Here is a 115,343-nt window from a genome sequence, read left to right on the forward strand (position 1 = left end):
TTTATTATTATGTTTAAAATAATATCGCAATAAATACTGACTTGAAATACTTCGGCCTCAAGCTTTAGTTTGCTCATTGTCTTGGTCCTCCCATGAAATTTGAAAATCATCATCAATTCCATCTTTAGTTAAATATATTCCAGATCCGTATCGAATTTGTTCGTTAGCTGCATGTGAATTGCCCATTTTTTTTGTTTCATCCAGCCTACTGTATGCTTCGTCACATCCCTGCCTCTGTAACCTAAATTTGGAGTCCTCAAAGTTTTCATGCGTAGTTACTTCAATATCTTCTATTTTTCCTAATTTATTTGATTCCATATAACTAAAGCGTAGGTTATTATAATATGCACAATAAGTTAAGTGTTGTTCGAGCAAACGTGTGTTCAACTTACAAGCAAGTAATTGTTTATATTCTCTAGAATTAGACAAATTCATATCATTAAAATCAATCTTATGAATTTTCTTGAAATCAGCATACAAAGGAAGAGTTATTTCCTCTGTTATTCTAGAAGAAATACCCTCCACTATTTTCATGAACTCAGTATAATTTAAAATATATGGCTTCTTATCATTGATTGTATTCATAATTTGTACAGTAACATGTTGAAGTAATTCATTAATACGCTGAGAAAATACAACTTTATTTATACCAGCTCTTCTAAAAATCATAGAACAATTTTCCCTGATTTTTTCATTAATATTTTCTTCAGAAACAAAACTATATTTTTTAAAAATAGAGTTGTATGTTTCCTCAAATTCCTCAAAATTATCCTTATATATTTTTTTACTTTTGTAATTATAGCTTTCGAATTTTTTTTTGACTCTTTAATTAATTCAAAATGCTCTTTTGCAGATCTATCAAACAAAATATCTTTATTCCCATATTCATTATCAGTAAATAACACATATTCGCTTATCTCATTATCAGAAGATTCAAGTAAAATCCAATTCAAAAGAATTTTTTGAGCGCTACTTTCTGTAATATTAGTTCTTTTGACTTGAATAGCCCGATTAGAGTTAATGCCTAATATTTTGTTATGAAAATTCTCATCATAATCATCTATTTCATCAGCTTTAATTTTCTTAACATTTACATCATCAATGGTTTCAAACTCTATTTGATTGCCCGCTTCAAGTGTAAGCATATAGCAAACAAAAACTCTTATTTGAAACGAAAAACCACTCAAACTATATATCCCACTACTATCTGGTAGATAGGTATCCATCATTACACCTCATTCTATAAATAAGATTATTAAATGTCTTAATTGCTCCTATATTCTCACACAATAGTCCTCTCAATACATAAGCAACTTGTCTGCCTTCTGCATAATATGTTCTTGCCAACCGTTTTCACCTCATTGGAATACCCCAGCTTTAATGAAAGGACTATGTACCCAAGACCAAGGAAATGCCTCAGCTCATTATTCTACTGAAATCTGCATAAATCTTCTTTATTTCTTACACTATAGCATATTCATGGGGATATATGGAACAAAAAAGGCCCTTGAATAATACCAAGGACCTAATTAGTTTCATCTTAATACATAACTACTGTTTGATTATGGAAAGAGGTTATTAAATAAAACCATTAAAAACTATTTTTGATTTGGAAGGTAAAGTCCCTGAAAATCTTACTACACTTCTTCGAAATAATAGATACCGAAATTACTTCTTTGCTGAAGAATCGATAAGGCTTTCTTTGTAGAGTCGTCTACAGGTATAAGAAAGATAACATGCCGTCGATTTCTAAATCCAGTAAACACTTTTCCGTCTAAACTTACGGTCTCCAATACTCCAGTCAAATACTTATTGATGATTTCCATACCCATCAAGTCACCATATATTTTCTTAGCCATTGGAGTTGCTGAATATTCAAATTTCATATTTTCTTTACTATCTAGAAAAATATATAGACCGAAGGGATCACTAAAGTTATCAAGAAGTTTGTTTAACTTGTCCTGCTTATCATCTATATCAGAGTAGAGTATGCTTTCGTTGATAATCTTATATTGGTTTTCAATTTTTGGGACATCTATATGAAAATAAGTTTTTAATATCAATAAGTTTTCGTTATATTTGTCAATCAGTGCATCAAGTAACGAATGCAATATAAATTGAAAAGCTCTACCAGTTGACATTAAAATTTGATATTGATCTTTAGTGAAGGTTTCAGCAAGCATATTAAACTGTAATTTTTCTAATTCCAAATACTCATCAAAAAGAATCCTCGCTACAGTTCCTTCCTGCGCACTTGTCAGCACAGGTATTATTTTAGTTTTATAATCCTCATCAAGTCTAAACAAGGCTCGAAACTTGTTTATATACTCTTCCCCGCTTCTGTACCCATGTTGCCAACTTTCTTGCTCAAGCTCAATAAACTTGCTAATTCGTCGGCTCGTCCGTTCCACGAGTAAATGTCCAATCGCACGAAGATTAGCATCAAGCGTCGTTGACGTCATATTTTTCATTATCTTTTTCAAAATGCTTTCCAAATGACTTGTTTCTCCCAATTCTTGCTCCAATAACGATAAAATCTGTGATCGCTTACTGTCGTTTGCATGAAGCTTAATATGACGCGTTAAAGAACTAGGAGTGATGATTCCTTCTTGGTAGGAAAAAAAACGATTGTATGGAGCCTTAACACCCCTTTTATAATTAATTGAATCTGTGCTTAATATGAACAATTTTAATCCATTAGAGTATACTGAATGGTAATCATATTTATGAAACAGTTTTAAGGCTTCATCAATCTTTGGTTTATCTGCTCGAGAGGTGACCTGTATGCCTATTTTGGCTTTTGTTCGGTCTCCCAAGTCAATTCCAGGAAAATTTTGTTTCTCATGATTCAAATCAACAAGCTCATAATCATACACCAAATTTAGCAGTCTTAATGCCAGTCCTTCTGAAGCTTTGTTAATATCTAAATATGATGAGTAGTTGCTTATTCTTATATCACTTACCCATTTAGAAATAAGTTCGAAAATACGCGATTCTTCTTTTTGACTAGTCAACATTTTTGATAGCCCCTACTTAAAATTTCTAATACCTTAACCGAACCAAATACAAGTGTTTCCTTACAACAACTAGCAGATCATTGTATTATTAATATCCAACTACCTTGATATACCCATACTCATATATAAAATGTAAATCGGTCAGTTTACCAGATTATATAGCCTCACGAATATCATAATAACAAACAACTATCACTAAGTAAAATCGTTGTTATGAGAATAATTTGAATAAAAATACCTTTAAATGATATAAGAATCCTTCAACTTGTAATAGAACTTACTTACTATAAATTCTTCTGTGGAACAGTTACTCTACCTTCACCAGCACATTCACCTGATATACTACTATCACTCGCTTCTCGTCTTCCATGTGTATGTAAATAATATATGTTCCCACACTCAACCCTAACGCTTTTTTTGAATGCAGGAACATATTCAAGTTGCTCTTAAACCCTCGTACATCAATGCTTCTCATCTCGATATATTACTACCACGCACTCCACATGCACCGTATGCGGAAACATATCCACGGGCTGCACTTCCAATGTGCGGTACCCGCCATCCTCCAGTATTCTTAAATCCCGTGCCAGCGTGCTCGGATTACAGGATACATAGACCACGCGCTCTGGCTTCATCTCCAGAATGGTTTCGAGCAGGCGAGGATCGCAGCCCTTGCGGGGCGGGTCGACGACGATGACGTCGGCGGTGATGCCTTGCTCTTTCCAGGCGGGGATGACGTCTTCGGACGCGCCTACCTCAAACTTCACATTGCGCATATTGTTCAACAGCGCATTACTCCGTGCATCCTCAATAGCTTCTTTGACGATCTCCACTCCGTATACCTGATCCGCATGTTGAGCGAGGAACAAGGAAATGGTGCCGATACCGCAGTATGCGTCGATCACCGTTTCTTTACCTGTGAGTCCGGCATATTCGACAGTTTTGCTATACAGCGCTTCCGTTTGGACGGGATTTACCTGATAAAAGGATCTCGCGGAAATGGCAAACTGGACGTTTCCGATGTAATCGTAGATCACGTCACGGCCCCATAGTACACGAGTTTCGTCGCCAAAAATAACGTTCGTTCGCTTGGTATTTACGTTCTGGCAAATGCTTGCCACGTGTGGGATATGCTCACGAATACTGCCGATCCAGGCATCTGCGTGCGGGATATCTCGTCCATTCGTGACAAGGACCAGCATCATTTCACCTGTACGAAAAGCAGTCTTGACGACAACATGGCGCAGTAGTCCGCGTCCGGTTTCTTCATTATATGCGCTGATGCCCAGCGTCCGTCCAATCTCTTTGACACGCGCGACAACCTCGTCGTTACGCTCGTCCTGTATGAGACAGGTGTCCATATCCACGATACGATGACTGCCACGTGCGTAGAAGCCGCCGACAAGTCCGCCTTCGATGACGCCGATCGGCACTTGGGCTTTGTTACGGTACCGCCACGGCTCGTTCATGCCCAGCGTAGGAAGTACCTTCACGGCAGTTTTTTCACCTGCGATGGAACCTTCATTTCCCTCCACACTCAGCTTCCCGATACGCTCCAGCACGTCCACGACATGCTGGCGCTTCCAGCCTAGCTGCGCTTCGTAGCTCATATGCTGGATCTGACAGCCGCCGCACTGATCGTAGATGGCGCAGGGAGCTGCAATCCGGTCAGGGCTTGCCTGCACGATATCCAGCAGCTTGGCATAACCGTACTGCTTTTTCGTTTTCAGCACCTTTATCCGCACCTTTTCACCCGGCAACGCGCCTGGAACGAACAGCGTAAAACCCTCAACGCGTCCCACACCTTCGCCGTCATGGTTCATGCCAATGATGTCCATCACGGCTTCATCGTTTTTTTGCACAGGCAGATCGGTACGCTCTGCGCTGACTCGGTTACGATTGGATGCATCCTGACTCCGTCCACCACCGGAAGAACGACGCGATCCACGTCCCCTTTCCGATGTCTTCCGTTCCCTTTCCTGCGCACTTCCACTCGCACTTCCATTTCCTGTTCCAGCTCGAAGCTGTCCTTGTCCTCTTTCACTGTTCATCGGCACGGTCTTTTTCTGTGGCTTCCCTTGAATGGAAGCTGCTGCATTCCGGCGGCTTTTTCCACGTCCGCTACGGTTAGTCGTCATTATAGATGTCACTTCTTTCTGATAATCTTTTCAAACCTGTTTATGCTCATGATTGGCATACAACCCCATATATAATCATACGGTCATCGCTCTACACATTAACACCAGTACCGTGAACTCGAAAATGCCGTTACTCCCCACGGAGAACGGCAAGAACCGATATCGTCACAGCGAAAAATAACTTCCAACTCTACATTCCATATACTGTACTGTCCTGCGACGAAAAGCGAAAACACTCACCGTCATTCCTTACCGAAAAACATTCAAATGCTGCGGCAAATTGCGGAAGGTCGCTGGCAGGGTACCACCCAGTTCGCCATCCAGATTAAGCTGTACATAGCCGGGCGAGGTTACTTCCATGTAATCCGTTTTAAAATAAACGATCTTCTTGTCCTGCAAATGCTCACCACGCAGCGCGAGTGTCACCAACCGGATCATTTCCGCCAAATTACATTTGCGCACAGCGATCACATCGAGCAGCCCATCATCAATGGTCGCACCGGGCGCCAGCTTTTCGAATCCGCCTACCGAGTTCGTATTAGCAATCAGGAAAAGCATGAACTCGTCGTGGATCACTTCCTGACCCGATGCCTTGATAATCAATTCTTGCGGGGCAAGGCTAACCATTTTCTCCACACCCTTAAAATAATAAGCCAACTGTCCAATCATCGTTTTCAGCTTACTGGGAACTTCATACGTAAGCTCGGTCAAAGTACCGCCACCCGCGATGTTAATAAAATAGCGGTCATTAGCTTTTCCGATATCCAGCGGCTTCGCATTTTGACGAATGACCAGATCACAATAGTCCTCCCATTGCTTGGGAATGCCCAAGGCCCTTGCAAAATCATTCGTCGTCCCTAGCGGGAATACGCCCAAGGGCGGACGGTTTTCCTTTTCGGCCATCCCGTTAATAACTTCGTACAATGTACCATCCCCGCCTGCGGCGATGATCATATCATACCCGCGCTCAATGGCTTCTGCTGTCGCACGAGTTGCATCCCCTTCGCCCGTAGTTGCATGGCAAGAGGCTTCAATACCACCTTCATCCAGACGCTGCAAAATGTCCGCAAGGCGACGCTTCATTTCCTCACGTCCGGAGGTCGGATTATAGATCAATCTAGCACTTTTCATTCCCGTTACGCCACCCGTATATTTAATGATATTTATGTTTATATTCTCATTCATCATATTCACTCTATACAAAATATCATCATACTGGAAAAAGGCCTCTTTTACAATAAAAGAAGCCAACGCTTACCTAAATACGGAAATTTCAGGCTATGATAAAGCTGTAGCTGAAACAAGCGGCCTATTGCTCAATCTTGCTTCTGCATTCTTTGCAGCAGTTCATGAACTTGCCCGTTCATCCAGCTTGTGAGCAGGGGATGCGGCAGCAGAGGATCTCCTGAATAACGGTATTCAAGCCCCTGTAATCGTCCAGGAATGATATGACTTGTAAAATATCCCGAGCTTAAAAAAAGCGGCGCCACAATAACATCATGACCCCGCTCCTGCTTCCAATACGCTACTTTATCATATACACTCTCAGGATTCAGCAAGGCGTAGTCCGTTGCGATACTACTCACCCTTTGCACCGTACGGGCTAACGAAGAAATCCCTCGCTCCCAGCGCTGAAAAAAGCCATCATGCACACTTCCATGTCCCACAAGCAAAATAGTCTCTCTCGCAGAGTTGACCGACAATGGGCTAACCTTGTCCCAAACCATGTGAGCCACATCTTCTCCATCATCCAGCGGACTGCCAAAATGCACACGCGCCTTGACACGAAAAGGCTCCAAATCCGTTTCTTTGTCTGGCGTATCCTTGACTCCCAGCGCATAACTGATCTCGTCTACATGCGTGCTGCCGGACGACATAAACAAGGGCACAACCAGCAAATCTGTCACACCTCGGGCTTCCAAACGGTCAATACCATCCTGGATCAATCTTCCTTTAACCGTTTCCAAAAATGCAACCTCTAACGGCATGTCCTTCGGCAAATGTAGCTCTGCGGCTGCCTGATCCACCTGTTCCACCCAATACGACTCCCTTGAGCCATGACTAATGACCAGTACCCCAGGGCTTCGCATTAGCGCCCCAGACGCTCAAGTGTCAATTTATACCCGTCATTCCCGTAGTTCAAGCAACGTTTAACACGTGAAATCGTAGCTGTGCTGGCACCCGTCTCTGCTTCAATCTGGTTATACGTACTGCCTTTGCCCAGCATACGGGCAACTTCCAGACGTTGAGAGAGAGATTGAATTTCATTAATTGTGCACAAATCATCGAAGAATACATAGCACTCTTCCAAATTTTTTAAAGTTAGGATGGCTTCGAACAATTGATCAATACTTTTATCATTAAGCTTTTTGAGCTGCATGGATTATCATCTCCCAAGGTTACGATCTATCCCCATTGTACCCGAGGAATAGTCGGTTTTTCAAGCGTTAACGATTTCACGCATCACAGAACAGCATTATTTTTCAGCAGGATCGTACTGTGCTTGAGCCCAAATCCGCTTTTATACCTGATTTCGGGACACGCGCCTAAACCCACTGTGCGTTTGTAACATACAGTAGAGTATCAACCTGCAAAGGAATGTGATCTCATGCCTGGACACTACTATCATCGGAGGCCGCCACAGCGTTCCCTTTCCGATCCGTATAATTCATCTTCGTATCCGGGACTCGACCCGTACAGCGATGTTCCGCAAGTCGATTCCTCCGGACTCGTGCCTTATGAGGCGCCATCAAGTATTACAGAATCCGCCGCCGTGGTCACACCTGATCCGGTCCCGGCCAAAGGAGGACTGCTCGGCGGTCTCGGCAACCTTGGTAACCTTCCCAATCTCGGCGAAATTAAAGGCATCATTGACCGTATGGGCGGTATTGACGGGATTGTCGCTACTTTCGGCAAGGTACAAAAGGTCATGTCCAGCGTGCAGCAGTTTGCTCCGATGGCGAAGCTGATTATGGGCGCGCTCCCAGCATTCGGCAAATCCGCGGGCAAAAATTCTGCAACGGAAATCGCCGAGGAATTGGATGAATACACACCACCGCGCCCACGCCGGAAAAAGACGCAGCGCAAAAGCACCACTACCCCGCGCAGACGTCCGCGCAAGCGCAAAAGAAAGTAGGCTATTTTATTTGAACCAGCCCCGACGCATAAACCAGATTACCATCGCCGCACTTAATATGAACATAAAGAACAGTACTCCAAAATAACCGTATTTCCAGCCCAGCTCGGGCATATACGAAAAATTCATACCATAGATACCCGCAATCAACGTCAGGGGCATAAAAACTGTCGTAATGACGGTCAGCGTCTTCATGATCGAATTCATACGATTGGAATTTAACGAAATATAACTGTCTCTCAGGTCGGCTGTCATCTCGCGGTCGGCCTCCAGCATGTCGGTCAGCTTTAGCAGATGGTCATAAACATCTGTAAAATAGGCCATATGCTCTCCTTTCCCCTGCACATGCTGCGAATTAAGAACCCGGTACATCAAATCCCGCATCGGCACAATCGTACGGCGCAGCTTGAGCAGCCTGCCTCGCAGGGCAAATACCTGCTTCATCAAGTCCTCCACCGACTCACGCCCGCCCAGGCTCTCCAGCTCTGCCAGCTCATCCTCAATCATGAACAAACTCGGGAAATAGTTATCCACCAGCTTGTCCACCACGGTATAAGCCGCAGCCAGCGGCCCACGCGACCAAATTTTGCGTTCGTTAGCATGCTGGACAATCCGTTCCCAAGCCTGATCCAGCTCCTCCAGTTCATGATGATGGTATGTCACCAAGAAACGGCTGCTAATAAACATATCCACTTCTTCCGCATCCAATGTATCTACATCCAGCGCATGTACCACCAGAAATTGCACATCCTCGTAGTAATCCAGTTTTGGACGTTGCAGAACATGCAAACAATCTTCTACAGCCAACGGATGAAAATGAAAATAACTCGTTAGCAGCTCCGATTCATGATCGGTAGGCTCGCTAAAATCCACCCACATCCATATATAATCCTCCATGACGATCTGATCCAGTGGCAGCCCCACCGTCACCTGATGATCATGGCCTATAACCAATGTACGTATCACCGTACGTCCCCCTCGCCTAACACTACTGTCATTGATTCTATTTACATTGTATATAAGCTATTCAGCGTTATACAAATCTCAAGCCCCATATTCATGCTTCATACAGCCAAATAAAGAAAAGGATATCTCCGGGCCATCACAATCCCCCAAGATATCCTTATAAAATATAAATCCAACTCAAACGATATGTTCCATATCTCTATCTGATAAGAAGCTAACTTATAATGATAACTATGCTTCAATTAATTTCACAAAGCCTGTGCTTGTCGCTTCATAGCCTAACCGTCGATAAAATTGATGCGCATCCTGTCGCTCACTCCGATTACCACTGTTCAAAGCAATGGCAACCAAACCATTCTCTTTGGCCCAAGCTTCCGCTTCCTGATTTAGCGCCTTGCCGATGCCTTTATTACGATGTTTTGAATCCATCACAAAAACAACGATACGCGCATAATCTTCATTTCTTTCATAAAAGATATCAGAGTGTAACCCAACCATCCCCACCACTTCCCCTTCAAGTTCGGCAACCAGGGTATGATAGTTAGGATTAGAAGCGATACGATCATATCTCAACTTCATTTCCTCTACAGATGTAGGATAACCCAATTCCTCCATCAAATAAGCTAGGGCTGGAATATCCTCTTCTCTAGCCGTCCTGATCTTCAAAGTAAGCCCTCCACTTATGAAAATAAACAACATAAAAGAACAACCACCTGCGTCCACGAAGTGCCACTCCGCGGTCGGATGGTGCTTCCCATCGCTGTTGCGCCCGGATTTCTTGAATCAGTTTTAAAGGTAGAAATCCGGGCACAAAGGCGAACGCTAGCGCTTGTACAGCACCATTCCGCCCACTTCGTTCTCGTTCAACTCGTTGTATTCTTTAGTTCATTTTCTAAAAAAAACAAAATGGATCTACTACCAGAATATAATACTTACCTCGTTATTCCCCCAGCGCAGCAAGCACAGCGCTGCGCCAATTCCCTCCTCCTGCTCCACCCCAAAAGAATGGGGCAGGCTTTTGCGAAGAAAGGAGGGATCAGCGAGTAGTAGCGCAGCGGTACATTTGAATCTGAAGAAGCGTCAGCGCTCGCCTTTGCCCCCGGATTTCTCCAGCCATGAGCTTATTCAGGAAATCCGGGGGCAACAGCGATCGTAAGATCAAATGGACCGCGGAGCGTCTCACACGAGCACATCCCCGACGACATCCACAAACCCTGCCCCACTTACAATACTTTCTCTAAGAAACTAATCGTCCGCTCATTTTGCGGATTACCGAATACCTCTTGTGGCGTTCCTTCCTCCACGATGTAGCCGCCGTCCATGAACACGACACGGTCGCTTACTTCGCGTGCAAAACCCATCTCATGCGTCACGATCATCATCGTCATGCCTTCACGGGCCAGATCGTTCATGACGCCGAGCACCTCTCCGACCATTTCAGGATCAAGCGCCGAGGTTGGCTCGTCAAACAGCATAACATCCGGGTTCATGGCCAGCGCGCGTGCAATCGCTACACGCTGCTTCTGACCGCCGGACAACTGTCCTGGCAATGCATCTGCCTTATCGGACAAGCCCACACGCTCCAGCAGCTTCAAGGCTGTCTCCCGTGCCTCTGCCTTGGACTGTTTACCCAGCTCTGTCGGCGCGAACATAATGTTCTTGAGCACCGTCATATGCGGGAACAAGTTGAAATGCTGAAACACCATGCCTATATTTTCACGGACCTTGTTAATGTCCACACTCTTGTGACTCAAGTTGTAGTCATCCACGATGACCTCGCCTGCGGTAATTTCCTCCAGCATGTTAATACAACGCAAAAACGTGCTTTTCCCCGAACCCGAGGGGCCAATGACGCAGACAACCTCGCCTTCCTGTACTTGCATATCAATGCCTTTCAGTACTTCGTTACTGCCATAGCTTTTTTTCAGGTTCTTGACGATAATTTTACCCACGGCGAACTCTCCCTTCGAGACGGTTGGAAATTTTGGTCAGGACTGTAATGACGATAAGATACATCACCGCAACCACCAGCCAAATATCAAAGGATTGGAACGTCCGCGCAATAATGATCTTACCCGATTGGGTCAATTCGACCAGACCGATAACGGACAAAATTGACGTATCCTTCAACGTAATAACCAACTGATTAATAAACGACGGGATCATGATTTTCACAGCCTGCGGCAAAATGATTTTGAGCATAGCCGTCCGGTATGGCAAGCCAAGCGAACGAGCCGCTTCCATTTGTCCCGGATCAATGGACTGAATACCGCCACGGATAATCTCTGTCACATAAGCTCCCGCATTCAGAGACAACGTCAGTACGGCTGCAACAAAGAGCGGCATTTTGAAATCCAGTGCCTGCGGAATCCCAAAGTAAATAAAGAAAGCAAGTACGATCAGCGGAATACCACGGAAAACATCGACAAAAACTGTTGCAATACCACGGAACAGTTTATTGTGACTCACCTTCATAAAGCCGAACACCAGACCCAGCACAAAAGCTACCAGCAGGGATACAAGCGTGTACAGCAACGTATTTCCCATTCCTTTGATCAGCGAAGGCAGAGAAGCGGAAATGAGTTCCCAACGACCACGCTCTACAGGTGCCGCACCTTTGCCGGATTCGCCCAGGTACTTGGACATGATTTTGTCATATTCCCCGCTGTTGCGAAGATTCACAAGCCCTGCATTAAATTTCTCCACCAGTTCCTGGTTTCTGCCTTTATTGACAGCGAAACCGTAAGAACCGCCTTTTTCCTTATCTGTCACAAGCTTGAGTCCATTATTCTGTGTCACTCCGTATGCCAGCACCGGATAGTCATCAAAACATGCAACTGAGTTTCCAGTCTTAACCTCATCGTACATTTGAGAGGAATCATCGAACGGAACCGTAGTAAAGCCATATTTGGCCTTAATGGACTCTGCGAACGTATAGCCTTCTGTTCCAGTTTTGACAGCAACACGCTGCCCTTTCAGGTCCTCATAGCGTTTAATCGTATCATTATCCTTACGGACCGCCATGACCACACCTGAATCAAAATACGGTTCAGAAAAATCAAATTTTTGCTTACGTTCATCTGTAATACTCATGCCGGCAATGACGCCGTCCACCTGATTCGTTTCAAGGGCCTGCACTGCCGCATTAAAGCCAAGAGGCTTAATGGTAAAGTCAAAATTCTGATCCTTGGCAATAGCAGCTAGCAGATCCATGTCGATTCCGACAAATTTACCATCTACATCTTCAAACTCAAAAGGCGCGAACGTTGAATCCGTGCCAATATCATATTTTGTTTTGTTTTCTGCATGTGCCACTACGCCAAAATTACCGGCCAGGGCAACCACAAAAAACAGACAAATCATGAGTGCTATTCGTTTTCTAGATTTTTGCATAAGTTCCTCCAGTCAGTTGAACGGTTCAAAGTTTTCTGTTTATTCTACAGGAGTTATCAAAAATTGACTACTTTGATGTCAGATATTTTTTTTATAATGTTTCATGGATCTGTCTGGTCGGGTAAGGTTTAAAAGACCTGTTTTTACTCCTTGAATGCCAATAAGCCCCTGCCGCAAAAAGCGGACGGAAGCTTATTGTGTATCCTATAGTGTGTACTTATTTTCCAAGAAATAATGATGAACTAAAAAAGAATTTTGAAAATCAAACCTGACAATAAGGCAGCAATTGGAATCGTAATAACCCAAGTAATGACAATGCGACCAGCCAGCGACCAACGCACAGCGGAAAAACGCTTCGCAGAACCAACGCCCAAGATAGCCGAAGTAATAGCATGAGTGGTACTTACCGGTAAATGAAGCAACGTGGCTGTGAAAATTACCGAAGCACCGGAAATATCAGCGGCGAAGCCATTGATCGGTTCGATTTTAAAAATCTTGGTGCCCATCGTCTTGATGATCTTCCAGCCCCCAATGGACGTACCGAGCGCCATTGCTGTTGCGGCCGAAATTTTAACCCACATCGGCACTTCCAGATGATCCTGATAACCCGACGAAACGAGTGCAAACGTGATAATCCCCATTGCCTTTTGGGCATCATTCGTACCATGAGTAAACGATTGAATCGCTGCCGTAATGACCTGCATCGTGCGAAAACCTTTGTTCACCGTATGCGGACTGCGACGAGCGAAGATGTATTTTAAAATCATCATTACAATATAACCAATTACAAAAGCAATCAGCGGGGAGAAAATAAGTCCCTCAACAATCCCGATGAAGCCGCTCCAGTTCAATTTCTCTGATCCCGCACCTACATACACAGCCCCGGCCAGCGCACCAATCAAGGCGTGGGAAGAGGATGAAGGAATACCGAACCACCATGTGAGCAGATTCCAGATAATCGCTGCGATCAGCGTCGCAATGACGATATCAATCCCGTTCGTAAGCTTGGTAGGGTCAGCGACACTGCCACCAATCGTCTTGGCAACCCCTGTAAACAATATGGCTCCGAGAAAGTTCATGACCGCAGCCATAATAATCGCACGACGCGGCGTCAACGCACGGGTAGATACCGAGGTTGCGATAGCGTTCGCTGTATCATGAAAACCGTTAATAAAATCAAATGCCAGAGCAAGAAAAATAACAATACCCAATACCAGTAAACTTGTATCCATGTAAAAGGACTCCCTTACGAGTTACGCATAATGATGGATTCCAGCATATTTGCAACATCCTCGCATGAATCCGTTGTCGTTTCTAGGCGTTCGTACAATTCTTTGCGTTTAATCAGTTCAATGGGATCAGTCACAGTTGCAAACAGGTTTTTGATGCAAATACGCAACAGCTCATCCCCCTGATTTTCCAAATCATTCAGGCGAATGGTGTATTCACGGATGGCCAGCAGCTTCTTCTGTGAAAGCAAATGTACAGCCTTCTGAATTTCATAAGCCGACTGACGCAAAATATCAGCGAACTGCACAATATACTCGTCCGGCTCCGTAATGTTGTACATATAAAAACGAGAGGCCGTCGCTTCCAGACCGTCCAGCACATCATCCATGGTCGTTGTCAGTTCCATGATGTCGTCGCGTTCCAGCGGCGTAATGAAGGTCTTGTTCAGCTCAGTAATAATCGTGTGTGTGTAATCATCACACTTATTTTCATACTTCTTCATTTCATTAGTAAACAGAACCACATCTTGAAGATTTGAAGTATGTTGGGCAAAATAATCGGCTGCTTGCACGATTGTATCTGCCATATTTTCCAACGTCTCGAAGAATATATCCTTTTTCTTCAATCTCATTAACGATTACCCCTTTACGAAAATATCCGCAACCTGTTTCGACTGCATTAGACAACCTTTGCTATCTTATCACACTCATCAATGTTTTTGTAAAGTTTGTAAAGGCAAATTTCACAATATTAAGTATACATTGCCCGACAAGGAAGTGCATTATCCGACAATATATACCTTAAAAGGTGAATTTCATCTACTTTACTTTGCTTCTACACTTACATGCTCGTTCAACGAAACGTCCGCAGGAACCACATGTATATAGGATGTACCTGGTACTAACGGAATTTCAACTCCATTTTTCATAAAACGAATCGCATCACCGGACGTATGCTGCCACTCAGCATGTATCAGCCGTCCCTGTTGAAACACCATGGCCTCTCCACTGCCATTCAACTCAACGCTCAATCTGCCTACATCATCCAGCGTTTGGTGCCTGGTGCTCATCACAATGACATTGGCCGCAGAGAGCTGCTTGTTATTGTTTTGATCCACATGTGACTTTTCGTTCACAAAACGCTTATATTGCTGATCAGACGGATCGTAGGTGTAAGATACCTTGTAGCTTTTAAGCAAAAAGCGGATTTGTAAAGATGCTGCATCCTCGTCTCCCATGACCGAGGTTTCACCGGATTTCAGGTAGTTATATACCGGAACCACAGTCTGCCTGATGTAGCCTTTGCTTTCGCTTCCTTGGCGAAGTCTGTTCACATCTGTGTACAGATTGTGTGGAGGACGGCGATCCTTGCTTCTCCAGAAGTAAGCTCCCCCATTCGAAATCTCATCCAGATGCTCCTTTCGTTGCTGCTGTAAAATCGCATAGGCATCTGTACTTCCCCCGGCGTGTATCGGCAATGCCCCATAAGTTTCACCCAGCTCAATCAAATAAGGCCGGATGCTGCGGACCGGACCTATTTTCACATCTCCACCATGACTTTGGAAAAAAGCTACCAAACGGGTAATTCCACCTTCCGCGAGAACCTCATATACCATGTCCGCCTCGCTAAGTCCCGCCTGAGGCCGTGCGGCTGGAGCGTTATTAATCATAATGGCAAGCGGTCGTTCCAGAACAGGATGCTGCACCGGAAGACCCGTAAGCGGAGCTGTAAATGCCGGAATAGTCGATTCCTTGGGCGGCTCAAGCGCCTCCGGCTGTGTTTCTTGCTTAAGCGGTTGAGGTGCGGGTTCTGATTCACCCGATTTGGACAAAGCAGAACAAGACATCATGGTCATACATAGCAAAACCGAGGTCATCACACGCAACCATCGTCTTCGATTAAAAATGGGCCCGGACAAGTTCATCCCTCCAGTTAGACATTTTTCTCATTATAAGCGTTATTTCCTGTTTTTGTCTTGATTGAAACACCTTATCTCTATAGAATACTTATCTGAAGACATTAAAATTTAAAAAATATTCAGACTTTGTGATTTTCGTCACAAATAACTGTAACTGAACCTAATACAATAAGGGTGTAGCAGAGATGATCATCCCAAACCAAATGAAATACAAACAACAATATAAGATACGAAAGAGGAGTGGTTTGAATGTTTAACAACTGGTTGCGTGAAAATAAAGTAGCAATGTGGCTGCTGACTGTAGTACGGGTTTATCTGGGATATGAATGGATGACCCATGGACTTGAGAAGCTGACTGGCGGATTCGATGCAGGCGGATTTATCTCGGGGGCCATTGCTAAAACAGGCGGAGAACATCCCGCTGTACAAGGCTGGTGGGGATCGTTCCTTGAAGCCTTTGCCCTGCCAAATGTCAGTTTGTTCAACGTACTGATCCCACTGGGTGAATTCCTGGTCGGAGTTGGCCTGCTTCTTGGTACACTGACTACATTAGCTGCTCTGATGGCAATGGTCATGAACTTCTCGTTCCTGTTCTCGGGCACAGTAAGCACCAATGCAATCTACCTGCTGTTTGAAATCTTCCTTGTCGTTGCTGGCGCAAACGCTGGACGGATTGGCTTGGATCGTTGGGTACTGCCCTTCCTGCGTGGACTGTTCCGTAAAAATAAAGATACCTTTCCAGCAGATCCCGCTCGAAAAATAGCTTAAGCTACCCAAAAAACAACCGTTACCCTCCGGGCTAATGGTTGTTTTTTTGTGCAGCAATGCTGCTTTGTTTTATATGTTTCAGCTTTGTGCAGCTACGATGCTCCATTCTGGCTTATAAGTTACACCAAAGAGAGCCATGGAGGGTTATATCATGAAAAAAATTACCAAAGCCTACCTCATGCTCGCGACAGAGTACAAACTATGGGGCTGGGATATCCATCACAAGCCGAAGCAGCAGTATCGACTACAACAACGTCTCAATCGGAAAGTGTTCAAGGTATCTCCAAGACCTTCGAGCAACTGCTGCGTCAACCCGGCAAGCTACCTCAGGCATTCGCTTATTTGCAAAAACACATTCAATCCATTCCAGCCTCTCAAGCCACCATCATGACGCTTCATCTGGAAAATGCACAGACCAAGCAATTGGTTTCTTATTCACAAGCCTTATACCCAGCTTCTGTTCAGACCAAAATCAATACTATTTATAAACCCGGCGATTCGTTCACAAATGTAATTAGCCGCACCAAAGATACGAACCTGAAGAAATTACTGACCCAAACCAGAGATGCCGGATACAAACTGGAAACCGCAGAAGGTATGTATTATCCTGTCATAAACTATGAAAAATATAAAGTTTTCGGAACGCACACCACGGCAGATATCCACAGCTATATTGACATCATGGCAGTGGAATCTGGACAGGCGGCTACCAAGGATGCCGCGCTGCATATCGGATATCAACAGTTGTCTGGACGGGTGCTGGCACAGGAAGACTTTTTAAACAAATATCCTCATTCCAACCGTACACTAGCTGTCAAAGGATTGCATGATCTGTACTATTTCTATACCTTCTACGGCACAAACAATACGCCATTATTCGATTACGATACCAAGAAGATTCATACAAACGCCAAAAAAGGATATCAACTGGTAATTCAACGCAACAGTGGCTCAGCTAGTCCTTATGTACAAAAACTAAAAGCCTTCGTGGCGCTACTGGATCAAAACGGGGATAAACATACTGCACAGGTATCCGACTGGCTGAAAAAGAACGTACCCACTTCCTGATCAAGTTTTACAGGAACACACCCTACAGTAACTCCCGTTATATACACAAAAGAACTTCCATTCCCACTAGCCATGTGGATTCGGAAGTTCTTTTTCACATTTACGTATCACGTTCTTGACCGAAAGCCCAACAATTGAGACTCAGTGAGCCCAGGACATAGGACTGAAAAAGCTTCTTCGCCGAGCGCTGGTCATCCGCAGCCCCCATCGCGTAAAACAGCGGTGAAAAATGCTCTATCCCATAAGAGGGAACCGCCTGTTTGGCATAAGGAGCCTTTTTGTCATATTGGAACAAATGACGCAAATTCCAGTCCTGAAGCTGCTGACCGATCCAGTCATCATATTGAACCGCCCAATCCGCAGGCTCATTCGTCTGCTTGAGTGTTCGCAAATTGTGGACCAACCCGCCGCTACCGATGATCAAAATGCCCTGTTCACGCAACGGTGTCAGCATCCGCCCAATCTCATACTGCTCCTGCGGAGCACGCCTAGAATCAATGGAGAGCGGGACGACCGGGATGTCCGCATCAGGATATATATGCCGCAAAACTACCCATGCTCCATGATCCAGTCCCCGATTCCGAACCGGCTGGTGGAACAGGTTATGCTGACTGAATAGATGCTCTATCTCCTCATACAGCTTCGGATCGCCGGGTGCAGGGTAATCGAGTGTGTACATTTGTTCAGGAAAGCCATAGAAATCGTGCAGCGCAGCATGCTGATCATCCGCGCCGATACATTGATCAGCACTATCCCAATGCGCGGAAAAAATGACTATTCCTTTGGGTCGGGGCAGGCTCGCGCCCAGCTCTGCAAGAAAGCTGGTGTATGCATTGTTTTCTAAAGCCAGTGTCGGTGAACCATGCGCAACAAAAATTGAGGGTAATGTCATCGCTGCCAACCTCCACACGCCAGTATAGTGTTACTCTTCCATTTTACTCCGGTGGAGGCGCAATTTCCAATACAATCCGTTACAGCCTGAAATCAGATCATCCAGTGCTGCCAATCCCTCTGAATATTCTCCTGCTTATCCAGCCATTCCAGCGTCCGGTCGATCAACCGTTGCCGTTCTTTACCAGAAGAGAAGGTGTGATCTCCCTGAAAATAATTTCTTTGTCGCAACGTCCCTCTGGACGCATCCAAAATACCTTTTGAAACAGGAACGCATAGTCCACAGGAATGATATCATCCGAGGTTCCGTGAATAACGAGCACATCCCCGTTAAACTTGACGGCCTCCTGAAACGGCTGGAACTGGGCAAGCGATTCAAAATAAGTAGGTGTGAACTTGTAGCCCAAATAGTCGGCCTGACCGCTTTTCACGGATTCATCGTACACGCTCCGCTCCGTAATTTTAACAATGTCATTGAACGGGTAGCCGACCGCCGACCAAAGCACCAGATTTTGTACTCTCTTGTCCCGTACCGCTGTGAGAAGGGCGACCGCGCCACCCAAACTGTGACCGATCAGCGTCACCTTGGTCGGGTCGATGTCTGCACAATTCACGGCATAATCGAGCACGGTACGTGTCTGATTAATCATCGACTCCAGCCCTTGCTTGCCGTAGTCACCCGTGCTTTCCCCGCAACCGGCAAAATCAAAGCGCAGGACAAAATATCCCCCTTCCGCAAGCTCACGTGCAGTCTTTACGAATAACCGATCTACCCCAATACGATTGCCCACAAATCCGTGGCATATCACTACGAGCGGTACCCGTCTCTGACGGTCTCCTTCATTCGGATTGCTCGGATAATGAATCGTTGCGGCCAGCTCCTCATTTTCAAAGCGAATTCCAATTTGCCGTTCCATCATGATTGTCCCCCTGTTTCAAGCTTCACCGTCACCAAGCTGCTATGCTGCATGGGCAACCCTACCTTGCGAAGCTTCTTGTAATGATTACTGATTGATAACTAATGATTTAAAGCGAATATGTCAAACGTATATTGTAACATGGATGCTCAGCAAAATATCCATTCACTTTAATTCCGATAAGTTTAATAAGTTTTATAGTAAAGTCAGTCTATCATTGCCCTGCTTCCTTGTCAACCTGTCAGTTATAACGGAGAAAAAACGTACAAATGGCGCTCCCCGCAACGATAACGAAGAACGCCATATTGCATTACTTGGTGGGAAAATTAACTTCATCCAGCAGACTATTCGTAGCTGTTCCTGAACATTTCGTGGGTCTCCGTGCGCCCCTCCCATTCCAGTCTGCAAGAGGCACCGCTATTCTGATCCTCATGCCATAAGCTGCGGTAGCTCTCTTCGCCCAGATCACCTGCAAACTCGGTATCCTGAGCCCATTCAGCATCGTCCAGAATACGGTACGTCGGGAATGTCCCCTGAACGCTCCGATGACTCACGTTCACAGGCAAGGTCTCCACGCTGTTTCTAACTGGAGCGGCTTCCAGCCGTTTATTAACCGTATAATCAGCTTGCTTATCCAGCTTCATAATGCCACATCCTCTCCACATTTACATTCAGGATGCTCCGCGTGCTCACCCTTTATCCAGTTTGAGGAGAATGCAGCGGTAATATACATTACGCAGATAAAGCCTTTTGCCATCCGCAGCTTACTCACGTATACTGTTTTTGTTACGTATTGGCGGTTCCGCAAGACGGAATACGCCCGCAAAGCAGGAGGAAGAAATGAATAAAGCCAAAAATTATACGCTTATTGCATGGATTGCCTTGTCCATGTTTTTTTTGACACAGGCGATCATCGGATGGTTTGTAACGTTCACAGGCGGAGATGTTGCTCCTTTTGAAAAAGTTAACCTGTCCACCCTGATCATCATCGCCGCAGGGGCCATTCTGCTGGTTGAAGCGCTGATGAATTTTATGGACCGCCCGGAGGAAGGAGAGGAAGCACAGCAAGACTATACGCCCGTGAAGCCCCGCATAGACCTCAAGTCCATCTTGCTGTATGTCGTGTTAGTCGTGGTGATTCTGGTCGCAGGGTTGGCCCTGCGCAGCGCACTGCCCGTGTTCAGCATTTCACCCTGGGTGAATCTGATCCTTGCCGCCATCGGCTTTATTGGACTCAAGCCGATTTTTTTGCGAAAAAAACGTTCATAACTCGCAATTCTCATGTATACCGAAGCTGCCCGATTTTTGTTCGCGGCGGCTCTTTTGGTTATTTTACAACTCCCAATTACGTAAATAATATCAGAAAAGAAAGCGGCTGTCGGCTGACCTGGGAACGATCTGGCATCCGACTTGCAGCTTAGGTGTTCGCCAAAAAGCCGTATTCCCCACCTGCAATAAGTGCATTGGGAATACGGCTTTGATGTACGTTAAAGCTTATTTGGAAAAGAGTTGCTCTGCATTATCCAGAGCGATTTTGTGTCCCATTGCCGAATAGTCCAGCCAAGGCTGTCCGTCCAGCATGTAGACATGGCCCTGCTTCACTGCTTTGAGTCCTTGCCATACCGCGTTTCCTTCCAGTTGCGCATACACCTTTTGGGCATCCGCTCCTTTACTGATAATGACAAAGATCGCATCGGCATCATAATCCGGCAAAACCTCCTGGGATACGACCTGATATGCCTTGTTGATCTTTTCCACACCCTTGGCTGGCTTCAAGCCCAAATCCTGATACAACAGCGGTCCTACCGGGCGCTTCATGCCCATCACACGGACTTCCTTCGCCGTAACACGAATAGCCATCACGGTTCCGTCGCCGATTTTTTGATGGATCAGCTTTTTAACCCGTTCCTGTTGGGCATCGTAATCTTTCAGGAAAGCGTCCGCCTGCGCTTCATGCTTGACCATAACAGCTATTTTTTTCAGTTGATCCTTCCATGTGCCCTCGTCCAGATCAAAGACCTCGGTTGGCGCGATTTTTTCATACTTGGCTACATCGGTTCCCGAATATTTTTTGTCTAGAAAAATATGGTCAGGTTGCAACTCCAGCACGGCTTCCATATCCGGGTCTGTGACAACGCCCAGCTTGCGGGTATTTTGGAGACGATCTTTTACATGGGGTAAAAAGTCCTTAACATCTCCACCGATGACCGAGCCAGCCGGAGTAATACCCAGCGCCAGTAGATTGTTCGTCAAATGAATGGACATGGAAGCAATGCGCGAATCCGCACTGACCGTTTTCTCACTGTTGTCCGCCGTTTTCGTATCGGCAGCTTTGTTGTCTGCTGCTTGTCCACAAGCGGACAGCATCACCATACATAAAATAAGAACCATGCCCACCCATGAACGATTGAATCCATTTTTTTTCATAATTATTCCTCCTATGTCATAGAAGCTCCAACTAAAATGATCCATATAGAAAGCTTCTGCTTGTTGGTTTATGTACCTATTCCATCTGTCATTTCGTACGGGACAGCAAAAATAAAAAATACGGAGCCCCTACCACAGCAACCACCACACCCGCCGGAATCGCATTCGGCTGAAACACAGAACGTCCAATCGTATCCGCAGTAACCAAAATGACGATTCCGACAAAGCAAGCAACCGGCAGCAAATGCTGATACATTGGCCCAACCAGACGGCGAGCCAGATGAGGCGCAATCAGCCCAATGAAGCCAATGCCTCCGGCCATAGACACACTGGCGCTGGATAGAGCCACGGCTGCTCCCAGCAGCAACAGACGCTGCCGTTTCACACTCGTGCCGATTCCAGCCGCCGTCTCGTCGCCCAGCGACAGATTGTTCAGGCTGCGCGTCTGTGACAGAACGTAGGGCAGCACAATAACAATCCACGGCAGCAAAGCCGCCGCATGTATCCAGTCCCGGCCCCATACGCTGCCAGCCAACCAACGTGCGGTGAACGCGTAAGTATCCTCATCGAGTCGCAAGGACCAATACAGCGTTATCGCGCTGAGGCCCGAGGCTACACCGATGCCGGACAGGATCAGACGCACAGGCACGATTCCTCTGTTCCGGTTATAGGACAACAGCACAATCAGTACCGCCGCCACGACACCTCCTGCAAAAGTAAACAGGGGGATCAGCACGGCTGCCGATCCTTCAAGATCGCGAAAGAAACTGACGAACATCACCAGTCCTAACGCAGCCCCCGCGTGCAGCCCCAGCACCCCCGGGTCAGCGAGTGCGTTCCGCGACAAGCCCTGCATAACAGCCCCGGCTGCTCCCAATCCGGCCCCGGCCAATACCGTTACAACGATACGCGGCAGACGGTATTCGAACAGGACGATATGATCACGCCCGCTACCACCACCAAACAGTGTATCCAGCACACGCAGCGGTGGAATACGAATCGTTCCGGTATTCAAACTCAATACAATGACGGCAAAGCTGATCGCCGCCAAAGCCAAGCAGACGATCAAAGCCTTTGTCCTTCTTGCATCCCCGGTTCCTAAAGAGCGACTCATTACAAATCCCTCCTTTCCTTACGGGCAAGAAAGAGGAAAAAGGGCACTCCGATAAAGGACACCATAATTCCAATAGCGAGCTCCTCGGGCGGATTCGCCATTCTCGCCCCCAAATCAGCCAACACCAGCAGCACAGCTCCCAATAACGCAGACAGCGGTACGATCTGGCGGTAATCCACACCAATCAGCTTGCGGGCGATATGCGGAATAACCAGCCCTACAAAACCGATGGCCCCGGCTGCGGACACGGACAATCCGGCCAGTACCACCACGGTCAACAGACCCAGCAGCCGGATACGCTTGAGATTTAATCCAAGATTCAGCGCCACCTCATCGCCCATCGAAATCAGTGAAATAGAGCGTGCCAGCCCCATAGACCAGGCAATCACAATCAGCAAAATCGGCGCAAGAATCTCAAGCTGTGACCATTTGATCCCTGCGACACCGCCCGCATACCAAAAAGCTAAATCCTGACTCAGGTTAAAATAAATCGCAATTCCCGAAGTCATAGAGCCTAGCAGAGCAGCCGTCACTGCTCCGGATACGGTCAGTCTCATCGGCGTCAATCCCCCGGGCGCGGAAGCTCCCAGACCAAATACCAGCAAGGTGCTCATCAGCGCCCCGAGGAACGACAATACGATTAACGTCCCATAAGGAAGGTTGGGGAAAAAGGCAAAACTTACAGCGACCACGAACATCGCTCCTGCGTTAATGCCCAGCACACCTGTATCTCCCAGCGGATTGCGCGTAATACCTTGGATCAGAGAGCCTGCTACCGCCAGTGCAGCTCCGATGACAGCCGCCCCCAACACACGCGGTAATCTTAGCTCATGAATGATCTGATGTGTCATCAATGAACGATCATAGTGAAATATCGCCGCCCATACCGTGCCTAAGGTCAAGTCCTTGGCTCCAAGGGAAATCGCGGCAAACATGGCCAAGGCCAGCAACACAGCAGAACCTATGAATAGCAGCGCCTGCCGAATCCGGCCCGCCCGGAGTAAAGGACGGGCTACCAAGGCTACTTCGGGAGCTGTGCCTTCTGTCCGAGCCGCATGTTTGTCCGTTTTGCCTTTAAACTGCATTCGTGAGGTCACTCCCTCCATACCTGAAAACCACCATAACGCTCATGACGATGGCGATAATGATAATTATTATCAACTTGATTTATAATAGCATGTTTCTATGACATTGCAAGCCAAAAACTGTTCCTCCTATGGAGGAACAGTTTTTGGATATACCTAGGTAAGATCGCTATATGGATGACTCCATGCAAGCCACATTTTTTAGTACGTAGGCCAACCTGCGGAGTCCCATTTCAGATCACTAATCAGCAGCTTTGGATTTCCGTTATCAGTCGCATCATAGGCATGACGCGCAATCACACTATTGTTATAAATAGACTGACCGCCCGGTCCCTTCCAACGGTCATTCCCCGCATCCAATACGGTTCCACCGCCATCCATCAGATTTTTACCACTCTTGTCCACATAAGGTCCAGTGATACTGGTGGAGCGGCCGTAAATGATTTTGTAATTACTGTTTACGCCTTTGCAGCAGTTATCGATAGAAGCAAACAGATAATAATAGCCGTTACGATATATAACATGCGGAGCCTCCAAACCACCAGCGGTACGCTTAGCGATGGAATAGATCTGGCCCGTAGGTTTCATCGTATTCTTGTCCAAACGGGTAATTTTCAAGCCTGAATTCCATGAACCGAAGGAAAGCCACGGGTTACCGGAAGCGTCAATGACCAGATTCGGATCAATGGCATTGTAATCATCAGATTGCGTCGTACGCAGCACCAGCCCGTCATCTCGCCAGCTCCCTGCTCCTATGCTCGTTGCAGAAGTCAATCCGATGGCCGAAGTGCGGAACCCGAAAGTAGATATGGAGTAGTAAACCCATACTCGTCCATTGTACTTTTGAGCATCCGGTGCCCACACATCGTTCGGGGTTTGATTAGGTACATACGATTTCCACCATGATGGCGGTGACAGGAATATTTGCGGTAATCTGTAAAAATTACGTCCATCATCCGACCTTTGAACCTGTATCCCCTGCCCTGTGGAGAAAATATACCATGCATTGCCTTCCTTCGTGATGGACGGATCATGTACCGCGACATCACCAGTTAACGCCCAATGCTCTGCCGATGCCGACGGCATCACGGATAGCAATAATGCAGCCGAAGTTACGGCAGCAAACGCCGTTCGGGCTATTTTACCCCGCACTGATTTTTTCCAAGATTCCAACATTCTACGCACCTCCGAAATAGTTCCATATGATAGAAATCATTTGACACACATATTACATTAGTGTTTATACTTACGAAGTTACCCATATATTAACCTATTAACTTCAGTTTTGTAAACGCTTTATTTCAAATCATAGGAAATTCCCAAACTACGCATAATGTTGTTCATACAAAAAAAAAGGAGCCCGCAGGCCCCTTCTTAAATTAGCATATTAAACAGATTTTCGTTTTTGTTCAGTTCTGTGTATTTAATCCCCTTGCGGCTCATTCGTTCAATTAAAGGAAGATAGTCTTCCTTATGAAACAGTTCAATGCCGACCAGCGCGGGGCCGTTCTCCTTGTCGTTCTTTTTCGTATACTCAAACCTTGTAATATCGTCGTCCGGTCCAAGCACATCCTGAAGAAACTCACGAAGCGCCCCTGCTCTTTGCGGGAAATTCACCATAAAATAATGCTTCAGTCCTTCGTAAATCAGGGACCGTTCCTTAATCTCCTGCATACGGTCAATATCGTTGTTGCCACCGCTGACGATGCAGACAACCGTTTTGCCCTGAATCTGTTCACGATACATATCCAATGCTGCTACAGGCAACGAACCCGCAGGCTCCACAACAATCGCATTTTCATTATACAGCTCCAGAATCGCGGTACACGCCTTGCCTTCCGGCACCTTCACAATATCGTCCAGGGTACGTGTACAAATGTCATACGTTAACTGACCGACACGCTTAACAGCAGCTCCGTCAACGAACTTGTCTATTTGCTCCAGCGTAACCACCTTGTTCAAACGCATCGCTTCCGTCATTGACGCTGCGCCAAGTGGCTCCACACCGATTACCTTGGTGGACGGACTGACCGTTTTGAAATACGTACCTACGCCTGCCGCCAAACCGCCACCGCCGATGGTCACGAACACATAATCTGCTGGCGTATCCAAACTTTCCATCACTTCCATCGCAATCGTACCGTTGCCCGCTATAATTTTCGGCTGATCAAACGGATGAATAAAGGTCATCTCCTGCTCGCTGCACACCTTTATGGCCTCATCATAAGCATCGTCGAACGTATCCCCGGTCAAAATGACCTCCACACTGTTGCCGCCAAAGCGACGAACCTGCTTCACCTTCTGATTGGGTGTTGTACTCGGCATAAATATTTTGCCGTGAATGCCCAGCGCATTACATGAAAAAGCCACACCCTGCGCATGATTCCCCGCACTCGCACACACGATGCCCTTTTCCATTTGCTCAGGGGTCAGGCTGCGAATCATGTTGTAGGCTCCACGAATTTTAAAGGAACGCACGACCTGGAGATCCTCTCTTTTCAGATACACGTTACAGTTATATTTGGCCGACAGGACGGCATCCCGCTGCAAAGGTGTACGTACAATGACCTCACGCAGCATATGATGCGCCCGTACAATATCCTCCATGCTGACGGTTGACGTCATCGGGGCCGGATCGGTTTTCTGGGTTTCTGTTGGTTCCATAGGTTCTCCACGCTCCGCCTGAATATGTCTGTATTTGAAATCTTTCAAATATCATACCACGTTTACCTACAGCTTGTGCAGGTCATAGAGCATGAAAATGAGAATGAAAATCAATTATATTCAAAAAAAGCAGACCGGGATGATCCCCGACCTGCTTTTCCTGACGTTACACGCTTCTTTTATTCAATCGTTCCCTTAATAGCATGGAACATTATCCTTTTACCCCGCCTGCGGTCATTCCCTCAATAAAGTAACGCTGGAAGAACAGAAACACGACGAGAATTGGCAAAATAGCCAGCACCGACCCGGCGATTAGCACATCATAATTGTTGCCATACGGCGTAAGCAGACTGGACAGACCAATCGGCAGCGTCAGCATATCGTTGGTACGCAGTACGATCATCGGCCACAGGAAGTTATTCCAGCTATTCATAGCCTGCAAAATAGCCATCGCTGCGAACGCGGGCGCCATCAGAGGCATCATAATCCGCACGAAAATGCCATACTCCGAACAGCCGTCAACCCGTGCAGCATCCATAAAATCCTTCGGGACCCCGCTCAAATATTGACGGAAGAAAAAGATCGGAATCGGCGCGACGACAAATGGCAGAATGACGCCCCAAACCGTGTTAATCAGCTTCATGCCGATCATCAGCTTATAGAGTGGAAGCATAATAATTTCTACTGGAATCATCATCACGACCAGCACTAGCGTAAAAATCACATTTTTCAGCTTGAACCGATACATCTCCAGTCCATAGCCCACCATCGCGGACAATATCAGACATAGCACCGTGAATAAAACGGTTATGACAATACTGTTCCAGTACCATTGAAAATAATCCGTCGTCCCTTGAAAGATGAATGCGTAATTTTTCAAGGACATGATGCTCCACTCCAGCTTGAGATTCAAGCCGTACCGCAGCAGCTCCGTCGATGGCTTGAACGAGGCCAGCGTCACGGCAAATAGCGGAAACAGGGCAAACCCGGCAAACAGGATGAACAGAACAACGAGCAGTGCGGATAACGCGCCTTTTTGCTTCTGAACCATCGCTTAGTCCTCCTTCCGAAACAAGCCAAAAAATTTGAGCTGGATCAGGTTCAGCAGCAGCGTAAATACGAGCAACACAATACCCACTGCGGCTCCGAAGCCCATACTGTTCTGCTCCAGACCTTGACGGTACAGATAACCGACAATCGTTAAGCCGATATCATTCGGAGAGTTGTTCCCGTTCCACAGCATGTAGCTCTCCGTGAACATCGACAACCCTGCATAGATACTAATCGTAAATACGTAGATCGTCACCGGTTTCAGCATCGGAATCGTAATCCGCCAAAAGGAATCAAAGCGGCTGGCTCCATCAATCTGCGCGGCTTCGTACAGCTCGGGGGGAATGTTTTGCAGTCCCGACATGTAATACAGCATATTTACACCCAGCCATCTCCACAAGGCCAGTACGATCAGCGCTAAAAATCCGGTGTTGGCGTTCATCAGCCATTTGTACGGCTCCAGACCGAACACACCAAGCAAGGAATTCATCAGCGAACCGTCCAATTCCCCGAACATGAGCCGGAAAATCGTCCCCGCCACCACGACCGAGGTCAGTGCAGGTATAAACATCACCGAGCGAAACAGACCTCTGCCTGGCATTTTAGGCGAATTCAACAGGACCGCCAGCACCAACGGCAGCGGAATCAGCACCACCAGCGTAAGCAAGGTATACAGGACGCTGTTCAGAATCGCTTTTCCAAACGTGGGATTGATCAAATCTTTATAATTTTCCAGACCGACATAAGTCGTTATGCCAGGCAGCACTTCCTGAAAGCTCATAATGACTGTCGAGATGACCGGGTACGCAAAAAACAGCGCAAAAGACAGTAGAAACGGAAGGACAAACACATACGGCGCCGTGCGGCTGGAATGAATAAAGCGGCTCCATCGGCTTCTGGTCGGACGCTGAGGCTTCGGCGGCTGACCTGTCGGTACATTTGCGTTCGTATGAACGGGCGTTGCCATGAATCTCACTCCCTTTCCTGTTGAGGTCTATCTCAATTCATCTGCCAGCTCATGCAGCACCGTGGCCGGATCTTCGCCATTCAGCAGTGTTCGGTAAAGTATTTTATTGCGAACTGCACTGGCGATATCAGGCGTTTTCGGTCCGATATGCACCGCATTGATCTCATCTTTTACCTCAATGAGCGTATCAAAAATATTCGTTCCGAAATAATCCGTAAACTTATTCTTCGCTTTGACTTCCGGCATCGTCCATACTTCACTGCGGATCGGATCAAAGCCGAGCTGCTTCCAAATCTCTACATTCCCTTGCTTGGACAGCTTGGCAAAAGCCAGAAAACGCATCGCCAGATCCTGATGTTTCGATTGGTTCGTGACCACCGTACCGGTTCCGCCCATCCCCGCTGAACGAGAGCCGCCTTTTTCCCACGCTGGCAACGGTCGGATGATGATTTTCCCTTTCAGGTCAGGCATGTAATCCGTAAAACGTCCCATATACCACATCGGCATCCACACCGAAGCGGCTCCGCCTTTGTTCATAAACCCGTAGTATTCCTCCATATGGTGTCCACCGCCCGGAGCGGGAATGGCGATTTTGTCCTTCACCATCTGCTGGAGAAATTCAAGTGTTTTAATATTCGTATCGTTATCCAGCGTCAGTTCACCCTTCTCATCCAGGAAATCCGATTTTTGCTGGGAGATCATCGGCCAGTAATTCCACAGGTCATTCGTTTCCACGGTCGCCATCGGCTTGCCCGTCTTCGCCAGCACTTGCTTACCCGCCGCAGCATAATCTGCCCATGTCACAATAGAATCCGGGTTTACCCCCGCCTGATCCAAAATTTCTTTATTGTAATACATCACTTCGGCTCCGACATGAAAATCAATACCGTAATACTTACCGTCCTTACCGTAAATCTGTACTCTGGAAGGCACAATGTTTTTCATCTCCGGGTCAATCACCGGATTGAGCGGAACGAGTTGCGGTATCCCTTTGAGGAAATTACCGATCTTGTTCACCTCGATATCCGCAATATCCGGTGCCCCCACCCCTGATTGCAACGCAATCGACAGCTTGCTGTGGTGGTTATCATAAGGGAATGTATTCGCTTTCAAAATAATCGGTTCATCAGGGTGCAGTTGGTTCCATTGGTCGGCCATTTGCAGAAAAAACTTCTCATGCAATTCATTAAACGTCCACAATACCAATTCAGTTCCCGACCCATCCTTTTCGTCGGCCTTGAAAGAACAGCCTTGCAGCAGTCCAGCCAGCAGAACCACCGCCATGAGCATCAACGCCATGCTTTTTCTTCGCAGCAGCATATCCTTCCCCCTTCGCATGATGAAAAGATGATTCCTTAAAATGATTGCGCTTTCTTTTCTATTTAACATCAAGCCAAATTAGTTTACAAGAACATTATTTATAAGAAATTCATTTTTAGCGCAAAACTAGCGCCTACATTGCATTATAGGGGGAAAATGAATTGAATGGGGTTATGATGATTTTTGCATAAAAAACGACCCAACTCGAATTGAAACTCGGAGTTGGGTCGCGTTTTTTTAACTACTCTTGAGAATGTGCTGCTTCGTCCTTAACTTCCTCACGAAACGATCTAATACTTTCTTTACGACGATCATTCTTTTCTTCGATTTGCTTACGCTCCTCGTCACTGATTTCAGAGGAAAATTCATTCAGATACCCTTCAGCTTCATGCAGGTTCTGCTGTGTATTCTGGATACTTTGTTGCAAATGTTCAACATTATCGGCTCGATTATCTGGTTTTGCCATTTCGTTTCTCTCCTCCTAATAATGGGATCGCTCACTGGAGCGCTAATCCGTAGCTTGATCGTTATCGGACCATTTTATGCATTCCTGCGCCATTATTAATGAAACGGAGTAACTTCTATTATTTTTCCAGGTCATTCAGGACAAAATGCTCTGCAAACCACTTGCCCGCGGCTTCGGCCTCGGTACGGGTCAATTGGTGACCATTACGTTCCCAATGTGCATCTACCTGCGCGCCTGCGCCTTCCAGCAAGGTTTGCAGTTCACGGGATTCCGCAACCGGAACAATCGGGTCATTTTCACCGGAAGACAGGAAGACAGGAACACCATTCAAGTCTGGCAGATTCAATCCACGCAGCGGCACCATCGCATGGTGCAAAATAGCTCCACGCAGTGCCTTGGCATCGTGAAAGAGCATGCTGGCCGCAATGTTCGCCCCATTGGAATAGCCAAGAGCCACAACGTTGGTGCGGTCAAAATCGTATTGCTCCGCAGCCGTATCCACAAATTCACTCAGTTCCTTGGTACGGAATACGAGATCCTCGATGTCGAACACCCCCTCTGCCAAACGACGGAAGAAACGCGGCATCCCATTTTCCAACACATTTCCCCTTACTCCTAATACAGACGCTCCCGGCGCTACCAAATCAGCCAAAGGGATCAGGTCTTGTTCGTTCCCGCCTGTACCGTGCAACAGCAAAATAACCGGGGCCTGCGGATGATTTCCTTTACGGAATACGTGTTTCATATACTTCCTCCTCTAATTTTTATTTTAAATTAAGATTCTTATTTTTGATATAAATTAATTATAACGAACTTCCCGACCTTTTACAATCGAAATCAGCAAACCTGCTCTAAACCTTTTTTCTAAAATGATGTATTTATCCGTTGACAAGTATCATAACTCTATTTTACTATTGTATTAGATATTTAGAATATTATCTAAATATCTAAAGGAGGAAATGGATTTTGAATGATGCCTTCAAAGCTTTAGCTGATCCGACCCGGCGTAAAATATTACAGCTCTTGAAAGAGAAAAGCATGAGTGCAGGCGAAGTGGCTGAGCATTTTCAAATCAGCAAGCCCAGCATATCCCACCATCTGAATATCTTGAAGCAAGCTGGGCTAGTGCTGGATGAGCGACAGGGGCAAAACATTATTTACACCCTGCATACGACGGTTGTCGCGGATGTCATCGGTTGGATGTTCAGCATTGCCCACTCCGATGCCCCTGCGAAACAAAATGCGAATGACATCAAGGATACGGAGGAATCTGAATGAAATCTCGAATGAAATGGAGCTTTACGGATGTTTTGACGACTTTGATTGCCTTATCACCTGCTATAGGCGCTTTACTGCTGTATAACCGGCTTCCCGATGTGCTGGCCTCCCATTTTAGCTTTGACAATACAGCAGACGGGTATATGAATAAAAACAGTTCTATTCTCATGCTGGTGCTGTTGGGGCTGGTGCCTTTGCTCCTTCGGCTATCCCGCTACATGGACCCTAACAGAGCAAATTTCGAGAAATTTGCTAAAGCCTATGAGGTTACGCGTGTAGGCACTTCGCTCATTCTCGCTATAGCCGGTTGGGGAATGCTGCTGTATAGCCTGAATTATCGGTTGCAGATGGTTACAATCATTTATGGAGTGCTGGGCCTGATGCTGCTGGTGCTCGGTAATTATTTGACTCAGGTACAGCCAAACTATACCTTCGGTATCCGCACGCCGTGGACTTTGTCTAACCCGGAGGTATGGCGTAAAACGCACCGTTTCGGGGGCCCTATGATGATGCTCGGTGGTGCTTCGGGTTTGGTGGCGGCATGGGTCGATGGAGTGGCGGGAACGGTCATTTTTCTCACTGGACTGGTTATATCCGTCGTCGCCCCCATACTCTATTCCTTCCTCCTTTATCGCAAATTAAATCAAAAGTAGGGATAAACAAAGAACCTCCAAAACCACGATACACGTGGAATTGAAGGTTCTTTTTCATTCTAAAACTAGAACAACAGCTTATCGGGATGAGTGCCCACACGCTCATCAAGATGAAGTGCGTTGATTCGGTTAATATCCTCTTCCGTCAGTTCAAAATCGAACAAGTCGGCATTTTCGCGGATACGATGTGCGGTTACAGATTTGGGAATCGTCACGATACCCCGATCCAGATGCCAGCGCAAAATAACCTGCGACGAGGTTTTGCCGTATTTGGCAGCAATCTCAACGATATCCGCTTGCTCGGTCAATTTACCCTTCATCAGTGGACTCCAGGATTCAAGCTGAATCTGGTGCTCCCGGCAGTATTGATGCAGCTCTTGCTGTGTCAGACGCGGGTGAAGCTCCACTTGGTTGATTGCAGGTACGATGTTGCTGTCTTTTAGGAGGTTTTCGAGGTGGTGAACTTGGAAGTTGCTGACTCCGATAGCGCGTACGCTTCCTTCTTCATACAGACGTTCAAATGCCTTCCAGGTTTCCTTGTACTTGTCCTTGCCAGGCCAATGAATGAGATACAGATCAATGATGTCCAGACCCAATCGCTTACGGCTTTCATCGAAGGCACGCAGTGTTGAGTCGAAGCCCTGATCCTCATTCCACAGCTTGGTGGTAATGAAGAGTTTTTCTCTATCCGCCCCGCTGTCACGGATCGCTTGTCCAACCAATTCCTCATTGCCATAGATCGCCGCCGTATCAATGTGACGATAGCCCACCTCGATAGCCGTTTTAACTGCTTCGTAGACCTCATTGCCTTCCGCCTTGTACGTACCAAAACCCAGCCAAGGCATCTGAACTCCATTATTCAGTACAGTTGTATCCGCAATGTTCCCCATGTCTATCTCCTCCTGTTCCATTATGATTTAGAAAACGGGCTGATTACAATTTTGTTGCATCCTGAAAAGCATTGACTTGAAGCGGAGCAGCCAGCAATTCTTTAGCTGCGGCAACAAATGCCTGGAAATGGGCAGACTTGTTATGGAAATCTACAGCAGCCGCATCTTTCCACTCTTCAACCATGGTAAAAGCGTTGGGATCATTCAGATCCTGCATCAGCGTGTAGCGTACATTACCTTCTTCGGCTTGTGATGCGCTAATCAAACCCTTGGTTTGTTCCAGAAAAGCCTCTCTTTTTTCAGGTAAAACTTTCATATCAGCATGAATAATAATCATGATATTTCCTCCTCACATTATGTAACTATTTCTATTATAGACCATTCATTCGACAGATTAAAAGTGCGGGCGTTCCTGTAATACAGTAAAATGGATCGTGTTGGAGAGAAAATCAGGCGATCGGCCCCTCCTATATCTTGCTCGACGGCGGTGAATGCACGTGCGTTTTCAGACAAAACTAATCCTTTTCATATCCCTTTTAGTGCTGGTGGTCACCGGGCTGTTGGGATCATCCTTTCGAAATATGCTCACCTCTGCCCTGTATGAATTCCCGCAGGCATCGTGACAGCCATTATTGGCGCACCGTACTATCTGTATTTGCTGTTACGGGAACGCAAGCAAAAAGGCAACGGGTAGGGGTTACATTTCCACCTGTACACCAATGCGCTGATTGATTTCTTTTCTGAACGATTCATCACGCAATAGCCGTTCTTTAAATTCATTCATCATATTTTGCAAGGAGGCATTCGTGAACGGGTCCAGGTCCTTAAAGAAGACCGCCATTTCCGTCGAATGTCCTTCCTTGTCCGTCGCATACATGGCCAGGGTGAGGACATATTCGGCAGATCCGCCCTTTTGTCCGGAATGTTGTAGCCATTCCTGATTTTCCGGATGATCCATCAGCTGTTCCATGACCTCAGACAATAATTTTTGCTCGGCTTTAGTAAAGCCTTGACGGCTATTCAGCTTACTCATCAAGGACGCATAATCCGCCGTCGTCGAAGCTATAAAACGTTCCGTATTCATTCGATCAAATTCCCGATCATACCATGTCGCGATAGCGGCATTTCTCTTATAAGAACCGCTCGTATCACGAGCCAGCTTGTTATGAATCATCTGGGCATGTTGGCGGAACTGCGCATCAGACATCGCTTGAACGGCTGCTTTGGCAGAATTGCTATACTTTGCACCATCCCATGCCCGTCCCTGGGTCTCTCTCATCCATTCATAAGGAATCAGAATGGAAGATACAAATGGATAAATCGGATCATGATCCTGGAGTCCCAGGTCAGATTTCGTTTGGTTAATCTGTTCCAAGCCCAGTCTGTCCATTAAATACTCGGTATTGGCATTGGAGCTAAACAGAATCATCCCTTTAGCGACTTCGCGCATAGACACGGTTCCGTTCTTCAACTGTCCTTTGGCTTCCATCTCCCTCAACCATGCCGGATGTGCGCCACCATTCAGACGCGGTAGATAGAATCGCTCCAGCGCAGTCAGCTTGATCCGTTCATCCGGGTTGATTGTACCTGCCGCCGCCTGCTTGGCATATTCCACCGCAATCACCGTCTTGACCGTACTCGCCAAGGGCATCATCCGGTGTTCCTCACGACCTGCCAGCTTCTTCCCATCCCTCAGAATCGTAATGGATGCTTTCTCTGGATGTTCCTCTAAAAAGCGCAGCACGCGATGGGCGCTATCCTGCTCAATCGTTTCCTCCTTAGCGACAGCTGCAATGGCAGTTGCGGGCCGAATAGTATCCGGGGTATTAGCCATTCTGTCCTGCTTCGATGATGGCAATCCCACAGCCATACCAATCACGATGAGTACCGCAGCCAAGCCCACCGCTATGATCACAAGCTGCTTTCGTTTCACTATATACCTCCCCCCGTATACACTCAGCATACAGGTTTATTTTACCATTTTTATACTTCAGTTTCTATTGTAAACGAAAACAAAGCACAAAAAGTTTCATTACATGTAATATTTGAAAATAAATTCAAAAAGGAGAGCCTCCCTGCATATAACACAGGTTGACTCTCCTTACTAACCTTCCACCCTTACGCTGGATGTGGTACTTCTGTTCCGTTTAGGATCAGGTGCATGCGAATCTCCGCTTTTAAGGAATCGGATACGGCACAATATTTTTCCTTACCCATCTGAATCGCTTTCCACACGCGATAATCCGGAACATCGCCATCTACATGGAACGTCAGATCAATCGCTGTAAAGCCCTTCGGCATTTCTTCCTTACGCTCACCTTCTGCGTCAATATCAATACGGGTAATGTCCGACAGGAAACGATCCAGAATCATCGTAATATCAATGCCAATACATCCCGCCAGACCCGCCAGCAGCAGTTCCATCGGTGTCATACCTTTGCCGTCGCCGCCATAAGCTGCCGTAGCATCCATCCCAACGGAATAACCGGACGGTCCCTCCGAAGTAAACGCGCGTTTGCCGTGCCAAGTTGTAGATACTTTCATGTTCAAAGGCCTTCTTTCATCTTAATAATCTATAATCTGTTCTTATTCTCGCTTCAAAACTCACTGATTTGACGCAAAAATTTCTGTGTTCTCTCATGCTGGGGAGTCTCGAAAAACGCCTGTGGCGCAGCCTCCTCCAAAATCACACCATCCGCCATAAATACAACCTTGTCCGCCACCTCGCGGGCAAATTTCATTTCATGAGTGACGACGACCATCGTCATCCCGTCTTGGGCCAGCTCCCGCATAACGCCCAGCACCTCCCCGACCAGCTCGGGATCAAGCGCTGATGTCGGCTCGTCGAACAGCATGATCGCCGGGTCCATCGCGAGCGCACGCGCAATCGCTACCCGCTGCTGCTGTCCACCGGACAAACGCGCAGGATGAGCATCCTGCTTGTCCGACAAACCCACACGCTCCAGCAGCCGCTGTCCGATGGACATGGCCTTGTCGCGCGGCATTTTTTTCACTGTCAGCAGCCCTTCAATGACATTGCCGATTGCTGTTTTGTGCGGATACAGATTGAATTGCTGAAATACCATCCCCGTCTGCCTGCGAATATCACGAATGGCTGCTTGCCGGGTACGAAGAGGAGCCGTAGCATTTACCTCGATCCCGTTCACCTCAAACTTGCCGGAGGACAATTCCTCCAGACCGTTCAGGCAGCGCAGCAAGGTGCTTTTACCCGAACCACTCGGGCCGAGCAACACGACGATTTCACGCGCGGCCACCTGAAAATCAATGCTTTTTAACACTTCCACCTGACCGAAGCGTTTACCCAAACCGCTTGTTGTTATCATCCTCTATCATCTCCACCTTAATAAGCTCGAGCCAGACGCTTTTCCACCCGCTCCAGTATAGCGGAGAACCCAATGCTCATGATCCAGTACATGATGCCAATTTCGAGCAAAAACGGCATATAGTGCAGATACTGTGCCTGTAAAAGCTGTGCCTGACGCATCAGCTCACTTACTCCAATCACCGAAACGAGCGACGTTTCCTTAAGCATACCGACAAATGTATTGCCCATCGGCGGAATCGCAATTCGCACGGCCTGCGGAAGAATGATGCGCCACATCGTTTGACCCGGTGACATTCCGGCTGCATAGGCCGCCTCGGTTTGACCCTTCGGCACCGCTAAAATAGCCCCACGAAACGTCTCCGATAAATACGCCCCTGTATTGATACTTAGTGCAAGACAAGCAGCAGTCAGCGAGCCGAACGATATTCCGTAATCATCCAGTCCATAGTAAATGACCGCAATCTGCACCAAAACTGGCGTTCCCCGAATGATAGATACATAACTGCGCGCCAGCCAACGAACCGGACGATTTCCCTTTAACCGGGCGACTGCCACCACCAAGCCGATCATAAGGCCAAATAGCATGGAAACAAGCGTGATATACAGCGTATAATAAGCGCCCTTCAATAAAAAAGGAACGTTTTCCCACATTAATTCAAGCATCGTATATATTCCCTTCTTTCAGACGAGTGGCTCCATGTCAGCATGAAAGCCAAGACCGGAGCCAGACGCCTGTAACAGGCTTTCGTTATTCTTTTGGCTCCTCGCCGAACCATTTTTTGAAAATCGTTTTATAGGTGCCGTCTTCCTTCATTTCTTTCAGAGCCTTGTTCAAGGCTGCTTTAAGCTCAGGAGTATCCTTGTTAATAGCCACACCCGCTTGGTCGGATTTAATTGGCTCACCTACCGCTTTAATCTGGAAGCCGTTTTTATCAACAATGGGCTTGAGCGCATACAGATTGTTGATTGTTGCGTCAATGCGACCAGAGTTCAGATCCTTCAAGGAAGTAATGACATCATCATACGTTTTAATCTCGAAATCGCCAACCTTCGGCAGCACTTCGTTACGCAGATAGGACTCATCATTTGTTCCCAAGCCGACACCAATCGTTTTACCTTTAAAATCCTCCAGCTTGGTAATATCGTTTGTTTTGTTGTTTACGATAATATTTACATTGTTTGTGATATACGGCTCTGTGAAATCAATGACCTTTTCACGGTCTGGCGTAATCGTCACCTGGCTAATCACCGCATCGAATTTCTTCTTTTGCAGACTTGGAATGAGTCCCGAAAATTCTTGTGCCGTGAACTCCGCTTTGACCCCTATACGCTTCGCCAATTCATTCGCGATATGAACATCAAACCCGTCCAATTCCTTTTTATCGTTCAAAAAATTGTACGGCTGGTACGTACCCATCATTCCAACCTTGATCACTCCAGCCTTCTTGATTGCTTCAAGCTGATTGCCCGCTGCCGCCTCATTGCTGCTGCCCGCTCCGTTGCTGCTGTTGGCAGCTTCCGGTTTCGTTCCACAAGCGCTCAGCACCAGACTGAACATGGCCAAAGCCATCAGTGTAGTTACCAGGAACCCTCTTTTACGTGTTTTCATGAATCGTTCTCTCCTGTCTGGATGTAAATGATTGAGTACATATGTGTATTTTGGCTCTATTATTCGCCTCTTACTGCCAATTCATGCGATGTGGACTACCACACGCCTAGCCTTGACCCAACAGCCCGTAAAATTCAAAATTAGCCGCTTCTGCCGCCAATCGTTTAGCCGTTACCTGCGTAATGTTGTCATGTGTTCCCTCGGAACCGAATAGCCAGCGTGTAATAACACCTTCGATCATGCTCATGAGCAGCGCTGCCCGTAATTCGACATCCAATCCGGCGGGTAGCATGTTCAGCTCTATCGCCCGCTCCATATTGCGTCGAAAGGCCAGTTCCATCGCGATTCTCGTCTCCCGAATGCCCTGGCGTACCGGTTCATCAACACCGCTGCCGATCAGGAGTAATCCCATCAGATAGCGGTTCTCCAATGCAAAATCAAACAGACGGACAAACAGCGCTTCGGATGCTTTAACCATATCAGCCAGCGTGCCTGCATCACGGCGGTATCCTTGTCCTATTGCTGCCAGCAGTTGTTCGCGGCCTGTAGCGATAATCTCCAGTGCCAGCGCTTCTTTACTTTTAAAATGCCAATAAAACGTGCCTTGGGCCACTCCGGCCTCGACCACGATATCTGAAATCTTCGTTTGATGATACCCTTGCTCGGCGAATCGCTTCAATGCAATGTGAAGAAGCTGTGTTCTGCGATCGGTTTCGGCTGTTTCTTCTCCCGCGTGATCAACCAATGGTCCATTCGCGGCTGTCTCGGACTGCTTCGCCTTCCTTGGCTGCATGGGTTTCCTCCTCCCGATTGATCAGTCAGTCAGTTTTGTATTTTTAATCCTATAGGATAAGTATACTTTTGTCAAACGAAAAAAAGAGAACCTCCGAAGAGGTCCTCTCTATCTTGTAAAAACGCTTCTATAGCAGTGCTTTTGCCGCAATATCCGTGCGGTTTTGCTTGCCTTCAAAGGTAATACGTGCCGCCTGTTCATACGCCTTGTCCCGCGCTTCGGCAATATCACGTCCCAAGCCGACCACGCCCAACACACGTCCTCCGTTTGTGACCCACTCGCCCTGTTCATTGATGCCTGTACCGGCATGAAACACGGTGGCTTCATTCGCCTGATCCAGTCCGTGGATCGGCACCCCTTTGGTGTACGTACCGGGATAGCCCCCGGAAGCCAACACCACACATACCGCCGCTTCATCTTTCCACTCAATCTCTACCTGATCCAGCGTGCCATTCACAGCAGCCAGGAAAATATCAAGCAGATCAGATTTTAGCCGTGGCAGTACAGCCTGCGTTTCCGGATCACCGAAGCGTGCGTTAAACTCAATCGTCTTCGGCTTACCGTCCGGAGAAATCATCAATCCCGCGAATAAAACACCCCGGAACGGACGACCCTCAGCCACCATCGCTTTTGCCGTCGGCTTAATGATGGTCTCAATGGCTTCCTCAATAATCGAATCGGCTATATGAGGTAATGGGGAATACGTGCCCATCCCCCCGTATTCGGCCCTTTGTCACCATCAAAAATAGGCTTATGATCTTGCGCCGCTGCCATCGGGCGAACCGTTTCACCATCCACAAAGGAAAGAATTGACATTTCCTGTCCGGCCAGAAACTCCTCGATCACAACCTGCGCCCCAGCTTCGCCGAACACCTTTGCTACCATAATGTCGGATAAAGCCTTTTCTGCTTCTTCCATAGAGTAGGCGACTGTGACCCCTTTGCCCGCTGCCAGTCCGTCCGCCTTAATGACCACAGGAATCGGCTGTTCCTTCAAATAGGCATGTGCTTCCTCATAGGTATAAAACTTGCGATAGGTCGCTGTCGGAATATGGTATTTGTGCAGCAGATCCTTCATGAAGATTTTGCTGCCTTCAATTTCCGCTGCATTTTTACGCGGTCCGAATACCGGAATGCCTTTCGCCTCAAAAGCATCCACAATTCCGTCTGCCAGCGGATCATCGGGGCCAACCACAACAAGTCCGACCTTTTTGGATTCCGCCAGCTCTGTCAACGCGTTAAAATCACTCACCGGAATCGGTACGCACTCCGCCAACTGCCCGATGCCGGCATTGCCCGGCGCGCAGTAGATTTGTCCGGCCTTGGGGCTTTTTTTCAGTGCCCACACAATCGCATGCTCGCGGCCGCCACCACCGATAACCAAAATATCCATTCAGGTGATTCCTCCCGCTCCCATTATGGTGTCAAGATTTTGCAAAATCCTCGTGTGAGAGAATGCTGCTGCATTCTCAGCTAATACAAGCTAGTGTTTGAAATGACGCACGCCTGTGAAGACCATCGCAATGCCGTGTTCGTTAGCAACCTTGATGGATTCTTCGTCCTTGATGGAGCCGCCCGGCTGAATAACTGCCGTAATGCCTGCTTGGGCTGCCAGCTCCAGCGTATCGCCCATCGGGAAAAATGCGTCAGATGCCAGCACAGCACCCTTTGCTTTTTCTCCAGCCTGCTCAATAGCGATTTTAGCCGCTCCGACACGGTTCATTTGTCCCGCGCCCACGCCAATAGTCATATTGTCTGCTGCCAGTACGATCGCATTGGACTTCACATGCTTAACCACTTTCCAGCTAAACAAAAGCTGTTTCAGTTCTTCCTCGGAAGGCGCACGATCTGTCACTACAGTAAGCGCGTCCGGGTCTACAGCGTGAATGTCGTTCTGCTGAACAACCATGCCGCCTTCAATCGAAGTAACTACGAAACGACTTTCAGCCTGTTCAGATGTGGATAACTCGCCCAGATCAAGCAAACGGATGTTTTTCTTTTTCGTCAAAATCTCCAGTGCTTCTTCCGTAAAGCCCGGTGCCTGTACAATTTCCAAAAAGATTTCGCTCAGCTTCTTCGCTGTATCGCCGTCAATAATCCGGTTAGCCGCTACGATGCCGCCAAAAATGGAAGTTGGATCAGCCGCATACGCCTTGCTATACGCTTCATAAATGCTGCCGCCGATTCCCACGCCGCAAGGATTCATATGCTTAACGGCTACCACTGCTGGCTCGCTGAATTCTTTAACAATTTGCAGGGCCGCATTAGCATCGTTGATATTATTGTAGGACAGTTCCTTGCCGTGAAGCTGCTTCGCTGTCGTCAGTGTACCCTTGGCCGCCAACGGCTGACGGTAGAATGCTGCCTGCTGATGCGGATTCTCGCCATAGCGCAAATCCTGAATTTTTTCATAGGTTACCGTGTAACGCTCAGGCAAAGGCTCGCCTGTCACATTCGACAAATAATCGGAGATGAGCGCGTCGTATGAGGCTGTATGACGGAAAACCTTTGCTGCCAAACGCTTACGAGTATTCAGCTCGGTATCGCCATCCTTGCGGATTTCGTCCAGCACTGTACTGTAATCGTCCGCATCTACTACCACACTTACGAATGCATGGTTTTTTGCCGCAGAACGCAGCATAGTTGGACCGCCGATATCAATATTTTCAATCGCGTCCTCATAGGTTACACCGGGTTTGGCGATCGTTTCCGCAAAAGGATACAGATTCACAACGACCAGATCAATATAATCCAGTCCAAGCTCCTTCATCTGACGCTGATGTTCCTCATTATCCCGAACAGCCAGCAGGCCGCTGTGTACCGCAGGATGGAGTGTTTTAACACGTCCGTCCATAATTTCAGGAAATCCTGTTACCTCTGAAATGCCGATGACAGGAATACCCTCCTTCGACAACAAGCTGCTCGTTCCCCCTGTCGAAACGATTTCCACACCCAATTTGGACAACTCGCGGCAAAATTCCACGATCCCCCGTTTATCTGATACGCTGACAAGCGCTCTTTTAATACTCACCATTTCTCCTCCTTTAGCTCTTTATCAATTTATTTCCCGAGAAATATCGGAAAATGCCTATACGGCATCCTTGATATGACAATGATATGACAAATTACAATCATCTTTAGAGAAGTGAAATCACCTTACGGCCATCCAATTGGATTTTGCCTTGAGCCAGTCTGCCAACCACCTCTGGATATAACTGACGTTCCACGGATTGAATGGCTGCGGATAAGGATTCCGCTGTATCATGGTCGTGTACTTCTACGATACGCTGGGCAATAATTGCTCCAGTATCCATCCCCCCGTCCACAAAATGAACGGTGACCCCGCTTACCTTGACCCCATAGGCCAATGCCTGTCCAACAGCATCTTTCCCTGGAAATGCAGGAAGTAGCGACGGATGAATATTGATGATTTTTCCGGCGTAGGCATCGACCATGACACTGGATAACAAACGCATGTAGCCTGCTAACACGATGAGATCAATGGATTTCTGCTCCAGCAAAGCAACCAGTTCACGCTCATAATCTTCGCGGAAAGCATATTCCTTGGGTCGAAAAGTGTGACACGCAATTCCGGCTTTCTGTGCTCTGGCTACGGCAGGAGCTGCAGGCTTGTCACAGATCAGCAGTTCCACCGTTGCCCCGCCCAGTTCTTCCCGCACAGCCGCATCCACCAATGACTGAAAATTCGTTCCTTCCCCTGATGCAAAAACAGCAACCCGGTACTCGTTCATTACACCTCGGCTCCCGTAAAGGTCACGATAGAACTGCCTTCCGTTACTTTTCCGATCACATAAGCGGCTTCGCCCTGTTCTTTCAGAACTTCCAGTGCAGTCTGTGCATGCTCTTCGCCTACAACGATAACCATTCCAATTCCCATATTAAAGGTTGTGAACATATCTTTGTTGGAGATTGCACCTTTTTCCTGCATGAGCTGGAAGATCGGCAGAATCGGCCAAGCGCCGTATTCTATATTCACATTAACGTGATCCGGCAGCACTCTAGGGATATTTTCGATAAAACCGCCGCCCGTGATATGCGCCATGCCTTTTACCTTTACCTTGTCCAGCAAAGCCAAAACGGATTTCACATAAATTTTCGTTGGCTCCAGCAGTACATCACCCAGTTTTCCGTTCAAGCCTTCGATTTCATCATGCAGACTGTATCCTTGCTGCTCCAATAACAGCTTGCGAACCAGTGAGAAGCCATTACTGTGTACTCCGCTGGAGGCCAGCCCAATAACCGTATCTCCGGGGGCAATGGAACTGCCGTTAATGATCTTGCTTTTATCTACAATTCCGACCGTAAATCCGGCAATATCATATTCACCTTCGCTATACATCCCCGGCATTTCTGCGGTTTCACCGCCGACAAGCGCACAACCCGATTGATGGCAGCCCTCTGCGATTCCGGCAACAATAGCTTCGATTTTCTCAGGTATAACCTTGTCACAAGCGAGGTAATCGAGAAAAAAGAGCGGCTCTGCGCCCCCGACGACAATGTCGTTCACACACATCGCAACCGCATCAATACCAATGGTGTCATGACGATCCATCGCGAAAGCAAGCTTCAGCTTCGTGCCGACTCCATCCGTACCGGAAACGAGTACAGGCTCCTCGTACTTATCCTTATTCAGGCCGAACAACGCACCGAATCCGCCCAAATCCGTCAGCACTTCGGGACGGAAGGTACGTTTGACGTGCTTTTTCATCCGTTCTACTGCTTCATTACCGGCAGCGATATCTACCCCTGCGTTTTTGTATGCTTCGGACATTCATGAACACTCCTTCAAATGATTGACCCTCCTAAGTCCTCCCTAATAGGGAGGATTCCATGGGGCTGCTCCCCCTGGACCCCTCAAGAGTCGGTCAGATGCGTAGGGTTGGTGTTGCTTGGTGATTGGTTCGTGCTGGGAGCCGCGTGTTATCCTTTCTATTCGCGGGCATAACCCGCGAATAGAAAGGATACGCTTTAGTGCGCGGCCGCCTTTCGCAGCGGCGGCCCGGCACATCCCGGGCTGTTTGCTTCGCAAAGGCGGGGATGTGCCGGGCAAAGAAGTGAGCAGCGCCAAGTGGCTGGCATACTTCTTTGCCCTCAGGTTTGAGGCAGGCAGCTTCTCCCAGCCTGCTGTACGGCTAGTCGCTTAGCGCGCACTGGCTGCTAAACTGCTAAGTGAACAGGTGGCTTTCTTGAGCTACCTGCCCCTTTAAAAACTCATGGCATGAAATAGTTATGCCATGAGTTTTTAACTACCTTACCTGTCCCTCTCCCCCCGTAGGAACAAAAGAAGGGCAGGCACTGCTGCAAAAAGGATGCACATCTGAGGAACGGAGCGGGTGGAAGGATTCTGGAGAAGCGAAGCGTTCGCCTTTGCCGCTGGATTCCAACCCTGTAAGGGGGCATTTTAATCCAGGAATCCAGCGGCAACAGCGATCGTAAGAACCTTCCACTCGCGGAGTGGCCCCCTCAGAACCGCCATCCCCACACCTGCCATGCACCGCTGCACCTCTTTTGTTCCCTTTTCTCAACAACTACATCCGAGCTTTTCTTCGCCCTTGAAATCCACTTGAGTGGGATAATCATTATCGAAGCAGGCCAGGCACAAACCGCCTTTGTAATCCTGTTCGTTATATCCACCTACAGCGGCAATCAAACCCTCGGCGCTCATAAAGTAGAGCGAATCGGCGTTAATCTCCTGGCGGATTTCCTCGACTGTTTTGGACGACGCGATCAGTTCCCGGCGATCTGGCGTGTCGATGCCGTAGAAGCACGGGTTTTTGAAAGGCGGCGAGGTAATGCGTACATGTACCTCTAGCGCCCCCGCATCCCGTAGCATATTCACGATTCGACGGGATGTGGTGCCCCGCACAATGGAATCGTCGATCATGATCACCCGTTTACCTTCGACAACACGGCGTACGGCGCTCAGCTTCATTTTCACACCTTGCTCGCGCAGCTCCTGACTCGGTTGAATGAAGGTACGTCCGGTGTATTTATTTTTAATCATGCCCAATTCATAAGGAATACCTGTCTGCTCTGCATAACCAATCGCCGCAGAAATACTGGAATCCGGTACCCCGGTAACCAAATCAGCATCGACAAAAGCTTCCAACGCCATTTGGCTGCCCATTCTTTTACGTGCAGCATGAAGATTGGCTCCGTTCAAGTCACTGTCCGGACGGGCAAAATAAATATATTCCATCGCGCACAGTGCTTTACGATGCTTGCCTTCACTGTAGCGGTCTTCATGCAGCCCGTTTTTGTCCAGCACCAATAGCTCACCCGGCTCGATATCGCGCAACAGCTCTGCTCCAATCGTTTCCAAAGCACAGGATTCGGAAGCAAACAAATATGCATCTCCCAGTCTACCCATCGTCAATGGACGCAAGCCGTTAGGATCGGAAGCGACCAGCAGCTTGTCGTTGGTCATAATAAGAAAAGCAAACCCGCCGACAATACGCTTCAATGCATCTTTCGCAGCCTCCACTAAATCCTTGGACGATCGTGCGATCAAATGCGCAACGACCTCTGTATCGCTTGTCGTTTGAAAAATAGACCCGCCCTGCTCCAGCTCATGCCGGATTTGCAAGGCATTCACGATATTCCCGTTCGTCGCTACCGCTAGATCGCCATCACGATATTTGAAAACCAAGGGCTGTGCATTCGTCAGCTTACTGTCTCCACTTGTCGAGTAGCGCACATGTCCTATCGCAATGTCGCCTGTCAGCGAAGCCATCAAATCTTTATTGAACACTTCTTTTACAAGGCCCATTCCACGATGATAATGGAACTCGTCTCCACTGCTCACACAGATGCCCGCGCTTTCCTCCCCACGATGCTGGAGCGCATGCAATCCGTAATATGCTAGAGAAGCAGCATCGGAGTGTCTGTACACCCCGAATACGCCGCATTCCTCTTTTAATTTATCAAACAGCCCCTCTTTACCAGAGCCTTCATTATAATAATCTCCAGTCCACAACGTCCGTGCTGTTATTTCATCAGACATGGAATGACATCCTCCCAGATTTGCTTCAAACTGGCGACTGCCTCGTTCAAAGCGGGTTGTCCGTTCACCTCAACTGTCAATTGTGATCCTTCAACTTTTCCTAATACGGTAACTGGCACTTCCAAACCACGCAGATGTGCTTCCAGCACAGACGCTTTATCTGGCGATGCAGATAACAAAATGCGGGACTGACTTTCGCTAAACAAAGCATGGTCAGGACGTAAGGTCGTTTCTACGTTGACCTGTGCTCCCAATCCGCCGCTAATTCCAGATTCCGCAAGCGCTACAGCCAAACCGCCCTCTGCCAGATCATGCGCGGATTGTACCAAGCCTGATTGGATGGCGCTAAGCACCGCATTCAGCAGCTTTTTCTCCACGTTCAAATCCAGCTCAGGCGGTCGTCCTTCGGATACACCGTGTACGACAGCCTGAAACTCACTGCCTCCCAGCTCGGCCTTCGTTTCTCCCACCAGGAAAATCACGTCGCCTTCGGCTTTGAAGCCTTGTGTCGTAATATGATCTGTATCATGTACCAGACCTACCATACCGACAACAGGCGTCGGATAGATGGAGCCTTTAGCATTTTCATTGTACAAGCTGACATTGCCCCCGATGACAGGTGTATCCAGTACACGGCAAGCTTCTGCCATACCGTCCACGGCTTTTTCCATTTGCCAGAAAATATCCGGCTTTTCAGGGTTACCGAAGTTCAGGTTATCCGTAATTGCCAACGGCTCGCCGCCGGAGCATACAATGTTACGCGCTGCTTCGCTGACTGCAATCCGTCCGCCTACCTCTGGATCAAGGTATACATAACGTCCGTTACAATCTGTCGTCATGGCGAGTCCCTTACGAGTTCCGCGCACAGTCACTACAGCTGCATCCGAGCCTGGACGAACGGCCGTGCTGGTGCGAACCATGTAATCATACTGCTCATATACCCATTTTTTACTAGCTACACTTGGCGAAGACAGTACCTTTTTCAGCGCACCGTTCAAATCCGTCACTTCTGCATAACGCAGTGTGTCAATGGTAGCGTTCTGCTCATAATAAGCAGGAACTTCAGAAGGCTTGTCGTAAATCGGACACTCGTCAACCAGCGCCGTCACTGGCATGTCACCCACCACTTCACTGTGATGGAACAAACGCAAACGTCCGTCATCCGTCACCTTACCAACCTTGGCACAAATCACACCCCAACGCTCGAAAATTTCAAGCGCCTGTGCTTCATCCTTCGGTTCTACTACGAACAGCATGCGTTCCTGAGATTCAGACAGCATCATTTCATAAGGTGTCATACCCTCTTCACGCTGCGGTACCTGATCCAGATACAGCTCGAGACCGTTGCCAGCCTTACTCGCCATCTCTGCGCTGGAGCAGGTAAGTCCTGCCGCGCCCATATCCTGAATACCCAGCACAATACCGCTGTCGATCAGCTCTAGACATGATTCCATAACCAGCTTCTCCATAAATGGATCGCCTACCTGAACCGCAGTCCGATTCGCTTCGGATTCCTCGGTCAGCTCAACCGATGCGAATGTCGCTCCGTGAATCCCGTCACGGCCTGTCGGCGGTCCCACATAGAACACCGGGTTACCGACCCCTTTAGCAACACCACGCTGGATTTTATCATGGTCAATCAGTCCGACACACATCGCGTTGACGAGTGGATTGCCTTCGTAGCTTTCATCGAATACAACCTCGCCGCCGACCGTCGGAATACCGATACAGTTCCCATATCCGGCAATACCGGATACCACATGCTCGAACAAATATTTCACACGGTCGCTCTCCAGCTTGCCAAAACGCAGAGAATTCAGCACCGCCACAGGTCTTGCGCCCATGGAGAAAATATCACGGATGATGCCACCGACCCCTGTCGCTGCCCCCTGAAAAGGTTCCACAGCCGACGGATGGTTATGACTTTCGATTTTAAATACAACTGCCTGATTATCACCGATATCTACAATCCCTGCGCCCTCACCCGGTCCCATCAGAACTCGTGGGCCACTCGTTGGAAAACGTCGCAGCAACGGCTTGGAGTTTTTGTAAGCACAATGCTCTGACCACATGACACTGAATACGCCTATCTCCGTATAGTTCGGCTGACGCCCCATGAATTCACAGATCAACGCATATTCGCTGTCCGACACACCCATCTGCTGATACAGTTTATGCTCGGCAACCTGCTCTGCCGTTGGTTCCTTAGCGGATACTTGCTGCGCCATGACGATCCCTCCAAGCGTTCAAAATAGATGTAAACATACGTTTGCCGTCATCCGTTCCAAGTAATGCGTCCACCGCGCGTTCCGGGTGGGGCATCATGCCCAGCACGTTACCTTGCTCATTACAAATCCCTGCAATATCCGTCACGGAACCATTAGGATTATCTTTATACTTAAATACAATCTGATTGTTCGCCTGCAAACGAGCCAGCGTCTCATCATCACAGTAATAGTTGCCTTCACCGTGGGCGATCGGAATAATGATCTCTTCACCAGCAGCATAATCTCTTGTAAAAGGTGTTTGGTTATTCGCAACCTGCAACACCGTATCCCGGCATAGGAACTTCATCGACAGATTACGGCGCAAGGCGCCCGGCAACAACCCGGCTTCGGTCAGAATTTGAAATCCGTTGCAAATCCCCAAAATATATTTGCCCTCGGCAGCCGCTTTGGCAACTTCCTTCATCACCGGAGCAAACCGGGAAATCGCGCCGCAACGCAGGTAATCCCCGTAGGAGAAGCCTCCTGGAACAAGAATACAATCATAAGGCGACAGATCCGTCGCAGTATGCCAAACATAATCGACAGGTTCACCGACCGTGTCCTCTACCGCCTTATAGCAGTCAATATCACAGTTGGAGCCCGGAAAAACCAGAACTGCAAATTTCATGGAATTAGCCCTCCAGTTCGTAGCGGTAGTCTTCAATGACCGTGTTGGCCAACAGCTTTTCACACATCTCAATGATGCGCTTTTCAGCACTCTCGCGGTCTGTTGTATCCAGATTCAATTCCATATACTTACCAATTCTGACGCTGTCCACTTCTCCGAAACCCATAGAATGCAGTGCGCCTTGCACCGCAACCCCCTGCGGGTCCAAAACGCTTTGCTTAATCGTGACATAGACTGTTGCTTTCATCATGTTCCTTCAGTTCCTCCTCCGAATGAGTGAATCCTATTGGTTGAATTATGATTACTATTTACTGTGCCGTCAGACGCCGCCAAATATCCGTATATCTTGCAGTTGTTTCTCCTACGACCTCAGCAGGCAACGGATCGGGCTTGCTATTCTTGTCCCAACCGGATGATGCCAAATAGCTTCGTACCGGCTCCTTGTCCATGCTGTCAATCTCAACATCCAGCTCATACTTTTCCTGCGCCCAAAAACGGGATGAATCTGGAGTGAAAATTTCGTCAATCAAAATCACCTTACCGTTAACAAGACCAAACTCAAACTTGCAATCGGCTAAAATAATTCCCCGCTTCTCGCAGAAAGCACGTGCAAATTCGTACAACGCCAAGCTCTTTTCCTCAAGCTCACCTGCTAGTTCAACCCCGACCATTTCTTTCATTTGGTGAAGGGAAATGTCCTCGTCGTGTCCAACATCATTTTTTGCAGCCGGTGTAAATAAAGGCTTGGGAAAACGCTCATTTTTACGTAGCCCCTTCGGCAATGGAATGCCGTTCACCTCACCGTTCTGCTCATACTGACGCCAGCCGCCTCCGGTAATATATCCGCGCACCACACACTCAATGTCAATGCGTTCAGCCTTCAGCGTGACCATGATCCGGTCCTTCAGCAACTCTTTATTCTGTTCGTCGATCACATGCCCTAGCTTGTTCACATCGGTGTGCACGACATGGTTTTCCAACAAGTCTTTCGTTTGTTCAAACCAGAAAGCGCTGAGCTTATTCAGCACATTCCCCTTTTCGGGCACGGGTGGCTCCAGCACATAATCAAAGGCCGAAATCCGATCCGTCACGACAATCAGAAAATGCTCTCCGAGATCATACAGCTCACGCACCTTGCCTTTGTACAGCAACGGCGCATGGATCAGACCCTCGGCGGTAGACAATGACATTTCATTACACCTCTTTCAAAAGAGTATGGCCCCTCAAACCTTTGCCCCTCCTAAATCGAACCTTGCCCCTCCTAAATCCTCCCCTCGGGGAGGACCCCCAGGGCTGCTGCCCGAGGGACTCCCGCAAGGGTTTGGCGCAGTGAGTGGGCGGGGCTGTTTATTGTAGCTGGGGTGGTGTGAGCGCGTTCCGCTGGATTAAGGCTTGTTGGCACAAGCTTTAATCCAGCAACGCTTTTACGTTGGCGCATATCGACGTTTTTACGAGCGTTCGCTTCGTATCAACTTTGCAACTTTATATGCAGCTTACGGTTGTACCATGGCTCGGCGTAAGACATACCGCCAAACCATTCGGCCCGTGGCCGTAGCTCGGCACGTCATGCCGCCGAGCCTTCAGGCTTCGCCTGTCGTGCGCATATCTACGCATGCGCACTTATACGTTGGCTCAAGGCTTCGCTCCTTGAGCCTTGCGCGTTCTTGGGAGGGCTGCAGGCAGTTTGCTACGCAAATTCGGCAGCTCTCCCAAGAACGTTGCTTCGCGACAGAAAAGCAGTGGAACACGCTTTTCTATCACTCTTTGGGGTGTGCGGCATCTTATGTGCCGTACCGCCCCCTATTCCTGCTCCCACACGAGGGTTGGTGCTGGATTGCAGCGGAGCGAACGGAATCGTTCTGAAGAAGCGTCAGCGCTTGCCTTTGCCTCTGGATTCCAACCATTACCTGGTCTTATACAATCACAGGAATCCAGAGGCAACAGCAATCGGAAGAATGATCCGTTCGCGCAGCGGCCTCACCAAGCGCCACCCCTCTCTCCTATTCCCCTAATCCCAGCTTTTTAAAGATCGTATCTACGTTTTTCAGATGCCATGCCGGGTTGAAAGCATCCTCGATTTCGTCCGCGTTGAGCACTGCGGTAATTTCCGGAGTCGCCTCGACGATTTCGCGGAATTGACGTTGCTCTTCCCATGCCTGCATAGCACGCGGCTGCACGGTATCGTAGGCTTTTTCACGGCTATAGCCCTTGTCGATCAGCTTCGTCATAATACGGCCAGAGAACGGTACGCCATACGTACGCGCCATATTGCGCTTCATATTTTCAGGGAATACCGTCAGGTTCTTCACGATATTGCCAAAACGGTTCAGCATGTAGTTCAACAGCATCGTTGCATCCGGCAAAATGATACGTTCCACGGAAGAATGCGAAATGTCGCGTTCATGCCACAGTGTTACGTTCTCATACGCGGATACCATATGCCCGCGAATCACACGCGCCAGACCGGAAATATTTTCGCTACCGATTGGATTGCGTTTATGCGGCATCGCAGAGGAACCTTTTTGACCCTTCGCGAAGGCTTCTTCCACCTCACGGAATTCACTCTTTTGCAGCGCGCGGACTTCTGTTGCAAATTTGTCCAGCGATGTGGCTACCAGGGCCAATGTCGCCATGTATTCGGCATGACGATCACGTTGGAGCGTTTGTGTGGAGATTGGCGCAGGCTTGGTGCCCAGCTTGCGGCATACAAACTCTTCTACCGCTGGATCAATGTTAGCGTACGTACCGACTGCACCAGACATTTTACCGTATTCAACCTGGTCAGCCGCAAAACGGAAACGTTCCAAATTGCGCTTCATTTCCTCGTACCACAAAGCCATTTTCAGGCCAAACGTCGTCGGTTCAGCGTGTACCCCGTGTGTACGGCCCATCATCGGCGTATGCTTGTAAGCCTGTGCTTTTTCCTTCAAAATTTCAATAAAATTCAAGATATCGCGCTCCAGAATTTCATTCGCCTGCTTCAACAAGTAGCCCAGTGCGGTATCTACCACATCCGTGGAGGTCAGGCCGTAATGCACCCATTTGCGCTCATCGCCAAGGCTTTCGGACACCGTGCGGGTAAAAGCAATGACATCATGTCTTGTTTCCTGTTCAATTTCATAGATCCGGTCAATATCAAAGCTTGCGTTCTTACGCAGCGCCACAGTGTCCTCTTTCGGAATAACGCCCAATTCTGCCCAAGCTTCACAGGCACACAGTTCTACTTCCAGCCATGCTTTAAATTTATTTTCTTCCGTCCAAATCGCTCTCATTTCCGGTCTGCTATAGCGTTCGATCATAACTATTTATTCCCCCAAATATTGGTTTGTTCAATCCATTCCAGCGCTTGTTCCGCATCCTGGCACAGTAGATTCATATGTCCCATCTTTCGGCCTGGTTTGGCTTCGCTTTTTCCATACAAATGCAGCTTGGGCACAACATCCAATCTTTCAGCTTCGGCATCCGGCTGCACGAGCCGTTGAACCACGTCCTCCAAATGCTCACCTAGCACATTGACCATAACGACCGGAGTCAGCAGCTTCGTGCTTCCCAGCGGCAAGCCGCAAATGGCACGTATATGCTGCTCAAATTGCGACGTTGCGCATCCCTCCATCGTGTAATGACCGGAGTTATGCGGCCTCGGTGCCAGCTCATTGACGTACAAATGTCCGTCTTCGGTAACGAACATTTCTACAGCGAGCAGACCCACCGCGCCTAACGACTCCGCCACAGCCAAAGCCAGCTTGCGTGCTTCTTCCTGCACGGATTGTGACACGCGCGCGGGTACAATCGACGTGTGCAAAATATTGTTCACATGAATGTTTTCCGCAGGTGGGAAGGCTTTGGCTTCCCCGTTCGTGCTGCGTGCTACGATTACCGAGATTTCACAGCGAAAACGAATGAACTGTTCTAACACCAGTTCCGCACCGCTACCAACCAGCCCTTCGTAAGCAGCTACGGCTTCCTCGGGTTGGCGAATAACCGCTTGTCCCTTGCCGTCATAACCGCCGACTGCTGTCTTGAGTACACATGGCACGCCCAACTCGGCTACCGCTTGAACCATATCGGCAGCGCTGCCGATTTCACGATACGGAGCGACCGGAACGCCAGCGGCTTCAATCGAGCGTTTTTCCCGTAACCGATGCTGTGTTGTGTACAACAAACGGCTGCCCTGCGGCACACTTGATTCCTGTTCCAAAAGCGCGGCTACACCCGCATCCACATTTTCAAACTCATACGTGATCACATCGCATCGCCCGGCCAACTCTCTGGCCGCATGTTCATCATCATAGGCAGCGAAAATCTGCTCTGACACCTGCCCGCACGGACTATCCGGTGTCGGGTCCAGCGTCACAAAACGGTATCCCATCTTTACTCCGGCCAGTACCAGCATTCTTCCCAGCTGTCCGCCCCCCAAAAGTCCAATCGTTGTACCGGGAGGTCGAACACAGCCTGCGGGTTCACATGCCTCATTCATAGCGAGTCACTGCCTTCCAGCACCTCATCACGGATACGGTCGCGTCTTGCTTCGACCCGCTGACGCACTTTTTCATCAAAAGCACCCAATACTTGTGCTGCCAGCAGCCCTGCATTCGTAGCGCCTGCTTTACCGATTGCCACAGTAGCGACCGGAATGCCTCCCGGCATCTGCACAATGGAAAGCAGGGAGTCCAGACCGTTCAGCGCCTTCGACTGGACAGGCACACCGATGACTGGCAATGTCGTCTTGGCCGCCACCATACCCGGCAAATGCGCCGCGCCACCCGCTCCGGCAATAATAACCTTCAGCCCGCGCCCGGCGGCTTCCTCTGCAAAACGAAACATCAGATCCGGCGTTCGATGGGCTGAGACCACCTTTTTTTCATATCCGATTTCAAGCTCGTCCAGCACTGCACATGCATGCTGCATGGTGTCCCAGTCCGATGTGCTGCCCATAATGACAGCGACCTGCACTGACATGTCCTTCACTCCCTGTTTATCAATAAGCGCCAAAAATCCGGCACTCGAAAATAACGTTATTTTCAAGACACCGGACTACGAAAAACAAACGACAAAGCCTCACAAAGGCATGCCAAAAGCAAGCCTGTTTCACCGCAACAAATGCGGCTTCAGCCGTATGTCTCCCGTAGTCCGGAAATTTAAGGTTTCCAGGTAGAAACTTCCGGGCCATATCCCCGGCATTATACGAGTCAGCATTGTGCCCAAGCGACCCCAAACGATATTCTAACAAACATGATCGTGGTCTGTTTCGGCTCAAACATGTGTACCTTATTAAATTTTACCTAAAGTTCTTTTTTATCGACAATACACTTCATAGTTTAACAATTCCCTACACCTTATGTCAACTTGAAAACGAACATTATTAAAATCATCCAATTGAATGTTCGTGTTTAACAAAACACAAACCCTTTTCTACCCGCAAGCCGGGACAATAGCTATACATTTAGCCGACTCTTTGCCTCAGACTGCCATCATAGACTGGCTCTATGCTCCACAAAAAAATAAAAGCCGGTACTTGCTGTGTAGGCAGTAATCCGACTTTTATTCCTTCTATTCTGTTACTTCACGACCAGCACTGGAATGCGCGCATGCTGCACCACATTATGACTGACGCTGCCTAGCACAAATTCACGAATACCACCCAAACCACGGCTGCCGATCACAATCACATCGAAGCCATTTTCATTTGCATAATCCAAAATAACTTCAGCCGGCGAACCCTGAATCAGCTCCACCTTGGCGTCAATGCCCTGGTCGGCAAGCCGTTTTTTGACCTCATCCGTGGTTTGCTCCGCCAAATCGTAATATTCTTTATTCACCGAAGCTGGAATCGGGGCCAAACCTTCACCCATGAAAATACGCGGAAAATCAAACGCCGTTACGACCCCAAGCTTTGAGGATGGTGAAGCTTTGGCTAATTCAGCCGCCTTCAACAAAGCCTTATTGGATGCCTCGGAACCGTCATAAGCAAGCAATATTTTCGAAAATAACATACATATGCACCTCTTCCTATTCAGTTTGTTAGAACAAAGCCTGAAATATGTATTCCTTTGGGCGTTCGTACATTCACATTGCCAAACGCTGGCATAGCCGCCCTACTCATCATTAAACATCCCCATGAGAGCCTAAACCACGGCTTTACCGTAAAAAATATCCGTATAGCAATGCATTAACGAACAGCAACGCAGGAATACCGAGTCTGAAGCTCATATGCCGCGTTTTGTGGCGTTTGCGGTACATCGCAATCAGCACGCCCAACGCTCCCCCGATCAAGGCCAGCAAAAACAGCGTCCGTTCGGGTACACGATCACGGTGCTTACGCGCCCTCTTTTTGTCTTCCGACATTACCAGATAGCCTACTGCGTTTATAAACAGCAGCCATACCAACAAGCCTGTCTGCAATGTCTCCCCTCCTTTTGCACACCGTACCGAGTCCAGGCATTAGCCCCTCTATAGCCCTCTCCCCTTCATTATAACTCCACCCCTTTTGCAGAAACAACGCCTTCTCCTGACTGAAATACCGCTTTTGCGGATATAGTAACGTTGTATGACGGATATCCTTGAATTAAAGGAGGGACTACGATGGAAAGCACCCATGAATACGTCGAAAAACTGCGGGAAAATGCAAAAAAGGCAGAACGCAACCGTAAAAGAGGAAAAGGAACTCCCAGCGCCAGCTTGCCAACCAAACAACATACCAACAATCCTTAATTGCAGGTACCCTGCTGTATAAGGTGTAAAACCATGTTATTCACGTATAATGTCAGTTTGGATTGCAATGTATTTACTTTAGATGTTGCAAAAACCAGATACATTGCCTTCTTTTAGATTATGCAAAACAACAAGCAGGCTCCCTTTGAGGTGTCTGCTTGTTGTAATTTCGATGTTCACTTCCATCCTGTCGCAGTAATCTCTTCTCCCAGTCTACCCAGACAACCACCCATCGTCCAGTACAAATAGCTCAATCCCAAGCTCCTGACCAGCCGAAGCAATTTCTTTAATCCGATCCGCATTAAAATTAAAATACGTGGCTTCCCAGTTTTTAATCAGCACCGGACGAACCTGATCACGGAATCCTCCTCTTGACAGTCTTGTTCGATATAAGCGATGATAGGTGCGCGACATATCACACAATTCTTCCGAGGAACGAACCAGTACAGCTTCCGGCGTCTGGAATGACTCTTCCTACCTCATGAACCAGACAATTGCACTTATCATAATCACCGTCACGAAATCCACATTACAGCTTAAAACCCGTCGAAGCGTCACATTTGAACTGCCTATATTTTCAAAACGTACAGAACGAGTGATAGCATCTAATTCATTGAATACTGTATATTGTAGAACGGCCGGAAGACCGGTCGATTTCGGTTTACCCTGTGTAATCGTATGACTTACATAAAGTTAACTCCCCCTATCATCCTACTAATGAACTCTATACAAAATCATATAGAAAGTAATAGCTATCATCTTACTACACACCTTATACAAACAATAAAACGATTACATTTATGAAAAATAAATTATAACGTCATATTATGTGACATATATATTGACTAAAAACAATTACAGCCTCTATAATTCGTGATATTAACGTAATTCGACAAAATATTTGTCAGTTAATCTATCATTCACATCTATGGTTTGCACATTGGAGAGGAGCTTTATATGACTAACATGAAAAAATGACAATGATTCCCCTGCTGGCCAGCTTTATTCTCGGAAGTACCTTATGGAGTGGTGGTTTTACCGCTAACGCTGCGGCAGCAGCTACCACCAGCACGACTGTACCTCCATCTGCCACTACCATCACCGATAAATCTGAGAAACCACAAACCAATAATCTACCCAACATTAAAATACTTGCTACTGGGGGAACCATCGCAGGGTCATCTGCCGTCAACACCGATACAACCGACTACAAAGCAGGCGCGTTGGGTATCGAGACTCTGATTAACGCCGTTCCTGAAATGAAAAGTATTGCAAACGTCAGCGGTGAACAGGTTGTCAACGTGGGCAGTCCTGACATTAATAATGATATCCTTTTAAAACTCGCCAAACGTACGAATGAACTGCTCGCCAGAGATGATGTAGACGGAATCGTTATTACTCATGGTACAGATACGCTGGAGGAAACCGCTTATTTCCTCAATCTGGTCGTCAATAGCGATAAGCCTGTGGTTGTCGTTGGCTCCATGCGTCCAGCTACAGCAATCAGCGCCGATGGTCCTTTTAACCTTTATAATGCTGTCAAAGTCGCCGGGGCTTCTGCCTCCAAAGGTCAAGGCGTACTCGTACTGCTAAATGACCGTATCGGTGCAGCGAGATACATTACCAAAACGAACACGACAACAGTCGATACGTTCAAGTCTGTGGAGCAGGGATACCTGGGAGCTGTTGTGGGAGATCAAGTGTACTACTACAACAAATCTACACACAAGCATACAACTGCTTCTATGTTCGATATTTCCATTCTGACCCAACTGCCTCAGGTAGATATTTTATACGAATACCAAAATAACGGGCGCTATCTGTATGATGCAGCCGTAGCGGCAGGTGCCAAAGGTATCGTTGTGGCAGGCTCCGGCAATGGTTCCTTGTCCAAGACCTCTACAGAAGGTGCTGAGGCAGCAGGTAAAAAAGGAGTTATCATCGCACGTTCCAGCCGAGTAGGCAGCGGGATCGTCTCTCCGTCTACCAAAGACGCAGCGTCCAACTTTGTTTCCACTGACTCGCTCAATCCGCAAAAAGCACGGATCTTGCTCATGCTTGCTTTGACTCAAACGCATGATGTTAAAGAAATTCAGTCCTTCTTTAATGAATACTAATAAATGAGGATTTGTGAAAATCCAAATAAGCATTCTCAATGAACAATAAGATATCAAAGCCAGCTCACCAAAAAAAGGAGCAGCAGTAACGGTGATATACCGTAACTGTTGCTCCTTTTTCGCAAGACAATGACAACCTACAACTTCATACGGAGCCCAATTGTCTTAGCCTTAATATAGCTTCAAGTTTAAGTTTGCCTGTCGGATGGTTAAATCCATACCAGTCAATGGATAACTGATTCCATTTTGCTACAATCCATTGCTCCTGCCACTTCGTATCAAGACTGCTGTTTAGGAATTCCATTCAAGCTTGGAGGATATTTCGCTTGCTTCTCTGGATGTGGAGCGATTTCTTCCTCCAAAATACTTGATTTATTTTGCTGATTATTGATTTTAAGCGACTTATGCTTGGGCATAACTACTCACCTCCTCGGCTTACCATGCCAAGGAGCGAGAGGTTTTATACTGATTTGCTGATGCTTATCGCCCTTGCTGTTGACTTGATAATGGATTACTTGTAGCTGCCCGTTATTTTCCCTGCTTTTGCTCCAAGGCTGCTTTCAGCAGATCACCCAGACTGGAGCCAAGAGATTCCTGCTTTTCATAATGTCTTACCAGCTTCTGCTGTTCACGTTTGTTTACCCGTTGCTTGTCCTTATCCAGTGTTTCGGTAATGCCACAAGGCAGACATCTGACATACAAACCCGCCTTGCCCTCTTTCATTTCCATTTTTTTATGGCACTGCGGACAACGACGATTCGATAGACGTTTTTCTCCCGAACGGCGATAACCGCAATCCGCACTTGGACATACAAGGAACTTGCCCTGTTTGCCTTTCTTCTCCAAAAGCTTTGTACCACAATCCGGGCAATGGCTATTCGTCACGTTATGGGGCTTGTATTCGGCACTGCTATTTTTCACAGTGGAAACCAGCTCTTTCGCCATCGCACGAATCGAGTCCAAGAACGGTCCCGGTTGCCCTTGACCGCGGGCGATTCGTTCCAGCTCCGCTTCCCAACGTGCCGTCAGCTCCGGTGTTCTTAGCTGTGGAGCTGCCAGCTCAATCAGCTGCTTGCCTTTCCCCGTTGGATGCATTACATTTCCCTGACGCTCAATTGTATCCGAGCTAACCAGCTTCTCAATCAGATCTGCGCGAGTAGCAGGAGTACCCAAACCGTGCTTCTCCATCTGAGCAAGTAGCGCCGCTTCCGTATACCGCTTCGGCGGCATCGTTCGTCCAGCACGCACAAGGCAACGCTCTATCCGAACAGAATCCTCTTTTTTCAGTTCAGGTAAAATAACACCACTTCCGTTGTCCTCACGTTCCTCTGCTTCGTCGTCCGTATCATAGAGATTTCCGTCATATACCGCACGCCAGCCACTATCTTTTATCGTCGTGCCTTTGACTTGAAATGTTTCCTGCTCTACTGTTACCGAAACCGCTACAGCATCATAACGAGCAGGTGGATAGAAAAGACTGATAAATCGCCGCGCAATCAGATCGTACAGCTTACGTTCCTCCGGGCTTAGCTGATTAAGCAACAACGTCTGCTCTGTAGGGATGATCGCATGGTGATCTGTTACTTTGGTGTCATCCACAATTCGCTTCGAGATCGTCAAGCTCTTGCGCAGTAACGGGCGTGCCAAGGAAGCATACGGACCTACAGCCACACTATTGAGCCGTTCCTTAAGGGTATCCACCATATCGGATGTCAGATAACGGCTATCTGTACGTGGATACGTGACCAGCTTATGCTGCTCATACAGACGTTGAAGCACATTAGACGTCTGCTTGGCCGAAAAGCCGTAGCGCTGGTTGGCATCCCTTTGCAGCTCGGTTAAATCATAAGCCAACGGGTGTGGCTCATTCTTTTCACTTTTTTTGACACTGGCAACCGTACCTTTGACGCCTTCCAATTTGCGGCGCAAAGCCTCTGCTTGAGTACGGTCAAACATGCGTGAGTCGCCATTTTCTGCACGCCAAGTTGCCTGAAAATCACCAAAGTCTGCCGTCAATGTATCATATTCCTGAGAACGAAACTGAGTAATCTCCTTCTCACGTTCCATAATCATCCCCAGCGTCGGTGTCTGTACTCTTCCCGCCGAAAGCTGAGCGTTATAGCGACACGTCAATGCGCGGGTCACATTCAGCCCAATCATCCAGTCTGCTTCAGCCCGACAACGAGCCGATTCGTATAAACGATCAAACTGCTGCCCAGGCAACAGCTTCGCGAAGCCTTCCTTGATCGCCTTGTCCGTCTGCGATGAAATCCACAAGCGGCGAAAAGGCTTTTTCCAGTTCGCCTTTTGTATAATCCAACGTGCCAACAGTTCCCCTTCACGTGCAGCATCCGTTGCCACAATAAGTTCTCCAATGTCCTGTCGCTTCATGAGCTGCTGCACAGCCTTGAACTGATGATTGCTTTCCCGTAGCACCTTCAGCCTGGTACTCTTCGGAAGGATCGGCAGGTCCTCCAAATTCCAGGTTGCATACTTGGAATCATAATCCTCCGGCTCTGCCAGTCCAACCAAATGTCCTAACGCCCACGTCACAACATACTTAGGCCCCTCTATATAGCTTTTATGTTTCTCACGGCTTCCCATCACACGTGCAATCTCTCTGGCTACGGATGGTTTTTCTGCTAATACTAATACCTTCATGTTACGCCCCTTTCTCTTATATTGTTAATTATACCATCCGGACAGCTTACAAATCAGGCACGCTCCATTTTAACAGCAGACCTGCATAAGTCAGGCCCCCTCCGAACCCATATAACAATACCCGCTGTCCATACCGTAAACGCCCATCATCCAAACCGCACTGTAAAGCTAAAGGAATAGATGCCGCCGATGTATTGCCATAAAACTCTACACTTGTCAGCGTCTTTTCCAAAGGTATTGCCCCTCGTTCACATATGGATTCGATCATTCTCAGATTGGCGCTATGCGGTACAAACCAGTCAAGGTCCTCATTCTTCATTCCAGCCTGCTCCAATAACCGTTCTACTCCCGCTGGGACAGAGCGAACAGCCCATTTATAAACCTCACGTCCATTTTGAACAAGAAATCCATTAGCTTGCAGCTTTTCTCCATCTAAATAATCAGATAAACCTGCCCGATAGAGATGAACTCCCCCTTGCCCATAAGTTCCGATATCTGCGGTCAAAAAAGATCCTTCATCCTCGTCATATTCAACAAGAGCAGCCCCTGCGCCGTCTCCAAAAAGTACACAACTCGTCCGGTCCGTATAATCCGTAATTTTGGATAACGTTTCTGCTCCCACCACTAAAACCTTACGGTGTAGACCACCCGTAATAAGGCCATTAGCTAGATGAAGTCCATAGGTGAATCCTGCACATGCTGCACTTACATCCATTGATCCCGTATCCGGAATATTAAAATGGGCCTGAATTCGTGAAGACGTACTTGGAAAGTAGTAATCAGGCGTACTAGTCGCTACAATGATCATATCAACTTCGTTTATATTTACGTCATAGAGGTTAATCATACGTGTAACGGCTTGAATGCATAAATCAGATACATATTGGTCTTCAGCCGCAATTCGCCGTTCACGCATACCCGTTCGTTGTACTATCCACTCGTCACTAGTATCCACAAGCTTCTCCAAGTCGGCATTCGTCAAAATCCGTTCAGGTACATAAGTACCCAGGGCCGTAAGCTTTGCTTTAGAATTCAACAATCTGATCACTCTCCTTTATAATCCTTGTTCTCATTATAACACCTGATACTAATACCTGGTACTAATTTATTATAAAATAATTTCAATAGTTATGAGTTAGTCTCCATTTGTACTTTTCTTAAGTAAAATATAAATGTTTTACCTTTTCAACGCAAAAAAGAACCACAATCTCAAGGAGATCATGGTTCTTCTTACTTTTGCTTGGCGACGTCCTACTCTCCCAGGACCCTGCGGTCCAAGTACCATCGGCGCTGGAGGGCTTAACGGTCGTGTTCGGGATGGGTACGTGTGGAACCCCTCCGCTATCGCCACCAAACATGAATTTACATCGTAAATTCGCCTATACGTATGTATCTTCTACATACTTTCAAGGTGTTACACCCTGAAAACTGGATCCGAAACTCCATTGCGTCTTATCCTTAGGATAAGCCCTCGACCGATTAGTATTGGTCAGCTCCATGCATTACTGCACTTCCACCCCCAACCTATCTACCTCGTCGTCTTCAAGGGGTCTTACTAATTGGGAAATCTCATCTTGAGGGGGGCTTCACGCTTAGATGCTTTCAGCGCTTATCCCTTCCGTACATAGCTACCCAGCGGTGCTCCTGGCGGAACAACTGGTACACCAGCGGTACGTCCATCCCGGTCCTCTCGTACTAAGGACAGCTCCTCTCAAATTTCCTACGCCCACGACAGATAGGGACCGAACTGTCTCACGACGTTCTGAACCCAGCTCGCGTACCGCTTTAATGGGCGAACAGCCCAACCCTTGGGACCTACTTCAGCCCCAGGATGCGATGAGCCGACATCGAGGTGCCAAACCTCCCCGTCGATGTGGACTCTTGGGGGAGATAAGCCTGTTATCCCCAGGGTAGCTTTTATCCGTTGAGCGATGGCCCTTCCATGCGGTACCACCGGATCACTAAGCCCGACTTTCGTCCCTGCTCGACTTGTAGGTCTCGCAGTCAAGCTCCCTTCTGCCTTTGCACTCTTCGAATGATTTCCAACCATTCTGAGGGAACCTTGGGGCGCCTCCGTTACTCTTTAGGAGGCGACCGCCCCAGTCAAACTGCCCACCTGACACTGTCCTCGCACCGGATCACGGTACCAAGTTAGAACCTAGATACGATCAGGGTGGTATCCCAAGGATGCCTCCTCTCAAGCTGGCGCTCAAGTCTCTTAGGCTCCCACCTATCCTGTACAGATCGTACCCAAATTCAATATCAAGCTGCAGTAAAGCTCCATGGGGTCTTTCCGTCTTGTCGCGGGTAACCTGCATCTTCACAGGTATTAAAATTTCACCGGATCTCTCGTTGAGACAGCGCCCAAGTCGTTACGCCATTCGTGCGGGTCAGAATTTACCTGACAAGGAATTTCGCTACCTTAGGACCGTTATAGTTACGGCCGCCGTTTACTGGGGCTTCGGTTCATAGCTTCGCCCCGAAGGACTTACCACTCCCCTTAACCTTCCAGCACCGGGCAGGCGTCAGCCCGTATACTTCGCCTTGCGGCTTCGCACAGACCTGTGTTTTTGCTAAACAGTCGCTTGGGCCTTTTCACTGCGGCCCCCTCGGGCTATTCACCCTACCGAGGCACCCCTTCTCCCGAAGTTACGGGGTCATTTTGCCGAGTTCCTTAACGAGAGTTCTTCCGCGCGCCTTAGAATTCTCTTCTCGCCTACCTGTGTCGGTTTGCGGTACGGGCACCTTCTCCTGGCTAGAGGCTTTTCTTGGCAGTCTGAGATCATGACCTTCGCTACTGTAATTTTCGCTCCCCATCACAGCCCAGCCTTACGATGTGCGGATTTGCCTACACACCAGCCTCACTGCTTAGACGGACATCCATCAGTCCGCGTCACTACCCTACTGCGTCACCCCATTGCTCATAACGGATTACGGTGGTACAGGAATTTCGACCTGTTGTCCTTCGACTACGCCTATCGGCCTCGCCTTAGGTCCCGACTTACCCTGAGCGGACGAACCTTCCTCAGGAACCCTTAGGCTTTCGGCGGATCTGATTCTCACAGATCTTTTCGTTACTCATACCGGCATTCTCACTTGAATGCAGTCCAGCGCTCCTTACGGTACACCTTCAACCCGCATTCAACGCTCCCCTACCCCTGATGCATAGCATCAAGCCATAGCTTCGGTGGCGTGTTTAGCCCCGTTACATTTTCGGCGCAGAGTCACTCGACCAGTGAGCTATTACGCACTCTTTCAATGGTGGCTGCTTCTAAGCCAACATCCTGGTTGTCTGTGCAACTCCACATCCTTTCCCACTTAACACACACTTGGGGACCTTAGCTGATGGTCTGGGCTGTTTCCCTTTCGACAATGGATCTTAGCACTCACTGTCTGACTCCCGGAACTAAGTCTATGGCATTCGGAGTTTGACTGAGCTTGGTAACCCTTGCGGGCCCCGCACCCAATCAGTGCTCTACCTCCACGACTCTCTTTTCCGAGGCTAGCCCTAAAGCTATTTCGGGGAGAACCAGCTATCTCCGGGTTCGATTGGAATTTCTCCGCTACCCCCACCTCATCCCCGCATTTTTCAACATGCGTGGGTTCGGGCCTCCAGTGCGTGTTACCGCACCTTCACCCTGGACAGGGGTAGATCACCCGGTTTCGGGTCTACGTCCACGTACTCATTCGCCCTATTCAGACTCGCTTTCGCTGCGGCTTCAGCTCTTCACCTTAACCTTGCACGGGAACGTAACTCGCCGGTTCATTCTACAAAAGGCACGCCATCACCCATACATAGGGCTCTGACTTCTTGTAAGCACACGGTTTCAGGATCTATTTCACTCCCCTTCCGGGGTGCTTTTCACCTTTCCCTCACGGTACTGCTTCACTATCGGTCGCCAGGGAGTATTTAGCCTTGGCAGATGGTCCTGCCGGATTCATACGGGGTTTCACGTGCCCCGCACTACTCGGGATCCGTCTCGGAGGGAACAGGTTTTGAATTACAGGGCTTTTACCTTCTCTGGCGGGCCTTTCCAGACCTCTTCATCTAACCGGTTCCTTTGTAACTCCATGTGAGACGTCCCACAACCCCAAGGAGCAAGCTCCTTGGTTTGGGCTAATCCGCGTTCGCTCGCCGCTACTGACGGAATCACTATTGTTTTCTCTTCCTCAGGGTACTTAGATGTTTCAGTTCCCCTGGTATGCCTCTGTTCTGCCTATGTATTCAGCAGAAAGTGACTGTCGATGAAGACAGCCGGGTTTCCCCATTCGGACATCCCCGGATCAAAGCTTGCTTACAGCTCCCCGAGGCTTTATCGTTGTTCGCCACGTCCTTCGTCGGCTCCTGGCGCCTAGGCATCCTCCGTGTGCTCTTTGTAGCTTAACCTAGACTTTTCTTTCAAAGAAAGAAAATATCGATGTTCGATAAAGAATGATGTTTGCCAAAGGCAAAAGATCTTTCCTTACCTGCTACCTTTATTTCACTTGTTTACACAAGATCAGCGTAAAGGAATATTCTAAAACGCAATTTCGTTTCGGTATCCAGTTTTCAAGGTGCACTTTTCCGGTTTTTAAGGCCGAATGAATATCATATCAAATTCCTCAACACTTGAATACAAGTATATGTTGGAAACGCTATGTGAGAGATTGAACTCTCAAAACTGAGCAACGAGTGAGTAGTTTTTTTGAAGCTTACGCTTCATATTTGAATGTTTCCGTTGCAGGAAACGATTCTCCATAGAAAGGAGGTGATCCAGCCGCACCTTCCGATACGGCTACCTTGTTACGACTTCACCCCAATCATCTACCCCACCTTCGGCGGCTGGCTCCCTTGCGGGTTACCCCACCGACTTCGGGTGTTGTAAACTCTCGTGGTGTGACGGGCGGTGTGTACAAGACCCGGGAACGTATTCACCGCGGCATGCTGATCCGCGATTACTAGCAATTCCGACTTCATGCAGGCGAGTTGCAGCCTGCAATCCGAACTGAGACCGGCTTTTCTAGGATTCGCTCCAGATCGCTCTTTCGCTTCCCGTTGTACCGGCCATTGTAGTACGTGTGTAGCCCAGGTCATAAGGGGCATGATGATTTGACGTCATCCCCACCTTCCTCCGGTTTGTCACCGGCAGTCTGCTTAGAGTGCCCAGCTTGACCTGCTGGCAACTAAGCATAAGGGTTGCGCTCGTTGCGGGACTTAACCCAACATCTCACGACACGAGCTGACGACAACCATGCACCACCTGTCTCCCCTGTCCCGAAGGAAAGGTCTATCTCTAGACCGGTCAGGGGGATGTCAAGACCTGGTAAGGTTCTTCGCGTTGCTTCGAATTAAACCACATACTCCACTGCTTGTGCGGGTCCCCGTCAATTCCTTTGAGTTTCAGTCTTGCGACCGTACTCCCCAGGCGGAATGCTTAATGTGTTAACTTCGGCACCAAGGGTATCGAAACCCCTAACACCTAGCATTCATCGTTTACGGCGTGGACTACCAGGGTATCTAATCCTGTTTGCTCCCCACGCTTTCGCGCCTCAGCGTCAGTTACAGCCCAGAGAGTCGCCTTCGCCACTGGTGTTCCTCCACATATCTACGCATTTCACCGCTACACGTGGAATTCCACTCTCCTCTTCTGCACTCAAGCTCCCCAGTTTCCAGTGCGACCCGAAGTTGAGCCTCGAGATTAAACACCAGACTTAAAGAGCCGCCTGCGCGCGCTTTACGCCCAATAATTCCGGACAACGCTTGCCCCCTACGTATTACCGCGGCTGCTGGCACGTAGTTAGCCGGGGCTTTCTTCTCAGGTACCGTCACTCTTGTAGCAGTTACTCTACAAGACGTTCTTCCCTGGCAACAGAGCTTTACGATCCGAAAACCTTCATCACTCACGCGGCGTTGCTCCGTCAGGCTTTCGCCCATTGCGGAAGATTCCCTACTGCTGCCTCCCGTAGGAGTCTGGGCCGTGTCTCAGTCCCAGTGTGGCCGATCACCCTCTCAGGTCGGCTACGCATCGTCGCCTTGGTAGGCCATTACCCCACCAACTAGCTAATGCGCCGCAGGCCCATCCATCAGTGACAGATTGCTCCGCCTTTCCTCCCCTCCCCATGCAGGGAAAGGATGTATCCGGTATTAACTACCGTTTCCGGTAGTTATCCCAGTCTGATAGGCAGGTTGCCTACGTGTTACTCACCCGTCCGCCGCTAGGTTGTTGTAGAAGCAAGCTTCTACAACAACCCCGCTCGACTTGCATGTATTAGGCACGCCGCCAGCGTTCGTCCTGAGCCAGGATCAAACTCTCCATTAAAGACCAACCGAAGTTGGTATATAGAAAGAGCGATATGCTCATTTTGAAACTGACGAGATAAAATATCTCTTTTACACTCCGATTTCATACAACCTTGCGGTATGCACCGAAATCTTCGTGGCTGATTTTGCGAACAAAATCATTTACTCACTCGTTGTTCAGTTTTCAAAGATCAAACATTTCTTTTTCGTTGACTCAGCTTGTCGCCTTACCAACTCTTATATCTTATCATGTCCGAACCAACTTTGCAAGCATTTTTTTAAAATCTTTTTTTGTAACATTCGCTCGCAATATTGTATTTCTTGGCCGGAAATAGAATATATCATAGACGAAATAAGTTTGCAAGCATTTATTTCATTAATTCTCGGAAATCTCTATTTGTTATTCGTTCTTCTTCTATATATACTCCCCACCCTCTTTCGCATCATGAATAACCAGAACAAAAAAAGAACCTCGCTCCCTGAAACAACAGGGAAGGAGGTTCTTTACTGCAAAAAGCTTTTTCAGGTGATATCTAGTTGTTATTCCGAGCCCATAAAGGCAAACCGGATCACTACAATAACAGCAAGCACCCACATGAGCCAGTGAACTTTAACTTTGTTGCTGGTAAAAAGGTTACTGAATACAGTCAGAACCACGTAAGACAAAATGCCGGCAGAAATACCATTAGCGATTCCGCCTGTAAAAGGCATCAGAACGATGGTCAGGAACGCCGGGAACGCCAGCAGGAAATTATCCCAATCGATGTTACGAACCTGGCTCATCATCAGCACACCAACGATAATCAACGCTGGAGCAGTAGCAGCGGAAGGCACAACCAGTGCCAGCGGTGCGATAAAGAGAGCGAGCAGGAATAAAATGCCTGTCGTTACAGCAGTCAGACCCGTACGCCCGCCTTCTTCTACCCCTGCCGAGCTTTCCACGAATGCTGTAATAGTACTTGTACCCAATACTGCACCGGTACTTACACCAACAGCATCCACCAGCATAGCTTTACCGATGATTTTCTCACCTTTTTTCTTATCCTTCATTATACCTGCGCGGGTAGCCGTACCCACCAGTGTACCAAACGTATCAAACAGCTCTACAAATGTGAAAATGAAAATGATATCAAACAGACCGATATGCAAAGCAGCCTTCAAATCCAACTGGCCCACTGCCAGATTACTAAAATCAGGAATCCAGTGACCTGTTGTCAAACTGCTCAAATTCGTTACGCCCATCGGAATACCAAACAATGTAGTAGCTACGATACCAATCAGCAAAGCACCTTTGACCCGAACAACCATCAGCGCTGCGATAATGAGCAAACCGATCAGCGCCAGCAGCGCATCCTTCTGATGAACCAGACTACCCAGAATCAGATTAAAAGCATGACCCGGAACAGGCTGACCTACATCCGTCCCTGGAACGATACTTACCATAACCAGATTACACAGCTTAAAACCAACAATGGTAATAAACAAGCCGATCCCTACGGTAATAGCTGTCTTTAGATTTTCCGGAACTGCAACAAGCAACATCTGTCTCACTCGTGTCACGGTTAAAATCAGAAAGACGATACCGGATATAAATACAGCGCCAAGTGCCGCTTGCCAAGTAATCATACCGTTGGAACCCAAGACTACAGTCATAAAATAAGCATTCAAGCCCATACCCGGAGCCATGCCGATGGGCACATTAACGAACAATCCCATCAGAATAGTGATCAGTCCTGCACCTACCGCAGTGGCAAAGAAGACGGCTTCGCTGGGCATCCCTGCTCCAGTCGGCCCCAAAAAGGTATTGTTGACCACCAAAATGTAAGCCATGGTCATAAAAGTAGTAATACCCGCAATAATTTCTGTGCGGACGTTCGTTCCATGTTCCTTTAATTTAAAGAAACGCTCCATGAGTCGTAATTCCTCCTACGTAAAGCATACTCGTATTGTTATCGTTCATTTGCTGTAATATTCGCATTCATAATCGCTATATTACATCCGTTATTTTAGGCCGTCCCCTACTGCTTGTCAACACAAAAAGCGAATGTTGTAATTTAATCACATATGTATTGTTCGGAAAATAGAAAGCCCGCCAAGCTGTTATATAGCTGACGGGTTATCAATTAGGCGAATCAGATATTTTTGTACTTATCAAAGGCATTCGCGGTGTCCGGTATATTTTCCAGATAAACGATCTTCCCTTCTGCATCCAGCCGAGCTTTGTCCACTCCAGTAAGTGTATACACATCGCCTGTTGCTCTTTTGCCGCATACCGCCCATTTGGTTTCATAGGCACCCGATTCTCCGGGAACCGGCTTCCAGCCCTCATACATATGCTTGATGTCGAGTGTTCCTTCAAAGAACATGTCCAAGAAGCTTTTCCAGCTATCCATACCTTGTTTCCGGTCACCGTTCAGCACGAACTCAATTTCGTTGGAGAAAAGGCTGATTAATTGCGCTTTGCTTTTCTCATCATCTCTTGCCAAATCATAATAGTAAAAATAATCTTCCAGGATCTTCATCGTGTTATATAATTCCTTTCGTGTTGCGGCCTCGTTATATGCGTTCTTATGAAAAGGTAATGGCAATTTTACCAACAGCATGATGGGTTTCGCTTAGAGCATGTGCGTCATACAGACCTTTTTCCGAAAATGGAAACGTAGCTCCTACCACCGACCTTACTTTTTTCTGCTCTAACAGGTCGGCAATTTCCTGTAGCTGCTGTCCGTTGGGCTCCAGCCATATATTTTTGGCCGTTACGTCGTGCTCTTTGACCAGCTCTTCGTCAAAATTGCTAACGATGGATATGATCCGTCCTGTGTGTTTTTTCAGAACTTTAAAGCTGTTTTTCTGAACATCTCCACCCATCGTATCGAATACAACGTCCACATCAGACAATATATCCTCGAAACGGGTCGTACGGTAGTCAATAATTTGATCGGCTCCTATTGAAGCAAGCAGCTCATGATTGCGCTCGCTGGCTGTCGTAATGACATAGGCACCAGCTTGTTTGGCAAACTGGATAGCGAACATTCCGACACCGCCTGCGCCTGCGTGGATCAATACCTTTTCACCTTTGGCCAGTTGACCATGTGTAAAGAGTGCCTGCCAGGCTGTCAGTCCCGCTAACGGAACAGATGCGGCTTCCTCCCATGAGATCGAGACAGGTTTACGCGCCAGCAAATGGTCATCCACTAAGGTATACTCCGCATAAGTACCAAAGCGTGTCGTGTCCGGACGAGCAAATACTTCGTCTCCTACTTTCCAATCAGTTACCTGGCTGCCTACTTCCGAGATGGTCCCCGCAACATCCCAGCCCAGGATAATCGGAAACTCCCAATCCATCATTTGCTTCAAATAACCTTCACGCAGCTTCCAGTCAATCGGGTTAATGGAGGTAGCTGCTACTTTCACAACGACCTGATGGGCCTGTGGCTTAGGATTGGGTACATCTCTTTCCTTCAGTTCATCCTTGCTTCCGTAGCGTTCAATGACGATAGCTTTCATATTCAGTTCCTCCTCGCGTATTTTACATATTCTTCACATTGGTAGACATGCGCTGTAATACATTTGTCAAAGAAACAATTTCCTCATCCGCAAACTCACGTAGCAGCTTGTCCTGAAAGGCTTGTCTTTCCTCTGACAAAACTTGCAACTCTCGAACCCCTGATTCTGTTAGACAAATATAGGTCACACGCTTATCCTGTTCTTTTTTGCTGCGGATAATCAGACCTTCCTCCTCCAGCCTTTTCAGATGCCGGGTTACCGCCGCTCCGTCCAGAACCAGCAAATGCTGAAGCTCCAACTGACTCAATTCCTGCCGTTGATCAATGTGATACAAAATTTCGACCTTGGTAAAGCTCGTTTTTAACTGCGCTTCAAAAGCTGTATTCATTTCTTTACACAAAAGATGCATGCGGTAAAACAATTGGCTTTTTTCAGAGCAATGTTCGATGGTAGCTCCTCCTCGCAATTACTTGACTTATCAATTGATATGTCAATTATTATACACCTCTATTGAAAATATTCAAGCTTTGTGATGGGTGGTTTTCTGTGACAGGTGGTTTATAGTAAACACTCAGACAATAATAGAAAATACTCAAGCTAAACGACCCGCCTGAGTATTTTCACTTCGGTGTCCTGCTATAGTTCGAAGTAATACAATTGAAAAAGAGTCGTGGTGTATCTGTTCACAGCTGGCAATGATCTCTATAGGTTATAGCGTGTTCATAAATCCAATAATACGAGCTGCCAGCCGCTCATGACCTGCCTGATTTGGATGCAGACCGTCAGGAATACCGTTTTCCCCGGTAAAATACATCTGTTTGTGAACAGGCAGCAGCGGTTGAATTCCGGCGATATTCCACAGGTCGCAGCACGGGAAAGAATACAGTGAGGCCACATCTCTCACAGCCTGCACATACGCGCTATACAGTTGTCCCGTGACTGCATTGGGCAAATGTTCAGGAACCGCATCACTTGATCCGTGGGGCGGCGTCAAAAAGATGATCAGCTTGTCCGGGTAACGGTTAATTAATCCCTCGGCAATATGCTTGAGCGCACCATAAAATGTTCGCGTTTCCGTCGATGTTGTGCCAAAATGACCGAACGGCGTTTCTCCCATGGAAAAATTATTTCTTCCACCCATAAAAAGATCACATCCGCGTAAGGGTTTATTTTCTCATAACGCTCACACATCGGTTCAAAACCGCCGTTGGCTACACTGCTGCCGATATGCCGTGATTCTCAAAGGTTTGGAATCCCAGTGCGTTGCTGACGAGGTGGGGGTAAGGCTTTTCTCCATTACGCAATTCATATCCAAACTTAATGCTATCGCCCAGAAATACGGCATGGCTACCTTGGTATTTGCCTTGATTGATTGTCATTTGATGTCTCTCCTATCTATTTAGATCGTATTATTGATTTCGATAAATTTATGTTCAATCGCTGTCATTTCATGATTGGGCCGGGTTATCAAATACGTATCCATGTAGCCGAAGGTTGGGGGGGCGGGCAAATAGGATGTTACTTTAAATTGCCGCGCCAGCTTTTTGGACATAAGAGTGATTCCCATTCCCATCAAGGCGAATTCCACCATCGTATCAAACACACCGACCTCCACCACCTCGCCATGAGTCAATTGCATGTCCTGATACATCTTCTCCAGATGTGTGAGATACAGGCAGCCATCCGACAGCACGATAATAGAGGCTCCTTGCAGCACCTGTTTGAGGTCTGAGCCTTCATGTATGCCTTTTCCCACCAGCACCAGTTCTTCACGGCATATTTTTTGATAATGAATATACGGGTTGGCGGGATACCCTGTAACAAAAGCAATATCGAGTTCGCCGTCAAGGATCAATCGCTCCATTTCCGTAGTGGTTCCGGTTTTTAAGGTAACAGAAGCCTGCGGGTACAGCTCATATACCTTCGTAAGCGCCCTTGTTGTTTCCCCCGCTACGATGGACTGCATCGTGCCGATGCGCAGCTTTTCCTCCTGCGGTCTCATTTTCATCTCTGTGTCTTGCCATAGCAACAAAATTTGTTTGAACTGAGCGTACAAGGTTTCTCCTGCGGGTGTCAGCTCCATGCCACGGGGCTTTCGATAAAATAACGCTGTGCCGTAATGGGCCTCCAGCTTTTTTATTTTGGCCGTCATGTTCGATTGCAGATGATTCAGCTTTTGGGCAGCTTCTGTCAGGCTTCTCAGCTCTGCCACCGAAACGAATGCCTGCATATTTTCAATATCCATCCCTTCACCTACCATCAAATAAAATGATACCTGCATCACAAACAAACATTATTATTTATGAGTTAAGTGTATTATATTGGCCTTAGACGCTATTTTCCACCCTCATTTTAAAAATTCAGGAGGTATGCAACATGGTCAAAAAGAAGATTCGTACAGGTGTTGTAGGAGGCTCGTTGAATAACAAATGGGCGAGTCAAACGCATATTCCGGCTTTACTCAAGCATCCGAACCTGGATATCACTGCCGTCGGCACCTCCCGTATGGAGAGCGCGCGACAAAGCGCAGAAGAAGTAGGGGCGGCACTGGCTTTTGATGATGCCAAAAAGCTCGCAGCTTCCGAGGATGTGGACATGGTCGTGGTGAGCGTAAAAGTTCCCCATCATTACGGAGCGGTGATGGCGGCAATTCAAGAGAGAAAGCATATTTTTTGTGAATGGCCCTTGGGGGCAAACACTGCGGAAGCCGCTGAAATGGCTACGGCAGCAGAACAGGCGGGCATTCATCATACCGTCGGCTTGCAGGCACGGCAGGATCTTGAAGTGCAAACGATGAAAAAGTTGGTGGAAGACGGGACGATTGGTGAAATTGTGTCCTGTCATATGCAAGTAGCTACTCGCGGCAAAGGAGGACGAACAGATCAGGATACGGCTTATTTGCTGAATAGAGCCAATGGCGCCAATCTGCTGACGATTAACGGGGGACATTCTCTGGACGCGCTGCAATACATCGTTGGTGAATTCCGTGAGCTATCGGCCATCACATCATCTCGCTATAACGAAGCCACTATTCAGGAAACGGGTGAAGTCATTCCCAAGGATACTGCGGATCAGATTCTGATTCAGGGGTCATTGGAGAAGGGAGCAACGGTATCTGTCCACATTCAGGGTGGAGTGAATCCAAAATTCGAGCTGGAGATTCAGGGGAAAAAGGGCATTTTGCGTTTGACACAGAATCCTTCGCTTGGGCATGTTCAATTTGGCAATCTGACGCTCCAAAAACTTGTGTATGATCCAAGCAGTAAGCAGGGTTATGCGCCTAATGACGCTTTTGAACAAATAAGTATAACTGCCGAGCCTGATGGTGGACCGGATTTCCCAAAAGAAGGGGTAACCCTGAATGTAGCCAAGGCTCATGATGTATTTGCCGGGGATATTTTGACGGACACTCATCTCGCTCCTGATTTTACCCATGCCGTGAAGCTACATCAACTACTGGACCGCATTGAGGAATCGGCTGCAACTGGGAAAAAGATCGTATGGTAAAAAGCACACTACTTCTAGATATTATATCCGTATCTCTATCTGAACACATCTCTTTTTTGGAAGACTATTATTTACAAAAAAATTGGCTTCTGGTAGAATAAAAAGGGAGTTTTCATTATTTTAAGTGATTCAACAGATGAAGCATTGGAAATTATAAAGCAAGATCCGTTCTACGTAAATGGAATTGCTGATTATGAGCTAAAAGCCTTAGAAACCCTTATAATAAAGGATTTCTAAGGCCTTTTTTTGCTTTTAACACCAACACTCTTCATATTGGCAGGGCGGTGAAGTATTGCCAGATTTCGCTTTCTGGACGGGCTTTGCCATTTTCGCGCAGGATAATGAATAAAACACGCACAATCTTTAGCTTATCTTCTATTGATTTTATCTTCCATCATTTCACCGATACACAAATGCAGGTTCAAGGAACGGCTAACCCCCTAAGAAGCTTTCGGCAGACCGCTGATCTGTCGTTATGGTGAGGCCTGATCGCTAAATCGCCGAACCGTTTTGCCGATATATAGCATCAGCATCAAAATTGATCCATGATGCTCGAAGATTTGTTATTTTACATACTGGAGGCCAAACGATGTTGAAATTCAAGAAAACAATTGTAGCACTCCTTGTGCTCATGGTGAGTACGGCGTACGCAGCGGACATGACAGACGCAGCAGAATCAAAAAAGGTATACGTGGACGTTACCAGCAGCGATGCCAGCGTACTGCCGGGCCAGACCGTCTTTATCGAAGTCGGAATTTCCTCTATTGCACTCGCGGATACAAAGGGCATTCAGGCGGCAAAAATTACGCTTAGTTATGACGAGAACGTGTTTACGACCGATAGTCTTTTGCGCTTTGACGATGATCTGGGCAAGTACATCTGGCGCGACGATTGCTTTTCCCTTACCAGAGCTTTTAATGACAGGGATTACCGGATCGATAATCCTTACCCGACCGATGTCGTTCCGGGTGACGGAAAGCAGGAAATAATTTTCTACGTATCCGGAAATGATGGCAAATGGCTGTCCTCGGATTCAGGCGCTCCATTCGTAGCCCTTTCCCTGATTGCCAAAACCAATGTCACCGATGTCAACACAAACGTAACTGTCCGTGCAGAGGATACGCGGCTGCAAGATCAGAGCGGCACAACGAATAACGAATATGCTAGCACAAGCGCCAAAATCCATGTGGGCCTTCCCAAAAAAATTGAGATCGTTCGTGGCACACAGCCGCCAAGCAGCCAACCTATCTCCATGGATCTCAACTACGGCATGGAGCTGAACGCGCTGGCCCGTTTCGCCAACGGGGACACCACATATGTCACCGAAATGGCGAAATGGGAATCCGCCAACCCGGACGTTGTGACCGTCACAGGGAAAGGCAGCCTCAGAGGCATAAGCTATGGAACGACATCCCTTACTGTAACGGTTGGATCTCTTGCTGGCACGCATGAGGCGATCGTTCGCTCCATGACCGAGAAGGAAAGGAATGCCCAGCCCGGTTTTCAAGTCACGGTTACGCATGTGCCTTCCTCCGACATTTCCCATAGTGCTCCAAAAGTTCAGGTCACCGTTAATGGGAAAGCCGCTGAGCAGGGACTTTTGGTCGATGGCAGTGTGTATGTGCCTCTCCGCTCGCTTGGGAATCTGCTCGTACTCCCTATGGGCTACGATGCATCCAGAAAACTCCCTACTCTGGACGGTAAAGCCATAACACAATCCAAAATCTTCGCAGCGACTTCTTACGTCAAAATCCGTGAAATTCCAATGCTACTTCCAGGCGCGAAAACGCTTTGGGACAATAAAAACAAAACCTTGTCTATTGAGTATTTATTTTAGTTAGACATTACTAAAACCCTGTACATTTTAAGATAATCAAAAAGCTCCCTTTGATGTGCGATATGCAGAGATCAAAGGGAGCTTTTTCGATTTAACAATATGCAGTCGTAGCCAGATGACCTATTCCCACTCAATCGTTGCTGGTGGTTTGGAGGTGATATCGTAGACAATTCGGTTGACGTTATCCACTTCGTTAACGATACGTACTGAAATTTTCTCCAGCACATCCCAAGGAATACGCGCCCAGTCGGCGGTCATACCGTCGATGGAGGTTACTGCACGAATACCTACGGTGTAAGAATACGTACGGGCATCGCCCATAACACCAACACTCTTCATATTCGGCAAAGCGGTGAAGTATTGCCAGATTTCCCGATCCAGACCGGCTTTGGCAATCTCCTCGCGCAAAATATAATCTGATTCACGAACAATCGTAAGCTTGTCCTCTGTGACTTCACCCAGCACGCGAATGGCAAGACCCGGACCCGGGAATGGCTGACGCCATACAATCTCAGGTGGCAGTCCGCATTCTTCCCCAACTTTACGCACTTCATCTTTGAACAGTGCATTCAGCGGCTCGATCAGCTTGAACTTCATGTCTTCCGGCAAGCCACCTACGTTATGGTGCGATTTGATCGTCTGTGCCGTGGCTGTTCCGCTCTCTACGATATCCGTATACAACGTGCCTTGTGCCAGGAATGTAAAGTCGTCGAATTGCTTGGATTCTTCCTCGAACACATAGATGAACTCGTTACCGATGATTTTACGTTTTTGTTCCGGATCATCGACTCCTGCCAGCTTGGACAGGAAACGCTCACGCGCGTCAATTTTGACAACCTTCATATCAAATTTGCCAACGAATGTTTCCATTACGCTTTCGGCTTCACCCTTGCGCAGCAGTCCATGGTCAATAAACATACATGTCAATTGATCGCCAATCGCTTTATGAATGAGCATCGCTACGACGGAAGAATCCACGCCGCCACTTAAAGCACACAATACTTTTTTGTCGCCTACCTGCTGGCGGATTTCACGGATCTGATCTTCAATGAACGACTCCATCGTCCAGTTGCCTTCACAACCGCACACTTCATACAGGAAGTTACTAATCATCTCATTACCTTGAATGGAATGACGTACTTCTGGATGGAACTGTACCGCATACAGATTCCGTTCCGGATGACTCATGGCAGCAATCGGCGCACTCTCCGTTCCTGCATCCAGTTTAAAACCAGATGGCAAATCTGTAACATGATCCCCATGGCTCATCCATACGGTTTGACGGGATTCCAGACCTTTAGCCAGTAGGGTATCCTCATTGAATTGTACATCTGCTTTACCGTACTCACGCTTGCCTGCACGTTCTACCTTACCGTCCAGTTGGTGAGCCATCAGCTGCATACCATAGCAAATACCAAAAATAGGAATTCCAAGATCATAAATAGCCCGGTCCACCTGAGGAGCATTATCTGTATATACGCTGGAAGGTCCACCTGAGAAAACAATCCCTTTCGGTGCCAGCTCTCTCAGCTTCTCCGCAGGCGTATTGTATGGAAGGAGCTCGCTATATACACCGAGATCCCGTATTCTTCTTGCGATTAACTGGTTGTATTGTCCTCCAAAGTCGAGAACTACAACGATTTCATTAGGCTTATTCATTACCGTGCCTCCCTCAATTGTTCGTTTCATTATACGCAACGATAAAACAAGACGTCAAGAAATCACCCGGAGTTGAGCGGACATGAAAAGATTGTTAGAATGAATTAATTCTAAATTATGAATCTGTTCGTAGGAGTGTAAACGATGGATGTGCTGAAATGGATCACGCAATTGTTCGAAGAATACGGATACGGCGTCCTTTTTTTCGGCTTGCTGCTGGAATTTATTGCTTTACCTTTTCCCGGGGAAACCACGATGGCTTATGCGGGATATCTCTCCTATTCGGGTAGGCTGGATTTTGGAAAACTGGTGCTGCTGGCCTTTTTAGGCACAACCATTGGAATGACCATTACCTACTTTATCGGAAAACGGGCCGGACTCCCCTTTATCCAGAAATACGGCAAATGGGTTTTGTTATCGCCGGACAAGCTTGAAAAAACACAAAAATGGTTTCAACGTTACGGGTACTGGCTTATTTTTCTCGGATATTTCATTCCCGGCGTTCGGCATTTTACTGGCTATTTTGCGGGTATTATTGCCCTTCCCCTGCGTAAATTTGCCATGTATGCGTACAGCGGCGCTCTGTTCTGGGTCATCCTGTTTCTAGGCATCGGTAAGGTGTTCGGTCCGCAATGGGATGCCATGTTTCATTTGGTGGAGCTGTATGCGCTGCGAATCGTCGCCATCATCGGCATTATCCTTCTGCTATATATCGTTTATCGCTGGAGATCCTTCCTGTTTAGTTCTTTCCGCAAGTCCGACAAATCGGTGAAAACCAGTGGCAAAAAAGATCCGGAATAATTAGATTCCCGCTGCCTTACGGCTGCGAGCCCTTATATAGTAAATTGATATCATGATAGATATCAAGATAAATCCAGCGCCGCCAATCAAACCTAACATACGCGGCTCTATGATTTCCACTGCAACCCCGGCTCCAAACATGGATAAGCCGATAATCCCTTGACTCCACGCTGTCAGCATGCCCAATAATGGCCCCTGTACATGCAGCGGAGTCTCTCGCATGAATAGTGTATCCAAACAGATTGCTCCGACCCCGCCAGCCAACGAAATGAAAAAGTAAATGCCGACCGCCGCCCATGCATGTTCAATTCCACTTAACCCCATGAGCAAAATTCCCTCCAATAGCAGACATACCAGTCCTCCGCTCAATAAAGAACGGCTGAATAGACGCCCCAGTGCATAACTGGCAACCAGACCCGCACCCAAAGCGGCGTAAAACAGTCCAATCCCGGCATCCCCCAGCTTAAACTCCTGCACGGCAAATACACTGATCAGCACATTATCTATCCCATTGAGGAATGGAACCAGTAGCTCGAATGCAATTACGACTTGGAGCGGAAGCGACATACGGATGCATTGCAGTATTTGTGACCTACCGAGGATTCGATCATCGAAAGACGTCTGACTTCCACGTGATTCAGTATGAGCATCCTCCCTATTTACTTCCTCCTTGGTCACGGGCGGGAATGCGATATTGCAGACGATCAGACCTGCAACGAAAAAGCTGGCGGAATTGAGCATAAATGCGGCCTGTGGTCCAAAAAGCGCGGATACGATGCCTCCAGCAGCGGCGCCAATCACCAATACCAGTCCGCTCATCACCTGCTCCAGACTGTTCACCCGCAACAAATCCGACGGTCGGACCAGCAGCGGGATGGACGACTTACGGGCTGGAGCGTACAGCGCTTCCCCACAGGCTAACAGGGTACTGACTACATAAACGATCCACATATCCTTATTGCTGTGAACACTTAAAAAGGCAAGGGCTGCTCCACCTCTCAGCAGATCCGTAGTCATCATAAGTGTGCGTCTGGATATGCTGCTGATAAGCACACCTGACACGGGCGACAGTATTAAAAAAGGAATCACCCGTAGTCCAAGCATAATCCCCACGCTGAGTCCCGAGCCGGTAAGCCGATACATCAAGGCTAACAAAGCGATCTGGCAGAAGCGGTCTCCAATTCCGTTAATAATGCCGGCCGCGAATAACTTTCTGTATTGCTTGTTTACCATGTGCTTCAGCTCCAAGTCGATATGATCCACTAATTATATATTAATCTAATTAGCTATATAACTAATTTATAGGGATGACTATACAAACGTCAAGCATAAATTCATATATTCAGAGCATACTAAACCAACTAACTCCAATATCGGAGGATTTTACGTATGCAAAATGAGAATAAAAGCTGTCCACTCACTCACGTATCCTCTTGCTTGCGGGATAATGTGAATCATATCCAAAGCTCGATTGGAAACAGCGGGGATTTGATTGTAAAAGAGCTACTGTGGATGCAGAAATGGCCAGCAGCCGTGTTTTATATTGACGGTCTGATCAACACTCAATTGCTGCATGATTCCGTACTGCGCTCATTTATGCGGATGGATACCGCTGAGAGCTTAACGAGATCGGAATTACCGGAGGACTGGGTGTAGATAAGGACGGCGACCAAATCCGTGTGTCGGCACAGGTGGTCGTACCTTCGGAGGTGGCCTCCAAATCAAGGTCAAGTAAAGGGTCTCCTGCGGGGATACTCATCTACGGCTTGAGCAGCATAGTTGCACCTAATGTCATCTACTATTTTGATACCCTTGTTCCCTTCTGGGTAGATTGGGATTTGACCAACTCGGTCATCATTCCTTTGAGCTTGTGGGGCATGGGTTATACAACATCCTGAAGTAAGAATAAGCCGGAGATTACATATCAAAAACACCCTCTGAGACTGAAGAATAGCAGTGTCCCAAAGGGTGTATGGATGTTTATTATTTTGCCAGTTCTCTAATATACTCAAACGCATTATCAATATGGCCTTTGACTCTCAAACCACGCCATTCATGAATCAGAATACCATTCTCGTCAATGAGAAAGGTAGAGCGTACGATTCCCATGTATTGCTTGCCGTACATCTGCTTTTTCTGCCATACGCCGTAAGCTTCCGCCACTTCATGCTCCTCATCCGCCAAAAGCTGAAAAGGCAGCCCATATTTTGCAATAAACTTGTCGTGCCGCTTGAGTGGATCTGGGCTTACTCCCAGAATAACGGTGTTCAAACCCTCGAACTCCCCGTGTTTATCCCGAAAATCACAAGCCTGTGTCGAGCAACTGGAAGTCAAATCCTTCGGATAGAAATACAGTAAAACCCTGCTGCCTCTAAAATCAGACAGCTTGACGTTTTTCCCTTCACTTCCCGGCAATTCAAAGTCCGGCGCGGGTTGTCCAATAGCGGTAGATGTCGTGGACATCTCATCATCTCCTATCTTGTAGGGTTCTCATGTGATCCGACCTAAGAACCTGCACCTCTGTAACGCCGAATACCAAAATTCCATGCCAGTAATCCCAAGGTTAGAAATACAGCTCCCATGACCGGAGTCAAAAGCGCCATATGCCGCATATCCTCCCGATGGAGAAACAGGGATGCCGGGTATACGCCAACAAAAGCAAACGGCAGAATCCAGGTCAGCACAACTTGAATCGCACGGTTATAAATCGTCACCGGATAACGTCCATAGCTCTGCATATTGTACATGAGCGGAATAATTCCTGTCGGGGCATCTGAAAAGAACGAAATTGAAGTCAATATGGTGTAGATCCCCGTATAAATCGCCACGGCACTCAGGGTCATGACAATTAGCGCCGGGATGAACCACCACGCCATTTGCAAATCCATCTGCGCTCCGCTGATCCCCATAATAATCAGACCAATCACCGATCCAACCAACGCGGGCGGGTCCACGTTTTCAAGGAAAATCTGGAACAGATTATGCGCAGGACGGGTCATGACCCGATCCAGTTCTCCTTTTACAATATAGCGCTCGCTAAAGTTCCACAGATTGACGAAACAACTGAATAGTCCGTAAGGAACCATGAAAAAGCCATAGACAAATACGACTTCATTTTCGCTCCAGCCGCCCAAACTGTCCGTGTGCATAAAAATGACCAAAATAAAAATGAGATTGGTGGCCTGAAATAGCAGGTCCGAAACGACCTCTACCCAAAAATCAGCGCGGTAGGTTAGCCGCGATTTCATATAATTCTTCAAATATTCGCTAATGAGTCCCAAATAGTACATCATCGGCCTACCCTCCCTGCACGAACAGACGTCTGCGCGCCAGTCGCCAAATGATGATCATCGGCACGAGCAGAACGACCAGCCAAATGATTTGGATACCCAGCACATTCCAAATACCAACGCCTTTTACTCGTCCGGTAAATACGGAGCCGGGCAAATACGTAATCGCCTGAAATGGCAGCCACTGAGCGAAAGTCGCCAGCCAGCCTGGAAACAGGCTGATGGGCAGAATCAAGCCAGAGAACAGGTCTACTACCACCCGCTTCATGCGCATCATACCCTCGTTATTTTCAACAAAAAAGGCCGTCAGCCCCGTAATAATATTGATTTGGGTATTGATCAGAAAGCTGAAAAACAGCATCACGAGGAAGCTGATCCATGCTACAGGGTCCTTCGGCAATGTCACTGGAAACAGCAGCATCGCAATCGCCATGCCCGGGATCATAAACAGCAGAAAACGGAACATCCCCTCGCCAAGCCCCTGCATGACTTTGACCAGCACATAGTTATACGGCCGGATCATCTGGATGGCAATGCTGCCATCACGAATCTCTGTCGAAATTTCACGATCCAGATTGTTGAAATAAAAGGCCCTCGCCATCCACGATACCGCTACATAGGTCGTCATTTGGGCTGCGGAAAAGCCACCGATGCTGCCCGCATCTCCATAAATCGCTTTATACGTGAAATAATATACACCGATATTCATGGAATAAATTAATATGCCCGTATAATAGTTCACACGATAAGCGAGCATGGTGAGAAACCGGATACGAATAAAATCGGTATATACGCTAAGCATGGACTTTGGCCTCCACTGCCGGAAGCACGGGATTGCCCTTGCGTTCCGCCGAGCCGGATTGGTAGATGCTACGCACGATATCATCGGTGTTCGTTTCAATGATTTTGATATCCGTAATGTCCGTACGCCCGACTACGCTGGCCAAGACATCTGATACGTTGATATGAAGCGGAATCCACACCTTGGCAGCCAAATCATTATCCGCCGTCCAAGTCAGCGGCATGTCCGCTGTCCACGCTTGTAATTGCTCAAGCTGGGTGGGCACGCCGAACTGAAACTGTACTTCCCTTCCTGTACCCCAACGTGCTTTCAGATCCTCCAGACCACCATCATAGATGATGTTCCCATCATCCAGCATAATGACGCGCGAGCACAGCGCTTCAATATCCTGCAAATCATGGGTTGTCAGCAAAATCGTCGTACCGTAATCCCGGTTCATGTCCTTCAGGAACTCGCGGATTTCAGACTTCACCATAATATCGAGTCCAATGGTCGGCTCGTCCAGAAAAACGATGGACGGATTGTGAAGCAACGCAGCCACTAATTCACAGCGCATCCGCTGCCCAAGACTAAGCTTGCGCACCGGACGGCTTAGCAAGTCCTGTAATTGGAGCCGCTCTACCAGCTCATCCAGCCTGCGTTTGAAGTCTGTAGCCGGAACCTGATATACTTTGCGCAGCAGTTGAAAGGACTCAATCACGCCGATGTCCCACCATAGCTGGCTGCGCTGTCCAAAAACAACGCCGATATTACTTACGAATTTCTCGCGTTCCTCGTAAGGAACATAGCCGCCCACTTTGAGATGTCCCGAGGTCGGCACGAGAATGCCAGTCAGCATCTTGATCGTAGTAGACTTTCCAGCTCCGTTTTCACCAATATAGCCACATATTTCTCCCTGAGGAATACCAAAGGAAATATCTTTGACCGCGGCCACCTCGTTGTATTCGCGGGCGAATAAATCAAGGAAGGCTCCTTTCAGGCCTTCGCGGTTTTTTTGCACTTTAAATGTTTTGCGCAGATCCTGCACATCAATTGCCAGCATGTCATACCTCACATTCAGGATTTTGAAAAATCCATAGTTAAATTGATTGTGCTCCAAAAAGAAATTATAATGTAAAGAATTGAAAAGCGAAAGGGAGAGCATCCATGACAAGCAGAACCAAAAGGACGATATGGTCGGTTCTAGCCGTGATTATCGTCGCGATTGTCGGCTTTGCCGTGTATTATTTTTCATCCATTTATAATCAACTGGACAATCTGCATAAAGAGGGTGCAAACTCCCCATTCAAAAATGTAACGCAGGTCGATCAGGTGCGCACACCAGACCCGCCCAAGTGGGAAGGTACGGACCCGGTCAACATTTTGCTGATGGGTGTCGATGGTCGTGGTATCCAAAAAGGGGAAGTCCCCCGGTCGGACAGTATGATGGTCGTATCGCTTGACCCCGTCAAGAAAAAGATTCACCTCTTCTCTATTTTGCGTGATACGTACGTGGATATTCCCGGCTACAATAAAAGTCGGATTAACACCGCCATTACTCACGGCCCCAACACGGCCATGAAGGCGGCTGGCGACCTGCTGGGGATTCCGGTGCAATATTATGTATATACCGATTTTCAAGGATTTATTAAGCTGGTGGACGCCGTGGGCGGCATTGATCTTGAAGTGGAGAAGGATATGCACTATACAAGCAATGCGGATAAGCATGAATACGATATTGACTTGAAAAAGGGCATGCAGCATCTGGGCGGCAAAGAGGCGCTTCAATACGTGCGGTTTCGTCACGACGCCATGTCGGACTTCTCCCGATCAGGACGTCAGCGTGCATTTTTGGAGGCTATAGCACAGAAAATGCAGAGCACGACCTCCATTGCCAATTTGCCGAGCATTTTGCAGCAGGTAAACCCGTTTATTGATACGAATCTTAGTGTCAACGATATGTGGAGGCTGGCAAACGTAGGCTACCAAAGCAACTTTGCTGGCAGTGAGCAGGTTCCGCCGATGAAGCTGCTTGGGGAAGAAAATGTAGGCGGCGCGCAGGTTCTTACCGTCCGTGATCCGGAAGAATTGAAAAAGTACGTGCAGGATATATTCAACAATCCTCCTGTACAGACACAGGAACAAAAAAAGGATCAAAACAAAACGAAGCAACCGGACAGTGCATCATCGTCCAAGACGGATAAGGCTTCTTTCACGGGTGGCAGCAATACCAGTAGTGATGCTGCTGCCACACAATCGACAACAAAGACAGGACAAAAAGAGCTATAATGATGTATGCAGGGGGCAGCCGTGAACGCTGCCCTTTGGTGTGTGTATATCCTATTTTAATGAACGGAAAGGAAGTTTTGGATGATGAAACGGGAAACCTCCGAAGCATTATATAAAGAAGCACTGGAGCATATTGTCGGGGGCGTAAACAGTCCTTCACGCTCTTTCAAGGCTGTGGGCGGTGGTGCTCCGGTATTTATGAAACGCGCCAAAGGCGCTCATTTCTGGGACGTGGATGATAATCGGTACATTGATTATTTAGCGGCTTACGGCCCTATTATTACCGGACATGCCCACCCTCATATTACCAAGGCCATTAGTGAGGCGGCGGCGAACGGGGTATTGTACGGAACCTCAACGGTATTGGAAATCAAGCTCGCCAAGATGCTAAAGGAAGCCATTCCTTCCATGGACAAGGTCCGGTTTGTGAATTCCGGCACAGAAGCGGTCATGACGACGATCCGTGTTGCACGGGCCTACACGAAGCGAAATAAGATCATCAAATTTGCAGGCTGCTACCACGGTCACTCGGATCTGGTGCTCGTAGCCGCAGGCTCCGGCCCGTCCACGCTGGGCATACCGGACAGCGCAGGAATTACGACCAACATTGCGAGCGAGGTTATTACCGTGCCTTTCAATGATCTGGACGCGTTGCGCCAAGCCCTGGAGCGTTGGAGTGACGATGTGGCAGCGGTCATGGTCGAGCCGATTGTCGGCAATTTCGGCATGGTGATGCCGCAGCCCGGTTTTCTGGAAGGGCTATGCTCGATGGCACGGGCAAACGGTTCGCTCGTCATCTATGACGAGGTCATTACCGCGTTCCGCTTCCACTATGGCTCCACCCAAACATACGCCGGATTGGACAATCATGATGCGATTCAGCCGGATTTGACCGCGCTGGGTAAAATCATGGGCGGCGGCCTGCCGATCGGTGCCTACGGCGGCAGCAAGCATGTGATGGAGCAGGTTGCTCCACTCGGCCCTGCTTATCAGGCGGGCACCATGGCGGGCAACCCGGCTTCCATCTCGTCAGGCATTGCATGTCTTGAAGTACTTCAAGGCGAAGGCGTGTATGAAGAGATGGAACGTCTCGCTGTGAGACTGACGGATGGTATCGCTTCCTCAGCCGCACGTCATGGCGTGCCGTTGACAATTAACCGCATCCGTGGGGCATTCTCGACACATTTCTGTGATCATCCGATCACGAACTACGATGAGGCGCAGGATACGGACGGCGAAGCGTTCGCTTCCTTCTTCCGCCATATGCTGGATCGCGGTATTCATCTGGCCCCATCGAAGTACGAAGCGTGGTTCCTCACAACGGCGCACACAGATGAAGACGTGGATGCTACGCTGGAAGCGGCGGACGATTCTTTCCGTGCGATGGCGCAAGGCAAGTAAGCAGATCAATAAATGATGGAATGCTGATAGGATAAGAGCCGGAAGCAGCTTTAAGGACTGGGATATCCCACCTTTGAGACTGCCTTCCGGCTTTTTTATTTTGCAAACTGTACCCGTACAGTTGTACGTTTTATGGATTGTATCAAGTGACGCCAACCGGGTATATTGAGAGGAGCAACATGTTGAAATCATTCAGGATAGGCTAATGAAAACAAATGCCTGAGCCATTACGGAGGTTTATCATGCACAGTCGTTCCAAAACGGGAGCCGCCTATCTGGCTGCTCTCAGCTATGCCGCTATACTCGGTTTTTCATTTTGTTTGTGAAGCTGACGGTTACAGAGGCCAGCCCCCTGGATGTAATCGCCCACCGCTTTGCGTTGTCTTTTATCGTTTTGACGGTTCCGGTACTGTTGGGCTGGATCAAGATTAACATCACGCGGCGTGATATCCTGCGTATTTTACCGCTGGCGCTACTCTCGCCTTTAGTGTATTTTCCACTGCAAGCCTTCGGGCTGATGAGCACCTCTTCATCGGAAGGCGGCATTATTCAGGCGACCGTTCCTATCTTCACGCTGCTGCTGGCGTCCTATTTTATTAAAGAGCGTACAACGGTTGTCCAAAAGCTTTCCTTGCTGCTCTCTGTAGCAGGCGTTATTTTTATATTCGTGATGAAAAGCGGAGCGTCGCTGGCTTCGAACAGCTTCGGAGGTATTCTTCTGCTCGTGCTATCTGCGATATGCCTCTCCGGCTATAATGTATTGGCACGTCCATTAACGCAAAAATACAATCCGCTGGAACTAACCTACGTTACCTCCATTCTGGGATGTGTCGTTTTAACTTGGTGGCACTGGGATATCATGCCATAGACGGCTCCATGAGCACTTATATCGCTCCCCTGGTAAAGCCTGATTACTGGCTGGCACTGGCTTATCTGGGCATTCTGTCAACGCTTATAACCTCGCTGCTATCGAGCTATGCGTTGAAGCGAATTGAGGCGTCCAAAATGAGTGTCATCGGTAATTTGTCCACTCTCATATCCATGATTGCGGGTGCTTATATTTTGAAGGAGCAGCTCGCATACTATCACATTGTCGGGGCCGTTATTATTATTATCGGGGTATTGGGCACCAATTTTGGAGGTCGGAGAAGCTTCGAGCCGCGAAAAGCGTCTGCTGCAAAACCACTAAAAGTAGACTGAAGTAACATAAATGCTCACGGTTTTGACACAAAAAAGATATCCCCGAGCCGGAATAAATGACAGCCCGAGGGTATCTTTTTTAGTTCATCTATTTTACTTAGAATGGTTCACTTGAGATTAAATATCCCGCTCAAGCCAATATCTCAGCCTTCAACCGGGTATGCCATGACGCTCATTAATGCCAGTTCCGGCTGTGTCGTGTCCAGTCTACTATATTGCACAATCACCGGCACATCGCTGGTGACCGTAATCGCATAGGGAATGCCTGCCGGAATCCGTTCGCCATCCCTCTTCAAGGAGGCCGTACGGATATGGCGGGTTCGCCTTCCTTCCACCACCTCGATCAATCCCTCCAGCGGCTCGCGGTCCTCAAAATAGATGTCTATACTCAGCTTGGCCGCACGGGTTCCACAGTTCAGCACACATATACTCTCATGACTAAGCAGCTCTCCCCGGCTTTCGGGTGGAATATACCCATCGGGGATGACCCAGAATAAGCTGCCCCGCGGCAGGTTTACTTTTTCTTGAGTAAGCTCAGTATTTCTCATGCTATCCGACTCCTCTACCCGAATGGATTCTCCTTGGTACGCAGCAGTTGTGCCAGAAATGCAAGAGCCAATCCCTGACCCCAGCCCTGAATGCGTTTGTACGGCACGTTGCGGTAGCCGTCAATATCGTTCATCACGGCGGTTCCAGCGGATACACCCGTCACGGTGCCGTCCTCCTTGATTCGGGAAAGAATACCGTCGATTGCCTTTTGCGTGTATTTGTTAAACAGTCGTCCCTGCATAAGCAAAGCTGTCGCAATGCCTGCGGAGCCCGAGGTTTCCAGGTAGGAGGTTTCATCATTCAGCACCGTATGCCACAGCCCTTCCGGGGATTGTAGCCGCACCAGCGCACTGAGCTGATCGCGCAGCGAACCGTCGATGATCATATAGGATGGATGCTGCACCTCCACGAATTTCAGCGCTTTTGCCATTGTGAGTGCTGCCCATGAATTTCCCCGCGCCCAGTATATCCCCGACATCCGGCTTTGGTTCGCATGATCCCAGCCGTGATAATACAGATTCGTATCCGGGTCCTGCAAAAATTCCTCATGCCCGTGATATTGACGGATACCGTCCTCCCAATATTCCCGGTTGCCCAGCAGATGGCCGATGCGCAGCAAATAGTAGCCCGCCATAAACATCGTATCCACCCACGCCTGCTGCGGAAATACGTCATGAAGTGAATTCACGGTATGCTGGAAAATGCCGTCGGCAAACCGCTCAGCTTTTTTGGCCAAAAATTCTGCCATCTCGATGGCGATATCAAGGTGTTTTTGCTCACCTGTAGCCTGATACAGCGTCAGCAAGCAGTGTCCCACAGACACACCGTTCACCGAGAGCGGTGGAAGTCCATCCGCAATATTTTCATCGACCCATTCCTTTAATTTGGTCAAATACTCCTCGTTCCCTGTTGCTTCATAGGCTTCACACACCCCGTAAAAGGCTACACCACCAGGCCAATCCCAGCTATAGTGCATTTGAAACGTACGCTCCACCACCCGGTCGATCACCTGTTTAATTTGTTCCTCATCAAAAATCAATGCAGGCATTTCCTCGTCTCCCCCTTTAGTAAATTTCACGTTAACTGCCTCCTTGACACCTGTTCGAGAACAATCCGTCCGTCTATCGTAAATACATGCGTAAGGGTTGCAAATCCAGCTCCTTCACAGCATCCACCACCATGTCTGCAATACAGACCGCACCGTTCTCATGAAAATGTGTATTATCCTCCAAGCCACTGGAAAAGTTCAAATATTCACCAGGCAGCAGCCACATAAAAAGCTCTTTGCTTGCCTCGGGACCCAGCCGCTCATATAACTCCTGTGTGCGGGCAGCCAAGTCAATCAGCGGCACGTTCGCTTCTTCCGCCAGCTCACGAACCGCTGTTACATAGTCACCATGTGTGTCGGATAGCGTACCATCCCCGTTAAAATAACGGCGGTGTACAGGTGTGACCAGCACTGGAGTAGCCTCATGACTTCTGGCTCCGTCAATGTAGAGGCGCAGATGCTCCTTGTAGGTCGTAAAAGGCTCTGTAGCCCGTTCCGGGTCCGACTTCTGATCATTATGGCCGAACTGGATGAACAGGAAGTCTCCTGCTCTCATTTCAGTCAAAATGACGTCCAGCCGTCCTTCGTCCACGAAGCTTTTGGAGCTTCTTCCCGATACGGCATGATTATCCACGCAGACATCATGCTTGAACAGGGCTGGCAAAGCCTGGCCCCAGCCTGTATACGGATAGCCGGACGCATCCTGATCCGTAACCGTGGAATCTCCGGCCAGAAACAGCCGGACGGTCTGTGGCGCTGGCGCAATCTCCAGCGCATTGAGCCGCGGGGCGGGGCCCGATACGGCGAGGCGCAGCTTGCCGCCCCTGACGGGCACCGCAAACCGGGCCTCTGTGAACTGGCCCGGCAGCGTGTATAACGGGGGCAGCACATGCTTGCCCTCGCCCGCTTTGAGGCGTGTGAGCGTCTCTGCGAGCAGATCGCCAAGCAGCGCAGTGACGAGATACGTCCCGTCCTCCGGTACATCGGCGACAAACACAGCCCCCAGCGGAATGCAAAAGCTGCTTCGCAGCCGTGCGAGCATATCCTTAGGTGCGGATACGTCGGACATCTGCCTTTCCCGGCCATACACATGGTCTACGTCTTCAAACCCGTAGCCGTGCTCGGCAGTATACAGGCAATCCGGGGGTACTCCCGTGTAGCCATCCGCAGGCTCACCCGGACCAAAATCGAACTTCCACATTCCACTCACCTCTCCGCAATAGTCCTTAGCCCTTAGCCCTACCCTATCCCTTCAATCCACTCGTACTCATTCCTTCAACAATCTGCTTCTGGAATGCGAAGAATACAGCGATAACCGGTAGCAAGCTTAAGATGGACATGGCGAACATCCCACCCCAGTTGGAGGCAGACTCGCTGTCGAGGAACATTTTGAGTGCAATAGAAACGGTATATTTCTCCGGAGAGTTCAGATACAGCACCGGACCGAGCAGATCCTCCCACTTCCAGTAGAAAGAGAAGATTGCCGCCGTAGCCAGTGACGATTTAAGCAAGGGCAAAATAATTCGGAAATACAGCCGGAATTTGCCGCATCCATCTATCGTAGCCGCTTCATCCAGCTCTGCCGGTATCGTCCGTATAAACTGAACCATCAGGAAGATGAAGAACGGCATTCCGAAAAACGACGGTACCACCAGCGGCAAAATCGTGTTAATCCAGCCGAGCTTGGTGAAAATAATATATTGTGGCACCAGCACCACATCCCCCGGCAGCATGAGCGTTACCATCATCAGGGCAAACCACAAGTTACGCCCTCTGAATTTCAAACGTGCAAAGCCAAATGCGATCAATGAGGAGGAAAGCACAGCTCCAATCGTTGAAATCACTACGATAGTGAGCGAATTCATAATATATGTGCCAAAGTTGTAGCCAGTTGTGCCTTTCCAGCCTGTTACATAGTTTTGCCAGATCCATTCTGTAGGGAAAAGCGAGGATGCCGTGACGAATATCGTCCGACTTTCTTTAAACGAGCTGAACAGCATCCAAAACACGGGATACAGCATCAGGAGCGCCAGTGCAGCGACCAGAATGTGATAAATTGGCCATTTGAACGTTTTCCATGCCATCGGTATCAGCGCCCCTTTTCCGTTTCATAGAATACCCAGTATTTGGAGGATATAAATAATATCGCTGTCAGGATCGCAATCATAATGAGCATGACCCAGGCCATGGCCGCCGCATATCCCATATTGCTGAACATAAACGCCTGCCGGAACAAATACAACGAATGCAGCATCGTTCCATCCATTGGACCGCCCTCGCCCTTGGAAATAACATACGCCGGAACGAAGGTCATAAAGGCACTGATCGTCTGCATAATCAGGTTAAATAGAATAATTGGACTAAGCAGCGGCAGCGTAATACTGAAAAATTTTCGAACTGGCGAAGCACCATCTACGCCGGACGCCTCGTACAATTCAACAGGAATATTCTTCAATCCTGCCAGAAAAATGAGCATGGACGAACCAAATTGCCATACAGACAAGGTGATCAGCATCGTCAGCGAAGCATCCGGATCACCAAACCATTTCACCGGAGTCGCCCCCAGGGTCGAAAGCAGGCTGTTCACAATGCCGTTATTACTGAAAATGTTCCGCCACATAATGGACACCGCAACACTGCCCCCGATAATGGACGGCAGATAGTACATCGTCCGATACGTGCCGACCATGCGCGATTTGGTATTCAAAATCATAGCCACGAACAGCGCAAAAATCAGTCGCAGCGGTACGCCAACCAGTACATACGTAAACGTGACTCGGATTGAATTCCAGTATTTCGGGTCGCCTGTGAACATTTTCTCGAAGTTTCCCAGACCAATCCATTTGGGCGGGGTGAACAGATTGTAGCTTGTAAAGGACAGATACAGTGAAATAAACATCGGAATTAACGTAAACGCGAGAAAGCCCACAATAAACGGGCTGATAAACGCATATCCGGTCATATTGGCTCTCAAGCTCTGATGATTTCGCAAGCTCATCAAGCCTCCCTTCGGTTACAATTTCCTAAATAGATCAGATTAAAAATATTTCATATTCGTTGTTATGTGTATTTTATTATGATAATACAAAGGTAGCTTATGCAATTTGCTCGTCGGGTTAACCGTACGCAATCAAGCTATACACTACGCACGGTTAACTTAACGAAACTTGCATTCGCCCAAATGCCAAAGTTGGTTCAGGCACTCAAAGATAAGCTTCCATTGCACCGCCTACTGCTTATTATTCGCAAGAATGGCATTCGCATCTGCGCGGAATTTGACCGCTGCATCCTCAGGTTTCATCTGTCCGAAATTGACCTGCTCAATATAATCGGTCAGCGTTGCAATCACTTCCGGTGATCCAACTGGCGGCGGTGGGCTCATTGGAGAAGCTTTCGGCTCCATGGAAGCCACAAAATCAAACACTTGCTTCGTAGCCTCGCTCAACTCAGGAGCTACAGCTTCCTTTATTTTGGCGGAAATCGGTACGCCCCGTTCGCCTTTAATCAATTTATTGGCTTCCACATCGTTCATCCAGAAATCAATAAACTTGGCCGCCTCATCCTTCACCTGCGAACGGGCAGCGACCGTCCAATACATCGTAGGCTGCATGTAGATACCTTTTTCCATATTCGGCCCAAACATCGGAGCCAGCGCCATTGGGCGGTTAACGACCTGCTGTAAGCCCACATACTGATTGGACCACTGCCAAATGCCGATGCCCGTTCCTTTTACGATATCGGATTCCTCAAGAATCCCCTTCGTTTGGTTCATAATTTCAGGAGACGGGGTCGCCCCCTTCTTGATCAGATCAGCCAATCCGTCGAAGAAATCGACAAACAGCTTGTCATCGTCATACCCCAATCCTGTTCCTTCCGCATTGTAGAGGGACTTTCCTTGAGTACGCAAATAGTAATGGAAGAAAATATCGGCAGCCATGGAGCTGTCAAAGTATACTTTATTGGAGCCTGCCTTCAAGGCCAGTTCTTTGTATTGATCCCATGTCCAGTTGTCAGGAATTTTATCTATGCCCGCTTTTTTGAGCAACGCCGGGTCATACTGGAAACCCAGAACATTAACACCTGTTGGAATACCATATTGCTTTCCGGCAATTACGCCGGTTTTGAGTACATTTTCGGTCACATCAGCAACCTGAATTTTTTGATTCAAGTAAGGCGCTAGATCCTCCAGTTGGCCATTCTTCGCATATTGGCTAATGTACGAAATGTCCATTTGTACAATATCCGGCAGTTGGTTTGCCGCAGCCTGCGGGGCGAGCTTTTTCCAATAGTCATCAAAAGAGGCGTATTCCACATCAATCGTCACATTCGGATTTTTCTGCTTATACAGGTCGACGACCTTCTGCGTATATTCATGACGCGTATCCGATCCCCACCAAGCGATCCGCAACTTTACCTTCCCGTCTGCACTTGTGCCCGAATTGCCGCCGCCATTTGCTCCGCTGCATGCCGTCGTCAAAACGAGCAGCATAGCTATGATCAGAAACCATCCTTTTTTGCCCACCTATCTCTCCCCTTTTCGCTGTTCTTGAAAGGAGCCTTAATACAAGTGACAACGTATTTACGCTAATTTGATAGCGTTTACATTTGCTCCTGCTGTTATTTTCCCAAAAGCAGCGAAACATTGGAATACACAAATCAGGTTTTCTGGGTTCAAAAAACAGAGGGACTCCATCAGCTCATCCCCGTTCCTGTGATTTAATATACTCCGATGGCGTCATGCCCGCCCATTTTTTGAACACCTGGCTGAAATATTGGGCGTTTCCGCCGAAGCCGAACCATTCGGCCAGCTCGAACACCTTCACGTCTCCCGTCTCCCGAATATGCTCTGCTGCACGCTCGATGCGGTAGCGATTGACGTAATGCGAAAAGTTTTCACCCGTCACCTTTTTGAAAATTTTCCCTAAGTAGTCGGAATTCATGTACAGCATTTGACCCGCCACTCCGTTCAGTGACAAATCGGATTTTCTGTAGTTTTGCTCGATGATAGTGATCATTTTATCAACGGTGGAGGACTGCCGGGACACATTGCTTTTATAGTAGATCGCCGTCATTCGTCCGGCGGCTTCCTGTACGAAAGATTTGAGGCAAGCGAGTGTTTTTTGCTCAGCCAGCACGACCATTCGGCTGGTGAATGCCGCGCGTTCCTCCTCGGGACATATGCGAATCATGGCTGCATACAGTTGCAGCACATAGGAGCGGGTCACGGAAATTTCCAGCTTCATACGGGACAGGATGCCGAATAGCCGATCTATCTCCTGCGCTACCTCCTCCGTATTCCCCGCCTTAATCAGCAGGCCGAACTTCTCTTCGTCCAGCTCCAAGTCTGCCATCTCCCGGGGTTCTTCGGCTGCCAGATCCTCCTTGGTGATCAGACTGCCCTCCCCGGTGTAAAAACGGTGATTCATACAATGAAGCGTCTCCCGATACATCCCCCGTGAATGCTGCATACTATCCGACTCACTAACCGCGACCGTTACCTCCAGCTTGTAAAAGCGACGAAACGTCGCACGCACCGCCTCAATCTGCTTCATCAGCCGTGACGTGTCATCCCCGCTCTCCAGCACGATGAGCAGTTGTCCTTGCATGGTCGTCCCTAGCAATACATCGTCCATTAAATCTGCCGCAATATTTTGCAGCGCAAACAGATGCTCCGGCTCATGGGATTCCTCGACCCGCAGCAGGAGCATCCGAACCTGCTTATCTTGCAGCTCCAGACTGAACAACCGCTCATAAAAAGCGATATCCCGACTGCCGTAAGTTTTATAGGAAATAAACTCTTTCAAAAAATGCTCCTTCACATGAGGCAGCATACGCTGAAAATCAAGCTTCATCCGGTTCACGAACTGCTTGCGTTCATCCTGTTCCTCCCGCTCCTGCCCCAGTTCGGTCAGCGCCTCATGGATTTGCCGCTCGTTGCAGGGCTTCAATAAATAGTGCTTTACCCCGTATTGCATGGCCCGACAGGCATAATCAAAATCCTTATAACCAGACAACAGAATGAAACGAACGTCCGGAAAATGCTCCGTCGTTCTCGCCACCAGTCCGATTCCGTCCAGTCCGGGCATAGAGATATCGCTAATGACAAAATCAGGCGGGCTGGCCTGAATCTGATCATACGCCTCAATCCCATTACGTGCCGTACCGACCAGCCTCGTACCTGCTTTGCCCCAATCGACCACCTGTGATATACCTTCCAAAATCATACGCTCATCATCAACCAGCAGCACCTTGTACATGATCCTGATCCCCTTTCACATATGGAATACAGACATGAATCGACGTTCCTGTTCCTGACTCGCTATGCAGCTCTATGCCCCACGGTGTACCAAACGTCAGGTCAATCCGCTCCTGAATGTTGGCAAGCCCAATACCCTGCCCCCGTGTAGCGACCTGCCCGCTCCGCAGCTGCTCCAAAAAATCCTGAGTCATGCCCGGCCCGTCATCCTCCACCCGCAGCAACAACGCACCTTCTTGCTCCCGGGCAATGATAGCAATCCGACATGGCTCAATTCGCGGCTCCAGCGCGTAATGAATCGCATTCTCTACCAAAGGCTGGAGCGTTAGCTTCGGAATTTGTACGTCCATCAGTTCTTCCGGTACATCCAGATGGAAAATGAGTCGCTCGTCGAAGCGTGTTTTTTGGATCGTTACATAACTTCGCACAATATCCAGCTCTTTTCGAAGTGGAATGAGCTGTTCTTCAAAACTGACGGCACTGCGTAGCAGAAAGGCCAGCGCCTCCACCATTTCCGAAATCCGATCCTGCTTATTCGCCTTGGCGAGCCAGTTCACGGACTCCAGCGTGTTATACAAAAAATGCGGATTAATCTGCGCCTGAAGCGCTTTAAGCTCCGTTTCCCGCAGCAATAGCTGCTTTGCAACATTCTCATTAATCAGCTCACGGATACGGCGGATCATCTTCTTATAGGTACGGTGCAGCAAGCCCACCTCATCCTGTGTGGAAAGCGGAACCGCGCCGAGAGCTTCCTCCTCCAGACGATCCAGATCGCCTTTTTCAATTTTACGCATGTTCTGGATTAATTGAACGATCGGCTTCGTAATACTGCCAGATAGTCGGGCCCCCAGTGCCAGCGCGATCAGAAGCATAATTACAAAAATTGCGCTTACAATTTCTTTGATGATCGTAATACTGCGAAACATATCGTCGAAGGGGGTCATATGCAAATACGTCCAGCCCGTATAGGAGGATTTGGTTTGAGCTGCGAAAAAGGTTCCGCCTGTGTAGGTTGCAATACCATAAGGCTGCTTTCGCCCAAGCTCGGCCTGAATATCGCTGTCACTCAACAGCGGTGTTTCGGGATAGATCATACGTCTTCCATCGGTGATCATTAGCTGTCCGTCATCACCAGAAGTCTGCACACGGTCGGCTACAATCCGGTCAATCCGTACACGAATCGCCAGCGTTCCGAGTCCGTTCAGGGTAAAGTTGGAATCCGTAAAGGATTTGAACTGCCTCGCAGCCAGCAGGGAGGAGTGACCCGCCACATACCATGCATTGGAGCCGTCACGTTCGTCTGCCAGCATCGACAGGGTGGAGCGAAGCTCCTGAGGAATGCCCTCGCGGTTGCCCGCACTCATGACTTGCCCCTCTTTGTCGATCACCATCATGGAGTAGATATAGGTTTCAGAGCCGGCGAAGGCGATAAGCCTGTTCGTTATTTTTTTACGCAGCACCATTTTGGCATAAGGTGAGGTTTCCTTCTCCAATTGTAGCAGATAACGCTGAAGCTGCTCATCTGTTATCACCTTGAAAGTAACTTTTTCAACATCCTTCAGCTCATTTTCAATACCGATTGAGGAAATATTGAGCACTTCGGATGTCTTTTTATACATTTGATTATCATAAATATGAAATACGTATTTAAGTATGACTGCAACAACCGCAAAATTAACCAGCATGAGCACTGTAATCAACAGCACCATTTTATGATGGATTCCGGCATTTTTGAAAGCGCTTTTAAAATAGGTTATCAGTGGATGTCGCCTCCTTCGCTCGTCCTGTCCGGTCCAGTCTGGAATGGAGATTGCCTGATAAAGCTGTACATCATACAAAATACCCCAAGCCTTGGTCATTCGGCAAGAGGTATTTGTGTTCGCTTAGCGTTTGTCGGTTGGTTCCGATGGGTCCGCCTTGCTCATATATTCATCGTATCGGTCATCCAGTTCCCGTGCCATGCTGCGGTATTTACGCGTCTCCTCCACAATAGGGTCGATATGGGTTTGAATCCGCACCTCATATTTAGGAGTGAGCCGTTCGCGTTTTTTGGCCTCATTCTCACGAATTTCGCCTTCCATCAGCATTTCACTGAGCTCGCGTTCCAATTCTTCGGATTGGCTCATCACGCTACCCTCCTTCAGAATGATCTGCGTTTTATTATAACCCGGTTGCGTCTGCTTCTTTCAGCACTTGAATGAGTTGAGAATGAATAGCCGTATTGGTCGCTGCAATATGTCGCACACTCAGGTCATAAGGTCTACCGAGCGTATCTGTGATCGTTCCCCCCGATTCCTGCACCAGCAAAGCGCCCGCTGCCACATCCCAAGCATTCAGACCGATTTCACAGTAAGCTGTAAGCCGTCCTGAAGCCACATAGGCCAAATGCAATGCTGCCGAGCCAAGCGCCCGGATGCCTCTCACCTGAGGTGTAAGTGCCTGTGTAATCTTCATATTCAGCGGCTGTGCAAAAGTGCGGTCCGGCGGGAAGCCGATGCACACCAGACTATCTCCCAGTGTTTCTTCTCTGGATGCTCTCATTGGATTGCCATGCACATACGCGCCCTTACCTTTTTCAGCCACAAACATTTCGTCGCGGGACGGATCATAAATGACACCGACAATCACCTCTCCACGGTGGGCCAAGGCGATAGATACACTGTAGTACGGCAGGCTGTGTACAAAATTAGTTGTGCCATCTACCGGATCAATAATCCACAAATATTCCTCTTCACGAGCAGCCTCCAACGCACGGGCCGAAGCCTCAGCCCCCGGCTCTACACTCTCTTCGCCCAGAATGGCATGGTCGGGAAAATGGGTAAGAATCAGTCTGCGGATCATTTGCTCCGCACCTTTATCCACTTCGGTCACAAGGTCCGTCGAAGACTGCTTGGTGCTTAACTGCTCAACGGTACCCAGTCTGCTTTTGATCCATTCCCCGGCTTTGGATGCTGCGTTAATGGCCACAGCGGTATAGCTTTTTCCTGATACGATATAGGGAACCTTTTCGTTTTCATGTTCATTCAACGTGTTCACTCTACTTTCTATATCATTGTTACGTGGTTTACGAAGCTGCATTACAGCACAGTTTCTTAACCATCTCTATTAAAGGTACACATCTAGTTTACACATTCTAGTATACACAATAAGCTTCATAAAGTTTCTCTAAATGGGAGCATTATCCGCGGAACACTATTCTTTAAGGCGTAATTTCTACCGAAGCCCCATCCAGCACCTTCACTCCGTCACCTTCCCGTGTACGCAGTTCGTCCATCAGTCTGAACAACGCTTCATCCTTGCGTTTGGCTTCAAGCATGACATCAATCCGATCCGTATATCCGGCAATGTTGCGCAAAAAAGTAAGCAGCGGCTCCACCTGGACACCGTCCGCATGACCGCGGGGGTCTTTTTCACTTTTGGGACTGGATGCATGGATTTTGGGTGGTAGTGGATCATCGGGAGAAGATCCCGTTTGAGCCAATTCCCCTTTCCAGGTATCCAAAATGCCAGGCCACAGCTCCCACGACTTCTCGCCCTCGTTATTTACCCATTGATGATGAATGTCGAGAACCATCGGCAGCCCCGTCCGCTTGCACGCATCCAGCGTTTCCATCGCATTAAACGTTTTATCATCATTTTCCAGCGTCATTCGTTCCCTTAACGAAAGCTCCAGCGCACCCACTTGCTCTACAAAACGCTGACTCGACGTCACCTTGTCTCCATACGCGCCGCCGATATGAATGTTGTTCTTGGCTTCCGCACCAAGTCCCATCGCCTCCAGCATCGCTTTATGATGCTTGAGATCGTTAATGGAGCTTTGCAGCACTTCCGGGCGGGGAGTGCTCAGCACTGTAAAATGATCCGGGTGAAACGATACCCTCATCCCGTTCGCTTTGACAACATTCCCGACCTCTGCAAAATCAGCGGCAAGCGCCTGAAAAGGGTCCCAGTCACGCAAATCCTGATGAGTTGCCAGCGGAATCAGCTTGGATGAAAAACGGTACACCTTGATATCGCTCGCCCGATTATGACGCAGCAGCCGCAGTGTATTATGCAGATTTTCGGCTGCAATCCGCTCCAGTTTGCGAATCGCGGCCTCTCGATCTCCAATTTTGTTAAAGCTGGCGAGCGTCATCGTTTTGGAGGGCGACGCATTTTGTACGGTAACTGACATGGCTACATAGCCGAACCTTACTATCATAGGGTGTCCTTCCTTTCAGCAGATCGCAGTAAATGGCAAGGCCGCTTTCGTTCTGTGACCTCAATCCCTTTTCTACTGATCATACCCGGAAAAGCTCCCTCTGATTCGGCGTGAACCAGTTCTTGTCCTGCCTATTGCGCTCCAAAAAACATTTCATCCGCCAAGGCGGTCTGAATTCTTGCTTCCTCTTCATTCAGTTTGCGAATGAGGATCATTTCAACCTCGGTCACTTCGTCGCCCTGAAAATTGATTTCGGCAATACAGCCGACAATCTGCACGATGGCAACTGCCACATTGTCCGCACTGTAAGCGATGACCTTCTGGCCTGTCGGGAACACACGCAGTCCGGATTTAACCATTTTACCGCGTCCGTATTCCAGCAGTTCGTACAATTCCTGTTCGCTCTTGAATTTGCACACCGAGTTAAATTCCGTTTGAAAGCCCATGTTTAGCCGCCACCTTTCGTGATTAAGGATTTGCAAATCCTGATTGTAAACCGTGTATATGAACAAAAAGGGGAGTGATCAGCTCCCCCTGGTTCGTTTTATGAGTTCTCATAGTGCAGCGCAGACCTGCGTTCATAACGCTCCAGTGCGAGCGCAATCATGCGGTCCAGCAGGCTTTGATAGGATACGCCCGTTTCTCTCCACAGCAATGGATACATACTGAACGGCGTAAAGCCCGGCATCGTGTTTATTTCATTAATTAGAATATGTCCGTCCGAACGTCTGACGAAGAAATCGGCTCGGGAAATCCCGCAGCCCTCCAGAGCGCGGAATGCCTGCAATGCAGCTTCACGGATACGATCCGCCACTTCCTCGTCCAACGGTGCCGGAATGAGCATTTCTGATTGGCCGTCCGTGTATTTGGCAGCATAATCGTAATAGTCACTGGACGATACAATTTCCCCCGGTACGGAAGCAATCGGCTCGTCGTTGCCAAGTACGCTGACCTCGACCTCGCGGGCATCGACATACTCCTCCACAATGACCTTCAGATCAAATTGCAGAGCCAGCTCGACTGCTTTTTCCAGCTCTTCCCGGTTATTGGCTTTGGAAATGCCGACACTTGATCCCAGATTCGCCGGTTTGACGAAGCACGGGTACCCTAACTCGGTTTCCATGTGGCGCACCAAATCATGACTCGTTTGTGACCACTGTGTACTGTTAAAATAACAGTATTTCACTTGCGGCAATCCTGCATGCTCAAACAGCTTCTTCATGACGCCTTTGTCCATCCCTGCGGCAGAAGCCAGCACACCTGCACCGACATAAGGCATATCTGCCATTTCGAACAAGCCCTGAATCGTTCCGTCCTCACCAAAGGTGCCGTGCAGCAGCGGGAACAGCACATCCAGCGTCTGCTCTCCGTACAGCTTGCCAAACAACGTATCTAATGCCGCCTTCGTACCGCCCTCTGCGCGCTCCAGCTTCAATTGCTCTACGGAAGCCAAAGGTGCGTCAAGCAGCAACCCTCTGCGCCAATCGCCAGCCTTCGTAATATAAAAAGGAATAATCTCGTATTTCTCATAATCAAAAGCGTTCAGTACCGCATACGCCGTTTGCAGCGAAACCTCATGTTCGCCCGATTTGCCGCCGTACACCAGCCCTACGGTCAATTTTTGTTTTGCCATGCCTATCCTCCGCTTTCCTGCTTTCGTCATTGTGCCTGATTTGCGTCACTGTACCTGTTATAAACATTTCATTTAAAATAGTCGGCGATATGATAAAAGCGATACACCGTGTTGTCCGTCCACGCATACGAATTTTTGTAGTCCCAATAACGATGTCTGGAGCTTACTGTATGCGCATTGACAAGCGGCATCCCGCCCGCATCAAAGGCCGTTACCACCGTGCTGTGCTGAAAGGTGCCGTCACCATCCCAATCATAAAAAATGACGTCCCCCAACATTAGCTGCTCCGGACGACTCACCTGCTCGGCAGTCAACCCCCACGAGCTGGAGCCCAAATACCGCTCCAGACTGTTGGAAACCGCCCAACTGTAGCTCCACAGCTCATGTCCAGCGACCCGTCCTTTGTACCACCAGCCCGATTCTCTTTTACCAGTATAGTGGATCGGTGCGCCCCCTGCAAAGAGGCATTGCGAGATATAATTGGTACAATCCACATCAAAACCTTCAAACTCCGGGTTGAAGCTATCCCACCACTGATCCGCATAGGCTGCCGCCTCTTCCCGGCGATATCGGCTGGGGCGTGCTGATGAGCCAAAACCCAGTACACCGCGATTCAACAGCGGTAGATTCCCTCCCTGATTAAACGACGCCTGTTCAAAAGGAACCTCTCCCCCGCTGGCTTTCGTTCTGCCGGATCACGCTCGATTCTTGCCACCTGCCAGGCTTCACCCTCGCGCGTGAACGTCAGACGTTCCCGTTCAATACGATCCTCCCGGTGGGTCATTCCGCCTTTTTCATAAAAGAGCCGGACATGCAGTTGTACATCCACCACAGCCTCTTCCGGCGTATCCTGCACAATTCGCAGCGGCTTGGCGCGTGTTTCGCTACGTAATGGAACGGTGTTCCGCTCGTTATACCACCGTTCCAATCTGGCCGTACGGGCCGCACGCTCCATCCGCTGACCTACCTCCAGATATTCATCCGGCTGTGGAGCGCTGTTCACCTCACTCCGGTTATATTGGTTCACATAAGCAAAAAGGGCCTGCTTCCATTCCCGCTCCCCCATCCCTGTCCCTCCATTTCCGTCCCGCCATCCCTGTTTGGGAATAGCCGGGATACTGAATAACTTTCTTACTTCCCTCTATAGCCTGATATGGCTCTCTATCTATAAGTATGAATCTCTAAAGCTTGGTATGAACACGGAAACACGAGAAAGAGGAACGTTTTATTTTCCAGGCTTCGGTGTACAAATTAGGCCAAAAAAACTTTACGTAATCGATTGAAAACGGTATACTTAATACAGAAACAATATTTTGAAATTAGGTTTCATCTAATGAAACTAATTAAAATCATCTTCTCCTCTATTATGAAAATAACGGTTATCCATAGGTTAATCGGTTATTCTTCAAATCAGCCATGCTGCTTTCATGAGAGCGTAACCAAATTAAACCAACTGTGCAAGACGTCGAAAAAACGACATCCCTATTTTCCCCAAGCATCCACTTCAAGGAGGTAATACTTATGTCAGGAAAAGATCAATTCTCCATTGCCCGCAGTCTCGAAGTTAACGGCAAGCCTTACCGTTACTACAGTCTCAAGGCACTGGAGGAACAAGGAAAAAGCGGTATCGCCAAGCTGCCTTTCTCCATTAAAGTGTTGCTGGAAGCCGCTGTGCGCCAATTCGATGGACGCGCAATAACTGAGGAGCATGTGCAACAGCTTACAGGCTGGGCAGAGGATCGTGACACCAACAAGGAAATTCCGTTCATCCCTGCACGCATCGTACTTCAGGATTTCACCGGTGTTCCGGTGGTTGTCGATTTGGCAGCCATGCGCGATACTGTGAAAAAAGCGGGCGGCGATCCGAAACAAATCAACCCGCTCGTACCCGTCGATCTCGTTATCGACCACTCGGTTATGGTCGATGCCTTCGGTACCAGCGAAGCGCTGGACTATAATATTAATGTAGAATTTGAGCGTAACGAGGAACGGTACCGTTTTCTGCGCTGGGCGCAAACGGCGTTCAACAACTTCCGTGCAGTGCCACCGTCCACCGGTATCGTCCATCAGGTCAATCTGGAGTATCTCGCATCCGTGGCCACCACCAAAACCATTGACGGCGAAACCGTCGTCTTCCCGGATTCCCTCGTCGGAACGGATTCCCATACGACGATGATTAACGGCCTGGGTGTTGTAGGCTGGGGCGTCGGCGGGATTGAAGCAGAGGCGGGAATGCTGGGGCAACCGCTGTATTTTGTCACTCCCGATGTTATCGGCTTCAAGCTGACAGGCAGTCTGACGGAAGGCTCTACCGCCACCGATCTGGCACTCACCGTAACCCAAATGCTGCGTAAAAAAGGCGTAGTCGGCAAATTCGTGGAATTTTACGGACCCGGCCTGGCTAACATCAGCTTGGCTGACCGTGCAACGGTTGCCAATATGGCACCGGAATACGGCGCAACGGTTGGCTTCTTCCCGGTCGATGCGGAAACGCTGGCCTACCTGCGCAGCACCGGACGTTCTGATGAGCAAGTGAGTCTTGTAGAGGAATATTACAAAGCGCAAGGCATGTTCCGCACATCCGACACGCCGGACCCTGCGTTCAGTGATACGATTGAGCTGGATCTGGCTTCGGTTGTACCAAGTCTCGCGGGTCCCAAACGTCCGCAAGACCGTGTTGAGCTTAGCCGCATGAAGGAAACCTTTGAAGGCATTATCCGTACCCCTGTGGACAAAGGCGGCTACGGACTGAGTGATGAAAAGATCGCGCAGAAGATTCCGCTGACCCACCCGGACGGCTCCACCAGCGAGCTGGGTACTGGCGCAGTCGTGATTGCGGCTATCACAAGCTGCACAAACACTTCCAACCCTAGCGTTATGCTGGGCGCAGGCTTGCTCGCCAAAAAGGCAGTACAACGCGGGCTCAAAAAGCCGGGCTATGTGAAAACCAGCTTGACGCCGGGCTCCCTTGTCGTGACGGAATACCTGCAAAAAGCCGGGCTGATCGGTCCGTTGGAAGCCCTCGGCTTCCATGTGGCAGGCTACGGCTGCGCAACCTGTATCGGTAACTCCGGGCCACTTCCTGACGAAGTGAGTCAAGCCATCACAGACCACGATTTGACGGTTGGCGCAGTCATTTCCGGCAACCGGAACTTTGAGGGCCGCGTACATGCGCAAGTCAAAGCCAACTACCTCGGCTCACCGCCACTGGTTGTTGCTTATGCGCTGGCAGGTACGGTGAACATTGATTTGGTGAATGATCCGCTCGGTTACGATCAGGACAATCAGCCGGTCTACCTGAAAGACATCTGGCCAACTTCCGAGGAAATTAAGGAAGCGATCAGCCTGTCTCTCAGCCCGGATATGTTCCGTCGTAAATATGAGAATGTATTTACTGCCAACGAAAAATGGAACTCCATTCCGGTTCCTGAAGGCGAACTGTATGAATGGGATGAAAAATCAACTTATATTCAAAATCCACCATTCTTTGAAAAACTTCAGGATGGCGTGCAGGATATCAAGGAAATCCGTAATGCCCGTGTGCTTGCCCTGTTGAATGATTCGGTCACTACGGACCATATCTCACCAGCAGGCAACATCGCCCCTTCCAGCCCGGCAGGACTGTACTTGAAGGAGCATGGCGTGGAACGCAAGGACTTCAACTCCTACGGCTCCCGTCGCGGTAACCACGAGGTCATGATGCGCGGTACATTCGCCAACATTCGTATCCGCAACAACGTAGCTCCCGGCACCGAGGGCGGCGTGACCAAATACTTGCCGACGGATGAGGAAATGTCCATCTACGATGCATCTATGAAATATCAGGCAGCCGATCAAAACCTGATCGTTATTGCCGGCAAGGAATACGGCACAGGCAGCTCCCGTGACTGGGCAGCGAAGGGTACGCTTCTGCTGGGTGTCAAAGCCGTCATTGCCGAAAGCTTCGAGCGGATTCACCGCAGTAACCTGGTCGGCATGGGCGTGCTTCCACTGCAATTCCAGGAAGGCTACGGCTGGTCCAGCCTGGGTCTGAACGGTCGTGAAACATTTGACATTCTTGGCATCGACAATGACGTGAAGCCGGGTCAAGAGCTTACCGTTGTAGCCAAACGCGAGGATGGCACAAAGTTCGAGTTCCCGGTAATTGCCCGTCTGGACAGCACCGTCGATATTGATTACTACCATAACGGCGGCATTCTGCAAACCGTATTGCGTCAGATGATTCAAGAATAAAGAGCGAATGAATAATAAAAATCCCCTTCAAAATGCAGTGAAAAACTGCAAATTGAGAGGGGATTTTTAACTATAAATGCATACTCGAAGCATTCAGGAGAAAACATATGCCTATGATTGAAAATACGAGGGTTATAAGAACTGTGAAGAGACCAGGCAGACTTTTCATTATTGAACCCTCTTCACTATTGAACTGGCGGCTGAGATAGGGTTGAAATATAAGCAGAGATGCGATGCGTCGTCCACCACGCAATTTCATTCGAAAGCAACCATGGAAACCTCAAACCGATTAGACGATTAGGTTTTAATGTAGTGAATGTTATCCCTACTGCTAAATGTAATATAGACGATAGGATTAAGACCATATTTAAAGTGCTGAACAGAAACTTGCCTGAATATTTCAGCATGAGAGCAAGGTAAATCAGATCCCCATCTTCGAACCTCCCTATAGCAGGAATCATACGATTTACTTTTATTATGCATTTTTTCAAAAACCAACCAGGAGAAAAACATCACAACAACAAAAAAGCCGCTCCCTCAGGACCGACTTCTAACCATTTTCACATCTAACCTTACCTTTATTCCCACCAGCTACTTCGAAATATCCAAAAAGCCTTCCCCGAACACGTCCCGCACGTCATGAATGGTGATAAACGCCGCTGTGTCGATAGCCTTCACAATCTTTTTAAGCGCCGACACCTCTTGTTTACTAATGACGATATATAGAACTTCTTTCGGGTTTTTCGTGTAATATCCGTGGCCTGACAGGACTGTAACTCCCCGATCCATTTGCGTAATGACCATCTCCGCAATTTTATCTTGATGCTCCGAAATGATCATGACCGCTTTTTTCGGGTTCAGTCCTTCAATCATGAAATCCATAACCTTCGTGCCGACATACAAAATAACGATAGTCAGCATGAGCTTTTCCGGGCCAATAATAAAATAGGACGAAAACGCAACAATCAGATCAAAAAACAGCAAGCCATAGCTGATGTTCCAATCCAGATATTTGTTGGCGATCCGGGCCAAAATGACCGTTCCTGCTGTTGTACCGCCCACCCGCACAATCAAACCAATTCCGATCCCCACCAAAACCCCGGCAAATACGGCATTAATCGTCGGCTCATGTGAATCAATCCGCCAGTTGGCCGTTAAATGTAAAAACAGCGAGTTAAAAGCAACCGCAATCACAGTGTACAGGGTTGTTCTCTTATCCAAAAATTTATATCCGACAATCAGCAGCAAGCCATTGATCACCAGATTGACGATCGAAGGGGACCACTGAAACAGGTAGTACAAAATAATCGTGACCCCTGTAACGCCCCCCTCGCCAAACTCATTCGGGATAACAAACAGATTAACAGCCAGCGCGAAAAAAAACGCACCCAGAATAATAAATGCAATGTCTGCAATTCTTTTTTCATATATGTCCTGGTCCTTTCTCAAACATTTCAACGGATGAATCGCCAGATGGATTGGCTGATTCTAGTAGCTAAAACACGCTTACAACCAGTTCATGGTATCCACTCCCAAACATAAAGTCAATACAACTTTGACACTTTAATTCGCCACCAGACTGACTTCATATTGACTTATATAAGGATATTCGACAAAAAAACACAATCCCGACTACTAAACTAAGAAAACGGGCCTCTGGCCCTTGTTTTGGAACTAGGCACATTTCCCCTCAAAATGACCATCCGCCTAATCCAAATTTTGGACACGTATGACCATTTTCCTGTTTTATGTCAAAAACGTTTTAATTTGAAAAAATGCGTTTATAATGATTGAAACATTACCAAGCAGTCTACCCGGTATTACGACATCAAGTACATACGAATAGTCCTATACAGACGTCCTAAGCAACTCAATCTGAATTTGACAAAATGGAATTGGAGGAACAACCCACATGAATACAATGAATTTAACTGTACACACCTTGATGCCTTTCCATCACCAATACCAACGTGCCAACGCGGTGAGTATGCAGAAGAAAGAAGACAGCTCGGAGAAGAAGCTCAGCTTTCAGGACATTTTGAATGAGAAAATGGGTAAAAAATAAAGCCGCCGTTTATCCGGTTGCATGATCTCGCTTTACATAAGCTAAAAAGCCGTGGCTTCCTACATCATCTGTAGAGAACCACGGCTTTTGTTATTCATACGTTCATAAGTTTAAGGATTTACTGCCCGGCATCCCGATACTGCTCTGCCTTCTCACGCATCCCGGCGGCTACCGCTTCTTCGGTGTTCAGCCCCTTATCCGCCGCATAGGCGCGAATGTCCTGCGTGATACGCATACTGCAAAACTTGGGACCGCACATCGAGCAAAAGTGTGCTTCCTTGGCTCCCTCTGCTGGCAGCGTCTCATCATGGTAGGACAAGGCCCGCTCAGGGTCGAGCGACAGATTGAACTGGTCGCGCCAGCGGAATTCAAAGCGTGCCTTGGACAAAGCATCGTCCCGCTGCTGCGCCCGTGGATGGCCTTTCGCCAGATCGGCAGCATGTGCCGCAATTTTGTACGTAATAACACCTTCACGAACGTCATCCTTGTTCGGCAGACCCAAATGCTCCTTCGGCGTAACATAGCACAGCATGGACGTCCCGAACCAACCAATCATCGCTGCCCCGATCGCCGAGGTAATATGATCATAGCCAGGTGCAATATCCGTCGTGAGCGGTCCCAGTGTATAAAAGGGAGCTTCCTTGCAAATCTCCATTTGCAGGTCCACATTCTCCTTGATTTTGTGCATCGGGACATGTCCCGGCCCTTCAATCATAACCTGAACATCATGCTTCCAGGCAATTTGCGTTAACTCGCCCAACGTATCCAGCTCAGCAAACTGTGCTTCATCATTCGCATCATAGATACTGCCTGGACGTAGACCGTCTCCGAGGGAAAAGGCCACATCGTAGGCTTTCATAATTTCGCATATTTCTTCAAAATGTGTGTACAAAAAGTTCTCCCGATGGTGCGCAAGACACCAAGCCGCCATGATCGACCCTCCACGGGACACAATTCCCGTCATTCTGCTTGCCGTCAACGGAATATACCGCAGCAGCACGCCCGCATGAATTGTAAAATAGTCCACGCCCTGCTCCGCCTGCTCAATCAGCGTGTCACGATACAGCTCCCATGTTAGCGCCTCTGCTTCGCCGTTCACCTTTTCAAGCGCCTGATACAGCGGTACAGTCCCAATCGGCACAGGGGAGTTACGGATGATCCATTCACGCGTCGTATGGATATTACGGCCTGTGGACAGGTCCATGACCGTATCCGAGCCCCAGCGTACAGCCCAGGTCATTTTCTCCACTTCTTCCTCGATGGAGGACGTAACCGCAGAATTACCAATGTTCGCATTAATCTTCACGTGAAAATGACGACCAATCACCATCGGCTCACTTTCCGGGTGATTGATATTTGAAGGCAAAATAGCTCGTCCTGCCGCCAACTCCTGCCGCACAAACTCAGGCTCCACCCCTTCGCGGATGGCCGCAAATTCCATTTCGGGCGTAATGATCCCTTGCCGCGCATAATGCATTTGCGTTACACTACGCCCTTGCCGCGCACGGAGCGGAAGGTTGGTGACGCCGGGAAATTCAGCCGTCTCCCGTTTGGAGCCGGGCTTCAACCCGTTATCCTCCGGCTTGACGGCGCGCCCCTCGTAAACCTCCACATCACCCCGTTCCAGTGCCCAGGCTCGCCGTAATGGAGGCAACCCCTTACGGATATCGACCTGATAGGCTTCATCGGTCATGGGACCGCTCGTATCGTACACACGCAACGGCTCATGATGCTCCGTGCCCTGCGGCGTATGTGTGGGATGCAGGGCGATTTCACGCTCCGGTACGGCAATGTCCGGCCGCGAGCCTTGAATATATACCTTGCGGCTCCCTGGAAAGGGCTTCACCCCTCCTGTCTGTTCATCCACTGCGTTCCCTACTGTTCCTTCTGTTTCTGTCGGTTTCATTGTCCATTCCTCCCGTTTCGATGAAATGACACACCGATCCGGAACCATCCCCAGGCTGGCTATCTATGCAAAAAAGCCGGTTCCCCAGGGAACCGGCTAATCTAACGAACAGCTATGCAGACGGCTACGCACGCGGAAACATACTCCGATGCATTGCCGTAGACAGCGGCTACGTATACATTTCAATGGCCGATTACTTCCCTACGCTGGTATGATCCAGATCAGGTGCAAAGGGTTCGGAATCTAGTGCAATTCCATCTCAGCCCGGTATTACAGGCTCCCCCAGTAACTGTGATAATTCTATTCGCATGAGGCGGCTATAATTGACAACCCGCCATCCCCATCAGATTACTTCAAATTTACGGCTTTGGCAACCCTTCTCTGGTCCCTTTTTCCAAGATCTCCTGCATCATTCACTTAGATTGCCCCGGTTCCTCTCAATCCTTGCTACGGAAGCATAAGCCCCATTTCTTTTGCCGCCTCAATCAAAATCGGTGCAAAATCATGCAGCGTCTCGGGCGCTAGTCGGCTGACCGGACCAGATACAGATAAGGCCGCAGCGACCTGTCCCTTCCGATTCACGATAGGCGCAGCCACAGCAGCAGCGCCCGGCTCCCGTTCCTCATAGCTGGTCGCGTAGCCCTTCTCACGAATATCCTGCAATTGAGCCTTATAGACCTCCGGGTCTACCGAGGGCGGCCATTCATCCCCGCTTAGAAGGGCTTCCAGCTCCTGCGGCGGCATAAAGGCCGCCAGCACCTTGCTGGAGGCTCCTACAGCCAGCGGCATGCTTGCACCCACTGGCGCAACGCGGCGGATCGCCTGATTGCTCTGCACGGCCTGAATGCGGATACGCATGCTGCCATCGCGCAGGTATAGGCTGACCGTTTCACCCAGACGGTCACGCAATCCTTCCATCGCTGGCTGTAATAGGATCGCCGGCTCGTCGCTTTGCGACAGATGGGTGGACAGCTCCCATATCCGGATGCCGAGCCGGTATTTTTCCGTTGCGGGATTCCGAACGACAAAGCCCCGATCCTCCAGCGTGGTCAGCAGCCGATGAACGGTACTTTTATGTAAACCAATTTTGGAAGCAATCTCTGTTAGACCCAGATCGGAATCTCCGGTAAAACACATCAGTATATCAAGCGCACGCTCCACGGCGCGAACCGTTAATTTACGGTCTTCCATTGTGAACCGCTCCTCTTTGTTCCATATTCGTTTCACACCATGAAACATGGTTACATAAATTATATAGAATAGTCGCGGCTACTGTAAACCAATGTTTTTATGACAGCCATATTACAGAACGAGAACAAACATCGACAAATCTTTGCATCATTTTTACTTTTCCGGTTCAGCCGTTGACTTTGGATAACACGCATCATACGATAATAGGTATCTATACGGACATAAACTATCATTTTCAAGTGGAATTGTACCTAGAATTCTATGAAACGAAGTTCATTTTTATAGAAGGAGGCTCTTACATGATTTCGACATCCCAGCGCAGCTCTCAGCTACAGCATGCTGTCCAGGAGCCGTCCACCCCACTGATCAACCCCCGGCTGCTGCGGATCAAGCATGTTGTCATTGCCTTGCTGCTGTCGGTCGTATTTTTTCTGTTGTTTTGCTTTATTACCCTGCACGCCTATATCGCATGGGTACTGACGAATCCAACCGTCGCGCCACTGTACTCGAACCCGATGCAGGCCAAAGGCATGCCCTACGAGGAAGTCAGCTTCCCCGCCAAGGACGGCAGCCGGGTGGTGCAGGGCTGGTATATCCCGGCAGATCAATCGAAGAAAACGATTATTTTCAGCCACGGTTATGGGGCCAACCGCGAAGAAAGTTGGATTCCGATGTATGATCTGGCGCATTATGCCCACCGTTTGAATTTTAACGTTGTCATGTTCGATTACGGATTCGCATCACAAAATAGCAAAGCCGTCGCAACCGGAGGCAAAGCGGAATCCCAGCAGCTTCTCGGGGCCATCCAGCTTGCGAAGCAACGCGGCTCCTCGGAGATTATCGTATGGGGCTTCTCGATGGGGGCAGGGACCGCCCTTCAGGCGGGCCTGCAAACCAACGATGTGGACGCCATGATTTTGGACAGCACCTTCTTGCTGGAGCCGGATACGCTGTACCATAACATTCATAATCAAATTGATCTGCCTCGCCATCCGTCTCTGGAAATTCTGGAGCTGCTGTTTCCAGTCTTGAACGGTACCAGCCTGCATCAGATTCCATATCAAGAGGTCAAAGCGGAAAACTATCCGTTCCCGATCATGTTCGTGCATGGGACGCAGGATGAAAAAGCTCCTTACCCGATTGCGGAAAAGCTCGCTGCCAATCAAACCAACCCGCTTTCCAGTGTATGGATTGTCAAAAACGGGCTGCATGAGCTTATTTTCAGGGAGCATCCACGTGAGTATTTGCGGCGGGTATCGACGTTTTTAAGCGGTGTACAAGAGTTGGAGGACAAGAAAACTATCGCTAATGCCAGTAAACAAACGACTACGCAGTAATGGTTCTATTTTAGTAGCCATACTCCTTTCAACCTGGAGAAGCCCGTCTGTGGACACTTAACCCGTGCCGCAGCGTGGCTTCTTTTTTGCATCCAACTATGTATCCATTTGCCCCACATTACATATCGCGCCGGAGCCGGGGAGTTTGTAGACATATTCCCGATGAGACGGCGAATATACTGGGTACGTATGCATCCGGGTCAGGTTCTTGGGACCAGCCCGGATAGCCATAGTGGGATACGGGAGGTAAAAATGATGCTGAGTACTTACGGGTCTTTCCTGCCCTTGCGTGTACTGGAGGAAATCCGGCATTGGAAGCAGCAGGAAAGCTGGCATGTGGAAGTGATTAAGTCCGCTACAGAGGGCCTGGAGCCTGCCTACGTGCGGCTGCTGGATGACTGGAGGACAGTATTCGAACAGACGGAACGCACCGCTATAGAGCTGCTAGAAGAGCAGCGAAGCGCCCTCGATCCGGCAGATCAGGCGTGGCATCGTCAATGGGAGCAAACGTCGGCTGCTGCACAAGCACAAGCCAGGCAATCGGGGCAGTCGAGAGATTTGGGGCCAGGATCAGCGCCAGAAGCGTTACAATCAGCTAAGGCAACGGCAGAAGTGACATCAGATTCACAGCCTGTCTCACAAGAGCTGAATCGTCGTCTGGACGAATTGCTGCAAACCGCAAACCGCCAGTCACAGGAGTATGTACGGCAGCTCAGTCTGCTGACCGAGCACAGCCATGCGTTACGGCAGCAGCCGAAATCCACCGGAGTTGTGCTGCACGCAGCACATGAGAGTCAGTATTTCCTGATCTCCACCAATCCCTTTCAGGAGCCCGGCTCCATTGCGCGGGCCAGTGCATTGTATCATGTGGCGGCAGAAGGTGAGAATTACCCCGAGAATGCGCTGCGAGAGCGTCAGACAGGACAGACAGGCGGTTCGAGATGGGAAGGCCCGTGGGCGAATAAAGTCAAAGGCGTTCAATCCAACCAGAAAGAGCCTTCTGCTACGGAAAAACCTCCCCCGGCCGACCTGTTCCTATCGGGGGACATCGTTTACCGCCGCTTCCTTATCCCTATAATGCGCTTGAACCGTACATTGATGAAAAAACGATGCGTATCCACCATGACAAGCATCATCTAAGCTATGTAAATGATTTAAACAAAGCGGAGAAAAAGCTGGAGGAAGCCCGGAAAACGGGTGATTTTGACCTTGTGAAGCATTGGGAACGCGAGCTGGCGTTTAATGGCGCGGGCCATTATCTGCACACTCTTTTCTGGACGATTATGAGTCCTCAGGGCGGCGGAACACCCAGCGGGCCACTGGCGGAGCAGATCAAAAAGGACTTTGGCAGCTATGAGGCATTCAAGAAGCAATTCAGCTCAGCAGCTGAGAAGGTCGAGGGCGGCGGCTGGGCTATCCTGACGTGGAGTCCACGTGCAGGACGGCTTGAAATTTTGCAGGCCGAAAAGCACCAGAACCTGACTCAATGGGAGTCCATTCCGCTACTGGCGATTGATGTGTGGGAGCATGCCTATTACTTAAAGCATCAGAACGAGCGCAACAAATACATCGAGGACTGGTGGCATGTCGTCAACTGGCCTGAGGTCGAAAAACGCTACACCCAAGCCTCGAAGCTGAGATGGCAGCCGTTCTAAACCAAGACTCATCTGTACCAAGAATATGCTTTCCACTACACCTGTGAATCGTATCGCTCTCTGAGCGATGCCATTTGCTCCGTCAGTCCTTGCGGGTGTATCAGTGAGCCATCGGCAGGCAAAATCGCCGCCCGACTTTCGACTACCCGGCGCAGCGATGCCGTATACGCCTCAACAGACGGCACCCCGGCCAGCTCCGTCAGGCTGCCCATCGTTCCCGGATTCACCTGCGGATAATCCGGCTTCGGCACGCCCGTCGGCGCAGCTCCGGCTACCTCCGCATAGAACCGCTGCACCGCCTGTGCGCGCTCCGCGCCACTGCCCTCAATCATCACAAAAGCCGTGATGATATAGGCCTTGGCCTGCCGCCGCTGCGCAATGCCGCAAAACTTGCGGCCTCGGACGCTGACATCGTAATCGCCGGGACAGAAGGACCCGGCGATTTCCCCGGTCTGCGCCTCGGCGGACCACGGGGCCAGCGCATCGGCAATCAGCCCCGCCATAAGCCGAAAATCTTCATGCAGGCTGATTGCCCGCTGCGGATTCGGCAGGATCAGGGACAGGTTCAATACCCCCTGTCCAGCATGACGGCCGCTCCGCCCGAGGGACGCACGCATACCGAGGTTCCCGCATTCCGCACACGCTCCATCGCCTGCGGCGCGTACGGAAGCCTGCGGTCCCGGTGGCCGATCACCAACGCAGCCGGGTGCCGCCATAGATGCAAAACAGGCGCAGCTCCTTGCCCTACTTGCCGACAGGCCAGTTCCTCCCACGCCAGTGGAGACAAAACATTCGTCTGTGTAGTTGCGAGTGGCGCTTCAAACCATTGCAGATCAGGCAAAACCGTTGTTTTGGCTGCTGACATATGTACATTCTCCATACGTTATCCTCCTTCAAAGTAGCTATCCCGTCGTCTCTAATCTGATGTTAACAAAAAAGGGTGGCTACGCCTATGCGTAAACCACCCTTTTTTATTCATCCCATCATCGTCACGCCTGTTCGGTTAATCCTTGAGCAGCGAGAGGAACTCTGCACGCTGCGCAGCATCATCACGAAACGTTCCGCGTACCGCAGAAGTTACCGTTTTGCTGCCAGGCTTTTTGACGCCCCTTGAACACATGCACAAGTGCTCGCCTTCCACGACCACCATAACCCCGTGAGCGGAGACCGCTTCATTCAAAATATCTGCGATCTGTGCCGTAATGCGCTCCTGCACCTGCAAACGGCGCGTCACAGCCTCAACCAAACGGGCAAGCTTGCTTAGTCCTACAATTTTGCCGCTGGGTACATAACCGATATGCACTTTTCCGAAGAAAGGAGCCATATGGTGCTCACACTGGCTGTAATAAACGATGTCCTTCACGATCACAAGCTCCTCGTGATTTTCGTCGAATGTTACACCCAGCGCATCCCGGGGATCAACCTCATAACCTGCAAATATCTCCTCATACATGCGCGCTACGCGTGTCGGTGTTTCCAGCAAGCCTTCACGCTTGGGGTCCTCACCGATCAGTTGTAGAATTTGTTCCACATGGTACTCGATTTTATCCCGGTTATCCGCAGCTTTGCGGTTAATATAGTCTTTTACGCCAGCCACAGTAATCCTCCTCTGTGCAACCTCATGCGGCATCCGTGCTTATGTTGCTCATTATTTCCGACGGCCCTGATTTTTACGCGGACCTGGCTGATTTTTGGAGAACTGCTGGTTCTTCATCATCTGCTGGGCCTTCTGCATTTGCTTCCCATTCAGGTTGTAACCCATCTGTTTGGCCATTTTTTGCAGCGTATCAGGATCGTTTTGCATCTTTTCAAGCTGTTTGCGAAGATAATAAGCACCGATGAAAAATCCCCCAACCAAACCAACAATCAGGGTAATGATCGGAATGACAATATTCCACACCACGAAGTCGTCACCTCTGTATATTTATATGAAACCTCTTGAATTATACACGAACCTATCATAGCAAAACATGGGACAGCTAGCAAATCACAATTTGCAAACGTATGTCCTCATTGCTTCTCCAAATCCAGCAGCTTCATCTTGTTCGGCAGGCCCCCGGCATACCCAACCAAGCTTCCGTTTTCACCCGATACCCGATGACATGGAAACAGGATGGGTAACGGATTTTTGTTATTTGCTTCCCCGACAGCACGTACCGCCTTTGCTCGGCCGATCGATTCCGCAATATCTTTGTAAGACACACTT

The 115,343-nt window shown here is 48.5% G+C and carries 105 protein-coding genes, 3 rRNA genes, 7 pseudogenes and 2 riboswitches (2 of these 117 cut by a window edge); of the genes and pseudogenes, 22 read left to right on the forward strand and 93 right to left on the reverse strand.

Going from position 1 to position 115,343, the window contains the following annotated elements:
• The 8 genes from ASL14_RS07800 to ASL14_RS07835 all read right to left on the reverse strand — a co-directional run.
• A protein-coding gene (locus ASL14_RS07800; protein ID WP_134911142.1) for a hypothetical protein crosses the window boundary here: on the reverse strand, positions 1–77 show its start. Its footprint begins 367 nt before the window's first position; only the first 77 of its 444 coding nucleotides appear in the window; the start codon lies at positions 75–77; its stop codon lies beyond the left edge, outside the window.
• Positions 58–669, reverse strand: a complete 612-nt coding sequence (locus ASL14_RS07805; protein ID WP_134911143.1) for a hypothetical protein — start codon at positions 667–669, stop codon at positions 58–60. The genes ASL14_RS07800 and ASL14_RS07805 overlap by 20 nt, the downstream gene beginning before the upstream one ends.
• Entirely contained in the window at positions 666–1,229 is a 564-nt protein-coding gene (locus ASL14_RS07810) for a hypothetical protein (RefSeq protein WP_134911144.1), read from the reverse strand. Before ASL14_RS07810 ends, ASL14_RS07805 begins: the two co-directional genes overlap by 4 nt.
• 408 nt (positions 1,230–1,637) lie before the next feature.
• Entirely contained in the window at positions 1,638–3,017 is a 1,380-nt protein-coding gene (locus ASL14_RS07815) for an SMEK domain-containing protein (RefSeq protein WP_134911145.1), read from the reverse strand.
• Between the two features lie 461 nt (positions 3,018–3,478).
• On the reverse strand, positions 3,479–5,155 hold the full coding sequence (rlmD, locus tag ASL14_RS07820; RefSeq protein WP_134911146.1) for a 23S rRNA (uracil(1939)-C(5))-methyltransferase RlmD: 1,677 nt from the start codon (positions 5,153–5,155) through the stop codon (positions 3,479–3,481).
• A gap of 249 nt (positions 5,156–5,404) precedes the next feature.
• The gene (locus ASL14_RS07825; RefSeq protein ID WP_134911147.1) at positions 5,405–6,286 is read right to left on the reverse strand and encodes a diacylglycerol kinase; all 882 of its coding nucleotides are present in this window, start codon (positions 6,284–6,286) and stop codon (positions 5,405–5,407) included.
• 185 nt (positions 6,287–6,471) lie between these two features.
• Positions 6,472–7,245, reverse strand: a complete 774-nt coding sequence (locus ASL14_RS07830) for a sirohydrochlorin chelatase (RefSeq protein WP_134911148.1) — start codon at positions 7,243–7,245, stop codon at positions 6,472–6,474.
• On the reverse strand, positions 7,245–7,535 hold the full coding sequence (locus ASL14_RS07835; protein ID WP_014279885.1) for a YerC/YecD family TrpR-related protein: 291 nt from the start codon (positions 7,533–7,535) through the stop codon (positions 7,245–7,247). The genes ASL14_RS07830 and ASL14_RS07835 overlap by 1 nt, the downstream gene beginning before the upstream one ends.
• A gap of 228 nt (positions 7,536–7,763) precedes the next feature.
• Between ASL14_RS07835 and ASL14_RS07840 the strand changes: the two genes are divergently transcribed.
• Positions 7,764–8,291, forward strand: a complete 528-nt coding sequence (locus ASL14_RS07840; RefSeq protein WP_134911149.1) for a tyrosine protein kinase — start codon at positions 7,764–7,766, stop codon at positions 8,289–8,291.
• 6 nt (positions 8,292–8,297) lie between these two features.
• On the opposite strand, the gene corA is transcribed toward ASL14_RS07840, so the two are convergent.
• From corA to ASL14_RS07880, 7 genes are all read right to left on the reverse strand, one after another.
• A complete protein-coding gene (gene corA, locus ASL14_RS07845; protein WP_134911150.1) occupies positions 8,298–9,257 on the reverse strand; it encodes a magnesium/cobalt transporter CorA in 960 nt (319 codons plus the stop codon).
• A 231-nt stretch (positions 9,258–9,488) separates the two neighbouring features.
• Entirely contained in the window at positions 9,489–9,923 is a 435-nt protein-coding gene (locus tag ASL14_RS07850; protein ID WP_223264249.1) for a GNAT family N-acetyltransferase, read from the reverse strand.
• A 557-nt stretch (positions 9,924–10,480) separates the two neighbouring features.
• On the reverse strand, positions 10,481–11,209 hold the full coding sequence (locus tag ASL14_RS07860) for an amino acid ABC transporter ATP-binding protein (RefSeq protein ID WP_134911152.1): 729 nt from the start codon (positions 11,207–11,209) through the stop codon (positions 10,481–10,483).
• Positions 11,202–12,650, reverse strand: a complete 1,449-nt coding sequence (locus ASL14_RS07865; protein ID WP_134911153.1) for an amino acid ABC transporter substrate-binding protein/permease — start codon at positions 12,648–12,650, stop codon at positions 11,202–11,204. The genes ASL14_RS07860 and ASL14_RS07865 overlap by 8 nt, the downstream gene beginning before the upstream one ends.
• A gap of 242 nt (positions 12,651–12,892) precedes the next feature.
• On the reverse strand, positions 12,893–13,882 hold the full coding sequence (locus tag ASL14_RS07870; RefSeq protein WP_134911154.1) for an inorganic phosphate transporter: 990 nt from the start codon (positions 13,880–13,882) through the stop codon (positions 12,893–12,895).
• 14 nt (positions 13,883–13,896) lie between these two features.
• The gene (locus ASL14_RS07875; protein ID WP_014279877.1) at positions 13,897–14,511 is read right to left on the reverse strand and encodes a DUF47 domain-containing protein; all 615 of its coding nucleotides are present in this window, start codon (positions 14,509–14,511) and stop codon (positions 13,897–13,899) included.
• A gap of 192 nt (positions 14,512–14,703) precedes the next feature.
• Entirely contained in the window at positions 14,704–15,804 is a 1,101-nt protein-coding gene (locus tag ASL14_RS07880; RefSeq protein ID WP_442953241.1) for a DUF3048 domain-containing protein, read from the reverse strand.
• Positions 15,805–16,047: 243 nt separating this feature from the next.
• On the opposite strand from ASL14_RS07880, the gene ASL14_RS07885 reads away from it, so the two are divergent.
• Together ASL14_RS07885 and ASL14_RS07890 are read left to right on the forward strand one after the other, a co-directional pair.
• On the forward strand, positions 16,048–16,566 hold the full coding sequence (locus ASL14_RS07885; protein WP_134911156.1) for a DoxX family membrane protein: 519 nt from the start codon (positions 16,048–16,050) through the stop codon (positions 16,564–16,566).
• Positions 16,567–16,767: 201 nt separating this feature from the next.
• The gene (locus tag ASL14_RS07890; RefSeq protein ID WP_223264250.1) at positions 16,768–17,634 is read left to right on the forward strand and encodes a hypothetical protein; all 867 of its coding nucleotides are present in this window, start codon (positions 16,768–16,770) and stop codon (positions 17,632–17,634) included.
• Between the two features lie 100 nt (positions 17,635–17,734).
• Here ASL14_RS07890 and ASL14_RS07895 read toward each other — a convergent pair whose 3' ends face one another.
• The 3 genes and pseudogenes from ASL14_RS07895 to ASL14_RS07905 all read right to left on the reverse strand — a co-directional run bounded on the left by ASL14_RS07895 (position 17,735) and on the right by ASL14_RS07905 (position 20,086).
• Positions 17,735–18,526 carry a dioxygenase family protein gene (locus tag ASL14_RS07895; RefSeq protein ID WP_134911157.1) on the reverse strand — a complete coding sequence of 264 codons (792 nt, stop codon included), beginning with the start codon at positions 18,524–18,526 and terminating at the stop codon, positions 17,735–17,737.
• Positions 18,527–18,618: 92 nt separating this feature from the next.
• Positions 18,619–19,442: pseudogene (locus ASL14_RS07900) on the reverse strand (alpha/beta hydrolase).
• A gap of 344 nt (positions 19,443–19,786) precedes the next feature.
• A complete protein-coding gene (locus ASL14_RS07905) occupies positions 19,787–20,086 on the reverse strand; it encodes a hypothetical protein (protein WP_134911158.1) in 300 nt (99 codons plus the stop codon).
• A 196-nt stretch (positions 20,087–20,282) separates the two neighbouring features.
• On the opposite strand from ASL14_RS07905, the gene ASL14_RS07910 reads away from it, so the two are divergent.
• Complete coding sequence (locus tag ASL14_RS07910) at positions 20,283–20,711, forward strand: hypothetical protein (RefSeq protein ID WP_134911159.1); 429 nt, start codon at positions 20,283–20,285, stop codon at positions 20,709–20,711.
• A 225-nt stretch (positions 20,712–20,936) separates the two neighbouring features.
• Here the strand turns inward: ASL14_RS07910 and ASL14_RS07915 are convergent, their stop codons facing one another.
• From ASL14_RS07915 to ASL14_RS07960, 10 genes are all read right to left on the reverse strand, one after another.
• Complete coding sequence (locus ASL14_RS07915) at positions 20,937–21,869, reverse strand: ABC transporter substrate-binding protein (RefSeq protein ID WP_134911160.1); 933 nt, start codon at positions 21,867–21,869, stop codon at positions 20,937–20,939.
• Positions 21,870–21,957: 88 nt separating this feature from the next.
• Entirely contained in the window at positions 21,958–22,983 is a 1,026-nt protein-coding gene (locus ASL14_RS07920; protein WP_134911161.1) for a FecCD family ABC transporter permease, read from the reverse strand.
• Entirely contained in the window at positions 22,983–24,068 is a 1,086-nt protein-coding gene (locus ASL14_RS07925; protein WP_134914459.1) for a FecCD family ABC transporter permease, read from the reverse strand. The genes ASL14_RS07920 and ASL14_RS07925 overlap by 1 nt, the downstream gene beginning before the upstream one ends.
• Before the next feature lie 201 nt (positions 24,069–24,269).
• A complete protein-coding gene (locus tag ASL14_RS07930; RefSeq protein WP_134911162.1) occupies positions 24,270–25,244 on the reverse strand; it encodes an arabinan endo-1,5-alpha-L-arabinosidase AbnA in 975 nt (324 codons plus the stop codon).
• Positions 25,245–25,442: 198 nt separating this feature from the next.
• A complete protein-coding gene (ilvA, locus tag ASL14_RS07935) occupies positions 25,443–26,732 on the reverse strand; it encodes a threonine ammonia-lyase IlvA (RefSeq protein ID WP_134911163.1) in 1,290 nt (429 codons plus the stop codon).
• A gap of 211 nt (positions 26,733–26,943) precedes the next feature.
• Complete coding sequence (locus ASL14_RS07940) at positions 26,944–27,783, reverse strand: carbohydrate ABC transporter permease (RefSeq protein ID WP_044647030.1); 840 nt, start codon at positions 27,781–27,783, stop codon at positions 26,944–26,946.
• 3 nt (positions 27,784–27,786) lie between these two features.
• Complete coding sequence (locus tag ASL14_RS07945; RefSeq protein ID WP_134911164.1) at positions 27,787–28,749, reverse strand: carbohydrate ABC transporter permease; 963 nt, start codon at positions 28,747–28,749, stop codon at positions 27,787–27,789.
• Between the two features lie 27 nt (positions 28,750–28,776).
• On the reverse strand, positions 28,777–30,069 hold the full coding sequence (locus ASL14_RS07950) for an ABC transporter substrate-binding protein (RefSeq protein WP_134911165.1): 1,293 nt from the start codon (positions 30,067–30,069) through the stop codon (positions 28,777–28,779).
• Positions 30,070–30,310: 241 nt separating this feature from the next.
• Positions 30,311–30,535, reverse strand: a complete 225-nt coding sequence (tlp, locus tag ASL14_RS07955) for a small acid-soluble spore protein Tlp (protein ID WP_134911166.1) — start codon at positions 30,533–30,535, stop codon at positions 30,311–30,313.
• Between the two features lie 118 nt (positions 30,536–30,653).
• Entirely contained in the window at positions 30,654–31,280 is a 627-nt protein-coding gene (locus ASL14_RS07960; RefSeq protein WP_134911167.1) for an alpha/beta hydrolase, read from the reverse strand.
• A gap of 221 nt (positions 31,281–31,501) precedes the next feature.
• On the opposite strand from ASL14_RS07960, the gene ASL14_RS07965 reads away from it, so the two are divergent.
• Both ASL14_RS07965 and ASL14_RS07970 read left to right on the forward strand, forming a co-directional pair.
• The gene (locus ASL14_RS07965; RefSeq protein ID WP_134911168.1) at positions 31,502–31,813 is read left to right on the forward strand and encodes an autorepressor SdpR family transcription factor; all 312 of its coding nucleotides are present in this window, start codon (positions 31,502–31,504) and stop codon (positions 31,811–31,813) included.
• Entirely contained in the window at positions 31,810–32,466 is a 657-nt protein-coding gene (locus ASL14_RS07970) for an SdpI family protein (protein ID WP_134911169.1), read from the forward strand. Before ASL14_RS07965 ends, ASL14_RS07970 begins: the two co-directional genes overlap by 4 nt.
• A 65-nt stretch (positions 32,467–32,531) precedes the next feature.
• Here the strand turns inward: ASL14_RS07970 and ASL14_RS07975 are convergent, their stop codons facing one another.
• The 12 genes and pseudogenes from ASL14_RS07975 to purM all read right to left on the reverse strand — a co-directional run bounded on the left by ASL14_RS07975 (position 32,532) and on the right by purM (position 43,895).
• Positions 32,532–33,356 (reverse strand): aldo/keto reductase, encoded by an 825-nt coding sequence (locus tag ASL14_RS07975; RefSeq protein ID WP_134911170.1) that lies wholly within the window; start codon positions 33,354–33,356, stop codon positions 32,532–32,534.
• Positions 33,357–33,399: 43 nt separating this feature from the next.
• Positions 33,400–33,693: a putative quinol monooxygenase gene (locus tag ASL14_RS07980; protein ID WP_134911171.1), complete on the reverse strand. Its 294-nt coding sequence runs from the start codon at positions 33,691–33,693 to the stop codon at positions 33,400–33,402.
• Positions 33,694–34,053: 360 nt separating this feature from the next.
• On the reverse strand, positions 34,054–35,289 hold the full coding sequence (locus tag ASL14_RS07985; RefSeq protein ID WP_134911172.1) for a serine hydrolase: 1,236 nt from the start codon (positions 35,287–35,289) through the stop codon (positions 34,054–34,056).
• A 185-nt stretch (positions 35,290–35,474) separates the two neighbouring features.
• A complete protein-coding gene (locus tag ASL14_RS07990; protein WP_134911173.1) occupies positions 35,475–35,900 on the reverse strand; it encodes an OsmC family protein in 426 nt (141 codons plus the stop codon).
• A 53-nt stretch (positions 35,901–35,953) separates the two neighbouring features.
• A complete protein-coding gene (locus tag ASL14_RS07995) occupies positions 35,954–36,700 on the reverse strand; it encodes an amino acid ABC transporter ATP-binding protein (RefSeq protein ID WP_134911174.1) in 747 nt (248 codons plus the stop codon).
• A gap of 17 nt (positions 36,701–36,717) precedes the next feature.
• Positions 36,718–37,365 carry an amino acid ABC transporter permease gene (locus ASL14_RS08000; protein WP_134911175.1) on the reverse strand — a complete coding sequence of 216 codons (648 nt, stop codon included), beginning with the start codon at positions 37,363–37,365 and terminating at the stop codon, positions 36,718–36,720.
• A gap of 85 nt (positions 37,366–37,450) precedes the next feature.
• Positions 37,451–38,311 carry a transporter substrate-binding domain-containing protein gene (locus tag ASL14_RS08005; protein WP_134911176.1) on the reverse strand — a complete coding sequence of 287 codons (861 nt, stop codon included), beginning with the start codon at positions 38,309–38,311 and terminating at the stop codon, positions 37,451–37,453.
• 106 nt (positions 38,312–38,417) lie between these two features.
• On the reverse strand, positions 38,418–39,104 hold the full coding sequence (locus ASL14_RS08010) for a TetR/AcrR family transcriptional regulator (RefSeq protein WP_134911177.1): 687 nt from the start codon (positions 39,102–39,104) through the stop codon (positions 38,418–38,420).
• A 127-nt stretch (positions 39,105–39,231) separates the two neighbouring features.
• Positions 39,232–40,496, reverse strand: a pseudogene (gene purD, locus ASL14_RS08015) (phosphoribosylamine--glycine ligase).
• Between the two features lie 90 nt (positions 40,497–40,586).
• Complete coding sequence (gene purH / locus ASL14_RS08020) at positions 40,587–42,134, reverse strand: bifunctional phosphoribosylaminoimidazolecarboxamide formyltransferase/IMP cyclohydrolase (protein ID WP_134914461.1); 1,548 nt, start codon at positions 42,132–42,134, stop codon at positions 40,587–40,589.
• 106 nt (positions 42,135–42,240) lie between these two features.
• The gene (purN, locus tag ASL14_RS08025) at positions 42,241–42,855 is read right to left on the reverse strand and encodes a phosphoribosylglycinamide formyltransferase (protein WP_134911178.1); all 615 of its coding nucleotides are present in this window, start codon (positions 42,853–42,855) and stop codon (positions 42,241–42,243) included.
• A complete protein-coding gene (gene purM / locus ASL14_RS08030; RefSeq protein WP_134911179.1) occupies positions 42,855–43,895 on the reverse strand; it encodes a phosphoribosylformylglycinamidine cyclo-ligase in 1,041 nt (346 codons plus the stop codon). The genes purN and purM overlap by 1 nt, the downstream gene beginning before the upstream one ends.
• A gap of 118 nt (positions 43,896–44,013) precedes the next feature.
• Between purM and ASL14_RS08035 the strand changes: the two genes are divergently transcribed.
• Positions 44,014–44,268 carry a hypothetical protein gene (locus tag ASL14_RS08035; RefSeq protein ID WP_134911180.1) on the forward strand — a complete coding sequence of 85 codons (255 nt, stop codon included), beginning with the start codon at positions 44,014–44,016 and terminating at the stop codon, positions 44,266–44,268.
• Between the two features lie 377 nt (positions 44,269–44,645).
• On the opposite strand, the gene purF is transcribed toward ASL14_RS08035, so the two are convergent.
• Genes purF through ASL14_RS08060 form a run of 5 tightly spaced genes read right to left on the reverse strand, consistent with a single transcriptional unit; the run spans position 44,646 to position 50,212 of the window.
• The gene (gene purF / locus ASL14_RS08040) at positions 44,646–46,127 is read right to left on the reverse strand and encodes an amidophosphoribosyltransferase (protein WP_134911181.1); all 1,482 of its coding nucleotides are present in this window, start codon (positions 46,125–46,127) and stop codon (positions 44,646–44,648) included.
• The gene (gene purL / locus ASL14_RS08045; protein WP_134911182.1) at positions 46,112–48,355 is read right to left on the reverse strand and encodes a phosphoribosylformylglycinamidine synthase subunit PurL; all 2,244 of its coding nucleotides are present in this window, start codon (positions 48,353–48,355) and stop codon (positions 46,112–46,114) included. Before purL ends, purF begins: the two co-directional genes overlap by 16 nt.
• Positions 48,333–49,022, reverse strand: a complete 690-nt coding sequence (purQ, locus tag ASL14_RS08050; protein ID WP_134911183.1) for a phosphoribosylformylglycinamidine synthase subunit PurQ — start codon at positions 49,020–49,022, stop codon at positions 48,333–48,335. Before purQ ends, purL begins: the two co-directional genes overlap by 23 nt.
• Positions 49,023–49,026: 4 nt before the next feature.
• A complete protein-coding gene (purS, locus tag ASL14_RS08055; RefSeq protein ID WP_013308797.1) occupies positions 49,027–49,272 on the reverse strand; it encodes a phosphoribosylformylglycinamidine synthase subunit PurS in 246 nt (81 codons plus the stop codon).
• Between the two features lie 58 nt (positions 49,273–49,330).
• A complete protein-coding gene (locus ASL14_RS08060) occupies positions 49,331–50,212 on the reverse strand; it encodes a phosphoribosylaminoimidazolesuccinocarboxamide synthase (protein ID WP_134911184.1) in 882 nt (293 codons plus the stop codon).
• Between the two features lie 205 nt (positions 50,213–50,417).
• Here ASL14_RS08060 and ASL14_RS27300 point away from each other — a divergent pair, with 205 nt between their 5' ends.
• The gene (locus ASL14_RS27300) at positions 50,418–50,885 is read left to right on the forward strand and encodes a hypothetical protein (protein WP_189338242.1); all 468 of its coding nucleotides are present in this window, start codon (positions 50,418–50,420) and stop codon (positions 50,883–50,885) included.
• Positions 50,886–51,022: 137 nt separating this feature from the next.
• Here the strand turns inward: ASL14_RS27300 and purB are convergent, their stop codons facing one another.
• From purB to ASL14_RS08090, 5 genes are all read right to left on the reverse strand, one after another.
• On the reverse strand, positions 51,023–52,321 hold the full coding sequence (gene purB, locus ASL14_RS08070; protein WP_134911185.1) for an adenylosuccinate lyase: 1,299 nt from the start codon (positions 52,319–52,321) through the stop codon (positions 51,023–51,025).
• Positions 52,322–52,323: 2 nt separating this feature from the next.
• The gene (gene purK / locus ASL14_RS08075; RefSeq protein WP_134911186.1) at positions 52,324–53,499 is read right to left on the reverse strand and encodes a 5-(carboxyamino)imidazole ribonucleotide synthase; all 1,176 of its coding nucleotides are present in this window, start codon (positions 53,497–53,499) and stop codon (positions 52,324–52,326) included.
• Entirely contained in the window at positions 53,496–53,981 is a 486-nt protein-coding gene (purE, locus tag ASL14_RS08080; protein WP_134911187.1) for a 5-(carboxyamino)imidazole ribonucleotide mutase, read from the reverse strand. Before purE ends, purK begins: the two co-directional genes overlap by 4 nt.
• 147 nt (positions 53,982–54,128) lie before the next feature.
• Positions 54,129–54,230: riboswitch (purine riboswitch) on the reverse strand.
• A gap of 350 nt (positions 54,231–54,580) precedes the next feature.
• Positions 54,581–55,015 (reverse strand): universal stress protein, encoded by a 435-nt coding sequence (locus tag ASL14_RS08085; protein ID WP_134911188.1) that lies wholly within the window; start codon positions 55,013–55,015, stop codon positions 54,581–54,583.
• A 145-nt stretch (positions 55,016–55,160) separates the two neighbouring features.
• Entirely contained in the window at positions 55,161–55,424 is a 264-nt protein-coding gene (locus tag ASL14_RS08090) for a DUF1294 domain-containing protein (RefSeq protein WP_044647005.1), read from the reverse strand.
• 180 nt (positions 55,425–55,604) lie between these two features.
• Here ASL14_RS08090 and ASL14_RS08095 point away from each other — a divergent pair, with 180 nt between their 5' ends.
• Positions 55,605–55,733: a DUF4023 family protein gene (locus ASL14_RS08095; RefSeq protein WP_023987044.1), complete on the forward strand. Its 129-nt coding sequence runs from the start codon at positions 55,605–55,607 to the stop codon at positions 55,731–55,733.
• A gap of 225 nt (positions 55,734–55,958) precedes the next feature.
• On the opposite strand, the pseudogene ASL14_RS29500 reads toward ASL14_RS08095, so the two are convergent.
• Positions 55,959–56,204, reverse strand: a pseudogene (locus ASL14_RS29500) (alpha-galactosidase); the annotation flags it as partial.
• A gap of 3 nt (positions 56,205–56,207) precedes the next feature.
• Entirely contained in the window at positions 56,208–56,408 is a 201-nt protein-coding gene (locus ASL14_RS29505; RefSeq protein WP_338117273.1) for a glycoside hydrolase family 36 N-terminal domain-containing protein, read from the reverse strand.
• A 299-nt stretch (positions 56,409–56,707) separates the two neighbouring features.
• On the opposite strand from ASL14_RS29505, the gene ASL14_RS08105 reads away from it, so the two are divergent.
• A complete protein-coding gene (locus ASL14_RS08105) occupies positions 56,708–57,850 on the forward strand; it encodes a type II asparaginase (RefSeq protein ID WP_134911189.1) in 1,143 nt (380 codons plus the stop codon).
• 278 nt (positions 57,851–58,128) lie between these two features.
• Here the strand turns inward: ASL14_RS08105 and ASL14_RS27305 are convergent, their stop codons facing one another.
• The 13 genes from ASL14_RS27305 to ASL14_RS08160 all read right to left on the reverse strand — a co-directional run bounded on the left by ASL14_RS27305 (position 58,129) and on the right by ASL14_RS08160 (position 72,543).
• Positions 58,129–58,266 carry a hypothetical protein gene (locus ASL14_RS27305; protein ID WP_023987042.1) on the reverse strand — a complete coding sequence of 46 codons (138 nt, stop codon included), beginning with the start codon at positions 58,264–58,266 and terminating at the stop codon, positions 58,129–58,131.
• Between the two features lie 112 nt (positions 58,267–58,378).
• Positions 58,379–60,511 carry a DNA topoisomerase III gene (locus tag ASL14_RS08110; RefSeq protein ID WP_134911190.1) on the reverse strand — a complete coding sequence of 711 codons (2,133 nt, stop codon included), beginning with the start codon at positions 60,509–60,511 and terminating at the stop codon, positions 58,379–58,381.
• A 46-nt stretch (positions 60,512–60,557) separates the two neighbouring features.
• Positions 60,558–61,550, reverse strand: coding sequence for a ketoacyl-ACP synthase III (locus tag ASL14_RS08115; RefSeq protein ID WP_134911191.1), 993 nt, complete (start codon positions 61,548–61,550; stop codon positions 60,558–60,560).
• Positions 61,551–61,749: 199 nt separating this feature from the next.
• A 5S ribosomal RNA gene (rrf, locus tag ASL14_RS08120) occupies positions 61,750–61,866 on the reverse strand.
• 104 nt (positions 61,867–61,970) lie between these two features.
• A 23S ribosomal RNA gene (locus ASL14_RS08125) occupies positions 61,971–64,898 on the reverse strand.
• 354 nt (positions 64,899–65,252) lie between these two features.
• Positions 65,253–66,810: ribosomal RNA gene (locus ASL14_RS08130) — 16S ribosomal RNA — on the reverse strand.
• The 16S, 23S and 5S rRNA genes sit together here, the layout of an rRNA operon.
• A 521-nt stretch (positions 66,811–67,331) precedes the next feature.
• Entirely contained in the window at positions 67,332–68,702 is a 1,371-nt protein-coding gene (locus tag ASL14_RS08135) for an NCS2 family permease (RefSeq protein WP_134911192.1), read from the reverse strand.
• Between the two features lie 221 nt (positions 68,703–68,923).
• On the reverse strand, positions 68,924–69,313 hold the full coding sequence (locus ASL14_RS08140; protein WP_134911193.1) for a hypothetical protein: 390 nt from the start codon (positions 69,311–69,313) through the stop codon (positions 68,924–68,926).
• Between the two features lie 46 nt (positions 69,314–69,359).
• Complete coding sequence (locus tag ASL14_RS08145; RefSeq protein ID WP_134911194.1) at positions 69,360–70,298, reverse strand: NADP-dependent oxidoreductase; 939 nt, start codon at positions 70,296–70,298, stop codon at positions 69,360–69,362.
• Between the two features lie 22 nt (positions 70,299–70,320).
• Entirely contained in the window at positions 70,321–70,686 is a 366-nt protein-coding gene (locus ASL14_RS08150) for a MarR family winged helix-turn-helix transcriptional regulator (protein WP_223264251.1), read from the reverse strand.
• A 321-nt stretch (positions 70,687–71,007) separates the two neighbouring features.
• Positions 71,008–71,439: an SGNH/GDSL hydrolase family protein gene (locus ASL14_RS27905; protein WP_223264252.1), complete on the reverse strand. Its 432-nt coding sequence runs from the start codon at positions 71,437–71,439 to the stop codon at positions 71,008–71,010.
• Between the two features lie 70 nt (positions 71,440–71,509).
• Positions 71,510–71,677 (reverse strand): SGNH/GDSL hydrolase family protein, encoded by a 168-nt coding sequence (locus ASL14_RS27910; RefSeq protein ID WP_223264253.1) that lies wholly within the window; start codon positions 71,675–71,677, stop codon positions 71,510–71,512.
• Positions 71,678–71,697: 20 nt separating this feature from the next.
• Positions 71,698–72,543 carry a LysR family transcriptional regulator gene (locus ASL14_RS08160; RefSeq protein ID WP_134911196.1) on the reverse strand — a complete coding sequence of 282 codons (846 nt, stop codon included), beginning with the start codon at positions 72,541–72,543 and terminating at the stop codon, positions 71,698–71,700.
• A gap of 131 nt (positions 72,544–72,674) precedes the next feature.
• Between ASL14_RS08160 and ASL14_RS08165 the strand changes: the two genes are divergently transcribed.
• Positions 72,675–73,805: a Gfo/Idh/MocA family protein gene (locus ASL14_RS08165; protein WP_134911197.1), complete on the forward strand. Its 1,131-nt coding sequence runs from the start codon at positions 72,675–72,677 to the stop codon at positions 73,803–73,805.
• Positions 73,806–74,394: 589 nt separating this feature from the next.
• Entirely contained in the window at positions 74,395–75,642 is a 1,248-nt protein-coding gene (locus ASL14_RS08175; RefSeq protein ID WP_134911198.1) for an Ig-like domain-containing protein, read from the forward strand.
• 120 nt (positions 75,643–75,762) lie between these two features.
• On the opposite strand, the gene guaA is transcribed toward ASL14_RS08175, so the two are convergent.
• Positions 75,763–77,301 carry a glutamine-hydrolyzing GMP synthase gene (gene guaA / locus ASL14_RS08180; RefSeq protein WP_134911199.1) on the reverse strand — a complete coding sequence of 513 codons (1,539 nt, stop codon included), beginning with the start codon at positions 77,299–77,301 and terminating at the stop codon, positions 75,763–75,765.
• Positions 77,302–77,445: 144 nt separating this feature from the next.
• On the opposite strand from guaA, the gene ASL14_RS08185 reads away from it, so the two are divergent.
• Complete coding sequence (locus ASL14_RS08185) at positions 77,446–78,102, forward strand: DedA family protein (RefSeq protein ID WP_134911200.1); 657 nt, start codon at positions 77,446–77,448, stop codon at positions 78,100–78,102.
• On the opposite strand, the gene ASL14_RS08190 is transcribed toward ASL14_RS08185, so the two are convergent.
• Positions 78,103–79,335, reverse strand: coding sequence for an MFS transporter (locus ASL14_RS08190; protein ID WP_134911201.1), 1,233 nt, complete (start codon positions 79,333–79,335; stop codon positions 78,103–78,105).
• Positions 79,336–79,491: 156 nt separating this feature from the next.
• Between ASL14_RS08190 and ASL14_RS08195 the strand changes: the two genes are divergently transcribed.
• Together ASL14_RS08195 and ASL14_RS27915 are read left to right on the forward strand one after the other, a co-directional pair.
• Positions 79,492–79,758: a spore germination protein gene (locus ASL14_RS08195; RefSeq protein WP_223264254.1), complete on the forward strand. Its 267-nt coding sequence runs from the start codon at positions 79,492–79,494 to the stop codon at positions 79,756–79,758.
• Between the two features lie 23 nt (positions 79,759–79,781).
• On the forward strand, positions 79,782–80,000 hold the full coding sequence (locus tag ASL14_RS27915) for a hypothetical protein (RefSeq protein WP_223264255.1): 219 nt from the start codon (positions 79,782–79,784) through the stop codon (positions 79,998–80,000).
• An 85-nt stretch (positions 80,001–80,085) separates the two neighbouring features.
• Here ASL14_RS27915 and bcp read toward each other — a convergent pair whose 3' ends face one another.
• From bcp to ASL14_RS08220, 4 genes are read right to left on the reverse strand one after another with little or no spacing between them, the layout of a single operon-like run.
• Positions 80,086–80,565, reverse strand: coding sequence for a thioredoxin-dependent thiol peroxidase (bcp, locus tag ASL14_RS08205; protein WP_134911202.1), 480 nt, complete (start codon positions 80,563–80,565; stop codon positions 80,086–80,088).
• Positions 80,566–80,606: 41 nt separating this feature from the next.
• On the reverse strand, positions 80,607–81,395 hold the full coding sequence (locus tag ASL14_RS08210; RefSeq protein WP_134911203.1) for an ABC transporter permease: 789 nt from the start codon (positions 81,393–81,395) through the stop codon (positions 80,607–80,609).
• Between the two features lie 4 nt (positions 81,396–81,399).
• Positions 81,400–82,194 carry an ABC transporter permease gene (locus tag ASL14_RS08215; RefSeq protein ID WP_134911204.1) on the reverse strand — a complete coding sequence of 265 codons (795 nt, stop codon included), beginning with the start codon at positions 82,192–82,194 and terminating at the stop codon, positions 81,400–81,402.
• The gene (locus ASL14_RS08220) at positions 82,187–83,236 is read right to left on the reverse strand and encodes an ABC transporter ATP-binding protein (RefSeq protein WP_025684388.1); all 1,050 of its coding nucleotides are present in this window, start codon (positions 83,234–83,236) and stop codon (positions 82,187–82,189) included. The genes ASL14_RS08215 and ASL14_RS08220 overlap by 8 nt, the downstream gene beginning before the upstream one ends.
• Positions 83,237–83,340: 104 nt before the next feature.
• Between ASL14_RS08220 and ASL14_RS08225 the strand changes: the two genes are divergently transcribed.
• The 3 genes and pseudogenes from ASL14_RS08225 (at position 83,341) to ASL14_RS08235 (ending at position 87,063) form a co-directional block, all read left to right on the forward strand.
• On the forward strand, positions 83,341–84,462 hold the full coding sequence (locus ASL14_RS08225; RefSeq protein ID WP_134911205.1) for an LCP family protein: 1,122 nt from the start codon (positions 83,341–83,343) through the stop codon (positions 84,460–84,462).
• Positions 84,463–84,546: 84 nt separating this feature from the next.
• Positions 84,547–85,863: a glutamate-1-semialdehyde 2,1-aminomutase gene (locus ASL14_RS08230; protein WP_025684386.1), complete on the forward strand. Its 1,317-nt coding sequence runs from the start codon at positions 84,547–84,549 to the stop codon at positions 85,861–85,863.
• Positions 85,864–86,105: 242 nt separating this feature from the next.
• Positions 86,106–87,063: pseudogene (locus tag ASL14_RS08235) on the forward strand (DMT family transporter).
• A 143-nt stretch (positions 87,064–87,206) separates the two neighbouring features.
• Here ASL14_RS08235 and ASL14_RS08240 read toward each other — a convergent pair.
• The 14 genes and pseudogenes from ASL14_RS08240 to ASL14_RS08305 form a co-directional block, all read right to left on the reverse strand.
• A complete protein-coding gene (locus ASL14_RS08240) occupies positions 87,207–87,611 on the reverse strand; it encodes a sensory rhodopsin transducer (protein WP_134911206.1) in 405 nt (134 codons plus the stop codon).
• A 14-nt stretch (positions 87,612–87,625) separates the two neighbouring features.
• Entirely contained in the window at positions 87,626–88,660 is a 1,035-nt protein-coding gene (locus tag ASL14_RS08245; RefSeq protein WP_134914463.1) for a glycoside hydrolase family 88/105 protein, read from the reverse strand.
• A gap of 73 nt (positions 88,661–88,733) precedes the next feature.
• On the reverse strand, positions 88,734–89,861 hold the full coding sequence (locus ASL14_RS08250; protein WP_134911207.1) for a rhamnogalacturonan acetylesterase: 1,128 nt from the start codon (positions 89,859–89,861) through the stop codon (positions 88,734–88,736).
• A gap of 43 nt (positions 89,862–89,904) precedes the next feature.
• Positions 89,905–90,744, reverse strand: a complete 840-nt coding sequence (locus ASL14_RS08255; RefSeq protein WP_134911208.1) for a carbohydrate ABC transporter permease — start codon at positions 90,742–90,744, stop codon at positions 89,905–89,907.
• Positions 90,745–90,749: 5 nt separating this feature from the next.
• Positions 90,750–91,658 (reverse strand): carbohydrate ABC transporter permease, encoded by a 909-nt coding sequence (locus ASL14_RS08260; RefSeq protein ID WP_134911209.1) that lies wholly within the window; start codon positions 91,656–91,658, stop codon positions 90,750–90,752.
• Positions 91,659–91,889: 231 nt separating this feature from the next.
• A complete protein-coding gene (locus tag ASL14_RS08265; protein ID WP_134911210.1) occupies positions 91,890–93,182 on the reverse strand; it encodes an ABC transporter substrate-binding protein in 1,293 nt (430 codons plus the stop codon).
• 175 nt (positions 93,183–93,357) lie between these two features.
• On the reverse strand, positions 93,358–94,917 hold the full coding sequence (locus ASL14_RS08270; RefSeq protein WP_134911211.1) for a response regulator transcription factor: 1,560 nt from the start codon (positions 94,915–94,917) through the stop codon (positions 93,358–93,360).
• A complete protein-coding gene (locus ASL14_RS08275; RefSeq protein ID WP_223264335.1) occupies positions 94,895–96,625 on the reverse strand; it encodes a sensor histidine kinase in 1,731 nt (576 codons plus the stop codon). The genes ASL14_RS08270 and ASL14_RS08275 overlap by 23 nt, the downstream gene beginning before the upstream one ends.
• Before the next feature lie 174 nt (positions 96,626–96,799).
• The gene (locus tag ASL14_RS08280) at positions 96,800–97,042 is read right to left on the reverse strand and encodes a hypothetical protein (RefSeq protein WP_134911212.1); all 243 of its coding nucleotides are present in this window, start codon (positions 97,040–97,042) and stop codon (positions 96,800–96,802) included.
• A 34-nt stretch (positions 97,043–97,076) separates the two neighbouring features.
• Positions 97,077–97,943 carry an inositol monophosphatase family protein gene (locus tag ASL14_RS08285; protein ID WP_134911213.1) on the reverse strand — a complete coding sequence of 289 codons (867 nt, stop codon included), beginning with the start codon at positions 97,941–97,943 and terminating at the stop codon, positions 97,077–97,079.
• 172 nt (positions 97,944–98,115) lie between these two features.
• Positions 98,116–99,117 carry a UV DNA damage repair endonuclease UvsE gene (gene uvsE / locus ASL14_RS08290; RefSeq protein WP_134911214.1) on the reverse strand — a complete coding sequence of 334 codons (1,002 nt, stop codon included), beginning with the start codon at positions 99,115–99,117 and terminating at the stop codon, positions 98,116–98,118.
• 131 nt (positions 99,118–99,248) lie between these two features.
• Positions 99,249–99,563 (reverse strand): hypothetical protein, encoded by a 315-nt coding sequence (locus ASL14_RS08295; RefSeq protein ID WP_025685344.1) that lies wholly within the window; start codon positions 99,561–99,563, stop codon positions 99,249–99,251.
• A 98-nt stretch (positions 99,564–99,661) separates the two neighbouring features.
• Entirely contained in the window at positions 99,662–100,750 is a 1,089-nt protein-coding gene (locus ASL14_RS08300) for a D-alanine--D-alanine ligase (RefSeq protein ID WP_134911215.1), read from the reverse strand.
• 68 nt (positions 100,751–100,818) lie between these two features.
• Positions 100,819–101,816 (reverse strand): annotated as a pseudogene (locus ASL14_RS08305) (amidase domain-containing protein).
• A gap of 455 nt (positions 101,817–102,271) precedes the next feature.
• Between ASL14_RS08305 and acnA the strand changes: the two are divergent.
• Complete coding sequence (acnA, locus tag ASL14_RS08310; protein WP_134911216.1) at positions 102,272–104,983, forward strand: aconitate hydratase AcnA; 2,712 nt, start codon at positions 102,272–102,274, stop codon at positions 104,981–104,983.
• A gap of 185 nt (positions 104,984–105,168) precedes the next feature.
• Here the strand turns inward: acnA and ASL14_RS08320 are convergent, their stop codons facing one another.
• Both ASL14_RS08320 and ASL14_RS08325 read right to left on the reverse strand, forming a co-directional pair.
• A complete protein-coding gene (locus ASL14_RS08320) occupies positions 105,169–105,444 on the reverse strand; it encodes an SdpI family protein (RefSeq protein ID WP_134911217.1) in 276 nt (91 codons plus the stop codon).
• A gap of 130 nt (positions 105,445–105,574) precedes the next feature.
• Positions 105,575–106,414 carry a YitT family protein gene (locus tag ASL14_RS08325; RefSeq protein WP_134914467.1) on the reverse strand — a complete coding sequence of 280 codons (840 nt, stop codon included), beginning with the start codon at positions 106,412–106,414 and terminating at the stop codon, positions 105,575–105,577.
• Between the two features lie 481 nt (positions 106,415–106,895).
• Here ASL14_RS08325 and ASL14_RS27315 point away from each other — a divergent pair, with 481 nt between their 5' ends.
• Positions 106,896–107,048, forward strand: a complete 153-nt coding sequence (locus ASL14_RS27315) for a hypothetical protein (protein ID WP_010348453.1) — start codon at positions 106,896–106,898, stop codon at positions 107,046–107,048.
• Positions 107,049–107,166: 118 nt separating this feature from the next.
• On the opposite strand, the gene thiC is transcribed toward ASL14_RS27315, so the two are convergent.
• Together thiC and ASL14_RS08335 are read right to left on the reverse strand one after the other, a co-directional pair.
• Positions 107,167–108,954, reverse strand: a complete 1,788-nt coding sequence (gene thiC, locus ASL14_RS08330) for a phosphomethylpyrimidine synthase ThiC (protein ID WP_223264256.1) — start codon at positions 108,952–108,954, stop codon at positions 107,167–107,169.
• A gap of 181 nt (positions 108,955–109,135) precedes the next feature.
• Positions 109,136–109,248, reverse strand: a riboswitch (TPP riboswitch).
• 153 nt (positions 109,249–109,401) lie between these two features.
• Positions 109,402–110,145 carry an IclR family transcriptional regulator gene (locus ASL14_RS08335; RefSeq protein ID WP_044646113.1) on the reverse strand — a complete coding sequence of 248 codons (744 nt, stop codon included), beginning with the start codon at positions 110,143–110,145 and terminating at the stop codon, positions 109,402–109,404.
• 299 nt (positions 110,146–110,444) lie between these two features.
• On the opposite strand from ASL14_RS08335, the gene ASL14_RS08340 reads away from it, so the two are divergent.
• Together ASL14_RS08340 and ASL14_RS08345 are read left to right on the forward strand one after the other, a co-directional pair.
• Complete coding sequence (locus ASL14_RS08340) at positions 110,445–111,482, forward strand: alpha/beta hydrolase (RefSeq protein ID WP_134911218.1); 1,038 nt, start codon at positions 110,445–110,447, stop codon at positions 111,480–111,482.
• 255 nt (positions 111,483–111,737) lie between these two features.
• A pseudogene (locus ASL14_RS08345) lies at positions 111,738–113,137 on the forward strand (Fe-Mn family superoxide dismutase).
• Between the two features lie 35 nt (positions 113,138–113,172).
• Here the strand turns inward: ASL14_RS08345 and ASL14_RS08350 are convergent.
• The 4 genes and pseudogenes from ASL14_RS08350 to queG form a co-directional block, all read right to left on the reverse strand.
• A pseudogene (locus tag ASL14_RS08350) lies at positions 113,173–114,017 on the reverse strand (lipoate--protein ligase family protein).
• 123 nt (positions 114,018–114,140) lie between these two features.
• Positions 114,141–114,734: a GTP cyclohydrolase I FolE gene (gene folE, locus ASL14_RS08355; RefSeq protein WP_134911219.1), complete on the reverse strand. Its 594-nt coding sequence runs from the start codon at positions 114,732–114,734 to the stop codon at positions 114,141–114,143.
• A 51-nt stretch (positions 114,735–114,785) separates the two neighbouring features.
• Complete coding sequence (locus ASL14_RS08360) at positions 114,786–115,040, reverse strand: YneF family protein (RefSeq protein ID WP_025681920.1); 255 nt, start codon at positions 115,038–115,040, stop codon at positions 114,786–114,788.
• Between the two features lie 107 nt (positions 115,041–115,147).
• Positions 115,148–115,343 carry the 3' end of a tRNA epoxyqueuosine(34) reductase QueG gene (gene queG / locus ASL14_RS08365; protein ID WP_134911220.1) on the reverse strand. Its footprint extends 1,517 nt past the window's final position, so only the last 196 of its 1,713 coding nucleotides appear in the window; the start codon falls outside the window, past its right edge; its stop codon occupies positions 115,148–115,150.

This window comes from Paenibacillus sp. IHB B 3084 (assembly GCF_001447315.1).
In the GTDB taxonomy this organism is placed as follows: Bacteria; Bacillota; Bacilli; order Paenibacillales; family Paenibacillaceae; genus Paenibacillus.

Coding starts and splice junctions, on each gene's coding strand:
- ASL14_RS27315 (WP_010348453.1), top strand. CDS start 106,896: ATGAATACAATGAATTTAACTGTACACACCTTGATGCCTTTCCATCAC.
- ASL14_RS07805 (WP_134911143.1), bottom strand. CDS start 669: ATGATTTTTAGAAGAGCTGGTATAAATAAAGTTGTATTTTCTCAGCGT.
- ASL14_RS08270 (WP_134911211.1), bottom strand. CDS start 94,917: ATGTACAAGGTGCTGCTGGTTGATGATGAGCGTATGATTTTGGAAGGT.
- ASL14_RS07865 (WP_134911153.1), bottom strand. CDS start 12,650: ATGCAAAAATCTAGAAAACGAATAGCACTCATGATTTGTCTGTTTTTT.
- ASL14_RS08225 (WP_134911205.1), top strand. CDS start 83,341: ATGACAAGCAGAACCAAAAGGACGATATGGTCGGTTCTAGCCGTGATT.
- ASL14_RS07970 (WP_134911169.1), top strand. CDS start 31,810: ATGAAATCTCGAATGAAATGGAGCTTTACGGATGTTTTGACGACTTTG.
- ASL14_RS07885 (WP_134911156.1), top strand. CDS start 16,048: ATGTTTAACAACTGGTTGCGTGAAAATAAAGTAGCAATGTGGCTGCTG.
- ASL14_RS07840 (WP_134911149.1), top strand. CDS start 7,764: ATGCCTGGACACTACTATCATCGGAGGCCGCCACAGCGTTCCCTTTCC.
- ASL14_RS08335 (WP_044646113.1), bottom strand. CDS start 110,145: ATGGAAGACCGTAAATTAACGGTTCGCGCCGTGGAGCGTGCGCTTGAT.
- purF (WP_134911181.1), bottom strand. CDS start 46,127: ATGTCTGATGAAATAACAGCACGGACGTTGTGGACTGGAGATTATTAT.
- purL (WP_134911182.1), bottom strand. CDS start 48,355: ATGGCGCAGCAAGTATCCGCTAAGGAACCAACGGCAGAGCAGGTTGCC.
- purM (WP_134911179.1), bottom strand. CDS start 43,895: ATGTCCGAAGCATACAAAAACGCAGGGGTAGATATCGCTGCCGGTAAT.
- ASL14_RS07825 (WP_134911147.1), bottom strand. CDS start 6,286: ATGAAAAGTGCTAGATTGATCTATAATCCGACCTCCGGACGTGAGGAA.
- purS (WP_013308797.1), bottom strand. CDS start 49,272: ATGATGAAAGCAACAGTCTATGTCACGATTAAGCAAAGCGTTTTGGAC.
- ASL14_RS08160 (WP_134911196.1), bottom strand. CDS start 72,543: ATGGATATTGAAAATATGCAGGCATTCGTTTCGGTGGCAGAGCTGAGA.
- ASL14_RS08145 (WP_134911194.1), bottom strand. CDS start 70,298: ATGAAAGCTATCGTCATTGAACGCTACGGAAGCAAGGATGAACTGAAG.
- ASL14_RS07890 (WP_223264250.1), top strand. CDS start 16,768: ATGGGGCTGGGATATCCATCACAAGCCGAAGCAGCAGTATCGACTACA.
- ASL14_RS08255 (WP_134911208.1), bottom strand. CDS start 90,744: ATGGCATGGAAAACGTTCAAATGGCCAATTTATCACATTCTGGTCGCT.
- ASL14_RS07945 (WP_134911164.1), bottom strand. CDS start 28,749: ATGGCAACGCCCGTTCATACGAACGCAAATGTACCGACAGGTCAGCCG.
- ASL14_RS07975 (WP_134911170.1), bottom strand. CDS start 33,356: ATGGGGAACATTGCGGATACAACTGTACTGAATAATGGAGTTCAGATG.
- ASL14_RS08215 (WP_134911204.1), bottom strand. CDS start 82,194: ATGCTTAGCGTATATACCGATTTTATTCGTATCCGGTTTCTCACCATG.
- ASL14_RS08005 (WP_134911176.1), bottom strand. CDS start 38,311: ATGAAAACACGTAAAAGAGGGTTCCTGGTAACTACACTGATGGCTTTG.
- ASL14_RS07875 (WP_014279877.1), bottom strand. CDS start 14,511: ATGAGATTGAAGAAAAAGGATATATTCTTCGAGACGTTGGAAAATATG.
- ASL14_RS07925 (WP_134914459.1), bottom strand. CDS start 24,068: ATGCAGTTTAAAGGCAAAACGGACAAACATGCGGCTCGGACAGAAGGC.
- ASL14_RS07920 (WP_134911161.1), bottom strand. CDS start 22,983: ATGAGTCGCTCTTTAGGAACCGGGGATGCAAGAAGGACAAAGGCTTTG.
- ASL14_RS27910 (WP_223264253.1), bottom strand. CDS start 71,677: ATGACAATCAATCAAGGCAAATACCAAGGTAGCCATGCCGTATTTCTG.
- ASL14_RS08340 (WP_134911218.1), top strand. CDS start 110,445: ATGATTTCGACATCCCAGCGCAGCTCTCAGCTACAGCATGCTGTCCAG.
- tlp (WP_134911166.1), bottom strand. CDS start 30,535: ATGGCAAAACCAGATAATCGAGCCGATAATGTTGAACATTTGCAACAA.
- ASL14_RS08010 (WP_134911177.1), bottom strand. CDS start 39,104: ATGCAGCCAAGGAAGGCGAAGCAGTCCGAGACAGCCGCGAATGGACCA.
- ASL14_RS08140 (WP_134911193.1), bottom strand. CDS start 69,313: ATGAAGATCCTGGAAGATTATTTTTACTATTATGATTTGGCAAGAGAT.
- guaA (WP_134911199.1), bottom strand. CDS start 77,301: ATGAATAAGCCTAATGAAATCGTTGTAGTTCTCGACTTTGGAGGACAA.
- ASL14_RS07880 (WP_442953241.1), bottom strand. CDS start 15,804: ATGAACTTGTCCGGGCCCATTTTTAATCGAAGACGATGGTTGCGTGTG.
- ASL14_RS08060 (WP_134911184.1), bottom strand. CDS start 50,212: ATGTCATTGTCTACCGCCGAGGGTCTGATCCATGCGCCGTTGCTGTAC.
- ASL14_RS08135 (WP_134911192.1), bottom strand. CDS start 68,702: ATGGAGCGTTTCTTTAAATTAAAGGAACATGGAACGAACGTCCGCACA.
- ASL14_RS07835 (WP_014279885.1), bottom strand. CDS start 7,535: ATGCAGCTCAAAAAGCTTAATGATAAAAGTATTGATCAATTGTTCGAA.
- ASL14_RS27305 (WP_023987042.1), bottom strand. CDS start 58,266: ATGCCCAAGCATAAGTCGCTTAAAATCAATAATCAGCAAAATAAATCA.
- ASL14_RS07940 (WP_044647030.1), bottom strand. CDS start 27,783: ATGGTTCAGAAGCAAAAAGGCGCGTTATCCGCACTGCTCGTTGTTCTG.
- ASL14_RS07870 (WP_134911154.1), bottom strand. CDS start 13,882: ATGGATACAAGTTTACTGGTATTGGGTATTGTTATTTTTCTTGCTCTG.
- ASL14_RS08105 (WP_134911189.1), top strand. CDS start 56,708: ATGACAATGATTCCCCTGCTGGCCAGCTTTATTCTCGGAAGTACCTTA.
- ASL14_RS07815 (WP_134911145.1), bottom strand. CDS start 3,017: ATGTTGACTAGTCAAAAAGAAGAATCGCGTATTTTCGAACTTATTTCT.
- ASL14_RS08295 (WP_025685344.1), bottom strand. CDS start 99,563: ATGGGCTTTCAAACGGAATTTAACTCGGTGTGCAAATTCAAGAGCGAA.
- ASL14_RS07980 (WP_134911171.1), bottom strand. CDS start 33,693: ATGATTATTATTCATGCTGATATGAAAGTTTTACCTGAAAAAAGAGAG.
- ASL14_RS07960 (WP_134911167.1), bottom strand. CDS start 31,280: ATGAAACACGTATTCCGTAAAGGAAATCATCCGCAGGCCCCGGTTATT.
- ASL14_RS07990 (WP_134911173.1), bottom strand. CDS start 35,900: ATGAAAGTATCTACAACTTGGCACGGCAAACGCGCGTTTACTTCGGAG.
- thiC (WP_223264256.1), bottom strand. CDS start 108,954: ATGAAACCGACAGAAACAGAAGGAACAGTAGGGAACGCAGTGGATGAA.
- ASL14_RS08275 (WP_223264335.1), bottom strand. CDS start 96,625: ATGGTGCTGTTGATTACAGTGCTCATGCTGGTTAATTTTGCGGTTGTT.
- purE (WP_134911187.1), bottom strand. CDS start 53,981: ATGTCAGTGCAGGTCGCTGTCATTATGGGCAGCACATCGGACTGGGAC.
- ASL14_RS07905 (WP_134911158.1), bottom strand. CDS start 20,086: ATGAAGCTGGATAAGCAAGCTGATTATACGGTTAATAAACGGCTGGAA.
- ASL14_RS08280 (WP_134911212.1), bottom strand. CDS start 97,042: ATGAGCCAATCCGAAGAATTGGAACGCGAGCTCAGTGAAATGCTGATG.
- purB (WP_134911185.1), bottom strand. CDS start 52,321: ATGATCGAACGCTATAGCAGACCGGAAATGAGAGCGATTTGGACGGAA.
- ASL14_RS07950 (WP_134911165.1), bottom strand. CDS start 30,069: ATGCTGCTGCGAAGAAAAAGCATGGCGTTGATGCTCATGGCGGTGGTT.
- ASL14_RS08260 (WP_134911209.1), bottom strand. CDS start 91,658: ATGAGCTTGCGAAATCATCAGAGCTTGAGAGCCAATATGACCGGATAT.
- ASL14_RS08230 (WP_025684386.1), top strand. CDS start 84,547: ATGAAACGGGAAACCTCCGAAGCATTATATAAAGAAGCACTGGAGCAT.
- ASL14_RS07910 (WP_134911159.1), top strand. CDS start 20,283: ATGAATAAAGCCAAAAATTATACGCTTATTGCATGGATTGCCTTGTCC.
- ASL14_RS07995 (WP_134911174.1), bottom strand. CDS start 36,700: ATGATAACAACAAGCGGTTTGGGTAAACGCTTCGGTCAGGTGGAAGTG.
- ASL14_RS07895 (WP_134911157.1), bottom strand. CDS start 18,526: ATGACATTACCCTCAATTTTTGTTGCGCATGGTTCACCGACACTGGCT.
- ASL14_RS08085 (WP_134911188.1), bottom strand. CDS start 55,015: ATGTTATTTTCGAAAATATTGCTTGCTTATGACGGTTCCGAGGCATCC.
- ASL14_RS08095 (WP_023987044.1), top strand. CDS start 55,605: ATGGAAAGCACCCATGAATACGTCGAAAAACTGCGGGAAAATGCAAAA.
- rlmD (WP_134911146.1), bottom strand. CDS start 5,155: ATGACGACTAACCGTAGCGGACGTGGAAAAAGCCGCCGGAATGCAGCA.
- ASL14_RS08185 (WP_134911200.1), top strand. CDS start 77,446: ATGGATGTGCTGAAATGGATCACGCAATTGTTCGAAGAATACGGATAC.
- ASL14_RS08000 (WP_134911175.1), bottom strand. CDS start 37,365: ATGCTTGAATTAATGTGGGAAAACGTTCCTTTTTTATTGAAGGGCGCT.
- ASL14_RS08250 (WP_134911207.1), bottom strand. CDS start 89,861: ATGTGGAAGTTCGATTTTGGTCCGGGTGAGCCTGCGGATGGCTACACG.
- ASL14_RS08220 (WP_025684388.1), bottom strand. CDS start 83,236: ATGCTGGCAATTGATGTGCAGGATCTGCGCAAAACATTTAAAGTGCAA.
- purK (WP_134911186.1), bottom strand. CDS start 53,499: ATGAATGAGGCATGTGAACCCGCAGGCTGTGTTCGACCTCCCGGTACA.
- ilvA (WP_134911163.1), bottom strand. CDS start 26,732: ATGGAACCAACAGAAACCCAGAAAACCGATCCGGCCCCGATGACGTCA.
- ASL14_RS08190 (WP_134911201.1), bottom strand. CDS start 79,335: ATGGTAAACAAGCAATACAGAAAGTTATTCGCGGCCGGCATTATTAAC.
- ASL14_RS08175 (WP_134911198.1), top strand. CDS start 74,395: ATGTTGAAATTCAAGAAAACAATTGTAGCACTCCTTGTGCTCATGGTG.
- acnA (WP_134911216.1), top strand. CDS start 102,272: ATGTCAGGAAAAGATCAATTCTCCATTGCCCGCAGTCTCGAAGTTAAC.
- ASL14_RS07915 (WP_134911160.1), bottom strand. CDS start 21,869: ATGAAAAAAAATGGATTCAATCGTTCATGGGTGGGCATGGTTCTTATT.
- purQ (WP_134911183.1), bottom strand. CDS start 49,022: ATGAAATTTGCAGTTCTGGTTTTTCCGGGCTCCAACTGTGATATTGAC.
- ASL14_RS08245 (WP_134914463.1), bottom strand. CDS start 88,660: ATGCCTGCATTGATTTTTGATGAGGAACAAATTAAACAGGTGATCGAC.
- ASL14_RS08240 (WP_134911206.1), bottom strand. CDS start 87,611: ATGAGAAATACTGAGCTTACTCAAGAAAAAGTAAACCTGCCGCGGGGC.
- ASL14_RS07930 (WP_134911162.1), bottom strand. CDS start 25,244: ATGTTGGAATCTTGGAAAAAATCAGTGCGGGGTAAAATAGCCCGAACG.
- bcp (WP_134911202.1), bottom strand. CDS start 80,565: ATGTCCACGACATCTACCGCTATTGGACAACCCGCGCCGGACTTTGAA.
- ASL14_RS27905 (WP_223264252.1), bottom strand. CDS start 71,439: ATGGGTGGAAGAAATAATTTTTCCATGGGAGAAACGCCGTTCGGTCAT.
- ASL14_RS07810 (WP_134911144.1), bottom strand. CDS start 1,229: ATGATGGATACCTATCTACCAGATAGTAGTGGGATATATAGTTTGAGT.
- ASL14_RS08165 (WP_134911197.1), top strand. CDS start 72,675: ATGGTCAAAAAGAAGATTCGTACAGGTGTTGTAGGAGGCTCGTTGAAT.
- ASL14_RS08150 (WP_223264251.1), bottom strand. CDS start 70,686: ATGAATACAGCTTTTGAAGCGCAGTTAAAAACGAGCTTTACCAAGGTC.
- ASL14_RS08210 (WP_134911203.1), bottom strand. CDS start 81,395: ATGATGTACTATTTGGGACTCATTAGCGAATATTTGAAGAATTATATG.
- purN (WP_134911178.1), bottom strand. CDS start 42,855: ATGAACGAGTACCGGGTTGCTGTTTTTGCATCAGGGGAAGGAACGAAT.
- ASL14_RS08320 (WP_134911217.1), bottom strand. CDS start 105,444: ATGATTCCTGCTATAGGGAGGTTCGAAGATGGGGATCTGATTTACCTT.
- ASL14_RS08110 (WP_134911190.1), bottom strand. CDS start 60,511: ATGAAGGTATTAGTATTAGCAGAAAAACCATCCGTAGCCAGAGAGATT.
- uvsE (WP_134911214.1), bottom strand. CDS start 99,117: ATGATAGTAAGGTTCGGCTATGTAGCCATGTCAGTTACCGTACAAAAT.
- ASL14_RS08300 (WP_134911215.1), bottom strand. CDS start 100,750: ATGGCAAAACAAAAATTGACCGTAGGGCTGGTGTACGGCGGCAAATCG.
- ASL14_RS07830 (WP_134911148.1), bottom strand. CDS start 7,245: ATGCGAAGCCCTGGGGTACTGGTCATTAGTCATGGCTCAAGGGAGTCG.
- ASL14_RS08195 (WP_223264254.1), top strand. CDS start 79,492: ATGCAAAATGAGAATAAAAGCTGTCCACTCACTCACGTATCCTCTTGC.